The organism is Neohoeflea coraliihabitans, from assembly GCF_019334345.1.
GTDB lineage: Bacteria > Pseudomonadota > Alphaproteobacteria > Rhizobiales > Rhizobiaceae > Pseudohoeflea > Pseudohoeflea coraliihabitans.
The window spans coordinates 1,159,757-1,256,462 of record NZ_JAHWQX010000001.1; the positions used below are offsets into that span (position 1 = coordinate 1,159,757).

The window sequence follows — 96,706 nt, forward strand, 5'->3', positions numbered from 1 at the left end:
ATTGGCAAGACGCGTCCACCATCCGGCGGATGCTGCGATATCGCTCATGCGCTCTTATCCCTTACTCATCTGCCGGCATGCCTGATGCCCCTCTGATGAAGACTGTACCTCGATCTAAGTGGGAAATACGACGGTTTGAAGCCCGCAGAGACTGGCACCCGGCAAAGTTCGGTTCCCCAATTTCGGTTCCCAAGGTTTGGTTCCCAAGGTCGTTTCTAGGCGATAGCATGACATGCATCAATCATCTCCGCCGCCAAGGTTCAGTCCGACGAAGCCCGCAGCGCCAGCGCCGCTGCGACCGGCCCGATCACCGCAAACACCAGCGTGATGGCGCTGAGGATCAGGAACGGCGGCCAGAAGGGATCCGGATCGGTGACAGCGGCTCGCGCCGAACTGATGCCGAAGATCAGCACCGGCACGCACAGCGGCAGGATCAGCACGGACACCAGCAGTCCTCCCCGCGGCAACGATACGGCGATCGCGGCACCCGCGGCACCGACCAATGCCACTGCCGGGGTTCCGACCAGGAGCGTGGCCATCACCGCCCCCCCGGCCAGCGGTTCAACATTCATCATCAACGCCAAGAGCGGCGCTGCCACAACCAGCGGCAGACCGGTGATCACCCAGTGCGCGGCGGTCTTGACCAGGACCGTCAGCACCAGGTCGGAGAAATCCTGCAGCACGATAAGGTCCAGCCCGCCATCCTCCCGGTCCGCCTGAAACAGGCGGTCCAGGCCCAGCAGCGAGGCAAGCAGCGCGCCAATCCACAAGACCGCCGGCCCGATACGTCCGAGCAGATTCAGATCCGGCCCGACCCCGAACGGGATGACCGCGACGACGGCGAGAAAGAACATCAAGCCCAGCATTGCTGCGCCACCGGCCCGGCCGGCAAGCGCCAGATCGCGCCAGAACAGCGCCTTCACATCCAGACCTCGCCATCATCGCAGTCCGTGTCCGGCACCGCGGCCATCGCGAGATCGAATGTCTCCACACCGTCAACGCCAAGCGGCAGATGCGTGGCGGCAATCAGCAGGCCTCCATCGTCCAGATGCGCTTCAGCGAGCGCTGCGAACAGGCGGCTGGACCGCAAATCAAGTGCCGCCGTAGGCTCGTCAAGCAGCCAGAGGGGACGCCTTGTCACGAGAAGGCGCGCCACACCGATCCGCCGTTGCTGGCCGGTCGAAAGATAGCCGAACGGCAGATGCCCGATGCCCTCCAGTTCGACCGCCGCGATAGCGGCCTCAGCCGACAGGCCACCGGCGTCCCCCGACGGGTCGGAAAACGACTTCCAGAAGTCCAGATTGTCGTGAACGCTCAACTCGCGCTTCATGGCATTGCGATGGCTGAGATAATGCAGATGTTCGTGCGCAATGAGCACTGCGCCCTCATCATCGCGCAATTCGAACGTGCCGCGCGCGGCGGGGAGCAATCCGGCAAGAATGCGCAGCAAGGTCGATTTGCCAACGCCATTCTCGCCGACTATGGCCAGCCCGGCGCCGCTTTCGAGTGCGAAGCTCACGTCCTGGAACAGCGCCGTGCCGCCGCGCCCTCCGGCCAGTCCCTCGGCGATCGCTTGCATGATGTTCCCCTGATATTCGCCCGACCGTCAGGCACCCGAAGCGCTGCGCGTACCGGTCCCGCGCGCGCGCCGCGCAAAAACACAATAAGCTCTGGATCGTTCTTACGAAATTATCTATAACGCCCGCAACCACGCCAGCGGCCGGCGTGAACATCATTCAAGAGCCGAACATGACGGGAAGTCCTGTCACGGGCGGACAGCGGAAATGGCCGTACCCGCACCCTGTTTATCGATCTCGATGGACCAGGTGTTCGCCCTCGTTGCTTCGGCCGATCAGACGAAAGCGGGTTGCCAGTGGCAAAATCTCTCGACAGCTTCAATTGCCGTTCCACCTTGAACGTGGACGGGACAGAGTACACCTATTTCAGCCTTGTCGAGGCTGAGAAGAACGGCCTGACAGGCATTGGCGCACTGCCCTTCTCGATGAAGGTGCTGCTTGAAAATCTGTTGCGCCACGAAGATGGCCGTTCCGTTCGCAAGGAAGACATCGAAGCCGTCGCGGCCTGGCTGCACAACAAGGGCGAAACCGAAGCCGAGATCGCCTATCGCCCGGCCCGCGTCCTGATGCAGGACTTCACCGGCGTTCCGGCCGTTGTCGATCTGGCGGCGATGCGCGACGCAATGGTTTCGCTCGGCGGCGATCCTCAGAAGATCAATCCGCTGGTCCCCGTCGATCTGGTTATCGACCATTCGGTGATCGTCGACGAGTTCGGCAATCCGCGCGCCCTCGCCCGCAATGTCGAGCTGGAATATGAGCGCAATGGCGAGCGCTACAAGTTTCTCAAATGGGGCCAGCAGGCCTTCAAGAATTTCCGCGTCGTGCCGCCCGGCACCGGCATTTGCCACCAGGTCAATCTTGAATATCTCGGACAGACCGTCTGGACCAAGGATGAGGATGGCGAGACGATCGCCTATCCCGACACCTGTGTCGGCACCGACAGCCACACGACGATGATCAACGGGCTGGGCGTTCTCGGCTGGGGCGTTGGAGGCATCGAGGCCGAGGCGGCAATGCTCGGTCAACCGATTTCCATGCTGCTTCCGGAGGTCGTCGGCTTCCGTCTCACCGGTGCGCTCAAAGAGGGCGTGACGGCGACCGATCTGGTTCTCACCGTAGTGCAGATGCTGCGCAAGAAGGGAGTCGTTTCGAAGTTCGTCGAGTTTTTTGGACCCGGCCTCGATACGATGACGCTGGCCGACCGCGCCACCATCGGCAATATGGGCCCGGAATACGGTGCCACCTGCGGTTTCTTCCCCGTCGATGGCGAAACCGTCAAGTACATGACCATGTCCGGCCGCGAGAAGAGCCGCATCGCGCTGGTCGAGGCCTATTGCAAGGCACAGGGCATGTGGCGCAGTGCCGAGGCCGCCGATCCGGTTTTCACCGACACGCTCGAGCTTGATCTCGGCGATGTCGTCCCGTCAATGGCCGGTCCGAAGCGCCCGGAAGGGCGCATCGCGCTGGAAAACATCGCTACCGGCTTCGCCGAATCGCTGGCCACCGAGTATCGCAAGCCCGATCAGCTGGACAACCGCTACCCCGTCGAGGGAGAGGACTACGATCTCGGACATGGCGACGTCGCCATTGCCGCCATCACCTCCTGCACCAACACCTCGAACCCGAGCGTGCTGATCGGCGCCGGGCTTCTGGCCCGCAATGCGGTCGCCAGGGGCTTGAAGACCAAGCCCTGGGTGAAAACATCGCTGGCGCCCGGTTCGCAGGTGGTCGCGGAGTATCTCGCTGCTTCCGGCCTGCAGGATGATCTCGACAAGCTCGGCTTCAATCTGGTCGGCTTCGGCTGCACCACCTGCATCGGCAATTCCGGGCCGCTGCCGGAACCGGTGTCGAAGACGATCAACGACAAGGGGCTGATTGCCGCTGGCGTGCTGTCGGGCAACCGCAATTTCGAAGGGCGCGTCTCGCCCGACGTGCAGGCCAATTACCTTGCCTCCCCGCCGCTGGTCGTCGCCTACGCGCTGGCCGGTACGGTGCAGAAGGACCTGACCACCGAGCCGCTTGGCGAAGACACCGACGGCAACCCGGTCTTCCTCAAGGATGTCTGGCCAAGCACGCAGGAGATCCAGGACTTCATCATGAAGTACGTCACCCGCGAGCTGTACGCCAAGAAATACGCCGACGTCTTCAAGGGCGACGAAAACTGGCAGGCGGTACAGGCGCCGGACGGCCAGACCTACACCTGGGATGACGATTCCACCTATGTGCAGAACCCGCCCTATTTCGCCGGCATGAGCAAGAACCCCGGCGCCATTGGCGACATCAAGGACGCCCGTGTCCTCGGCTTGTTTGGCGACAAGATCACCACCGACCACATCTCTCCGGCCGGCTCGATCAAGGCGCAATCCCCTGCTGGGGCCTATCTGATGAACAACGGCGTCGGCGTTGCCGACTTCAACCAGTACGGCACGCGGCGCGGCAATCACGAAGTGATGATGCGCGGCACCTTCGCCAATATCCGCATTCGCAATCACATGCTGGGGCCGAACGGTCGCGAGGGCGGCTATACGATCCACTATCCGTCGCGCGAGGAAATCTCGATCTATGACGCCGCCATGCGTTACAAGGAAGAGGGCGTGCCGCTCGTCATCTTTGCTGGCGTCGAATACGGCAATGGCTCCTCGCGTGACTGGGCCGCCAAGGGCACCAACCTGCTCGGCGTGCGCGCTGTCATCGCCCAGTCATTCGAACGGATTCACCGCTCCAACCTTGTCGGCATGGGTGTGATCCCCTTTGTTCTCGAACACGGCGAGAGCTGGGACAAGATCGGCCTGACGGGTGATGAGACAGTCTCTATTGACGGCTTGGCCAACATCAAACCGCGCGAACGCAAGACTGCCAGGATCACCTTCGCTGATGGCACGGTCAAGGAAGTCACCGTGATCTGCCGTATCGATACGCTGGATGAAGTCGACTACGTCAACAATGGCGGCATTCTGCAGACCGTCCTGCGCGACCTCGCGGCCTGATCGATCTGCAGGGACCATGTCATGGACGCCGGGCCGCAAGGTCCGGCGTCTTTTTTTGACCGGTCGCGTTCCGCACCGTCCCGTCCCACGGGTCTCTCACCGCAACGTGATTTGGCCTATTGAAACGGATGATCCTAAAACAGGTGGCTCATTCGGTTCGAAAGATCTTGGTCCATGCCCTCAAGTTTCACCGCCGCACTGCTTGGCTTTTTGCTGATTGTCCTCGGGACAGGGACAACGGCGTCGGCGAAGGACAGCCGGCTGCACGGCGTCGTCGAACTGTTCACCAGTCAGGCCTGCTCCTCCTGCCCACCCGCCGATGCCGAACTCGCCCGGCTCGTGGCACAGGGGGATGTGCTGGCCCTGTCCTATCACGTCGACTACTGGAATTATCTCGGCTGGGAGGACACGCTGTCGAGCCGCGCCAACACCGAGAGGCAAAAGGGCTATGCCAGCCGTTGGGAACTGCAAAGCGTCTACACGCCGCAGGCCGTGATCAACGGGCGCGACCATGTCAATGGCGCCGACGGCCGGCAGATCGACAGCATGCTCGAAAGATTTTCGCGGCAAGAGGGTCCGTTCTCAGCCGATGTGGAAATGGTGCGGAATGGCGACGCGATCGTCGTCAGCATTGGCGCCGCCAGCGCTGCGGCCAGCCAAGACGAGTTCGGGAAGGCAGACATCGTGATCGTCTATTTCGATACGATCAACACGGTTAGCATCGGCGCAGGCGAAAACGGCGGCAAGACCATCACCTATCGCCATTCAGTGCGCGATATGGAGACCATTGCCATGTGGTCCGGCGATGCGCTCACGATCGATCTCCCGGCCTCGGTCCTCCGCGGCCAGCCCGGTCGAAATTGCGCCGTACTCGTGCAGCAGGTCGATGAGACCGGTCGTCCGGGTGCAATCCTAGGTGCCGCCATGTTGCCACCCGATCCGGCATCGCGGCAGACGCCCGCTGGCAAGCCGTGAGCAGGGTCGAAGCGGCGCATCACATCGCGACAAAGCTCATTTTTCCTGAATGGACAAAAAAAGACCGGCGTGAAGCCGGCCTGAAATATTGCCAGCTCCTCCTCATTTTCTAACGAGGACAAGCGGGGGACCGAATCTCACCCAGAATGTTTCAGGGGGCTGGGGGGCTTAGGGAAACAGACGGGCCAGATCCGAGGCAACGCAGCCGATAATGATGGCAAATTCGGCAGCTGTTGGGCCGAAATGTGACGATATAATGCTTTCGACCCGGGCTGTGCTGGGCCCTCACCAGACGATGCGACCCCGTGAGCGAGAATGTTCTCTGGGTGTAGCCCTTGAAATCCGCGCGCCAAGCGGCACACTGTGTAACAGGCGAGAAGCAGCGGAGCCACGGGCGCAGAATGGTAGACAACAGTGATACTCTGTCTTTTCGGCGATCCGCGGCCGAAGAGGTTTCTACCAAGCTGGTTCATCTTGATCAGCATCGGCGCGCCAGGGAAGCGGAGCGCATCACCTTCCATCGTCGTGAACTTGATCTGATCTTGCGCCTGTACGGACGCATGGTGGCGGAAGGTGAATGGCGGGATTACGCCATCGATCATCTTCGCGAGCGCGCCGTCTTTTCCGTCTTCCGCCGGGCCAGCGAGGTGGCGCTGTTCCAGATCGTCAAGGATCCAGCTCTGGCGCGCAAGCAGGGCGCGTTCATGATCGTCGCCGCGAGCGGGGCGATTCTCAAGCGCGGCCATGAATTGGCACAGGTCCTGAAATTCTTCGACAAGCCGCCGCGTGCCCTCTAGGCCCTGTCTTTAGGACAAGGAAGTGGCTCAGCGATAAAGCGGCCCCGGCCAGACATCCGGATCGGGCAAGGTTGTGCTGCCAGGCCCCAGCGGCTTTGACATGAAGACAGTGTCCAGCCAGCGTCCGTGCTTGAAGCCGGTCGCAGCCAGCCGGCCCGTCTCGGCAAAACCGGCCTTGTGGTGAACCGCGATCGAAGCGGGATGCGCGCCGCCGATCACCGCGATCATCTGACGCAAGCCCTTTTCCGTGCACCGTTCGATCAGGCTTGCCAGCAACGCTGACCCGACACCCTTACCGCGGGCTTCCGGCGCCAGATAGATCGAATCCTCGCAAATCCAGTTGTAGGCCGGGCGGGTTCGGAAAGCACCGGCATACGCAAAACCGAGGATCTGCCCCTCTTGCTCCGCCGCCAGATACGGGTAGCCATGCTTGACCGTGTTCTGATAGCGCGCCTGCATTTCGTTCTGACCCGGTGCCGAAAGTTCGTAGGTCGCCACTCCATGGTCGACGCTGTCGGCATAGATTGCCGTTATGGCACCCAGGTCGGTCTCGCGCGCATCGCGAATCTGCATGGTCGTCCCTTCCCTGCAAAGCCGGCTTTTTACCCACCGCCCGACAACGGGTCAGCGGCAACGCGTTCCGAGCGTCATTACCGCCGAGCCACGCTCCCGCCAAGAGATCACAGCAAAGAAAAAGGCGGCCCGAGGACCGCCTTTCAGGCTCATATGCCATTCATGCCTATTCGCGATTGCCCATGAACTGCAGCAGGAACATGAACAGGTTGATGAAATCGAGGTAGAGCCGCAGAGCGCCCATGATGGCCGAACGACCCATCATCGTCTCGTCGGCCTGCACCTCGTAATACATGTCCTTGATCGACTGAGTGTCATAGGCCGTCAGTCCGGCGAAGATGAGAACGCCGATCGCCGAGATGACGAACTGCATTGCCGAAGACGCCAGGAAGATGTTGACCACCATGGCGATGATCAGACCGAACAGACCCATCATCAGGAAGGAGCCCATCGCCGACAGATCGCGCTTGGTCGTATAGCCGTAAAGCGACAACGCGCCGAACGAAGCGGCAGTGACGAAGAATGTCTGAACGATGCTGGCGCCGGTGAACACCATGAAGATCGACGACAGCGAAATCCCCATGATCGCGGCGAAGATCCAGAACGATGTCTGCGCCGCACTGACGCTCATCTTGTTAACACGGGCACTGAGAAAAAAGACCATGCCGAGCGGTGCCAGCATGATCACCCACTTCAGCGGGCTGGCGAACAGCAATTGCGCAAAAGCCGGACTGCTCAGTGCCAGTTGATAGGTTCCATACGCTGCCACACCGGTTATGCCGAGGCCGAGAGCCATGAGGTTGTAGACCCGCAGCATGTAGGCGCGCAGGCCTTCATCATAGGCGACACCGGCAGTCGTCTTGGTCGCAGCGCGGACATTCGTGTTGCGAAAGTCAGCCATAGTTTCCTCTTGTTCAGCCCCGGATATGACGGAAAAAGGGACAAGCCCGAGTGCCGCTGCGGGGCCCAGCATCACTGCCTCCAATATGTGGTGTTCGCGTGCGAACCGCAAGGGCCGATGATGCGCTAAAAGCGTGCTGAGCGCGACAATTGCGCCGCATTCTTAACGGGATGCCGTCAAAAGTGCAGGTTCACGCTGCCCGCAGCATCGCTGCCGCTTTCTGCCCGAGAACGCGCCATGTGCCGATCAGACCGATGCCGACCGTGGCAACGAGAGCGGCCACCAGCGTCGCAAATGCGATTTCCGGAATGAACCGGAACGGCAGATCCATGATTCCCGACAGCACATACCAGGATGCCGCTGCGCCGAATCCCAGCGCAAAGACCGCGGTGGCCAGACCGATCAGGCCATATTCCCAGCAATAGGCGGTAATCAGCGTCCACCGCGTTGCGCCAAGCGTCTTCAGGACAATCGCATCGTGGCTGCGGCCGCGATTGCCGGCCGCCAGCGCGCCGGCCAGCACCAGCACCGAAGCGCCCAGCGCCAGCGCCGCCGCGGCACGCACGGCCGCTCCGATCTGCCCGACCAGCCGGTCGGCGATCTCGATCGCATCCTTGACCCGGACGCTGGTGATGGTCGGAAAGGCCTGCGTCACGCCGCGCAATATCGCGCCTTCTTCGACCGCTCCCGCGGAAGGATCGCTGAGCGTCGCCAGCCATGAATGCGGCGCTCCGGCAAACGCTGAAGGATTGAAGACCATGACGAAATTGATCGACAGCGATTCCCATTCAACATCACGCAGATTGGCAATCCGCGCCGTTATCGTCCGGCCGAGGACAGACACGCTGACCGTATCGCCGAGCCCAAGGCCCAGTTCGCCCGCCTCTTCCGCGGAAAATGAGACAAGCGGCTCACCCTGATAGTCGGTCGGCCACCATTCGCCCTCCACCAGCCGCGCATTGTCCGGCTTTTCCGCCTCATAGGTCAGGCCCCGGTCACCGCGCAGCACCCAGCGCCCTTCCGGCGGCACCGATTCGGCATTCACCTCGCCGCCATTCAAGGCCGTGATGCGGCCGCGCAGCATTGGCACCATGGCAACGTCAGCCGCCGGTGCCAGTTCGCCGAGCAGCGTCTGAAACGCGTCGGCCTGGTCGGCCTGGATATCGACAAAAAAGAAGTTCGGCGCCCGTTCCGGCAATGTGCCGGTAAGCTCACGCCGCAGGTTGAAGTCGATCTGTGCCAGCGTCACCAGAAGGGCCAGCCCGAGACCGAGCGACAGAACCACGGACGGGGTCAGCGCACCGGGGCGATGAATGTTGCCAATCGCCAGCCGCAACGGCGTTGATCCAACCCGTGGGGCCCGACGGGCCAGCCATTGCACTCCACGCCCGACCAGATGCAGAACCAGGAAAGCGGCAGCAACTGCCACAAGGAAAATGCTCGCCACGCGCCAATCGTCAGCCCAGCCGATGACCAGCGCACAAAGCACCGACAACGCCAGCGCCGCGGCAGCCAGATAGGGCCACTGCGCCAGACCGCCGGCAATGAACCCTTGATTGCGAAACAAGGTCGTTGCCGGCACCTGGCCGGCCCGGCCCAGCGGCGCGATGGCAAAGGCAAAGGCCACGAGCATGCCGAACAGTCCCGCCTGGCCCAGGGCTGCCGGATACAGTGCCACCTTGCCAGCCACCGGCAATATCGTCGCCAGCGCCCCGGCTGCCAGGAACGGTATCGCCGCACCGATTCCCAGTCCGATGACAATTCCCGCCGCCGCGATCGCCAGCACCTGCAACAGATAGACAAGCACGACAAAGCGCGACGCCGCGCCGAGACATTTCAAGGTGGCAATGACCTGCCGCTTTCCATCGATGAAAGCACGCACCGCATTGGCGACACCCACACCGCCGACGACCAGCGCCGTCAGCCCCACAAGGGTCAGAAACTGCGAAAAGCGCTCGATATTCCGGCTGAGTGCAGGCGAAGCGTTGTCGCTCGTGCGGATCGACCAGCCAGCATCGGGAAAGGCACTGCGCGCCTCGGTGGCCAGACGCCGCAAATCGCTTGTCGATGGTGCCGCCACCTGATCCGTCGGCGAAAGCTGGACGCGATAGGAATACTCGATCATGCTGCCGGGCCGCGCCAGATCAGCCGCAGCGAGCCCCGGCAGCGAAAGCATCAGACGCGGCGCGAAGGCAAATCCCTCCGACAGAGCGTCCGGTTCATTCGCAAGTGCCGCCCGCAGTTCGAATTCAGCCGCCCCGACCCGCAGCCGGTCACCGATCTCCAGTCCGAGCCGATCGAAAAGGATCTGCGCGGCCACCGCGCCGAACACGCCGTCGCGTGACGCCAGCGCCTCCGAGAGTGGCATCATTGGCTCCAGCCCGACCGCTCCATACAGCGGATAGGCGTCGTCGACAGCACGCAGTTCGACCAGGGACTGATCGCTCTCATCGGCGCTGCGCGCCATGGTTCGCAGATTGGCGCCCGCCGAGACCGAGCCGAGTGCGTCGATATACGCCCGCTCGTCGCGCGTGACATCCCGATTGTCGACCTCGAAGCGCAGATCGGCACCGAGCAATGTCTGCCCCTCGCTGCTGATCGCACCGGTCATCATCTGCGCGACAGAGTTGACCCCGGCAATTGCAGCCGTACCGAGAATGATGCAGGCGACAAAGATGTAGAACCCCGACAGCCCGCCGCGCAGTTCTCGCGCAGCAAGCCGCAATGCAAGCCGCAAGCCGGGATCCCCTGCTTCGGCCTGATCGTTGGCGGGACGGGGCACTGGCGGGGACGAGCGCACCGGCCGGCTCACGCCATGACCGATTGCGCAGTGGCGACCGCACTGTCGCTGACAATTTCGCCCGAGCGCACCGAAACCTGCCGCGCGCATCGCTCCGCGAGGGTTTCGTCATGCGTGACCAGAAGCAGGGTAGCGCCGCGCTCTGCCTGTTTGGAAAACAGCAGATCGGCAATTTGCCGGCCCGTCTCACCATCGAGGTTGCCGGTCGGTTCATCCGCGACGATCAGCGCCGGGTCGGGGGCCAGCGCTCGTGCAATGGCGACGCGCTGCTGCTCGCCGCCCGACAATTGCCCGGGAAAATGCGACAGACGTGAACCCAGCCCGACAGCCTCAAGCTCTTCTTGCGCGCGCGAAAATGCGCCGGAGACGCCGGCCAGTTCCAGCGGAACCGCGACATTTTCCAGCGCCGTCATGTTCGGGATCAGATGGAACGACTGAAAAACGATTCCGATCGACCGGCCACGCACCTTCGCCAGCGCGTCCTCGCTCAGCGTGTGCAGCGCCGATCCAGCGACCGTGACAGACCCAGAATCAAGGCGTTCAAGCCCGGCAATCACCATCAGCAAGGTTGACTTGCCAGACCCCGAAGGGCCGACAATACCGACCGATTGACCCTTGCTGATGTTCAGATCGATCCCCTTCAGCACATGCACCGAGGACGCGCCGGATCCCAGCGTCAGGTCGGCGGATTGCAGCTCTACGATGGTTTCCGCCACGCTTGGACTTCCTATATTGGGTGCAGATGACTGTCAGATGTCTGACCGACTTAGGAGTTGCCCCGTGCCATTTAAAGGTTCGCGCCGTATTTTCATGATCTCTTGCCGGCTTGCCTGGCGGCGCTGGGCCGCTGCCGCATTTATGGTATTGGCCCTGTCGCCTGCACCCCTTGCAGCTGAACCGCTGCGCATAGTCGCATTTGGCGACAGCCTGATGGCCGCCTATGACCTTGCCAAGGAGGAGGGTTTCCCGGCCCGCCTTGAAGAGGCCTTGCGCGCCGAGGGCCATGACGTCGAGATCGTTGATGCCGGCGTCTCCGGCGACACGACATCAGGTGGACTGGCGCGGCTCGACTGGTCCGTTCCCGAAGGTATCGACGGCGTCATCCTCGAACTTGGTGCCAATGATGCGTTGCGCGGCATCGATCCCGCCGCCACCCGGACAAACCTTGAAGCGATCATCGCCCGTCTGAAAGAGCGTGATATCGGCGTGCTGCTCGCCGGCATGCTGGCGCCGCCAAACATGGGCGCCGCCTATGAATCGGATTTCAATGCCATCTATCCGCAGCTTGCCGAGCAAAGTGACCTGATGCTCTATCCCTTCTTTCTCGACGGAGTGATCACCCATCCGGACCGACTGCTGGCCGATGGCATGCATCCGAACCCGGCGGGCGTCGCCGAGATGGTGCGCCGTTTCCTGCCCACCGCAAGCGCATTTGTCGAAAAGCTCGAAGCCAAGCCGGCGGCACGCGAGGCGGATGCCGATGAAACCGCTGGCTGATGCGAATCAGCGCTGAGCCGGCGGCGGCTCGGCTCTCTGGGCCGGCAGTCTGTCCGTCCACAGCCTGCGAATTGCCTCTTGCCCGTCGGGGCGATGCATGATTCGCTGAGCCTATCGGGTCGATTCGAGGAGTTGGGCAATGCCGAGACTTTTTACCGCACTCGAGATTCCGCGTGATGCCACCCAGTCCTTGTCCCTGCTGCGCGGAGGATTGCCCGGAGCCCGCTGGATCGATGTCGAGAATTACCATCTCACCTTGAACTTCATCGGCGACATCAACGGCCCTTCGGCAGACGAGCTGGTGCATGCCCTCGATGCAGTCGACAGGAGCCCTTTCACCCTGGGCCTGAACGGCGTGGGTTCATTCGGCTCGAAAAAGCCGCACACCTTGTGGGCGGGCGTGACGTCCTCGCCGGAACTGATGGCCCTGCAGGCGGAAATTTCGCGCATCTGCACCCGCCTCGATCTGCCGGCCGACCCGCGCAAATTTACACCGCACGTCACTTTGGCCCGTTTGCGCCATCCCCGCCTCGCCGAGGTGGTCGATTATCTGCACGCGTTCGGCAATTTCCGGACGATCCCTTTCGAGATCAGCCGCTTTGTCCTGATGTCCTCGCGCGATTCCACAGGCGGCGGCCCCTATATCATAGAGGAAGCCTATCCGCTGGCGGCTCGGCCACGCGCCTCGGTCTACGCCCCGGCCGTCGAGTATAGCAGCGTTCGCTGACAGGAAGGAGCAACGATGCCATCTGCCGAAACACTGGATGAGGCGGAAATTGCCAGACAACTCGCCGAGCTTTCGCGATGGACGCTGGCCGAGGATCGAGAATCAATCTGGTGCAAATACGTCTTCGCCAATTTTTCCGAAGCCTTCGGGTTCATGGCGCGCGTCGCTCTGAGCGCTGAAAAGCTCAACCATCATCCCGACTGGAGCAACAGCTACAAGTCCGTCGAGATCACCCTGAGCAGTCACGATGTCGGCGGCCTGACGGATCGCGACTTCAAGCTGGCACGCGCCATCGACGCCATCGCGGTTCGGTCAGGCGGCTGAGTGCGAGCCGCGGCCCGCTCGTCTTGATCGGCGTTGCATCCGTTGCTCTATTGATCGGTCCGCGACAATCCCCATATTCGAACGAACAAATATCAGGAGACTTAGATGCCGGTTCTTGACGGCGAAATACTGAGCGGCGGAGCCGGGGATGGAAATTCGTCCCGAGCCGATGGCGCGGATGAAGCCAAAGTTCGTTCCGGTTTCTGGTCGGTTTTCGGCAAGGCCGCGGGCCGGATCCCGTTCGCGGAAGAACTCGCCGCCGCCTATTATTGTGCGTTTGACCCCGACACCCCGACCCGGGTCAGGACCGTTTTGATCGGCGCACTCGCCTATTTCGTGTTTCCTTTTGACACCATACCCGATGTGCTGGCTCTCGTCGGCTTTTCCGATGACGTCGCCATTCTCACCGTCGCCCTGTCGACCATCCGCGGCCACATTCGCGAAGAGCACCGCATCGCGGCGCGCGCCGCCTTGCAGCGCATGCGCGCCGGTGCCACCCCGTGGGAAGCCCGCTAGTACTTGCCCGGGCGGCAATCGTTCGGGAACCGCTGAGTATCGATTTCGATGCAATGCGGACGCAAGGTCAAACTCTCGCCTGATTCCAAATGTTACAGAGTGAGATAATGTGCGACCATGCACGGGCACGAACCAGGCAGCGCACAATTGAAGTCGCGTGTTTCGGAATGGGGCGGGCACTACGGAAATTGACGTTTTCGTAACCAGCTTCGCGCGACAATGGAACAAACCTTACGGGGTGAGTCTGTCCGGCCAGTCGGCCTGGGCCCGCCTTCAACACACACGCAGCAGTAGGACGACCATGTTTGGGAAAACACTTGCAATCGCGTTCACGGCCCTGGTTGCCATGTCAACCGTCGCAGCGGCTCAGTCGCCGACCCGGCTCAAGCAGTTCGATGCCTGGGGCGCTTACTCCTACAAGACCGGCGACAGTTCCGTTTGCTACGTCCTTTCGGTGCCGACGGTAAAATCACCATCCAATGTCGATCACGGAGATATCTTCTTCCTGATATCGCAGCGGCCCGGGCAGAATATCAGCTATGAACCCCAGGCGATGATGGGCTATCCGCTGAAGGAAGCCTCGAAGATCGAGGTGGATGTCGATGGGAAGAAATTTGGCCTGTTCACCCGCGGAACGTCTGGCTGGGTCGAAAACGCCGCCGAAGAGCCGCAGCTCGTGGCGGCCATGCGTGCCGGCAGCCAGATGACCGTCAAGGCCACATCACGGCGCGGCACCAACACCACCTACAGCTATTCTCTGAAGGGTGTGACCGCCGCTCTCGAACAGATCAACAGCTGCAAATAGGCGCTCTCGGCTTTCGCGCAGCAGAAATCCACCGCGGCGCTCACCCAGCCCGGTTCACGAACATCGCATCCAACCAGGAGCCGCTCAACAGCGGCTCCTTCTCGTTCGCGGCGGCGGCATGCAGGCGGGATGACGCCGCTGGCGAAACCTGATACTAAGCCGCCCACATCGGATAGACCGACTGGATCCTTGACGCCCATGGCAGTGACACTCGATATCGATCATAAGGCCGGCCGAACCCAGCAGGCCGTCAATCCGCTGCCCGGCAATCGCCAGCCGGTGGCGGCTCCGCCGCCCGTGACAGAGGCCGGCAAGCCGGACCTTGTCGGTCTCGACCGCGAGCAGCTGGCTGACGTTCTGCGCCAGATGGGTGTGGCCGAAAAACAGGTGCGCATGCGCGTCCGCCAGCTCTGGCACTGGTTGTATGTGCGCGGCGCTGCCGATTTCGACGACATCCACAATGTCGCGCGCGATCTGCGTGACAGGCTTGCAGCCAGCTACACGATCTCGCGGCCGGAGATCGTCGACGAGCAGATCTCCACCGACGGCACGCGCAAATGGCTGCTCCGCTTTCCGGCGCGCGGCGCCGGTCGCCCCGTTGAGGTCGAGACCGTCTACATTCCCGAGGAAGGCCGCGGTACGCTTTGCATCTCCAGCCAGGTCGGCTGCACCTTGACCTGCTCCTTCTGCCATACGGGCACACAGAAGCTGGTCCGCAATCTGACCGCTGGCGAGATTCTTCAGCAACTCCTGCTGGCGCGCGAGCGGCTCGGCGATTTCCCCGACCGCAACACCCCTGCCGGCGCCATCGTCCCCTCGGAAGGACGCAAGGTCTCCAATATCGTCATGATGGGCATGGGCGAGCCGCTCTACAATTTCGAGAACGTCAAGAGGGCGCTGTTGATTGCCTCTGACGGCGACGGCCTGTCACTGTCGCGCCGCCGCATCACCTTGTCGACCTCCGGCGTCGTCCCGGAAATAATCCGTACCGGCGAAGAGATCGGCGTCATGCTGGCAATCTCGTTGCACGCCGTACGCGATGAACTGCGCAATGAGCTCGTGCCGATCAACCGCAAATATCCGCTGGCGCAACTGCTTGAAGCGTGCCGCACCTATCCGGGCGTATCCAATGCCCGCCGCATCACCTTCGAATATGTCATGCTGAAAGGCGTCAATGACAGTCTCGCGGATGCACGCGATCTGGTGCGTCTGCTCAAGGGCATCCCGGCCAAGATCAATCTGATCCCTTTCAATCCCTGGCCCGGCTCAGCCTATGAATGTTCTGATTGGGATCAGATCGAGAAGTTTGCTGATTTCGTCAATCAGGCCGGCTATGCCTCGCCGATTCGCACCCCGCGCGGACGCGACATTTTCGCCGCCTGCGGGCAGTTGAAATCGGAATCGGAACGCATGCGCAAGACCGACCGGATGGCCCTTGAAGCGATGATGATCGCCGGGCACGGCGCAGAGTAGCGGCAGGATGGGTTTATTCGGCCGCCTGCTGATCCGCTTCATTGCGATCGCCTTCGCCTATTTCATCTCCAGCCTGGTTGCGTCCATCGCCTACATCTTCCTCACGGGCCTTGTCCGCCCGGACGATTTCCTTCGCTTCTCGTCGGTCGAGATGACCTTCACCATGATCGTCGGCACATTCGGCGTCGCCGCACTGATGGGCCGTGCCGCCCTGCTGCCGGCGCTGCTCATCATCGCACTATTCGAGATCCTGCGCCGCCGCGACTGGCTTTCGCACGTTCTCGGCGGAGCGCTCCTCGGCGCTGGCATCAGCGCCGTGACCTGGATACGGGCAGAAGAAATTCCGGCCATGACCCTGGCAGTGCAGATCGTCTGCGGCATGATTGCAGCCACCATCTACTGGCTGATCGCCGGCCGCCGCGCCGGCCTCTGGCTGCCAAGCGCTCGGCAACAACCGCCGGAACTGCCGCCCGCGCCACTGGCTCGCGACCCGCGCAACCGGCCGTCCTCCTAGCGAGTCTGCACCATCAGGATCCGCAGGGCGAACAGCGAGAAAACGCCGGCAAACAGCCAGTCGATGATCCGCATCACCCCCGGCTTGCGCCTGAGCCAGCCAGCCAGTCCATGGGCGCCGACCGCGATGCCCACGAGGATCGGTGCCGACAGAACGACGAACAGAAATCCGAGAAAGATCAGTTTGCCGGTCAAATGCGGATCGGAGGCGGCGACGAATTGCGGCAGGAAGGTCATGAAGAACAGGATGATCTTCGGATTGAGAAGATTGACTCCCAGCCCCTGCGCCCAATTCGAAAACAGGCTGCGGTCCGCTTTTCCCGCCGTCTTCAAACTGAGTGTCGATCCGTGGCGCACTGCCTGCCAGGCGAGCCAGGCGAGATAGCCGGCCCCGAAAATCTTCAGGCCGAGAAAGGCTGCAGGCGAGGCCACCACCAGCGCTGAGATACCGAGTGCCACCAGTAATGTGTGAATGGCAATGCCGGTCGATGCGCCGGCGGCGCAGGCGAAAGCGGCGACCCGGCCATTCGACAGGGAACGTGAGATCAGTAATGTCATGTCTGGCCCCGGCGTGATTGCCAGGATGAGAGCGGCGACGGAAAAGGCCAGCAGTGTCGGAAGGGCGGGGACGAAGTCCATTCTTTGAGCTCCTGCCAGGAAGGGGCGGGTTCAGCGGGCACGCGCCCGCTGGCCAGCATTTCCACGGCCACCGGTCCAATGCAAGCTTGTCTCGCGCCTTCAGATCGCTAAAGTGCCGCGCGACCCGCGACCCGCGGCTGGAGACATTTCGCAGCCGCATAAAACACAGGACCTTTTGATGACATCGCACAAGGACGTGAAGAAAGTCGTGCTCGCTTATTCCGGCGGGCTGGACACTTCGATCATTCTTAAATGGCTGGAGACCGAGCTTGGTGCGGAGGTCGTCACCTTCACCGCTGATCTGGGCCAGGGCGAGGAACTCGAGCCGGCCCGCAAGAAGGCCGAGATGCTTGGCATCAAGGAAATCTACATCGAGGATCTGCGCGAGGAATTCGTTCGCGATTTCGTCTTTCCGATGTTCCGCGCCAACGCCGTCTATGAGGGCATCTATCTTCTCGGCACATCGATCGCCCGGCCGCTGATCTCCAAGCGTCTCGTCGAAATCGCCGAGGAAACCGGTGCGGATGCGATTGCCCACGGTGCCACCGGCAAGGGCAATGACCAAGTGCGCTTTGAACTGTCCGCCTATGCGCTCAACCCCGACATCAAGGTGATCGCACCGTGGCGCGACTGGACTTTCAAGTCGCGCACCGATCTGCTCAATTTCGCGGAAAGCCACCAGATCCCGATCGCCAAGGACAAGAAAGGCGAGGCACCGTTTTCGGTCGATGCCAATCTCCTGCACTCCTCCTCGGAAGGCAAGGTTCTCGAGGATCCGGCTGAACCGGCCCCCGAATATGTCCACATGCGGACCATTGCGCCTGAGGATGCGCCTGACAGCGTCACCGAAATCGAAATCGGGTTCAGGCAGGGCGACGCCGTATCGATCAACGGCGAAGCTTTGTCGCCGGCGACACTGTTGCAAAAGCTCAACGATCTCGGCCGTGACAATGGCATCGGCCGCATTGATCTCGTCGAAAACCGGTTCGTCGGCATGAAATCACGCGGTGTCTATGAAACGCCGGGCGGCACCATCCTGCTCGCTGCACACCGCGCCATCGAGTCGATCACTCTCGATCGCGGCGCCGCGCATCTCAAAGACGAACTGATGCCGCGCTATGCGGAACTGATCTACAATGGCTTCTGGTTTTCGCCCGAGCGCGAAATGCTGCAGGCGGCCATCGATCACAGCCAGAAGGATGTCGAAGGCACTGTCACCCTGCGGCTCTACAAGGGCAATGTGATGATTGCCGGCCGCGCCTCGCCGCGCTCGCTCTACGATGATGAGCTGGTCACCTTTGAGGATGACCGCGGCGCCTATGACCAGAAGGATGCCGCCGGCTTCATCCGCCTCAATGCGCTGCGCCTGCGCACATTGGCGGCGCGCAATCGCAACCGCTGAACACCTGCAGAGCCAGCGGCCGCGCCTGTCGTCCGTCGAAAGGATGTTGCATGACCACTTCTGAAGCTGCCGCCGGCACCGACCCGATCTTTGCCTGGACAGCTCCCCTAGGGCTGCCGGACTTTGCGGCCATCGCCGACGCCGACTTCGCGCCGGCCTTTTCGACGGCCCTGAAAGCCCATGAAGTCGAGATCGCCGCCATCGCCGAGAATCCGGCGGCCGCCGATTTCGACAACACCATCGTTGCGCTCGAACGTGCCGGTGAGAAGCTCGGCCGCGTCTCGGCCTTGTTCTGGAACCGCGCCGGCACGGACACCAGCGCCGAGATTCAGAGCCTTGAGCGCGACATTGCACCGCGCCTGTCGCGTCACTACTCGAAAATCGCCATGAATGCGGCGCTGTTCTCGCGTGTTGATCGCCTCTATGACCAGCGCGCGTCACTGCAGTTGACGGGCGAGCAGCAGCGATTGCTGGAGAGGATCTGGAAGTCTTTCGTCAAGGCCGGCGCCCGGCTTGATGCTGACGGCCAGGCACGACTGGCGGCGATCGGCGAGCGCCTGGCGGGCCTGGGAGCGCAATTCGGCCAGAATGTGCTGGCCGACGAAAGCGACTGGATGCTGCTGCTTGGCGACGGCCCGGATCTCGATGGCCTGCCGGACCACCTCGTTGAAGCCATGGCGGCGATCGCCAGCGAACGCGGACACCCCGGCCAGTATGCCGTGACCCTGTCGCGTTCGATCATCGAGCCGTTTCTGGCAGCCAGCGACCGCCGCGATTTGCGCGAGACCGCTTTCAAGGCCTGGATCGCCCGCGGCGACGGCGGCAACACAACCGACAACTGGGCGCTGATTGGCGAGATCGTCGCCCTGCGCGCCGAGAAGGCGAAACTGCTTGGCTACGGCTCCTATGCCGATCTGAAGCTTGACGACACCATGGCGAAGTCGCCCGACGCCGTTGAGGAATTGCTTGGCGACGTCTGGCAGCGTGCCGTCGCAAGAGCGCGCCAGGAAGAAAGCGAGCTTGCGGAACTGGTCGCCGAGGCCGGTCTCAATCATCCCGTCGCGGCCTGGGACTGGCGCTATTTCGCCGACAAGCTCAAGGCGAGGAAATTCGATTTTTCGGAATCCGAGCTCAAGCCGTATCTGTCGCTCGAGCGCATGATCGAAGCTGCGTTTGACGTGGCCAACCGGTTGTTCGGCATCAGCATGACCGAGCGCCCCGACATCGCCGGCCCCCACCCGGACGCCCGGGTATTCGAGGTCCGCGGCGATGATGGTACGATAATCGCCATTTTTATAGCCGACTACTTTGCCCGCCCGTCAAAGCGGTCCGGCGCCTGGATGAGCGCCTTGCAGCCGCAGCACAAGCTGCCGGGACCGGATGGCGGTGTCGGCCAGAAACCGATCATCATCAATGTGATGAATTTCTCCAAGCCGGCCGTGGGGCGCCCGGCGCTGCTGTCCTTTGACGATGCGCGCACCCTGTTCCACGAATTCGGCCACGCCGTGCACGGCATGCTCTCAAATGTGATCTACCCGTCGCTTTCCGGTACGGCGGTGTCGCGCGATTTTGTCGAGTTGCCCTCGCAGCTTTACGAGCACTGGCTGAGCCATCCGGAGGTGCTGTCCCGCCATGCGCGCCACTACGAGACCGGCGCGCCGATGCCGCAGGAACTTCTTGAAAAGGTCCTGGCTGCCCGCACCTTCAACTCCGGCTTCGCAACGACGGAATTCACCGCCTCCGCGCTTATCGACATGGCCTGGCACTCGGGCCCGGCCGCAATCGACGATCCGGCTTCTTTCGAAGCCGACAATCTGCGCGCCCTCGGCCTGCCAGAGGCCATCGTCATGCGTCACCGCAGCCCGCATTTCCTGCACGTCTTTTCTGGCGACGGCTACGCGGCCGGCTACTATTCCTACATGTGGTCGGAAGTCCTCGATGCTGACGCCTTCGCGGCCTTCGAGGAAGCGGGCGATCCCTTCGACAAGGCCACGGCCGACAAGCTGAAGGAACACGTCTACGCCGCTGGCGGCAGCCGCGACCCGGCCGAGCTTTATACCGCCTTTCGCGGCCGCCTGCCGACGCCGGAGGCCATGCTGGTCAAAAAGGGACTGGCGGCCTGAGGGGTTGCGCTGATAAGGGGGAAGCACCATCTTCTGATGCTGAGCGTGCCGGGTGAGGCTTTCTTTCCGCCGCGCCTGCCCCATTTGAGGGTTCCAAAGCGCCGCCGATTGGTTTATGTGCGGTGCAAACAACCGGGGCCCGCCCGTCCGCCAGCCGCACTCTGCCAGAGCGACCGCGCGCCCCCAATCTCGAGAACATGTCATGTCTATCCGCAATATTGCGATCATCGCCCATGTTGACCATGGGAAGACCACGCTCGTTGACGAGCTTCTGAAACAGTCCGGCGCCTTTCGCGAAAACCAGCGCGTCGACGAGCGCGTGATGGATTCCAATGACCTTGAGAAGGAGCGGGGCATCACCATTCTTGCCAAGGCCACCTCGGTCGAGTGGAAGGGCGAGCGCATCAATATCGTCGATACGCCGGGCCACGCCGATTTCGGCGGCGAAGTCGAGCGCATCCTGTCGATGGTCGATGGCGCCATCGTGCTGGTCGATGCATCGGAAGGGCCGATGCCGCAGACCAAATTCGTGGTCGGCAAGGCGCTGAAGGTCGGCCTCAAGCCAATTGTCGCGATCAACAAGATCGACCGTCCCGACGGCCGCCACGACGAGGTGATCAACGAGGTTTTCGATCTCTTCGCTGCCCTCGACGCTACCGATGAGCAGCTTGATTTTCCGATCCTCTACGGCTCGGGCCGTGCCGGCTGGATGAATTACGCTCCCGAAGGCCCGACCGACCAGGGACTTGGCCCGCTGCTCGATCTGGTGCTCAAACACGTCCCCGAGCCGAGCGTTGGCGACGAGGACGGCAGCTTCCGCATGATCGGCACCCTGCTTGAAGCCAATCCGTTTCTCGGCCGTATCATCACCGGCCGCATTCATTCAGGTTCGATCAAGCCGAACCAGCCCGTCAAAGTACTCTCTGCCGACGGCCGCACTGTCGAAACCGGACGCATCTCGAAGATTCTCGCCTTCCGCGGCATCGAGCGCACCGCCATTGATCATGCCGAGGCCGGCGACATCGTCGCCATCGCCGGCCTGTCCAAGGGAACGGTTGCCGACACTTTCTGCGACCCCTCGGTCTCCCAGCCCTTGCAGGCTCAGCCGATCGATCCCCCGACGGTCACGATGTCGTTTCTCGTCAATGACAGCCCCCTGGCGGGAACCGAGGGCGACAAGGTCACGAGCCGCGTCATCCGCGATCGTCTGCTCAAGGAAGCCGAAGGCAATGTCGCGCTGAAAATCGAGGAAGCCGACGGCAAGGATTCATTCTACGTCTCGGGTCGCGGTGAATTGCAGCTCGCCGTGCTGATCGAGACCATGCGCCGCGAAGGCTTCGAACTGGCTGTTTCACGGCCGCGCGTTGTCATGCACAACGACGAAAATGGCCGGTTGATGGAGCCGGTCGAAGAAGTCGTCATCGACGTCGACGAAGAGCATTCCGGCATCGTCGTGCAGAAAATGGCTGAACGCAAGGGCGAGATGGTCGAACTGCGTCCGTCCGGCGGCGATCGCGTCCGTCTCGTCTTTTTCGCCCCGACCCGCGGCCTGATCGGCTATCAGTCGGAGCTTCTCACCGACACGCGCGGCACGGCCATCATGAACCGTCTGTTTCACGGCTACCAGCCCTACAAGGGCGAGATCGGTGGCCGCACCAATGGCGTTCTCCTGTCCAACCAGTCTGGCGAAGCCGTCGCCTATGCCATGTTCAACCTTGAAGATCGCGGCCCGATGATCATCGAGCCGGGACAGAAGGTTTACGCCGGCATGATCATTGGCATCCACAGCCGCGACAACGATCTTGAGGTCAATGTCCTCAAGGGCAAGCAACTGACCAATATCCGGTCGGCCGGGAAGGATGAGGCTGTCAAGCTGACACCACCCATTCGCATGACGCTCGACCGCGCCTTGTCGTGGATCCAGGATGACGAATTGATGGAAGTGACGCCGAAATCGATCCGTCTGCGCAAGCTCTATCTCGATTCCAACGATCGCAAGCGCTTCGAAAAGCAGCGCGCCGGCGCCGCCTGAGACCTTTCGGCCACCTCCGGATTCTCCGCTCCCCGCCCCGCCCCGCAGAAAACCGGGCGGGGTGCAGCACAGCTCTGCCCTTGCGCCAATCCTTACCAAAGCGTTAATCTCGATCTGGCAGCCCGCAGCGCTCCACAATTTTGTCCTGTGGGCAAGGTGTGACGCCGGCCGGATCGGACTTTTCCAGGTCCGCGGCCGCAATTAGTGTGAAGTCATGAGCGCGCTGACGATCGACATCAGACCTGCAGAGCCGGCCGACGCCGCGGCGATCGCCGACGTGCATCGCGCATCCTGGCAACACGCCTATCAGGGCATGCTGCCCTACCGCACCTTGCGTGCCATGCTTGAACGGCGCGACGTTTCCTGGTGGCGTCGCGCGATCCGGGGATCGACCAGCATCCTCGTTCTCGATGTCGCCGGCACCCTTGCCGGTTACGCCACACTTGGCCTCAACCGGTCACGCTCACTGCCGCAGGAGGGCGAGATCTACGAACTCTATCTGCTGCCCGAATATCAGGGCATCGGCCTTGGCAAGCGTTTGTTCGGCGAGACCCGCCGCCTGCTTGCCTCCCTCGGCTGTGAAGGCACCGTGGTCTGGTGCCTGGAGGACAATGACCAGGCCATCGGCTTTTACACCGCAAGGGGCGGCCTTGATGTGGCCGAGGGCACCGAGAATTTCGACGGTCGGTCGGTGCGAAAGCTCGCCTTCGTCTGGCCCTGAGGTCTCTTCTTCGCACCGGTCGACGGCCTGCCGCAGCACTGAGCTGCCCGCTCTGTTGAGCAAAGTTTTGTTGCACTGCACGCCTTTTGTCGCTATCCGCCCTTGCAAGACAGCCCAAAAGCAAGAACGGAGTTCCCATGCGCATCGACGCCATTGCGATCGGCAGCAATCCGCCGGAAGACGTCAACGTCATCATCGAGGTTTCTGTCGGCGGTCATCCGATCAAGTACGAGATGGACAAGGATGCCGGAACGCTGGTCGTTGACCGCTTTCTCTACACACCGATGACCTATCCGGGAAATTACGGCTTTGTGCCGCACACGCTGTCCGATGACGGCGACCCGATCGACGTGCTTGTGTGCAACACACGGCCGCTGATCCCCGGCTGCATCATCAATGTCCGACCCATCGGTGTTCTAATTATGGAAGACAATTCCGGCCAGGACGAGAAGATCATTGCTGTCCCCTCGCCCCATCTGACGAAGCGCTACGAGAACGTCACCAATTACGACCAGATGCCGGCGATCACCTTGCAGCAGATCGAGCACTTCTTCTCTCACTACAAGGATCTCGAGCCCGGCAAATGGGTCAAGATCGGCGATTGGCAGGGAGCTGATACGGCGCGCCAGCTGATCATCGAGGCCATTGAGCGTGCCGGGAACAGTGCCGCCTGATCCCGTGCGACAGGAATTCGCATTGCCTGTCACCCGAATGTGTATCGACTTGATTTGAACATCGCCGGATCCCGCCTAACTTTCTCGGCAAGGAGGATCCCATGCGATCAACAGTTTTTCTGCTCATGGCCGGCGTCGCTCTCGGCGCCACGGCTCCGTCCAATGCTGCCGAACCGGCGACGGCAATTTTCGCCGGCGGCTGCTTCTGGTGCGTCGAATCCGATTTCGATCATGTCGATGGCGTGACCCGCACCATTTCCGGCTATATCGGGGGCAGCGGCGCCAATCCCACCTACAAGTCCCATACTGCCGGCGGCTTTAAGGAAGCTGTCGAGATCACCTATGATCCCGAAATGGTCTCCTACGATGAACTGCTGCGATTGTTCTTCCGCTCTGTCGATCCGACAGACGGCGGCGGCCAGTTCTGTGATCGCGGCGCCAGCTATTCCACTGCGGTCTACGCGCTGGACGACGCCCAGGCGCGGGCCGCCGAAGCTGCAAAAATCGAGGCTGCCGCCGCATTGCAGCAACCGATCAAGACCGAGATCGTCGACGCACCGAAATTCTGGCCGGCCGAGGACTACCACCAGGATTATTATCGCAAGAATCCGCTGCAGTACAAATTCTACCGCTTCCGCTGCGGACGCGATGCGCGCCTGAAGGAGCTGTGGGGCGATCAGGCCTATTACGGCCAGAATTCCTAGTCCGCGGTGACGCCGACGCCGCATCCGAACGTTGATCGGCGACCCGCGTGCGGGCTCCCCGCTGATGTGCCACACAAGTGCCATGGTGGTGCTGAAAAACCATAGAACACATAAAACGGGGGGCTGATCGTCCCCTTGGCGGGTTGGTATCTTGCAATTTCATATTTCAGACCATTTTATGCCCCTGAATGAACGCTGCGGGTGCAGGCTGCCGGTCGCGATCTAAGGAGCAGACAAAATGAATGCGAAATATTTCCTGGCCGTGGCGGCGATCGCTCTGGCTGCAAGCGGTTGTCAGCGGTCGGTCAATCTCGACACCCGTCGGCCGGCTCCCTTGACCCCGGCGCCGGTGTCCGGTGTCAGCTCCTCGAATCTGCCTCCCGCGACCAGCCCGGCGACGTCCTCGAGCCCCGCGTCAACCGACTTCCCGTCAGCACCGGAAACCGCCGACAGCGATCCGGAAGCCGCGGCGGAGAAGGAAACGCAACTTGCCGCGGCCGCACCCGAGGTGACGCGCGAATCGCTGATCGGTCGTTGGTCGGTATCCACCGGCGGCACGAGCTGTGATGTGTTCCTGGCGCTGACCAAATGGACCGGCGGCTACCGCGCCGCTTCGCGCGGGTGTGCTGGCACGGCCGCCGGCGTGTCCGCCTGGGATGTGCAGGGCAAGCAGGTGATCCTGTCGGACAATTCCGGCAACCAGGTCGCCCGCCTCTATCAATCGGGCAATGAGCGCTACGACGGCACCACCACGTCAGGCCAGTCCATCTCCCTGTCGCGCTAGGCGAACCGCGCGAGGGCCGTATGCCTCATCCCAAGCAGGCCGTGATCGGTGCCGCTTACGAGGCCCGGATTAGCGAAGGAGCGATCCGCGATGATGAGGCCCAGCGCGTCATCGTCGCGCGGCTCGACGAGCTGCTGGCGGAGATCTCCACGCATCGCCTGGCGTCAAAGAAAAGCGCGCTCGGCTGGCTGTTTGCCCGCCGTGACCGCAAGCCGGCGCCGCGCGGGCTCTATATTCATGGCGCCGTTGGCCGCGGCAAGACGATGCTGATGGATCTGTTTTTCATTCATCTGCAGAGCCGCCGCAAGCGCCGTGCGCATTTCAATGATTTCATGGCCGATGTGCACGAACGCATCCACGCCCATCGCCAGATGCTCGAACGTGGCGAGACCCGTGAAACAGATCCGGTACCGCCTGTCGCCGCCGCGCTTTATGAAGAGGCGCGCATTCTCTGCTTCGACGAATTCTCCGTCACCGACATCACTGATGCCATGCTGCTCTCGCGCCTGTTCGAGCAGCTGTTCGCACGCGGCTGTATTCTTGTAGCCACCTCCAATGTCGCCCCTGACGACCTCTACCGCGATGGTCTCAACCGTCAGCTGTTTCTGCCCTTCATCGATCTTCTCAAAGCCAATTGCGACATTCTCGGTCTTGACGCCCCCACCGATTACCGCCTGGAAGACACGGCGCGCCTGCCCGTCTTTCATCGTGCCGACCAGCCCGGTGGCGCTGCCGAGATGGACACGTGCTGGCAAAAGATCGTCGCCGGGCGCCCGGTGGCGCCGGACAGCATTGCGCGCAAGGGCCGCTCCCTCGTCATCCCGTCCGCCGTCGATGATGCCGCGCGTTTGGGTTTTGCCGATCTTTGTGAGAAGCCGCTTGGCGCCGCAGACTACATGGCGATTGCCGAGCGCTATCCGACCCTGTTCATCGATGATATTCCTGTTTTGGCGCGCGACCAGCGCAATGCCGCCAAACGTTTCATCACCCTCATCGACGTGCTTTATGACCAGGGCACGCGACTGTTCTTCTCCACCCATGCCCCGCTGGACGAGCTTTATCCCACGGGAACCGGAACCGAAAAATTTGAATTCGAGCGCACCATCTCGCGGCTGACAGAGATGCAAAGCGAAACCTATCTGGCGGACAGCCGGGCCGGCAAAGCCGCGGAAGAGGCCTGAATACGCTTCTAGATTTTGACGTTTACGTAAATATTTAGCAAGTTAAACGATTGAAAAATCAGCAATCCGAGAAACCGGTTGCCTATTTTGGGCTGCAAGGCTATGCCACCCGGCGAAAGGAAAGCCTGGTCAGCCGGGCTTTCGAGACGATTTTCATCGCGGAGAGACGACATTATGGCACGCAACAAGATTGCATTGATCGGATCGGGCATGATTGGCGGAACGCTCGCCCACATGATCGGCCTGAAGGAGCTGGGCGACGTCGTCCTCTTCGACATTGCGGAAGGCACGCCCCAGGGCAAAGGGCTCGACATTGCACAGTCTTCGCCGATCGATGGCTTCGATGCACGCCTGACCGGCGCCAATGATTATGCCGGCATCAAGGACGCCGATGTCTGCATCGTCACCGCCGGCGTACCCCGCAAGCCGGGCATGAGCCGCGATGATCTGCTCGGCATCAATCTCAAGGTCATGGAGCAGGTCGGCGCCGGCATCAAGAAATACGCGCCCGATGCCTTCGTCATCTGCATCACCAATCCGCTCGACGCTATGGTTTGGGCCCTGCAGAAATTTTCTGGCCTGCCGGCCAACAAGGTCGTCGGCATGGCCGGCGTTCTCGACTCCTCGCGGTTTCGCTATTTCCTCGCCGATGAATTCGACGTCTCCGTCGAAGACGTGACGGCCTTCGTGCTCGGCGGTCACGGCGACTCGATGGTTCCGCTGGCCCGCTATTCCACCGTCGCCGGCATTCCGCTTCCCGACCTCGTCAAGATGGGCTGGACCTCTAAGGAAAAGCTCGAGCAGATCATCCAGCGCACCCGCGACGGCGGCGCCGAGATCGTCGGCCTGCTGAAAACCGGCTCGGCCTACTACGCACCGGCCGCTTCGGCGGTTGCCATGGCTGAATCCTACCTCAGGGACAAGAAGCGCGTACTGCCCTGCGCCGCACAGCTGTCCGGCCAGTACGGCGTCAAGGACATGTATGTCGGTGTTCCAACGGTCATCGGCGAGGGCGGTGTCGAACGGGTGATCGAGATCGAACTGAACAAGTCCGAACGGGAAGCCTTCGACAAGTCGGTCGCTTCCGTCGCCAGCCTTTGCGAAGCCTGCATCAACATCGCGCCGAGCCTGAAATAGGCCCGCGGCACCCTCGGTGCGGCCGTTTTCAACGGCAGCGCGCAGGTTGCGCATCATGAAAGGGAAACATTCATGAACATTCACGAATATCAGGCCAAGGCTCTGCTCAAGGAGTTCGGCGCGCCGGTCGCCAGCGGCGTGCCGGTTTTCGAGGCGAGCGAGGCGCGCGCTGCGGCCGAAGCTCTGCCCGGCCCGCTCTATGTGGTCAAGAGCCAAATCCATGCCGGTGGTCGCGGCAAGGGCAAGTTCAAGGAACTTGGCCCCGACTCCAAGGGCGGCGTTCGCCTAGCCCGCTCGATCGACGAGGTTGTCGCCTTCTCCGAGGAAATGCTCGGCAACACTCTGGTCACCAAACAGACCGGAGATGCCGGCAAGCAGGTCAACCGTCTGTACATCGAGGACGGCGCCGACATCGACCGTGAGCTTTATCTTTCCATCCTTGTCGACCGCACCACGGGCCGCAACGCCTTCGTCGTTTCCACCGAGGGTGGCATGGACATCGAAGCCGTGGCCGAGGAAACCCCCGAGAAGATCCTCACCCTGCCGATCGACCCGGCTGCCGGAGTGACCGAAGCCGATTGCACCCGGCTGTGTGATGCCCTCGCCTTGGACGGCGATGCCCGCCAGGATGGCATGCAGCTCTTCCCGATCCTTTACAAGGCCTATGTCGAGACGGATATGAGCCTGCTCGAGGTCAACCCGCTGATCGTCATGACCGACGGCCATTTGCGCGTCCTTGATGCCAAGGTGTCCTTCGACGGCAACGCGCTGTTCCGGCACGACGACATTCTCGCCCTGCGCGACGAGACCGAAGAAGACGCCAAGGAAATCGAGGCGTCGAAACACGATCTCGCCTATGTCGCGCTCGACGGCACCATCGGCTGCATGGTCAACGGCGCCGGTCTCGCAATGGCGACCATGGACATCATCAAGCTGTACGGCGAAGAGCCGGCCAACTTCCTCGATGTCGGCGGTGGCGCCTCCAAGGAAAAGGTCACCGCGGCCTTCAAGATCATCACTGCCGATCCGAACGTCAAAGGCATTCTGGTCAACATCTTCGGTGGCATCATGCGCTGCGACGTCATTGCCGAGGGCGTCATCGCCGCGGTCAAGGAAGTCGGGCTCAAAGTGCCGCTGGTTGTCCGTCTCGAAGGCACCAATGTGGAACTGGGCAAGAAACTGATCAACGAAAGCGGTCTGAACGTCATCGCCGCCGATGATCTCGACGATGCGGCACAGAAGATCGTCAACGCGGTGAAGGGCTGAAGGTTGGATTATGAGCATTCTCATTGACAAGAACACCAAGGTCCTCGTCCAGGGACTGACCGGCAAGACCGGCACCTTTCACACCGAGCAGGCGCTCGCCTATCATGGCACGCAGATGGTCGGCGGCATCCACCCGAAAAAGGGCGGCTCGACGTGGGAAGGATCGAACGGTGACAAGCTGCCGATCTTTGCCACCGTGCAGGAAGGCAAGAACGAGACTGGCGCCAATGCCTCCGTCATCTACGTCCCGCCGGCTGGTGCCGCCGCCGCCATCATCGAGGCGATCGATGCCGAAATCCCGTTGATCGTCTGCATCACCGAAGGCATCCCGGTGCAGGACATGGTCAAGGTCAAGGGTCGGCTGGACGCCTCCGGTTCGCGCCTCATCGGTCCCAACTGCCCGGGCGTGCTGACGCCGGATGAGTGCAAGATCGGCATCATGCCCGGTTCGATCTTCAAGAAGGGGTCGGTCGGAATTCTCTCGCGTTCCGGCACGCTCACCTACGAAGCCGTGTTCCAGACCACCAATGAAGGCCTCGGCCAGTCGACCGCTGTCGGTATCGGCGGCGATCCTGTCAAGGGCACCGAATTCATCGACATGCTCGACCTCTTCCTCGACGATCCGGAGACCGAATCGATCATCATGATCGGCGAGATTGGCGGTTCGGCCGAGGAAGAAGCCGCCGAGTGGCTGCGCGAGCAAGCCGCCAAGGGTCGCAAGAAGCCGATGGCCGGTTTCATCGCCGGGCGCACGGCCCCTCCCGGGCGCACCATGGGCCATGCCGGGGCGGTCATTTCCGGCGGCAAGGGTGGCGCCGAGGACAAGATTGCCGCCATGGAAGCGGCTGGCATCACCGTTTCGCCCTCACCGGCGCGTCTGGGCAAGACGCTGGTCGAGGTTTTGAAGGGCTAGGCGGCAAACGCCGTGGCAGACGCCCTTGGCCGCCCGTCAGCGGGCGCGCCATCGAGATGCCGGCACCGGGCTCAAGGGCCCGCGCCGGCGAAATGCCTTACCGGATCCGGGTCACCCGATCCTGAATGGTGTCAGCCGCATGCGGCCCTGCCCGCCGGTGCGCGCACCGAACTGAGGACGACAACCCGAGGCTGATCTGATGGATCAAGACTTTGACGACTCCCGCCCCGATCTCTCGGCCCTTTCAGGCGATGCGGCGGCCTATCTTGAAATGCTCTCCGGCGAACAGACCCCGGGACCGTCCTGGGAGCGGGACAACTGGCCGATCGCCGAAGGCGGCGAACTGGTCGCCGCGCTCGATGGCAATTGGGGTGAAGTCGAAAGCCACATTGCCGGCAAGCTGAAGGGCAAAGCCGCCGCCGCCGGCAAGCCGTCTTCGACCGAGGACATTCAGCTCGCCACCCGCGATTCGGTGCGCGCCATCATGATGATCCGCGCCTATCGCATGCGCGGTCATCTGCACGCCCAACTCGACCCGCTCAACCTGCACCAGCCGGTCGACGACTACAATGAGCTCTCGCCCGAAGCCTACGGCTTCACCGAGGCGGATTACGATCGCAAGATCTTCATCGACAATGTGCTCGGGCTGGAATCGGCCACGATCCGGGAAATGCTCGATATCCTCAAGCGCACCTATTGCTCGACGCTCGGCTTCGAGTTCATGCACATCTCCAATCCGGAAGAAAAGTCCTGGCTGCAGGAGCGCATCGAAGGCCCCGACAAGGGGGTCGACTTCACCGACATGGGCAAGAAGGCGATCCTCCAGAAGCTGATCGAGGCAGAGGGCTTCGAACAGTTCATCGATGTCAAATACAAGGGCACCAAGCGTTTCGGACTTGATGGTGGCGAGGCCTTGATCCCGGCGCTCGAGCAAATCATCAAGCGCGGCGGCAATATGGGGCTGAAGGAAATTGTCTTCGGCATGGCGCATCGTGGCCGCCTCAATGTCCTGACCCAGGTGATGGGCAAGCCGCATCGCGCCGTCTTTCACGAATTCAAGGGCGGCTCCTTCACACCGGACGATGTCGAGGGATCAGGCGACGTCAAATATCATCTCGGCGCGTCCTCGGATCGCGAATTTGATTCCAACACCGTCCACCTGTCGCTGACAGCCAACCCCTCTCACCTCGAAATCGTCAACCCGGTGGTGATGGGCAAGGCCCGCGCCAAGCAGGATCTGCTCGCCACCGAACGCGAAGGCGACATCATTCCGCTGCGCGAGCGTGTCAAGGTAATGCCGCTCCTGCTGCATGGGGATGCAGCCTTTGCCGGCCAAGGCGTCGTTGCGGAGATTCTCGGCCTGTCGGGCCTGCGCGGCCACCGGGTGGCTGGCACCGTGCATTTCATCATCAACAACCAGATCGGATTTACCACCAATCCGGCCTTCTCGCGGTCGTCGCCCTATCCGTCCGACGTTGCCAAGATGATCGAAGCCCCGATCTTCCACGTCAATGGGGATGATCCCGAAGCGGTCGTCTACGCGGCAAAGGTGGCCACCGAATTCCGGATGAAGTTCCACAAGCCGGTGGTCGTCGATCTGTTCTGCTATCGCCGCTTCGGCCACAATGAGGGCGACGAGCCGTCCTTCACCCAGCCGAAGATGTACAAGAAGATCCGGGCCCACGAGACTGTCGTGACGCTCTATGCCCGACGTCTTATCGAACAGGGTGTCCTCACCGAGGGCGAGTTCGAAAAGATGAAGGCCGACTGGCGCGCGCATCTGGAGAGCGAGTTCGACATCGGCCAGTCCTACAAGCCGAACAAGGCCGACTGGCTTGACGGCGAGTGGTCCGGTCTGCGCACGGCTGACAATCAGGACGAGCAGCGCCGCGGCAAGACCGCCGTTCCGATCAAGACCCTGCGCGAAATTGGCCAAAAGCTCTCGCAGGTCCCGGAAGGCTTCAAGGCCCACCGCACCATCCAGCGCTTCATGGACAATCGCGCCAAGATGATCGAGACCGGCGAGGGCATCGACTGGGCGATGGGTGAGGCCCTTGCCTTCGGTTCGCTCTGCGTCGAGGGACTGAAGGTCCGCCTGTCCGGTCAGGATGTCGAGCGCGGCACGTTCTCGCAACGCCACTCGGTGCTGTACGATCAGGAGAACGAACAGCGCTATATTCCCCTGCAGCATCTTTCTGCCAATCAGGCCGATTACGAAGTCATCAACTCGATGCTGTCGGAAGAAGCCGTGCTTGGCTTCGAATATGGCTACTCGCTGGCGCGCCCCAATGCGTTGACGCTGTGGGAAGCCCAGTTCGGCGATTTCGCCAACGGGGCGCAGGTCATTTTCGACCAGTTCATCTCGTCGGGCGAACGCAAGTGGCTGCGCATGTCGGGCCTCGTCTGCCTGTTGCCGCACGGCTATGAGGGCCAGGGCCCCGAACATTCATCGGCACGCCTTGAACGTTTTCTGCAGATGTGCGCCGAAGACAACATGCAGGTTGCCAACTGCACCACCCCGGCCAATTACTTTCACATCCTGCGTCGCCAGATGCGTCGCAACTTCCGTAAACCCTTGATCCTGATGACGCCGAAATCGCTTCTCAGGCACAAGCGCGCCGTCTCGACGCTCGCCGAAATGTCCGGCGAGAGCTCCTTCCACCGCCTGTTGTGGGACGACGCGGAGATGATCAAGGACGGGCCGATCAAGCTCGTCAAGGACAACAAGATCCGCCGGGTCGTCATGTGTTCCGGCAAGGTCTATTTCGACCTTCTCGAAGAGCGCGAGAAGCGCGGCATCGACGATATCTATCTGTTGCGCCTCGAACAGCTCTATCCATTCCCGGCCAAGGCGCTGATCAACGAATTGTCGCGCTTCCGCAATGCCGAGATGGTCTGGTGTCAGGAAGAACCCAAGAACATGGGCGCCTGGGCCTTCATAGACCCCTATCTGGAGTGGGTACTCGCGCATATCGATGCGAAATACCAGCGTGTCCGCTATACCGGACGGCCAGCCTCCGCCTCCACAGCCACCGGCCTGATGTCCCGCCATCTTGCCCAACTCGAAGCCTTCCTTGAAGATGCGCTGGGCGGCTAGGCCGGCCCCGGCGCCTGCGTGTGCGCACCGACAGGTCTGATTGAAAGAAACGGAAACATCATGGCTACTGAAATCCGCGTCCCCACATTGGGTGAGTCCGTCACCGAGGCAACGATCGGAACCTGGCTGAAGAAGGTCGGCGACGCAGTGGCCGTCGATGAGCCGATCGTCGAACTGGAAACCGACAAGGTCTCCATCGAGGTGCCCTCGCCGGTCGCCGGCAAGTTGAGCGAAATCGCTGCCCAGGAAGGCGAGACGGTTGAATTGAATGCGCTGCTTGCCACCGTCGCCGAGGGCGAGGCCGGTGCCGCAGCATCCGATGACAAGAAAGCGCCGGCAGGGGAAGACGAAAAACCTGCCGCAGCGGAAGGCGGCAAGGACAACAACGAGAAGAGCGGCGCAAGCGGCACGGACATGCCGGCTGCACCATCCGCCCAGAAGATGATGGCCGAGAACGACATTTCCGCCGACAAGGTCGAGGGGTCCGGCAAGCGCGGCCAGGTGCTCAAGGGCGACGTCATGTCGGCGATAAACAAGGCGGAAAGCACCTCCCAGTCGGCTCCGACTGCCGCAAAGGCCCCGCGCGCCACACCGCCGGCCGCCGACGCCGACCGCGAGGAACGCGTCAGGATGAGCCGCTTGCGGCAGACCATCGCCCGACGCTTGAAGGATGCCCAGAACACCGCGGCCATGTTGACCACCTACAACGAGGTCGACATGAGCGCCGTGATGGATTTGCGCAACAAATACAAGGAACTCTTTCTCAAGAAGCACGACGTCAAGCTTGGCTTCATGGGCTTTTTCACCAAGGCGGTGACCCACGCCCTGAAGGAGTTGCCGGCAATCAATGCCGAGATTGATGGCACTGATTTCGTCTACAAGAACTTCTGCCACATCGGCGTTGCCGTCGGGACCGACAAGGGCCTGGTGGTACCGGTGGTGCGCGATGCGGATCAGATGTCGATTGCCGAGATCGAAAAGGAAATCGGTCGGCTCGGCCGGGCAGCGCGCGACGGCGAACTGTCCATGGCGGACATGCAGGGTGGCACCTTCACCATATCCAACGGCGGTGTGTATGGCTCCCTGATGTCATCCCCGATCCTGAATGCGCCGCAGTCGGGCATTCTGGGAATGCACAAGATTCAGGAACGTCCGGTGGCGCTGAACGGACAGGTGGTCATTCGCCCGATGATGTATCTCGCGCTGTCCTATGACCATCGCATCGTCGACGGCAAGGAAGCCGTCACCTTCCTGGTCCGCGTCAAGGAAAGCCTCGAAGATCCCGAACGTCTGGTGCTTGATCTGTGAGCCCGCTGACGTCGGCCGCACACTGCAGGTAGCAGCGAGCGTTGCAAGGAGGGAGTGATGGCGATGCATGCATATCCGAGCGCACGAGATGGGGCGGTGACGCGCCGGGTTATCCGCCGCACCTCGGCCATGCTGCTTGCGGGGCTCCTCGCGGCCGGAGTTCCCCTGAGTGCTGTCAGTGCGGCTTGCCCGCAGGCGCTTGCTGTCTACGAGGGCGAAAGTGGAACCGGCGGGCTGACTTTCATTGGCAGTTCCCACGAACTGGACCTGCAGATTGGTCAGTCTGCACCGGTCCGCGCCTATCTCACGCCAGGCCATCGCGCTGACAGGACAGAAATGACCGTGCCGATCGATTGCCCGGAAGGCGATGTCACCGGCGAGGAGCTGGCGGCCTGCCTTGCCTATCAGAGCACGATCTATGCGCTGAATTCCGCAGGCGAGATCTCGTCTGTGCCTGACGCTCAGTCCGATGCCGCAACGACCATCTTGCTGCCGGACCTCGCCAACCTGCTTGCCGGCCATCCCTATTTCGCAGCTGAAAGCGCGAGCGATATCCCGGACGTTTTTCGCCTCGCCGGATGTCAGGAATGAGGCCCGAGCCGAAACCGGAACAAAGCGGCGTTAAGGTTGCCAGCGCCAAAGCTGCGACGATGCCAAACAGCGTGATCCAACGAGGTCATGCGTCGATGAAAGGAAGACATTATGGCCTATGACCTCATCGTGATCGGATCAGGACCGGGTGGCTATGTCTGCGCCATCAAGGCGGCACAGCTCGGTCTCAAGGTGGCGGTGATCGAAAAGCGCGACACCTATGGCGGCACCTGCCTGAACATCGGTTGCATTCCGTCCAAGGCGCTGCTGCATGCCTCCGAGAAGTTCGAGGAAGCCGGGCATACGCTCGCCAGCCTGGGCGTCAAGGTCGGCACGCCGGAACTCGATCTTGCCGCGATGATGGGGCACAAGGACGCCACGGTGAAAGCCAATGTCGACGGCGTCGCCTTTCTGTTCAAGAAGAACAAGATTGACGGCATCACCGGAACCGGCAAGCTGCTCGGCCAGGGCAAGGTTGAGGTGACCGATTCCGAAGGCAAGACCTCCGAGATCGAGGGCAAGAACATCGTCATCGCCACCGGATCCGACGTTGCCGGCATTCCGGGCGTCTCGGTGGATATCGACGAGAAAGTGATCATCTCCTCGACCGGCGCCATCGCCCTGGACACGGTGCCGAAGAAGATGATCGTCGTCGGGGGCGGTGTCATCGGTCTCGAGCTCGGCTCCGTCTGGGCGCGCCTCGGCTCTGAAGTGACGGTTGTCGAATATCTTGACACGATCCTCGGCGGCATGGACGCCGACGTTTCCAAGCAGTTCCAACGCATGCTCGCCAAACAGGGCCTTGCCTTCAAGCTTGGCGCCAAGGTCACCGGCGTCGAGAAAACCGACAAGGGCGCAACCGTCACCTTCGAGAAGGTGAAGGGCGGCGATGCCGAAACGCTCGACGCCGACATCGTGCTGATCGCCACCGGCCGCAAGCCCTATACGGAAGGGTTGGGGCTGGAAAATGCCGGTGTTGTGCTCGATGAGCGCGGCCGCGTGCGCACCGATGGCCACTACCAGACGAGCGTGTCCGGCGTATATGCGATCGGCGATGTCATTGCCGGGCCGATGCTGGCGCACAAGGCCGAGGACGAGGGGGTCGCTGTCGCCGAAATTCTCGCCGGGCAGGCTGGCCACGTCAATTACGGGGTCATCCCCTCGGTCGTCTACACGAGCCCCGAGGTTGCCTCCGTCGGTCGCACCGAAGAAGAGTTGAAAGCCGACGGCGTCAAATACAAGACCGGCAAATTCGCGTTCAGCGCCAACGGACGCGCGCGCGCCATGCTCGCCACCGACGGTTTCGTCAAGTTTCTCGCCGATGCGGAAACCGACCGCGTTCTGGGCTGTCACATCGTCGGCCACGGCGCTGGCGAAATGATCCACGAAGCCGCGGTTCTTATGGAATTCGGCGGCTCGTCCGAAGATCTCGGACGGACCTGTCATGCGCATCCGACCATGAGCGAGGCGGTGCGCGAAGCCGCGCTCGCCACGTTCGCCAAGCCGCTGCACAGCTAGGAGGGTTGCCGCCGGCCACAGCGAACGCCTGCGGTCGAATGCGCCTGGGCGAAACTGCCGCATCGTCAGAACGCCTTCTGCTCGCTATGACGAAACGGTCATGAAAGCGCTCGGACCCGCCAACGCACGATTTGGACATTCTGGCACCGTGCTGGCTGGTCTTTGCGGTGCGCATCCCTGCTGCGGCGCCGGACTTCTCCGCCTCGCCATGGCCGGCGTGCGCCGCATCGAGCCAGTCTCTCAAAACCAGTTATTCGATGCGGCCTGGCCCCATGCCGACCGACATCGCGGAGCACACCCATGAACTCATTTTTCCCGCTCGCCGCCGCCGTTGCGGTTATGATCTTTGCCAACGCTGAAGCCTCTTTCGCTGCCTCGACGACAGCGGCGCAAAAGACGCCGACCAACCACGCCGCAACCGCACATCACGGTTCGCACCTCGCTGTCACTGTCGGCGAACTTGAAATCCATGATGCGGCTATCCGCGCTACCCTCCCCAACGCCCCGGTTGCCGCCGCCTATATGACGATCCGCAACCATGGCGATGAGGACGACCGTCTGCTCGGCGGCTCGGCAGCATTCGCAGGCATGGTGCAACTGCACGACATGGTCATGGAGAACGATGTCATGAACATGCGCCAGGTCTCAGACGGACTTACGATCCCGGCCGGTCAAAGTGTGACCTTGCAGGCGGGTGGCCTGCACCTGATGCTCATGCAGCTTGAGGCGCGGATGCAAGCAGGGGAGAACCGCTCGATCACGCTTTTTTTCGAGAAGGCCGGCGCCGTGACCTTTGACCTGCCGGTAAAGGACATGCGCGGTTCCGCCGCCCGGCACACAGATCATGATGCGGCCCGCGACGCCGAGTAGGGGAACGGGCACGGGCACGATTAGCCGGCACCCTGCCGTTGCTTGAAGCCGTGAAAGTGAAACCGCCCATGAGAGGCGGCATCCGGGTAAGATCCGAAGCTAATCAACCGGCGTCAGCCGATAACCCGCATCGCGCAACAACGCCACCAGTCCGTCGTCGCCGGGCAGATGCAGGGCGCCGACTGCAACAAAGACATGCCCTTCGGCCAGCATCGGGGCGGCGCGCTCCGCCATCACCTTGTTGCGCAAGGTGATCATCCGTTCTTCGAACTGGCCATAGCTTGCGGCGCTTTGCGCCCCATCCTCCGGGCTTGCCAGCATCACCGCCGGCAGGATCATCGCGATGTCGCCGCTGAGATACAGATCCGTCATCGTCGCAATGATGTCGGGCATCTGATCGTTCAGCCGCAAGGTCGAAACGAGCCCATCGACATGGAAATCGATCGGCAGGCTGGCCATCGCCGACAATTGTTCGTCGAGCGTCTCAAGGCCGCGCACCACCTTGCCGGCAGCCCGCGCCTCAAGAGCGATCTTCTTGTCGAGAAAGTCGACTCCGGCCCGCTGGTTGATCCGCTCGCAATCGGGCAGACCGACCATGCTGGCGATGATCCACGGTTTCATTTGCGCAACCAGTGCATATTGCACGCCGCGCCGCTGCAGCGCTCCTTTGAGGAGAGCAAGCTCGTCCGGCTCGAGATATCGCTCGAGCGTGCTGCCATCAGTGAACATTGTCAGCTCAGGCTTGGCAAAAAGGGCGATCTGGGCTTTCGCCGCATCGAGAATTTCATCCGTTTCGATGACCACCGTTCGCGCCTTGTCCAGCGGCTGCTGGATGATTGCCGGAATCGCGGTAACGCGCGGGTCGGTGAGATGCATCGTCCCGAAAAGCCAGGACGGCTCCAGCCCCTCCTTTTCGATCTTCCAGAAGCGGTTCTGCCCGTTGATCACTGCAGCCGCCTGGCGCTGTGCCGCTGCAAATCGCGCCCGGTCCTCGACCTGCCAACGCGTCAGCAGGCTCGTCCCCTCGCAACGGACCGCATTTTCTGCACGTGCCGGCGCAATGATCATCGCTGCAAAGAGCGCCGCCAGCAGAACCAGCGGCACAAGGGCGGCGAGCGCCAGAAACAGTTGCGGCAGCCGCATGGCGATGATGGGGAAACTGCGAGAGACGGAATGGACTTGGAGCATGAACAGCGTTCCGGGTTGGCGGCAATGCACCATCAGACCGGGGAAACCAAAGGATTTGGTTAATCGTGTCCGCGCTGTCCGGCCATGGTAAACAGACTGTGACTGCCGGAGTCCGGATTCTAGGCGCGCGGATGCGCCCGATCATAGATCTCCAGCAGCCGCGCCGTGTCGACGCCGGTGTAGACCTGCGTCGTGGACAGGCTGGCATGCCCGAGCAGTTCCTGGATCGTGCGAAGATCGCCGCCGCCAGCCAGCAGATGCGTGGCAAAGGAATGTCGCAGCGCATGCGGCGTTGCCGTTTCCGGCAGGTCGAGAGCACCGCGCAGCAAACGCATCTGTTTCTGCACGATTGCCGGCTGCAAGACGCCGCCGCGCGCGCCCCGGAACATCGGCACTGCAGCGTCGGACTGGAAGGGGCAGAGGGCCAGATAATGCGCCACCGCTTCCGCCGCGACGGGCAGCAGCGGCACCAGCCGTGTCTTGCCGCCCTTTCCGGTGATCCTGAGCGTTTCCACACCTGCCGGAAAATCGTCGCGCGTCAGCGCAAGCGCTTCGGAGATACGCAGGCCGCAGCCATAGAGCAGGGTCAGCACGGCCGCATTGCGCGCGGCAATCCAGGGCTCCCCGACCATTTGCTCGCCGGCGTCAACGACCTTGAGCGCATCCCGGGCGCTCAATGGCTTGGGAAGAGATTTTGGCTGCCTCGGCGCCCGCATTGCCACAGCTCCGGCGGCATTCGCCAACCCCTGCCGTTCGAGATGGCGCAGAAACGAACGTATCCCTGCGAGCCCGCGTCCCAGGGTGCGGGCTCCGGCTCCCTCGCGCCGGCGTTTGGCGAGAAAGGCACGCAGGTCGAGCGGCTTCAGGTCGGCAAGATCGGCGAGCGTCGGCGGACCCCCAAGATGATGGGAGAGAAAGCAGAGAAATTGTCGCAAATCGCGCTCATAGGCCTCTACGGACTTGACGGCGAGACGTCGTTCATGCGCCAATTGGTGCAGCCAGCTTGTTTTCTCCGCCAACACGTCTGGAGCCGCAATGACCAGTGGCACGTTCATATTCGACCTCCACAAATGCGAGCCCGCGCTCCCGGCGCGGAACTCCTGTGCCAGTTTGACATTTTCATCTTATTGGACTGTAAACGCTGGTTATGCGACGCGTCATGTTATCGGCACATAACTCTGCCATGGTGCGCCCGTTGCCAAGAGGAAGCGCATGACCGGCCGGCGATCGACCTTCACCGAGACCCTGACCCAAATCTCATTCGGGAACCCGGGGCACATTGTCGATCAACTGATTGCCGAGCGTGGGGAAAAGCTTGTTCAATCTCCGGCCTGGCCGCTGTTGCGGCCTGCCCTCTACAGCTTTTTTCACTATCGGCAGGCCATTGCACTGGCCGATGAAATAGCCGGCAAATCGGGCTTTGAAGCCTTCGCGCATCTGTCCGCGCTGCTTGATCTTGATGTGCAGGTGCGCCATGCCGAGCGCATTCCACGCCAGGGCGGCTTTCTGATGGTCCCCAACCACCCGACCGGCATTGCCGATGGCGTGGCGGTGTTCGACCTGTTGAAGTCCATCCGCCCGGACATGATGTTCTTCGCCAATCGCGATGCCATTCGCGTCAATCCGCGGTTTTCCGAAATGATCATCCCGGTCGAGTGGCGCCCGGAATACAAGTCGCGCAGCAAGGCCCGCGAAACCCTTGTTCTGACCAACCGCGCCGTCGCCGAGGGCAAGGCGACGGTGCTGTTTCCCTCGGGGCGAATTGCCTATTGGAACGAGGGGCGCCTGACCGAACGGCCTTGGAAACTCTCGGCGGTGACGCTGGCTCGCAAGCACAATTTGACGGTGCTGCCGGTGCACGTGGTCTCGCGCAATTCCGGCCTGTTCTACTGGCTCGCAAAGCATTCGACAGAACTGCGTGACATGACCGTCTTTCACGAATTGCTCAACAAGAAGCGCCAGACCTTCAGCTTTACCATCGGTCATCCGATCGCCCCGGAAGACCTCGACGGTGACCCCAACGAGGTCACCAAGGCGCTGGAAGACCATACGGTGCGCCATATGGCGTCCGACCCGCATATTCGCTTTCAGCCACGTGAACCGCTCGCCGCCGCCGCGGAATGAAAAGCACGGCTGCGTACGATCAGCCCTTTCCTTGACTTCCGCGGCGATTTGCGATTTAAGCCGCCACAAATCTGCGACGAGCCTTGATGCGAGCCGCCGACCGGGACGTCCGGGCGCAAACAGCGCCACTTGGTCTGATCCCGGAGGTCAACACCCGACAGCGCGATGCGCCCTCGGGTGCAATTTGGCGTTGCGTCCGGTCCGTCCCATATCTGCCGTGTGTTAACCGGCAAGAGGAAGTGGCATGTTTGACAATCTCCAGGAGCGCCTGGGATCCATTCTGAACGGACTGACCGGCCGTGGCGCGCTGTCCGAGAAGGACGTCGCACAGGCGATGCGCGAAGTCCGACGTGCGCTGCTTGAAGCCGACGTGGCGCTGGAAGTGGTTCGTGACTTCACGGAGAAGGTGCGGGAACAGGCGGTCGGCGCTGCAGTCGTCAAATCGATCAAGCCCGGCCAGATGGTGGTCAAGATCGTCCATGACGAGCTTGTCGCCATGCTCGGTTCGGAAGGCGTGGCGATCGATCTCAATGCCGCAGCGCCAGTGGTCCTGATGATGGTCGGCCTGCAGGGCTCGGGCAAGACCACCACATCCGCCAAAATCGCCAAGCGCCTGCAGTCACGGGACCGCAAGAAGGTCCTGATGGCCTCGCTCGACACCCGCCGTCCGGCCGCCCAGGAGCAGCTCCGCCAGCTTGGCGAACAGGCCGAAGTCGACACGCTGCCGATCATCGCCGGCCAGACGCCGACTGACATCGCTTCCCGCGCTGTTCAGGCGGCCCGGCTCGGTGGCCACGATGTGGTGATCCTCGATACCGCCGGCCGCACCCATGTCGACGAGCCGCTGATGGCCGAGATGGCCGAGATCAAGGCGCGCGCCAATCCGCACGAAATCCTCCTCGTCGCGGATGCGCTGACCGGCCAGGATGCCGTCAATCTGGCGCGCAGTTTTGATGACCGCGTCGGCATCACGGGGCTGGTTCTGACCCGTATGGACGGCGACGGCCGTGGCGGTGCGGCGCTTTCGATGCGCGCCGTCACCGGCAAGCCGGTCAAGCTGATCGGCGTCGGCGAGAAGATGGACGCGCTCGAGGAGTTCCATCCGCGCCGCGTCGCCGATCGCATCCTCGGCATGGGCGACATCGTCAGCCTTGTCGAAAAGGCCTCTGAATCGATCGACGCCGAACGGGCGCAGGCCATGGCCGAGCGCATGAAGGCCGGCAAGTTCGATTTGAATGATCTTGCCGACCAGTTGCGCCAGATGCAGAAGCTGGGTGGCATGGGCGGCATCATGGGCATGATGCCGGGCATGGGGAAGATGAAGGATCAGATGGCCGCCGCCGGCATGGATGACAAGCTGTTCGCGCGTCAGATGGCCATCATCTCATCGATGACCCGCGCCGAACGCGCCAATCCGGAGCTCCTCAAACATTCGCGCAAGAAACGCATTGCCGCCGGCTCCGGTACCGACGCCGCCCAGATCAACAAGCTTCTGAAAATGCATCGGCAGATGGCCGACATGATGAAAGCGATGGGCGGCAAGGGCAAGAAGGGCGGCATGATGCGCGGCATGATGGGTGGCATGGCGCAGAAGATGGGTTTGCCCGGAGGCATGCCCGGAATGGGCGGCATGCCGGATCTGTCCAAGATGGATCCCAAACAGCTCGCTGATCTGCAGAAGCAGGCGGAAGCCGCCGGTCTCGGCAAGATGCCGGGCGGTCTTCCTGGTGGACTTCCGGGACTGCCTGGCGGCGGCAAGCTGCCGGGGCTTGGTGGCGGTCTGCCCGGCCTGCCCAAGAAGAAATGAGGGAGGGCGGCGCTAACATGCAGACCATGAATCAGGATGAGGCTGTACGGCAGCTCGCCGAGTACCGTCGCTCGATCGATAATTTCGATGCCGCCCTCATTCATATCCTGGCCGAACGCTTTCGCTGCACCAAGGCAGTCGGAGTTCTCAAGGCCACGCACGACCTTCCGCCCGGTGATCCCGAGCGGGAAACCTACCAGATTGAACGGTTGCGCCAGCTTGCCGACGACGCCGATCTCGATCCGGATTTCGCCGAGACCTTCTTAAATTTCGTCATCAAAGAGGTCATCCAGCATCACAAGGCCATCGCCGCCAAAATGAGCGCCGACTGAGCCCGCAATCGGCCGGACGCTGGTGTCCGGCACACCCTGTCCTGAAGGAGAATACAAATGGCACTGAAAATTCGTCTCGCCCGCGGCGGCTCCAAGAAGCGCCCGTATTACCACGTGGTCATCGCCGATGTGCGCAGCCCGCGCGACGGCCGCTTTCTTGAGAAGGTCGGCCATTGGAACCCGATGCTGCCGCGCGATTCCGAAGAGCGCGTCGCACTCGATACCGATCGCATCAAGTACTGGCTCGAGCATGGCGCCCAGCCGACTGACCGTGTCGCCCGTTTCATCTCCGATGCCGGTCTGATCGAGCGCGCCGCCCGCAACAACCCGAACAAGGCCAAGCTCGGCAAGAAGGCCGAAGAGCGCCTGGCCGAGAAGAAAGCCAAGGAAGAAGAGGCCGCAGCTGCGGCCGCTGAAGCCGCTGCCGCGCCCGCCGAGGACGCACCGGCTGAAGAAGCCAAGTCCGAGGAAGCCGCAGCGGAATAAGACCGCAAGCGACTTGTCCACGCGCTCGGGCGGCCATCAGGCCGCCCTTGCTTTTTCAAGTGGACGCTGGACAGGTATAGGATGCGCCGCAGCGGCAGGACCTGGCCGCGCCACGTGCAGGAGCAGCCCATGACGCCATTGCAAAATCCGGTTCTGGTCGGCGTGATTGCCGCCGCGCAGGGCATTCGCGGCGAAGTGCGCATCAAACCGTTCACAGCAGATCCGGAAGCGCTGGCGCTTTACCGCGTGCTCCATGATCGCAGCGGACAACGTTTCGAGATCACGGCAGCCCGGACCGCCAAGACAATGCTGGTCGCCCGCATCGCGGGCGTCGATGATCGCAATCGTGCCGAGGCATTGCGCGGCACCGAACTCTTTGTCGAAAGAGAACTGCTTCCCGATGACGATCTCGAGGACGACGAATTCTTCCAGGTCGATCTCGAGGGTCTCGAGGCGCGCGACGCTGACGGCCGCTCCTGGGGCGTGGTCACTGCGGTACTGGATTTCGGTGGTGGCGATCTTCTCGAACTTCGCAAGCCCGGCGACAAACCGGTGATGATTCCGTTTTCACGCGCCGCCGTGCCGGAAATCTTCATCGAAGCCGGGTGGTTGCGCGTTGATGCGCAGGCCGCCGGGCTTATCGATACGGATGAAGAGGCGCCGAAGAAAGACGACAAGCCGGAGCCCCCCGCATGAGCTTCCGCGCCACCGTCCTCACCCTTTTCCCGCAAATGTTCCCGGGGCATCTCGGCCATTCCCTGGCGGGGCGCGCCATCGAGCGCGGCGATGTGTCAATCGATGCCGTCCAGATTCGTGATTTCGCGACGGATCGTCATCGCTCCGTCGACGATACACCGGCAGGCGGCGGCGCCGGCATGGTGCTGCGCGCCGACGTGCTTGCGGCTGCCATCGATCATGCAACGCCGGATGATGACCCCCGGCCTCGCCTGCTGCTGAGCCCGCGTGGCACTCCCTTGACCCAGAAGCGAGTGCGCCAGCTCTCGACCGGTTCCGGCATTCTGCTTGTCTGTGGCCGCTTTGAAGGTGTCGACCAGCGCGTCATCGACAGCCGCCGGCTTGAGGAGGTCTCGATCGGCGACTATCTGTTGTCGGGCGGAGAACCGGCGGCGCTTGTGCTGCTCGATGCCATCATTCGCCTGCTGCCGGGTGTCATGGGCAACGCCGAGTCGGGCGGCGAGGAAAGCTTCGAGAACGGGCTTCTCGAATATCCGCATTACACGCGTCCGGCGCTGTTTGAGGATAAGCCGATCCCCGAGATCCTCACCTCGGGCGATCATCAGGCAGTGCGCCGCTGGCGGCATGAACAATCGCTGGCCCTGACACGCGCTCGACGTCCCGATTTGCTCGACCGCAAGCCCTGAAACGCGATGCTCCGGCCGGCTTGACACATTCGGAACCAATTGCCGCCTGCCCCGTTTGCCAATATATCTTGTTTTTTGAATATTGGAGATCGGCCATGCTGAAGCGTACGAGCCCATCGCGCGGACCAGGCAGCCCGGAAGTAACGGGTTTCTATGAGAAGGACAGCGGCAGCATCCAGTATGTCGCCGCCGATCCGCAAACCCGGAAGGCCGCCCTGATCGATATCGTCCAGGATTTGGATCCGGCATCGGCGCGAACCTCGATGGACAGTGCCGAAGAGGTACTTCGTTTCGTCGAACAGCGCGACTATGCCGTCGAGTGGATTCTCGACACCCATCCCCATGCCGATCATTTGATGGCAGCGCATTGGCTCAAGGAAAAGACCGGGGCGCCCATGGCGATCGGGGAGAAAGTGCACGCGGTGGCCGAGCTCTGGCGCGACCTTTATCACATGCCGGACGCGTTCGACCCGGATGCCTGTTTCGATCGGCTGTTTGCGGAGAGCGAGACCTTTTCCCTCGGTAGCCTTGAGGGACGGGTGATGTTCACGCCCGGTCACACCCTGGCCACCATCACCTATGTCATCGGCGACGCGGCCTTCGTCAACGACACTTTCATGCATGTCGATTTCGGCTCGGCCCGCGCCGATTTTCCCGGCGGCTCGTCGCGGCAATTGTATCAATCTCTGCAGGATATCCTTTCACTCCCCGATGAGACGCGCCTGTTCGTCGGTCACGACTACGGCACCGACGAACGCGAGGAACCGGCGTGGGAGGCGACCGTTGCCGAACACCGGCGCCGCAATGCGCACATCGGCACGGAGATTGAAGATGCCGCCCATGACGAGGATGCGTTCATCAATCTGCGCGATACGCGTGACAAAAAGCTGGGCCTGCCAGACCGCATGCTGATCGCCCTGCAGGTCAATCTGAGGGGCGGTCGCCTGCCCGAACCGGAAGCGGACGGAAACCGCTACTTTCGCATTCCGGCAAATCGGCTCTGAGTTCCGATTTTCGTCTGTCATCTCCAACCCGAGGTATTGCAATGTCTGACCAGAGCCAATCCAGTGACGTCGAGAGCTGGACCCCCCAGGAGGTCCACAACGCCTTGCAGGCTGGCGAGATCGTCCTCATCGATGTGCGCACGCCGCAGGAATACATGTTTGAGCACATCGAGGGTGCGCTTCTCGCTCCCATGTCCTTTCTCAAGGCCACCTCGCTTCCCGGACAATCCGAAAAGCGCATCGTGTTTCACTGCGGTTCGGGGATGCGCTCGGGCAAGGTCGCCCAAAAGTGTCTTGATGCCGGCTTTGACAAGATCGCCCACATGGAGGGCGGCTTCGGCGCCTGGAAGCAGGCAGGTTTGCCCTATATGGCGACCGATCCGGCCACCGGCGCACCAAAGCGCGTCGATGGCAGTGCCAGCTGAGCAATAGCCCGCCCTCCTAGGCGGCAGATCCCCTGCCGGCCGCACGCGGCATCGGGCTCCCGGTCAGGTCATGAAATAGTAGAGGGTCAGCGCCAGACCGACGGCCACCACCAGCCCGCGCATTACCACTTGTGGCACGCGGCGCGCGGCCCAGACGCCGGAATATCCGCCCAGGGCTCCGGCCGGGATCATCACCAGCGCCGGACCCCAGGCAACGACGCCGCCGCCCCAGAAGACGATGACCGCAACGGCAGCGATGAGAACGGCGATGAAGTTCTTCATCGCATTCAGCAGGTGGTAATCTCCGCCGCGAAAAATGCCGAGCACCGCCAGCATCATGATGCCCATGCCGGCCCCGAAGAACCCGCCATAGATCGATGTCAGGAATTGCGCCGCCCAGCCGACGGGCCCCATCGGGTGAGCTGCGTCAAGATGCTTCGGTTTCAGCCACGGGCCGGCGGCAAACAGCGCCGTCGCCGCCAGCAGCAGCCATGGCACGATTTCGCGGAACGCGGGATTGGACAGGGACAACAGGATCAGCGCGCCGGCCAGCGAGCCGGCGACTGACAGACCGCCCAGCAACAGCGCTTCGCGCCAATGGGCGCGGATCTCCGTGCGATAGGCGAGCGCCGATGTCACATAGCCGGGAAACTGCGTCACCGACGAAGTGGCATTGGCCATGATCGGCGGCACACCGGTCAGGGTCATGGCACCGAATGTCAGAAAGGTCCCGCCCCCGGCAATGGCATTGACCACGGACGACATGAAACCGGCCGCGAACAGCAACACAACGTCGAATATGGACATATGCCCTCACCACTGAAAAGCCGCAGGCTCCATAGACCATCGGTCCCCGGTTCAGCAAGCACACCCTCGCCGCATCGAAAAATCATCTGAAAGACGTGACAAGTGCGAAAAAACCATGTAAGTGCGCGGCCTGATCGGGGATAACCCGGCAACCGTCAATCAAGGCATGGTGCATTCGCTCCTGTCCGTCGGCATCAAACCGCTCGGACTCGGCTTTCCGGCATGGTTCAGACCATCGACCGCAAGTCTTCGTTGAGCGCTCTGGCTGGCGACAAGAAGCAACAAAGGTTCGTCCGATGAATATCATTCAACAGCTCGAGGCCGAAGAGGCCGCCCGCATCGAAAGCAAGCGCAAGCTGCCGGAATTCTCGCCAGGGGACACCCTCCGCGTCAATGTGCGCGTCACCGAAGGCACCCGCACCCGTATCCAGGCCTATGAAGGCGTCTGCATCGCCCGCTCCGGCTCCGGTCTCAACGAGAATTTCACGGTCCGCAAGATTTCCTATGGCGAAGGCGTCGAGCGGGTGTTCCCGATTCACTGCCCGATCGTCGAGGGTGTGGATGTGATCCGTCGCGGTCGCGTCCGCCGCGCCAAGCTTTATTACTTGCGCGACCGTCGCGGCAAGTCGGCCCGCATCGTTGAGAACACCAATACCCGCGCCCGCAAGCTGAACGAAGCCGAGCGGCAGGCCATGTCCGAGGAAAAGGCCCGCATCGAGGCTGAGAAAGTGGCTGCGGCACAGGCCCTCGCTGCCGAGAAGGCTGCGCAGGAAGCCGCCGAAAAGCAGGCTGCCGACGCGGACAATGCCGAAAAGAGCGGCGAATAGACATCAGACTTTGAAAGTCGCGAGTTAGAAGACGCCGGGAGCTTTGCTTCCGGCGTTTTGCTGTGTAAGGGATGCAACCTCTAGGGTCTCTCGAGATACCGGGAACGCATCTCCGGATATCCGCGTTTAGGTGTCGCAAAAGCGGTTGGAGTCATGCTTGAATCCATTCTGAACGACATGACAATGGAGACCAACCTGCCGATTGCCGTGATCGTTGCGCGGTTCATCGGCGCCGTTCTGCTTGTTTCCGGCATCGGGTTCGAGCGCGAACTGAAGGACCGTGCTGCCGGCCTGCGCACCCATATGCTGGTCTCGCTGTCAGCCGCGATCTTCGCTGTCGTTGCGCTGGAAGTCGTGAACCATCCTGAATTCGTCGGCGAGAAGGTCCAGCTGGATCCGCTGCGTATCATTGAATCCGTCACCGCCGGCGTGGCTTTTCTCTCGGCCGGTTTCATCATCTTCAAACGCGGCGAGGTGCGCGGTGTCACCACTGGCGCTGGCATCTGGCTGGCGGGCGCGACGGGTCTGGCCACGGGTTTCGGCTATTGGTCGATCGCGCTTGCCACGGCTGTTCTCGGCATCATCATCGTCATCGTGTTGCGCCGCGTCGAGAGCGCCGTTGAACTCAAGGACTGACCGCCGCCCGTCGAGCTCGCATCACAGGGGAGTTTTTCTGGTACCCGGCACGATTTTCGGCTAAGGCCCGCCAATGGACTCCTTTGCCGACGAAGTCTGGAAGCTCAAGCGCCGCCTGGCCTATTACGGCGCCGCCATCGCTCGCGACGTAGCCCCACGCAGTTTCTATCGGTATCAGCGCAAGCATCTTTTCTCGGCGCTGGCGCAGGAATTCGCGCGGCCCGACCCAGATTTCGCTATCTTCGAGCGGGTCAATTACTACAACAAGCTGACCCTGGGCCAGACCACGATGCCGCGCACCCGCCTGCGCTGGATCAGCCGCCGCTCCAGCCGCTACTTTTACGACCTGGCGCAGTATCTGAAGTATTTTCCCCCGCATCTGCGCGTCGATCCCCTGTTTGGTGACATCACCCGGGTGCCCGACACGCCGCGCCTGCTGAAAAGCCGTCCAATCGAGGGTGACAACGCCAATTCCGTTGTCCTCAATCTCGACAAGCTGCGCCACTACAAGCTCTACCGCGACACGAGAACCTGGGCGCAGAAAAAGCCGACGGCGGTGTGGCGCGGACGCTGGATACGCAATGGCCGGGCGACGCTGCTCGACCGCTACGGCGCCGATCCTGGGTTCGACATCGGTTATGTCGGCAAGCGCGAGACCGACCTTGCCCCGGTCCCGTCACTCTCCCCGCCCGAACACATGGCCTATCGCTACATCATCTCCGTTGAAGGCAATGACGTGGCGACCAATCTGAAGTGGATCATGGCCTCCAACAGCCTCTGTATGATGCCGCGCTCGCGCTATGAAACCTGGTTCATGGAAGGAAAGCTGGTTCCCGACCACCATTATGTCGAGCTGCGCGACGATTTCTCCGATCTGCCTGAGCAGATCGCGCGCTGCGAGGCCGATCCCGCATGGGCCCAGGCGATCGTGCGCAACGCAAACGCTCATGTCCGCAAGATGTTGGACGGTGACAATGAGCGCCTCGTTTCGCTGCTCGTGCTGCAGAAATATTTCGAGGCAACCGGCCAATTGCCCACCTCTCCCTTCACCGAGCACTTCTTCCAGCGCAGTGAGTGAGCAGCACCCCTTCTGCGCAGCGCGGCGCTTGATACGCACGCGGCGGTGCGCAGATTGCGAATTGCCCCAAACGCTGGTATGGACCGCCCATGTTGAGCTACTCGATCCTCGACGCACACGCTTTTTCAGGCCGCACGCACGGTCGGACTTCGCTTGAGTATTTGCCGGTCGATGACCACAAGCGCCTGCCGGCACGTTTTTTCGCCTGTCTCACGGGCGCCGATGGTTCTCTGGTTGACTGACAGCCACCCCTTCGCCCCGGCTTGCCGGGACCCCTTTATCGTTGCAGCAATCTGGAAGACACCCATGACCGCACCGCGCACCCTTTATGACAAGATCTGGGATGATCACGTCGTCGACCGTCAGGATGACGGAACCTGCCTCCTGTATATCGATCGCCACCTCGTCCACGAGGTCACCAGCCCGCAAGCCTTTGAAGGCCTGCGCAACGCCGGCCGCAATCTGCGCGCGCCGCAAAAGACACTCGCGGTGGTCGACCATAACGTGCCGACCACGCCCGATCGCGTTGATGGCATCAAGAACGAGGAAAGCCGTATCCAGGTTGAGGCGCTCGCCGCCAATGCCGCCGAATTCGGCGTGGAATACTTCAACGAGCGCGATATCCGCCAGGGCATCGTCCATATTGTCGGCCCCGAACAGGGCTTCACACTGCCCGGCATGACCATTGTCTGCGGCGACAGCCACACCTCCACCCACGGCGCATTCGGTGCCTTGGCGCACGGTATCGGCACCTCGGAAGTCGAGCATGTGCTCGCCACTCAGACGCTGATCCAGAAAAAAGCCAAGAACATGCTCGTCCAGGTCGATGGCCAGTTGCCCGATGGCGTCACCGCCAAGGACATCATTCTTTCGATCATCGGCGAGATCGGTACCGCTGGCGGCACTGGCCATGTGATCGAATTTGCCGGCGAGGCCATTCGCGCCTTGTCAATGGAAGGTCGCATGACCGTCTGCAACATGACCATCGAAGGGGGAGCACGCGCCGGCCTGATCGCTCCCGACGAGAAGACATTCGCCTACATCAAGGGCCGTCCGCGCGCGCCGAAGGGCGAAGCGTGGGAGCAGGCGGTCGCCCACTGGTCATCCCTCCACTCGGATGAGGGCGCAGTGTTCGACAAGATCGTCCGCCTTGATGCCGCCAACCTGCCGCCGATCGTCTCCTGGGGCTCATCACCCGAAGACGTCGTCTCCGTGACCGGCGCTGTGCCGGACCCGGATGTCATCGCTGACGAAAACAAGCGTGTCTCGAAAAAGCGGGCCCTGGAATACATGGGTCTGAAGCCGGGCACACCGATAACCGACATCACCCTCGACCGCGTCTTCATCGGCTCCTGCACCAACGGCCGTATCGAGGATTTGCGTGCCGCCGCCAAGGTTGTCGAGGGCCGTAAGGTCGCCGCCTCTGTGTCCGCCATGATCGTTCCGGGTTCCGGTCTGGTCAAGGAGCAGGCGGAAGCCGAAGGGCTGGACCGCATCTTTCTCGACGCCGGCTTTGAATGGCGCGAGCCGGGATGTTCCATGTGTCTGGCCATGAACGATGACCGCCTGAAACCCGGCGAACGCTGTGCTTCGACGTCAAACCGCAATTTCGAAGGACGCCAGGGCTTCAAGGGGCGCACCCATCTGGTGTCGCCGTCAATGGCGGCCGCCGCCGCGATCGCCGGCCATTTCGTCGACATCCGCGACTGGCACTAAGGCGGTATCCCCGTTATCGCCAGAAAGCGGCGGTCCGGGGGGCCGCCGCTTGATCGGCTCGCTCGCCTGGTCAGTTCGGCCGGATGATGCACACGCCGCTATTGCGGCTGCATGCCTCACTGAAACTTTGCGGCATGACCGGCACGATGATGGCCCCCGACGAAGGTTGCGGCACGTTCAGAACGCGCACGCCGCTGCTCTCACCTTCCCGGTAAAAATAAATTCCATTGCCCGGATCGCGAACGCCGCTGAGGTTGCCGGACAACGTGCCGTAGCCGCTCTCAGCGTTGCGAGTGGTCGCCGCGCGCCTGGCGCGCCGCCTCTCTTCTCCCCGGCGATGCGAATTCTCGGATCGCAGCCCGCGATGCCCGGCCTCTTCACGCCATTTACCTCGCCGAACGGACCGGCCGTGGCGATCCCCATCCGCGGTATAGCGCTTGCGCAGATACAGAACCTTGTTGCCCGGTGCCGTCACGGACTCGCCACCGCCAGGTGTCTGCGACGATCCGGTCTGCGGGACGGCAACCAGCAGGACGGCTGCTCCAAGAAAAGTGAGAAGGCTGCGGGCAATCTTCATCGGTTCACTCCTTACGCTACACCGGCTGAATGCGGGCTGCCCCGATCAAACAGTTGTGACGCAAACCGGTTCCGGAGTCACCTCGGGACGCCATTAGATCGATTTTAACCTTAAGATTGGAGCGATTGAGCAGGCCATGTGCTTGACCGTCCGTCGGGTTTGACCGAAACATGCGGCGGAAAGCACGGAGCGCCCATGAGCAACGACACCACGATCGACATCGGAATTCTGCATCTCAAGGATGCCCATCATCTTGCCCCCCTCCTCGCCAATTATATTCAGTCATTGAAGCGGGGAGCACCGCGGCGGCCGGATGAATATTATGCCGAGACCCTGCTGCAGGATCGCGCGGCACAGATTTTCGGCGCCAGGCTCGATGGCGCGCTGGTCGGATTTGTCGTCTTCTACGATCTCCCGGACCCGGTGACCGGCATGCGTCAGGGCCAGGTCGATCATATCTATGTCAGCCACGAGCATCGCGGCATGGGCATTGCGCGCGCCATGATTGACATGCTCGCAGAGGAAGCCGACACCCATGGCTGGTCGCGCCTGCTGCTGAACGCCCCACGACTGCCGGAAGACGGGCGCAAGCTTTACGAAAAGATCGCCGCGGCCGCCGACCACACCAGCTGGCAGATCACCTTTGACAATGCCCCCACGTCTCGCGACAAGCCGTGAGCAGCGGACGGGCAGGCTTTTGCACCGCACCGCACACGCGGCCAGATGCCACTTTGACGCGCTGCATATAAGGTTCTAGAACGCCTGTGCCGCTACAACGCTTCGCGCTTCCGGCACTAGGGCTTTGATGCTCGCGGCACGATCGGAATGAACAAAAGAGGTCCGCCATGGCCAATGTCAGCCAGAACCGCCCCATCTCGCCGCATCTCTCGATTTATCGGCTGATCCCGACCATGGTGATGTCGATCCTGCATCGCATCACCGGCGCCACACTCTATGTGGGCACGCTGTTTGTGGTCTGGTGGGTCGTCGCTGCAGCCGCGGGACCGGACCATTACGACTGGGTCAGCGCCATTTATGGCTCGATCCTCGGCCGCCTGGTCCTGTTCGGCTACACCTGGGTGTTGCTGCACCACATGCTCGGCGGCATCCGGCACCTGATCTGGGATACCGGTCATGGCCTTAGTCCGGAGACCAGCACCCGCTTTGCCTGGGCAACGCTCGCCGGCTCACTGTCTCTGACGGTCCTGATCTGGATCGTCGGTTTCATCGTTTGACTGCAAGGAAGGAAAGCGCCATGCGCACGACACTGGGCAGGGTTCGCGGTCTTGGCACCGTGCAAAAGGGAACCGGGCATTTCTGGCTGCAGCGCTTGACTGCCGTCGCCAATATCCCGCTCTTCATATTCTTCATCTTCTTCCTGGTCAGCAACATTGGCGCCTCTCATGCCGAGATCACCGCCGCCTTTGCCAATCCGCTGGTCGCCGCCCTGTTTGCGCTGATGGCCCTGTCCGGCCTGGTGCATATGCGCATCGGCATGCAGGTGATCATCGAGGACTATGTCCACTCCGAGGGGCCGAAGATCGTCCTGCTCATGCTCAACATCTTTTTCGCCGTGGCGATGGGAGCGCTTCTCTTGTTCTCCATCCTTAAACTCGGCTTCGGAGGCTGATCCCCGATGGCAATGCAGAATGAAGTGAACATTAACGGGCGCGCCTATACGCTCGAAGATCATGCCTATGACGTGGTCGTGGTCGGGGCTGGCGGCGCTGGCCTGCGCGCCACGCTCGGCATGGCCGAGCAGGGGTTCAAGACCGCCTGTATCACCAAGGTTTTCCCGACCCGCTCGCACACGGTGGCGGCGCAGGGCGGAATCGCCGCCAGCCTCGAGAACATGACGCCCGACTGCTGGCAATGGCATCTTTACGACACCGTCAAGGGGTCCGACTGGCTCGGTGATGTCGATGCCATGCAGTATCTGGCGCTCGAAGCGCCGAAGGCCGTCTATGAGCTCGAACATTATGGCGTGCCGTTCTCACGCACCGAGGACGGTCGCATCTACCAGCGCCCGTTCGGCGGGCACATGCAGAACTATGGCGACGGGCCTCCAGTGCAGCGCACCTGTGCCGCGGCCGACCGTACCGGCCACGCCATCCTGCACACCCTTTATGGTCAGTCACTGCGCCACAATGCCGAGTTCTTCATCGAGTATTTCGCGCTCGACCTGTTGATGGAAGAGGACGGCCGATGCACCGGCGTCGTCGCCTGGAATCTCGACGACGGCACCATTCACCGCTTTTCGGCCAAGATGGTGGTGCTCGCCACCGGCGGCTATGGGCGTGCCTATTTCTCCGCCACCTCGGCGCATACCTGCACCGGTGACGGCGGCGGCATGATCGCCCGCGCCGGCCTGCCGCTGCAGGACATGGAATTTGTGCAGTTTCACCCAACCGGCATCTATGGAGCCGGCTGCCTGATCACCGAGGGCGCGCGCGGCGAAGGCGGCTATCTGGTCAATTCCGAGGGCGAGCGTTTCATGGAGCGCTATGCGCCCTCAGCCAAGGATCTCGCCTCTCGCGACGTCGTTTCGCGCTGCATGACCATGGAGATCCGCGACGGGCGCGGCGTCGGCAAGGACGGCGACCACATCTTCCTGCATCTCGATCACCTCGATCCGGCGGTGCTGGCTGAGCGGCTTCCCGGTATCTCCGAGAGCGCCCGGATTTTTGCCGGCGTCGATGTCACCCGGCAGCCCATCCCGGTGCTGCCGACCGTCCACTACAACATGGGCGGCATCCCGACCAATTATTGGGGTGAAGTGCTCAATCCGGTGGAGGGTCAGCCTGATCGCGTGACGCCCGGCCTGATGGCCGTCGGCGAGGCCGGCTGCGCCTCGGTGCACGGGGCCAACCGCCTCGGCTCGAACTCGCTGATCGACCTCGTTGTCTTCGGTCGCGCCGCCGCTCTGCGTGCCGGCGAAGTGATCGATCGCGCCGCTGCGATCCCCGGCGTCAATGAGCAGTCTTTCTCAAGGATCATCGAGCGCTTTGATCGCATACGCAATGCCGATGGCGGCACCCCGACGGCTGAGCTGCGCGAGAAAATGCAGAGAGCCATGCAGGAAGACGCCGCCGTGTTCCGCACCCAGGCTTCGCTTGAACAGGGCTGCCAGAATATTTCCGCCATCTGGAACGAACTTTCCGACGTCAAGGTCACGGACCGTTCAATGATCTGGAATTCGGATCTGGTGGAGACTTTGGAACTGGAGAACCTGATGGCCAACGCCATCACCACCGTTTATTCGGCCGAGGCGCGCAAGGAAAGCCGCGGCGCCCACGCCCGCGAGGACTTCCAGGACCGCGACGACACCAATTGGCGCAAGCACACCCTGGCCCGTCTGAACGAAGCTGGCACCGTGACGCTCGACTATCGGCCGGTGCATGTCGATCTGATTGCAGAGGGCATCGAGCTTGCCAAGATCGCGCCGAAAGCGCGCGTTTACTGATGTTCCGCCGCAATGAAGGCTGCCGCCACGAAGGACTGAATGATGGTTGAACTCACACTTCCCAAGAATTCAAAGATCACCAAGGGCAAGACCTGGCCGAAGCCGGAGGGCACGAAGAACCTGCGCGAATTCAAGGTCTATCGCTGGTCCCCGGACGATGGCGCCAATCCGCGCCTCGATACCTTTTACGTCGATCTCGACGATTGCGGACCGATGGTGCTCGATGCGCTGCTGTGGATCAAGAACAAGGTTGACGCGACCCTGACGCTGCGCCGCTCCTGCCGCGAGGGGATCTGCGGCTCCTGCGCCATGAACATTGACGGCACCAACACCCTGGCCTGCACCAAGGGCATGGATGACATCGACGGTGCCGTGAAGATCTATCCGCTGCCGCACATGCCTGTGGTCAAGGATCTGGTCCCCGATCTCAGCCTGTTTTATGCGCAGCACCGCTACATCGAGCCGTGGCTGAAGACCGTCTCGCCCGAGCCGGCGAAGGAGTGGCGCCAGAGCCACGAAGACCGCGCCAAGCTCGACGGTCTGTATGAGTGCATCCTCTGTGCCTGCTGCTCGACAGCCTGCCCCTCCTACTGGTGGAACGGCGAACGCTATCTGGGACCCGCGGCCCTCTTGCAGGCCTATCGCTGGATCGCCGATTCGCGCGACGAAACGCGCGGCGAGCGCCTGGATGGGCTCGAAGATCCGTTCCGGCTCTACCGCTGCCATACCATCATGAACTGCACCCAGACCTGCCCGAAGGGGCTGAATCCTGCCAAGGCAATCGCCGAAATCAAGCAGTTGATGGTCGAACGACAGATGTAAGCACGGCCGGTAGCGTCAATCCACGCCGCTGCCAGCCAACTTGGCCAAAGCGGCAAGGCGCGCTTCCTCACCAGCCAGTTCAAGTGTCTTGGTTCGGTGCGCCAAGCCGGCGACAATCGTGATCGCGGACCTTGGAACACCCAGGGCGCCGCTTATCAGAACGATCAGCGCCCGGTTGGCCCGGCCGTCCTCCGGCACGGCGGTCACCCGCGCCTTCAGCCACGCGACCCCGTCGGCATCAATGAAAATGTCGCCGATCCCGTTCCGCCCCGCTTTCGGGGTCAGGCGGACGCGCAGCAGAAACCTGTCACCGCGCCACTCGAACGGCGCCGGCAAGGCTTCAGCGCACGCCAAGTGCCGGTGCCACCGATGTCCACAGCAAGGTGCGAATGAACATGATCAATAGCAGAAGGACGATCGGCGAAATATCCAGCCCGCCAAGATTGGGAATGAAACGGCGGATGGGCCGCAGCGCCGGTTCTGTTGCCCGGTAGAGAAACTCCCCGATCATGCCGACAAAGCGGTTGTTCGAATTGACCACGTTGAAAGCATAAAGCCAGGAGAATACCGCACTCGCGATGATCACCCAGCTGTAGAGGTTGAGGGCGACATCAATCGTTGAAATCAGCGCGTACATTGGTGGCTCCGGGATAGAACTGCGGGCGGGCGGGCCCGAAAAGGGCTTTCGACATGTAGCTATTTGCCCGCCCTCCGACAAGGGTATCACCGCGGAAATGCCTTGACGCAAGCACCATCATGGAGGGTGAGGCCCGCTGCTGCTCGGGCGGCACACCTGACGAGCGATGCCGACAGCCACAAGCGCGGCGCCGATGGCTCGACATTGCGCCGCAAAGGTGTACACAAGGCGCGTTCACCAGACGGGTCGCACGCCATGGCCGCATCGCCTCCTTCCGACGATCGTTACGCGGCGTTTCGCCATCGCGCCTTCAACTTCTACTTCGCAGCGCGATTTCTCTCCGGCTTTGCCCTCGAGACGATCATCGTTGCCGTCGGTTGGCAGATCTACGACCTCACCCGCGACCCGTTCGATCTCGGTCTGGTCGGACTGATCCAGTTCCTGCCGGCGCTGGTGCTGCTGCTCGCCACCGGTTCTGCGGCCGACCGCTACTCCCGGCGCGGCATCATTCTCATTGCCGATCTGATCATGGCCTCCGGTGCCGCCGCCTTGCTGGTGCTGACCTGGAACGGCCTGACCTCGGTCCTGCCGATCTTCGCGGTTCTTCTGGTGTTTGGCGTCGCGCGTGCCTTTCTCGGCCCGGCGGCGCAGGCGCTGGCGCCCAACCTCGTCCCGGCACGCGATCTGCCCAACGCCGTGGCCTGGAACTCCAGCGCCTGGCAGACCGCGAGTGTCGTCGGTCCGGTCGCCGGCGGCCTCCTCTATGGCATCGGTCCGTCCATCCCCTATTTCGCCGGCGCCGCGATGCTGCTGGCGGCGGGCATCCTGATCTGGCAGGTTCCCCGCCAGCCGCGCCGCATGAACCGCGAGCCGCAGAGCTGGTCGAGCCTGCTTGCCGGTTTCCGCTACATTCGCCGCGAACGCGTCGTGCTCGGGGCCATCTCCCTGGATCTGTTCGCCGTGCTGCTAGGCGGCGCCGTGGCGATGATGCCCGTTTATGCCCGCGATATCCTTGTTCTCGGTCCGGTCGGCCTTGGTCTTCTGCGCGCCAGCCCTGGCATTGGCGCCATCCTGATGGCCGTTTATCTGGCTTCACGTCCGATACGCCGCGCCGCCGGCGTCAAGATGTTCATCGCGGTCGGTCTGTTCGGTCTCGCAACGCTGATCTTCGGCCTGTCGACCAGCCTGCCCCTGTCGCTTCTCGCTCTCATATTGCTTGGTGCCGCCGATACGATCTCGGTCTATGTGCGCCAGAGCCTCGTGCAACTGTGGACGCCCGATGAGCTGCTTGGCCGCGTCAGCGCCGTCAACATGGTTTTCGTTGGCGCTTCAAACGAACTCGGCGACTTCCGCGCCGGCAGCATGGCAGCAGTGATCGGCCCGGTCCTAGCAGTCACACTGGGCGGGCTGTCCGCATTTGGTATTGCCGGGCTGTGGGCCTACGCGTTCCCGGAACTGCGCCGCATTCAATCGCTTGACAGGGACCGCGAGATGATGCGGGAAGGCGGCGACTGAGCGCGACCGAAGATCTTGTCGAGGAACAGCTTCAGCCAAGTCAGCAGCGCCGCATCATGCAGCATCCGGCCGGACAGATGCTGCGCCCCCTGCTGAGCGCCGGGCAGCGAAAACCGGCGGGCACCGCGCACCGTCCAGCGCGTCATCATCGCCAGCGTCAGTTCGGCATGGAACTGCACACCCCAGGCATTGTCGCCGTAGCGGAAGGCTTGATTCGGATAAAGCTCCGCGGTCGCCAGCAATTCGGCTCCGGTCGGTAGATCAAAACCCTCTCGGTGAAACTGGTAGACGATATCCGGCCAATCCATCAGCTTTTGACCCGCCTCGGTCGCCTGCAGCGGGTACCAGCCGATTTCCACATGCCCATCCTCGCGGCCATAAACGCGCGCACCCAGATAACGGGCAAGGATCTGCGCCCCAAGACAGATGCCGAGAAACGGCTTGCCGGATTTCAGCACCACCTCCATCCAGCGGGATTCCGCATGGATCCCCGCGACATCATCATTGGCACTCATCGGGCCGCCGAATACGACTGCTCCCGCATGTCCCTCGAGTGAAGCAGGCAGGGGATCTCCGAGGACGGGCCGCCGGATATCGAGCTGATAGCCCATTTCCACCAGCAATTGCCCGACCCTGCCCGGGCTTGAGGTCTCCTGATGCAGCACGACCAGCAGCGAGGGCGCTCTGGGTGGTGCATGGACTTCCAGCTTGCTCACCCCGTGCCGTCCCCGCTTTTCGCCGTCTCCGTGCTCTGCCCCCCAGGCGCGTCGGGACTGGCCTGATCGCGACGCGTGGCCACGCGCTGCCGGGCGGAGACCCGATCTCGGCCATCCACCCCCATCAGATCGGCAATCCGCCAGACGACATGATCCTCGAGCTCGTGGCGAACCCCGTCGGCATAGGCCAGTTCCCACAACAACTCGATGAAATGCGTCTTCTCATCGGGTGACAGGCGGCGATTGAGCACACGGGTGAAGCCGTAGAGATCGACCGATTCAAGCTCGGCTTCCTCCGCCTGCCGAAGCAGTTGCGCAGCTTCCGGATCGCTCTCGGCATAATCGCGCGCCACCAGCTGGCGCAACATGGAGCGTTCGGCTGCCGTCACTTCGCCATCGGCATTGATGACGCTGAAAAACAGGGCCACGGCGGCAAGCTCCGGTGACTCGCGGGCCGGACGCCGACCCTCGTCGCCGTCACCCAGTCGAGCCAGGAAGTCGCGGATCGCATCAAACATTCGTCAGTCCGTTTCCACCGGTCAGAACAACCGGAATTTCTGTTTCTTCTCCTCAGGTCCGGTCTCGTCAACCCCCGGATCATCCGGAAGATGCTGCGGAAACGCCTCGGCGTCATCGTCCTCGCTATCGGCTTGCGCAGATTGCTCGCCGTCCGCTCTCTTATCGACACTCGTCGTGCCGGGACCAGAGACTTTCTGTTCAACGGAGGCGCTGGCACGCCTGTCATCTTCGGTTTCGCGCCTCTTCTCGCCATCCAGCGCAGCGGCTGTCGCCAGGCCGGCGCCGGTCGCCGAAACGCTCGCGCTTGTCTGCGCACCGCCCGTCGTTGAAGCGGGTGAAGTCCGACTGGCCGCCCCTTCGTCAGTGGTAGTGTTGTCAGCCGGTTCTTCCGATCGCCCGCTGTCCGGTTTCGCGGAAGGGGCCGCCGCGCGATGATCGTTTGCTGCTGGCGGCGCTGCCGCCGCCTCGGCGACGGTGCTTTCGGCCCGCACTCCATTGTTCCGGTCAGAAGCGGCTACCTGAGACAAGGATGCGCCCGCCCCAGCGTCGGCCGTGGCCGCTGGACTCACCTCCTCAGCCTCGCCATCAAGAGTGCGGTCCGCGCGTTCTGCACCGCCCACAGCCTTCGTTGCGTCCGGGTCCGTCCGCCGCGGCGCTGACAGGGGCGGCAGGCCTGCGACAGCCCGTTCGAACGAGGCTTCCGGTGCCTCATGTTCGATCGTGCCGCCCGATAAACGCTCGACCGGCACTTTCCACTCGAACGCGTCGAGCCTGCCGGTGACCGGCGAGATCGGCTGCCAGTCCTCTGATACATAACCATCCGCCGTCCACGCTGGATCCCGCGGCGCCCGCAAAGCCTGGCTGAGCCAATGGCGTGCGCGTCCCTGATCCCCCGATGCCGCTTCCTCGATATCGGCGAGCAACAGGTAGATGGATTCGCGCGGTGCCAGACGTGCGGCAGCCTCCGCTTTCTCACGCGCAAGGTCGAGGCGACGGGCATTCAACGCCGCGCGCGCCACCGTAAACAGCGATTCGGCGTGATGCGGCCGGATGCTCTCCAGCTTCAAGGCGCGTTTCAGCTCATCTTCCGGCGTATCACCGAAGCGCGCATGCACATAGGTCTCTGCGACCATCGGGTGCTGCTTTTCGCGCCATACCTTTTCCAGGAGACGGGCGCCGCGACGCAACTTGTCCTCGCGAAAATACGCCTTTGCCGCAATCAGGGCGGCCGGTACGAAATTCGGCTCCAGCCGCAGCGCCGACTGCGCATCGGCTCGGGCCGCTTCCGGTTCCGCGTCGAACCGCTCCTTGGCGCGAGCCGTCAGCAGCACCGCCTTCTTGCGGTTGGCATCCTTCTTCTTGTAGGCCCCCGCCTGGGTCTGACGCTCCAGAAGCCTCAGGGACTCATCCCAATCGCCATCCAGGGTCCGGCTCGCCAGCGCCGCTTCTCCGGCCCACGCCAGACGCGGCGCTTCCTCCGCGGCCTTTTCCGCATAGTGCCGCGCCGCTTCATCAGCGCCCTGGCGCCGCGCCTCCAGATACAATCCGCGCAAGCCGAGAAGCCGGGTTTCCGGATCTTCGACCATCGCCTCGAATTGTTGCCGCGCCGCATCACTGCGTCTGTCGATCAACGCCGTCTGAACCTCCAGCAAATGGATCAAAGGCTCCTGATCGGCATTCAGCAGCCCTTGTGTCCGCTTGCTCATCCGCTTTGCCGTGATCGCGTCACCGGCACCCGCCGCAATCAGGCCGGTCGAGAGAGCCTGATAGCCGCGATCCCGTTTGCGGGCGCGAAAGTACCGCCGAAGCGAGTGCGGCGAAGTGACAAGCGCGCGGATCAGCCACCACAGGATCATCACCGCTGCAATCAGCGAGACAATGGCGGCAACGGCGACCATCAGGGACATTTCGATCTGCTGGCCCTGCCAGGAAACCATCAGTTCGCCCGGCCGGTCAGCCAGCCAGGCAAACCCAAAGCCGAGCGCCAGAACGAGAGCGACAAAAACCAGCAATCTGATCATGAACTTCTCCTATTCGCTCGTCGCTTCATTTGGCACAGATCCAGCATCGGCATTGCCGCCAACTCTCGCTGCATCACCACCGGCAGTATCTGCTTCACTCGAATTGGTCAGCGTCTCGGGAAGCTGGACCGACTGCATCAGCCGCTCGATCTCGTAGCGTGCCTTGAGCCCGTCACCAAACTGGGGCGCTGCCGCGCGTGCCGCCTCCGGCAACGCTTGCCATTCCGCCAGCGCTGCACCCAGCGCGCCGCGATCCAGCTGCACTTCGAGCCGCGCCAGAATGGCCTCGACGCCGTCGCCCTTAACCTCGCCAACCGGCCGCACCTTGACAACCGAGCGCGCGCTGCCGAGCAGCCGCGTGACCACACCGGCATCCTCGTCGATCGGATTCGTGGCGGCGATCATGCGATCGGCCACGGCATCGAACTGCGCCGCCAGCTCGGCGCGGGTCGGCACGCCATCGCCAGCCAGCGGTTGTATTCGCTCCACCATCGTATCGTTCTCCGCCACCGAGCTGTAAGCATCAAGTTCGGCCGCGAAGGGACCGCCTCGGTCAATGGCCGCTTTCAGACCCGAAAGAGCGATGGCGCGCGCCATGGCCAGATCTCGCCCCGGCTGGTCGACCGCGTCCTCCACGTCCGTCAGACGCTGCATCAGTGTTTCCTGCTGTTCTTCCAGAGCCGCCAGCCGGTCGCCGAGGTTGTCAGCGCCGGAGCGCAGCCCTTCAAGCGCCGCGGTGACGTCTTGTCCCTCCGCCCGTATCTCGGCCAGCGCCGCTGTGACCTCATCGACCGCGCTTTCAGTGTCCGAAGAACCAGGCGCCGCTGAATCCTGCAGATCAGCCACGCTGTCCGCCAAAGCCGCCAGCCGGTCCTGCAACTCGCCAAGGGACGCGGCCGCATTGTCGGTATCACCAGAGGATGCCTCACCGCCCGCAGCCGCCGTCAACTCTTCAGGACTTGGCAATTGCGCTACTTCATCGCTGAGATCCGCAACGCGTGTCTGCAATTGCGCCACATCCTGCGCCAGGGATTCGACCGTCGACGCCGCGGATTGCATGTCGTTCGAGGCTTGAGGACCGCCCGGTATCAGACCGGCAGCGTGCAGGCCGAGAAGGGCAGCCACCGCCAGCCCCCCGCCGAGCACACCACCGATGAGCGGACCGGCCCTGCTTCCTCGCGCAGGCGGCGTTTCGGCATCCCTCTTGGTAGGAGGCACCGTCGTCCCGACCCGCGAGGGGCCGGAAGCCGATTTCGCTTTGTCAGCATTCTTCGCAGCGTCTCCGGCCTGCGCAGAACCCGGCTTGGAGCCGGACGCGGCATCCGTCTTTGTTGCCGATGCGGCGGCGATGCCGCCGGCACCCGTCTTTGCAGAGGTTTTGTCACTGCCTGCCGAACCCGCACTCGACTGAGATTTCTGCGTCTCTTGGGTTTTTTTCGGATCTGAAGATTCCACCGCCGCTGCGGCTGCCGCATCTGCATCCTTGGACGAAGGCTGAGGCGTGGCCGGGCCACCGGCTAAAGCGGTGACAGCTTCCTTGCTGTCCTTGCCCTTCTCGCTGAGTGGATTCACGGAGCTGCTGCCCGCAGGCGAGGAATCTGACGGCTTGGGGCTGTTGGCGCTGTCGTCGCTCTTCTCTGCCGTGAGATCAATTGTCACCGGCTTGCCTGATCGCGAACGGCGCGGTGTCTTGTCCTTTGTCATGGTCGCTCCTCGATCATCCGCGGTCGGGCGCCGCGACAAGGCCGGAATTGTGCGAGGCACGATCCTCGCAAGCTCGATAAATCAGCGCATCGATGCCAGACTTTCAAGCATCGATGTAGCACTGGGTGTTCCCGCACTCACTGTCCGACCGCGCCAGTGTGCGGGAAGAAAACGCGCCACGTCCTCGGAGATGCAGATCAGCCGCGGCTGAAACTCTGCGGAAGCAACGCTTTTGCCGGCAAACAGTTGCGTAAAGCGCCGCGCGGCGTTGGCAGAATAGAGCAGGATTACGGCGCAAGGAGCCGTATTCCTTACCTCATTCACATAGTCAGTCGAATAACTTATTTCCCGCATGCGGTAAACGACCGATGTCACGAGCGGTACACCGGCAGCTGCAAGATCTGCCTCGATATCCGGTTTGCGGGGCGACCCGGCCAGATAGTGCAGAGGCTGAGCGGCTGATACGCTGAGGCGGCCGGCATCGACATCTCTGCAGATCAGTTCCGCCAGGGAAGCTCCCGTGCCGTCTGCCACGCGCACATCGCGATACCCTCGCAAGGCAACAGCCTCCGCCGTCCCGGCGCCCACCGCATAGACGATTTCGACGTCACCTTGGCGCACGCTTCCGGCGAGCGGCAGGCGGTCTGCACCATTGCGGCTGCTCACCACCCGCGCGGAAAAATCGCGCTTGAGTGTTTCCGCCGGCAGCGCCTCGGATTCGACGGCGAACAGCGGCATCACGACCGGTTCAAAACCCAGCCCGCGCACCTGATCCGCGGTCTCCTGAGCCATTGGCTGCGGACGCGTCACCAGCACCCGCATCCCTCACACCCAACTTTCAAAGAAACGCGCCCCGGCGCGCGCCCGGATGTCCGATCCGGCGTCGCGTCCGATCTGCGCAGCAGCATCGCTGCGGCCATCCATGCGAACTTCATGCGCTGTCGCCCCGTCAGGGGTCAGCACCATGCCGTGAAAGATAAGGCTCGATCCGTCGAGAACGGCGTGCCCGGCGATCGGTGTGCGGCAAGAGCCGTCAAGCGTGGCGAGAAAAGCCCGCTCGCAGCCCAGCGCTGTGAAACTGTCCTGATGATTGATCGGCGCGAGAAACGCGCGCGTCGAATGATCTTCAAGGCGCGCCTCGATGCAGATCACCCCCTGCCCCGGCGCCGGGGGAAAACTGTCAGCGTCCAGAAGCTGCGTTGCCGTTTCCGGCCGGCCGAGTCGCCGCAGGCCGGCATAGGCAAGCAGGGTTGCATCGGCCTGTCCCTCGGCGAGCTTGCGCAACCGCGTTTCGACGCGGCCGCGAAAGCCGATGACCGTGATATCCGGCCGCAGGCGGCGCACCAGCGCCTGGCGGCGCAGCGAAGACGTTCCGACGACGGACCCGTGCGGCAGCGCGTCGAGCGTCGCGGCCGTCCGGCCGATGAACGCATCACGCACATCCTCGCGCGGCAGGCAGGCGACAATGCCGAGCCCCTCGGGAAGGCGGGTCGCCATGTCCTTCGACGAATGCACCGCGAAATCCAGCCGGCCATCGGCCAGTTGCGCCTCAAGCTCGAAGGTGAACAGGCCCTTGCCGCCGATCTCGGAAAGCGGCCGATCGGTGATCCGGTCCCCCATGGTCGAGAGAACCACGATCTCGAAAGCCTCGACCGGCAGCTGATGCGCCGCCATAAGCCGATCGCGCACTTCCTCGGCCTGCGCCAGCGCCAGCGGACTGCCTCGCGTTCCGATGCGGTAAGGTTTCATTTGCATGAGGTTCCGTCGATTGCTACCCGACTGAGACCTAATGCGCCGGAGGCCTTGGCGCAACCACGGGAACTGGAACAGATCGTGAGCGACCGCGAAACAACCATCCTCGGGATTGAAACGAGCTGCGACGAAACCGCCGCTGCCGTCGTTGCCCGTTCGCCGAAAGGCCAGGGCACAATTCGCGCCGATATCGTTTACAGCCAACTGGATCTGCACGCCGCCTATGGTGGCGTCGTGCCGGAGATCGCTGCCCGCAGCCATGTGTCTGTTCTTGATCGCCTGGTCAAGAAAGCCCTGGTCGAAGCCGACATTGAACTTTCCGCACTCGATGGAATCGCGGCAACAGCCGGGCCCGGCCTCGTCGGCGGCCTGATGGTCGGTCTGATGACCGGCAAGGCCCTCGCTCTGGTGACCGGTAAACCGCTCTATGCCATCAACCATCTCGAGGGGCATGCCCTGACCGCCCGGCTCACCGATGGGCTGAACTTTCCCTACTTGTTGCTGCTGGTCTCGGGCGGGCATACGCAGATCGTGCTGGTGCGCGGTGTTGGCGACTACCGCCGCTGGGGCACAACCATCGATGACGCGCTCGGCGAGGCCTTCGACAAGACGGCCAAATTGCTGGACCTGCCCTATCCGGGCGGACCCGCCGTCGAGCGGGCCGCAACGAGCGGCGATCCCGGCCGCTTCCCCTTGCCGGTTCCCCTGAAGGGGACAGCTGAGCCAAATTTTTCCTTCTCCGGCCTCAAGACGGCGGTACGCCAGGCAGCCGAGGCCGCTGCGCCTCTGAGCGACCAGGATGTCAGCGATCTCTGTGCCGCGTTCCAGCGGGCGGTCTGCCGCAGCCTTGCTGACCGTATGCAAATCGCCCTGCGGCGCTTCCGCTCTCAGTATCCCGAATGCACGCAGCCGGCCTTGGTGATCGCCGGCGGCGTCGCGGCCAACACGGCATTGCGCACCACGCTCGATGCATGCGCATCAGGCGCCGGCTTTCGCCTTGTCGCGCCGCCAATCGCACTATGCACCGACAATGCGGCCATGATCGCCTGGGCGGCGGCCGAGCGCTTGGCCATCGGTCTGCCAGCCGATAGTCTGGATATTGCCCCGCGTGCGCGCTGGCCGCTCGACGAGAATGCGGCCGTGGCCCTCGGCCACGGCAAACGCGGCGCGAAGGTTTGAGGAGTGTCTGCCCATGAGCGACCGGTCGCGTCCGATTGCCATCTTCGGCGCCGGCGCCTTTGGCACCGCGCTGGCCTGTGTCCTGTCGGAGGATGGCACACCGGTCCACCTTTACGGGCGCGATGCCGCGGCGATGCGGAACATGCAGACCACGCGGCGCAATCCGCGCCTGCCGGGTATCACTTTGTCCGGCGGCATAGCGCCGATGGTGTGGCCGGCAGGGCCAATCGAGGCTCACACAATCCTGCTCGCGGTCCCCTCGGCCGCGCAGCTTGAGACGGCTGAACGCCTGCGCTCGATCTTGCCTGGCGGGGCGACGGTGGTGATGTGCGCCAAAGGCCTTGATCGCGACAGTGGCCGCACCCTGACCGATGGCCTCGCGCGTTTGCTGCCGGACAACCCGCTTGCCGTTCTGTCCGGACCGGGATTTGCCGCCGACATTGCCGCCGGCCTTCCCACTGCCATGACCCTGGCCGCCTCCACCGAGACGGAGGCGGAAACCGTTGCCGGCAGACTGTCACGAAAAAGCTTCCGCCTTTATGCCACCAACGACATGGTCGGCGTGCAACTTGGAGGCGCGCTGAAAAATGTCCTGGCCATTGCCGCCGGCGTCGTCATTGGAGCCGGCCTTGGCGACAGCGCCCGCGCCGCGCTGATTGCCCGCGGTCTTGCCGAATTGACGCGCTTCGTAGTGGCCTGCGGCGGCCGCCCGGATACGGCCGCTGGTCTATCCGGCCTTGGCGACCTCGTCCTGACGGCGACCAGCACGCAGTCACGCAATTACCGCTATGGCATCGCCATCGGACACGGCGAGCCACCTGCGAACGCCGGCACCGGCGCCGAACTGCTGGTCGAGGGCGCGGCTGCTGCGATCACGGCTGCCCGTGCCGCCCGCGCCCTGTCGGTCGCCATGCCGATCACCGATGCCGTGGCAGCCATCGCCGAGGGCACCGCTGACGTGCCGACCATCATTGACCGTCTCTTGTCGCGCCCCTTGCGCCGGGAAACCTCTTGACGCTAAACCCGGCGCAGAAAACAGGGAGTGATCATGGCATACTGGCTGTTCAAGTCCGAACCTTTCAAGTGGTCTTGGGAGCAACAGAAAGCGCGCGGCAAGGCCGGTGAGCAGTGGGACGGGGTGCGCAACTACCAGGCACGCAACAATATGCGCGCCATGCAGCTCGGCGACCTCGGCTTCTTCTACCATTCCAATGTCGGGCTGGAGGTCGTCGGCATTGTCGAGATCTGCGCTCTCGCGCATCCGGACAGCACCACGGACGATCCGCGCTGGGAGTGTGTCGACATACGTGCCGTCCAGGACATGCCAGATCCGGTCAGCCTCAAGGACGTCAAGGCCAATCCGAAGCTGGAGAACATGGCGCTCGTCACCTCGATGCGCCTCTCCGTGCAGCCGGTCAGCGAGGCGGAATATCTGGAAGTCTGCCGCATGGGCGGCCTCGATCAGCCGCCGCGTGCCGGTGGGTGAACGGCCGTCCGGCAGCGCCTCGCCCGGCAGCGAGTCGCAAGAGAACCTGACCGCTTTGCGACCAGGAACCGATTTCGAGACTTTCATCCGCGAAAATACTGCAATTCTGGCACCGCCGCATGTGCCTGAGCTGCGATTGCATCTCGCCGATGAAGCGCATGATCTGTGGCACCGCACTGCGGAGGAACTCGGGGCGCTCGGTCTGCCCCCACCCTTCTGGGCTTTCGCATGGGCCGGCGGCCAGGGGCTGGCGCGCCATATCCTGGCCGAGCCGCATTGGGTCCGTGGCCAGCGCGTGCTCGATTTTGCCGCCGGATCGGGTCTCGTCGGCATCGCCGCTGCCAAGGCCGGGGCTGCATCGGTCACAGCGGTTGATATCGACCCCTTTGCCATCACCGCCATCGGCCTCAACGCTGACCTCAATGACGTCGAGATGCAAACGAGCAGCATCGATCTTCTTGGCGATAATCCGGATACCGAAATGCCCTTTGATGTCATCCTGGCCGGTGATATCTGGTATGATCGCCAGATGAGCGATCAGGTCACGCCCTGGCTGCGTTGCCGCGTCCGCAACGGCGCCACCGTGCTGGTCGGCGACCCCGGTCGCGCCTATCGGCCGACAGACAATCTGCGCCGTCTGGCGCTGTATGAGGTCCCGGTCTCGCGGGCGCTGGAGGATAGCGAAGTCAAGCGCACCGCCGTCTGGCAGGTTCTCTAAGGCCCAAGGCCCGGCGGTTCAGCTGCGGCGCACCAGGAACCGCGCCCCGCGGCCCACATGTGGTAGCAGACGGATCAGATCGCGCTCGCGAAAGGCAATGCAACCTTGCGTTGGCGGGAAGCCGGGCTTTGCGACATGCACGAAGATCGCACTGCCTGCACCGCGCCGCCGCTGGCGAAAATTCCAATCAACGACCAGCACGAAATTGTACAGACAGTCCTCGCGCAGCAATTTCTCGTGACTGGCCGCAAAGGGAAGTCGCACCGGCCGGTTGTAGGCCGCATGACCCGGTGCATCACACCAGCCATCACCACGCCCGGTACGGTGCAGCTCCACCCGCGCAGGAGCGATGGCTTTGTAACCGCCCTTGCGGAACCCTGACAGCACCTCGAGAGAGCCGATCGGCGTTGCCCCATCCCCCTCCCTCTTGAAGGCGGTCATCCCGCCGATACCCAACGCGGCATCAAGGGTGAGCGGTCCGAAGCGGACATGCGCGCGACGCGGATCCAGCGGCGAAGGTCGTATCGCCAGCACCGCCCTGCTGCGCTTGCGCGGTGATTTTCCCCTCATGTCTGCCCCGACGATCTCACAACCTTGTGCCTTGTATGTTATCCATTTGCGATGAATAGCACTTTGCCTGCGCCGATAAACTGCCTAAACAGAACGGCAAGCTTTCAAGGCGCGGCAATCGGAGCGATTGACCCAAGAAACAGCATGGGAACAGCCGGATGACAGCTCGCACTATTCTAATTGTCGATGACGACGACGATCTGCGTGACACGCTGATCGAGCAGCTCTCCCTCTACGAGGAATTTACCCTGCTGTCCGAGAGTTCGGCGACGCGCGGCATTCAGACGGCCCGTGCCAATACCATCGACATTCTCATCATGGATGTCGGCCTGCCGGACATGGACGGCCGTGAGGCGGTGAAACTGCTGCGCAAGAGCGGGTTCAAGGTGCCGATCATCATGCTGACGGGCCATGACACGGATTCCGATACCATTCTCGGACTTGAAGCCGGCGCCAATGATTATGTCAGCAAGCCGTTCCGCTTTGCCGTGCTGCTGGCTCGGATCCGCGCTCAGCTTCGCCAGCATGAACACAGTGAAGATGCCACCTTCGTCATCGGACCTTATACGTTCAAGCCAAGCCAGAAGCTGCTTGTCGATGAAAAGGGCGGCAAGATCCGATTGACCGAAAAGGAATCGGCGATCATCCGCTACCTGTACCGCGCCGACCAGAAGGTCGTGACCCGTGACACGCTCCTCGAGGAAGTCTGGGGCTACAATTCCGGCGTTACCACGCATACGCTGGAAACCCACGTCTATCGCCTGCGCCAGAAGATCGAGGCCGATCCGGCCAATGCCGAGATCCTTGTCACCGAGAGCGGCGGCTACAAGATTGTCCCGTGATCGAGTGCCGCAGCCTCGCGCAGCGACCTGAGGAGGTCATGATCAAATGGCATTGAATGAAGACATGGAACTTCTGCGGCAGGTCGTTCTCCTCGACACCCTCGGCGAGGAGAAGCTCAGGCTGATCGCCTTCGGCGCCGAGCGCCGTCCGTTCAAGCCGGGCGAGGCCCTGTTTCGCGAGGGGGCCGCGGCCGACGACGCCTATGTGGTTGCCAGCGGCACAGTCGCCCTCAGCCGCAAGACCCGCGATGGGGACAGGATGGTGGAAACGGCAACCACCGGCGCCCTGCTCGGCGAACTTGCACTGTTCACGCCCGTCAAACGCGCCATGACCGCGACCGCCACCGACGCGGTTGAAGTCTTGCGTATCAGCCGGCCGCTCTTTCAGCGCATTCTCGAGGAATACCCGGACCTTGCCGAGGTGCTGCGCCAGCGCATTGCCGGCAATCTGCAGCGCATCAGCAAGGATCTCGGCAGGATCGCGCATCGCTTCAAGGACTGAGCCGCGCCCCACGCACCGGCGCGCTTAGCCGGCTAACTCAGAACAAGAAGCGCGCCGTTACCGGCACATGATCCGACGGACGCTCCCAGCCGCGCGCCTCGCGCAACACCTCGATGGACCGCAGATGTCCCGACAGGTCGGCAGAGGACCAGATATGGTCAAGCCGCCGTCCGCGATCGGTCTGCTGCCAATCGCGTGCGCGATAGCTCCACCAGGTGAACAGCTTCTCCTGCGGCGGTACATGCCGGCGCATCAGATCCACCCAGGCGCCGTCCATCTGCAGCGCATTCAGCGTCTCGGTTTCCACCGGCGTATGGCTGACAACCCGCAGCAATTGCTTGTGCGACCACACGTCGGTCTCAAGCGGCGCGATATTCAGATCACCGACCAGGATAGAAGAGATCCCGCTCGCCCGCTCTGCCTCTGAATGCAGGGCGCGCATTTCAGCGAGAAAGTCCAGCTTGTGGGCAAATTTCGGGTTGATCGCGCGATCCGGCTCGTCGCCGCCGGCCGGCACATAGAAATTGTGCAGCCGGATTTTTGGCCCGTTGGGTGGGGCCACGACGGCGCAGACATGCCGCGAATCGCCCTTGCCGCAATAATCGCGCCGCGCCTCGTCATCGAGCGGCAGCCGCGACAGGATCGCCACCCCATGATAGCCCTTCTGACCGTGAATCGCCGCATGCTCATAGCCGAGCTTGCGAAATGCAGCCAGCGGGAAGGCGTCATTGGGACACTTGGTTTCCTGCAGACACAGAACATCAGGCTGATGCGTTTTCAGAAAGCTCGCGACCAGCGGCATGCGCAGCCGCACCGAATTGATGTTCCAGGTGGTCAGGGAAAAAGTCACGCAAGCGGCTCCGATAGGGACGGTCCCTTTTGCGCAACGGCCAGCCGCAGTTCAAGCGGTCATTCCGCACCATCCCATCAAAGATCAAAGACACGCGAAGCGGCGCCAAGCACGCCGCGCTTAGCGCAACGTCGTCTTTTTGCGCACTTCATCATAGGGGATCTTGAACACGCTCGGATCAAACGCCACGCCTTGCTTGACGTTGTAGATCATCACCGACGTGTCCTTGCCCTGGGCGTCGCGTATCGTCCACTGCCGCAGTTCGAAGCTTTTCGGATCGAACATCATCGAAATCGTCGAATTGCCGAAGACGCTGCGGTCGCCGAGGACGATGGTCAGAAGATCCGGCTCTTCCTTGATCGACTTGACCTGGCTCTTGCTCAGATCAATGCGGTTTGACAACAACAGCTTCAGCGGGGTGCTCGACAGCGGATAAAGTTCCCAGGTCTTCAGCTTGGAATTGCCAACCACCACTGCCTTGCCGTCGGAAATGACGCGAACGCTCGAGGGGGCTTCGTAATTGAAGCGCAGCTTGCCTGGACGGCTGAGGAAGAACTTGCCACCCGTCTGCTCGCCACGCGGTCCGAACTGCACGAACTCGCCCGTCATGCTTTTCACCGATGAGAAATGATCGGCAATGCGCTGCGCCGCCTGGGCACCTTGCGCCTGTGCCGGACTGCTGGCAACCATGCCGAGCCCTGCGCCGCCGATCGCCAGCGCGCCGCTCGCGAAACCGAAGCCGAGCAGTCCGCGGCGGGACAGCTGCATCTTGATATGCCTGTCGGATGTCTTTGCCGTTGTCATGGAATGCGGTCTCCTTTTGCCTTTTCCTGCCGGTCAAGTACGGCGGCATTAGGGCTTGGCAACCCCTATTGTGGCATGATGTCGTCTTCGGTCGGCACTAGGATCTCGCGTTTGCCCGCATGATTGGCCGGGCCGATGACCCCTTCCTGTTCCATCCGCTCGATCAGCGAGGCGGCCCTGTTGTAGCCGATGCCAAGACGCCGCTGGATATAGGAGGTCGAGGCCTTGCCATCGCGCAGCACCACGGCCACCGCCTGGTCGTAGGGATCGTCGGATTCCGCCAGATTGCCGGTTCCTGCCGGACCGCCGCCATCATCACCTTCCTCGTCATCCTCGGTGATCGCGTCGAGATATTCCGGTACGCCCTGCGATTTCAGGTAGGAGACGACATCCTCCACCTCCTTGTCGGAGACGAAGGGTCCGTGCACGCGCTGCACCCGGCCGCCTCCGGGCATGTACAGCATGTCGCCCATGCCGAGCAGCTGTTCGGCGCCCTGTTCGCCGAGAATCGTCCGCGAATCGATCTTCGACGTCACCTGGAACGAGATGCGTGTCGGGAAATTGGCCTTGATCGTTCCGGTGATGACATCGACCGACGGCCGTTGCGTCGCCATGATGACGTGAATGCCGGCCGCGCGCGCCATCTGTGCCAAACGTTGCACGGCGCCCTCGATGTCCTTTCCGGCCACCATCATCAGATCGGCCATTTCGTCGATGATGACGACGATGAATGGCATCGGCTCGAGATCGAATTCCTCTGTCTCGTAGATCGCCTCGCCTGTCTCGCGGTCAAAACCGGTCTGCACGGTGCGGGTGATGGGATCGCCCTTGGACAGGGCCTGTCCAACGCGCTGGTTGAACCCCTCGATGTTGCGCACACCGATCTTCGACATTTTCTTGTAGCGCTCTTCCATCTCGCGGACGGTCCATTTCAGCGCGACAACCGCCTTTTTCGGATCGGTCACCACCGGCGACAGCAGATGCGGAATGCCATCATACACCGACAGTTCAAGCATTTTCGGATCGATCATGATCAAACGGCACTGTGCCGGGTCGAGCCGGTAGAGAAGCGACAGGATCATCGTGTTGATCGCCACGGACTTGCCTGACCCGGTCGTGCCCGCCACCAGCAGATGCGGCATCTTCGCCAGATCGGCAATCACCGCCTCGCCGCCGATCGTCTTGCCCAGCGTCAGGGCCAGCTTCGCCTTCGATGCTTCGAAATTGCGGCTCGCCACCAGTTCGCGCAGGTAAACCGTTTCCCGCTTCTCATTCGGCAGTTCGATGCCAATCGCGTTGCGGCCCGGAACCACCGCGACGCGCGCCGCGATGGCGCTCATCGAACGCGCAATGTCGTCGGCCAGCCCGATCACCCGCGATGATTTGATCCCGGGGGCCGGCTCGAGTTCGTACAGCGTCACGACCGGGCCGGGGCGCACATGGATAATTTCGCCTTTGACCCCGAAATCTTCCAGCACGCCTTCCAGCATGCGGGCATTCTGTTCGAGCGCTTCCGGCGACAAGGTGACATCCTTGACGACGCTCTTGGCCTCTGAAAGCAGGTGCAATGAAGGCAGGGAAAAGTCCTGGTCCTCGAGCAGCGAGGTCTGCGCCTCGCGCTGCAGCCGCGAGCCCGGTTGCGGCCGCTCTGCCGGCGGAATCACCCGAGGCCCGCCGGCCGCCGGACCCCCTGCAGATGCCGCCCCGCTTGCCGCTTGCGCCGGGCGCCTTTGTGGCTCCCAACCCGCCGCCACCTCGGCCACATCGTCAGAAAGAATACCATCGGGAAGCCGCTGTGCTTCTGTATCGAACGGCGCATCGTCATCGCATCCGGCGCGTTCATCGTCGAATTGCGGCTCCTGGCGCGCCGAGATTGTGGTGCGCCCGGCAGGACCCTGCTGCAGCCAGCGATCGGTGGTATCCACCGGTGTAACGAAATCGGCCTCTGCCAGATCGAGCGGATCCTCTGGCCGTGCACGCCGCCGGCGCGGCCCGAGCCCACTCAGCCGCCGCAACCGCGCCCGCGTCGTGTACCAGACATGCGCAACCGCGCCCAGCACCGCGAGCCCCCTCTCACGGTCCTCCGCCACAGCTTCGCCCTCATCCCGCAGGTCCTGACCGTCCGCAAAGGCGGCGCGGCCGATCAGCCCGGCGCCGAAAAGCAGCAGCCAACCGGTCGGCGCTAGCAGGGCGCCCGCCACCAGAAAGGCATAGAGGCCACTCGGGAAACCGCCAGAAAACACGCCGGGGATCTTCAGCGCCATGTCACCAAGCACGCCCCCGAGACCGTTCGGCAGCGGCCATGCATTGCTTGTTGGCATCAGGCCGAAAAACGCCGAGGCCAGCCAGGCGCCGCCAAACCACGCGGCAGCGCGGCGCGGCATCCGGTCGGCAGGCCGGTTGCGGATCAACGCCAGGCCGAGAAACAGCGCGGGCACCAGCCCGACCACTCCGCCAAGACCGAAAAACTGCATGATCAGATCGGCAAAGCTTGCCCCGGCATGGCCGAGCGCATTGGTGGGTTCGGCGCCATTGGCGTGCGAGAAGCTTGGATCATTGACGTTCCAGGTGGCCAGCGCCAGGGCCGCGAACCCCAGCCCGGCAAAGATGGCGATGCCGCCGACATAACGCAGTTGCCGGCGGATAAGCGCCGACATCGGGTCGTCCTGGTTGCGTGTGGAGCTCAGGGCGGAGGTACCTGTCTGCATGATCATCTGTGTCCGGTTCATTCCTCTCGATGCGAAGTGGACGCACCGATCCGGCAGAACCCTAACGTCATCCGGGTTAATGGCCCTTTAACCATGCGGGCACGGTTCGCTCTCGGTCCCGCAAGCACCCCACAAAAAAGGGCCCGGCAGCTGCCGGGCCCTTCATGTCTGCTTTTCAGCCGTAGCAACGCCTGGGTGGCGTAAAGACTACTGCGCGAACTCCGGATAGGCTTCGACGCCAACTTCCGCCTTGTCGAGACCAAGCCGCTCCTGTTCCGGCGAGACGCGGATGCCGATCGCCGCCTTCAGCACGGCCCACACGACGAGCGCGCAGACGACCGTGAAGACACCATAGGCAACGACCCCGATAAACTGGGTGACGAGCGAGGCATCGGCATTGGTCCAGGCGACAACCAGTGTTCCCCAGATGCCGGCGAAAAGGTGCACCGGAATGGCACCGACCACATCGTCAATCTTCAGCTTGTCGAGAAGCGGCACGGTAAAGATGACGATCGCCGCGCCAATGCCGCCGATCACCACCGATTGCCAGATGGCAGGAGCCAGTGGCTCAGCGGTAATCGACACCAGCCCGGCAAGTGCGCCGTTGAGCACCATCGTCACGTCGACCTTCTTGTACATCACGGCCAGCAACACCATTGCCGTGACCACGCCGCCGGCGGCAGCCATATTGGTGTTCACGAAGATGCGCGACACGTCCGACACATCGGCAATCGTGCCCATGGCCAGCTGCGACGCACCGTTGAAGCCGAACCAGCCGAGCCACAGGATAAACGTTCCGAGCGTTGCCAGCGGGATCGATGAACCCGGCATCGGCACGACACGGCCATTGACATATTTGCCGTCACGCGCACCGAGCAGGAATGCACCCGCCAGAGCGGCCCAGCCGCCGACCGAATGCACCAGAGTCGAGCCGGCGAAGTCGGAGAAGCCCATCTCCGAAAGCCAGCCGCCGCCCCACTGCCAGGATCCGGCAATCGGATAGATGAAGCCGGTCAGCATCACCACGAAAACCATGAAAGGCAACAGCTTGATCCGCTCGGCCAATGTGCCCGAGACGATGGAAGCGGCGGTGGCAACGAAGACCATCTGGAAGAACCAGTCCGAGGCCGTCGAATAGCCGGTATCGAGCGCGTCGCCCCCCACCGGATCGAGCGCGTAGCCCAGCGAGAACGAGCCGATGTAACCACCATCGACCCCCGAATACATCAGGTTGTAGCCGATGATCCAATACATCAGCCCTGCGACGGCAAACAGTGCGATGTTCTTGAGCGATTGCATGGAGACGTTCTTGGAACGGACCAGCCCGGCTTCCAGCATGGCAAACCCGGCTGCCATCCACATCACGAGGAAGCCGCCGATGAGAAACAGCAGCGTGTTGAAAATGTAGGAGACCTGCGCCCCCACGGCCGCGGCTTCTGTTGCGGCCTCGGCTTCCTGTGCAAAGACCGGCAGCGCCGATGCCGTCACGGCCGCAAGTGCCAGCGAGCCGCCGGCCAGAATTTTTCTGAATGTCATGGATTGAAGTCCTTTTGTCACAGCGCTTCTCCGCCGGTTTCACCGGTGCGGATACGCGTCACCTGCTCGAGTGCGTAAACGAAGATCTTGCCATCACCGATCTGGCCGGTCTGGGCTGCCGTGCCGATCGCTTCGACAACCGCGTCGACCTCGCTCGCTGCGACGGCGACCTCCAGTTTCAGTTTCGGCAGAAAGCTGACGGCATATTCAGTGCCGCGATAGATCTCCGTATGTCCCTTCTGCCGCCCGTAGCCCTTGACCTCGCTGACGGTCAGGCCCTGAATGCCAAGCGCCGTGAGAGCCTCGCGCACCTCCTCGAGCTTGAATGGCTTGATGATGGCCATCACAATTTTCATCTGGTTTCCCATCCTGTTTCTCTGGCGACACGGTCGCCCCACCATGCATCGAACACGCCGCGGCGTGTCGTGCTGTGGAGTGCAAAACAAGATCCGTGCCAGCCGCGAAAAACCGCCGACTTTCAGGGTTTTTTCGAGAAATCGCGACCGGAACCGGCACGAGCGATGAGAAAAAGAGCAGCCTCAAGCCACTCATTGCACATTATTTAGGCAGGTAATCAGACGGGTTAGAATTGCATATTTATCGTGCAGCGCTTCTCCGCGGCCGGATCAATCCTTCTTGTGCGACCGACGCGACCAGTGCCCCGTCGCGCGAATAAAGACTACCCCGCGCAAAGCCCCGCGCGCCGTTGGTGTTGGGCGAATCCATTGTGTAAAGCAGCCAATCAGAAAAATCGAAGGGCCGGTGAAACCACATGGCATGGTCGAGACTGGCGGCCTGGATGCTGCGGTCGAACACGTTGGTGCCATGCGCGAACAAGGTGGTGTCGAGCAACAGCATGTCCGACAGATAGGCGAGGATAGAGGCCTGAATGACGCGATCTTCCGGCACCGGCCCGAGTGTTCGCACCCAGGCATGCTGGATCGGCGGCAGCGGCTTGTCGGAAACATAGTGCTCGAGAAACACCGGTCGCACCTCGATCGGACGCTGCTTCTTCCAATAGTCGAGTATGACCTGCGGCGCCCCTTCCAGAAAGGACGCATCGATGTTGCCGGTGCCGGCAAGGGCCTCTGGTTGCGGCACTTCCGGCATCTCCGCCTGATATTCAAGTCCCTCCTCTTCCTTCTGAAAGGAAGCAGACAGCGAGAAGATGGCCTTGCCATGCTGAATCGCGACGACATTGCGAGTCGAGAAGCTGGTGCCGTCGCGGATCCTGTCGACGGTAAAGATGATGGGCGTCGCTGGATCACCGGGCCGCAGGAAATAAGCGTGCATCGAATGCACGGCACGCTCCGCCTCCACGGTACGCTGCGCCGCGACCAGCGATTGTCCGATGACCTGACCGCCAAAGGTGCGCTGCCAGCCCAGTTGCGGGCTTTGGCCGCGAAACAGATCTTTCTCCAGTGCCTCAAGATCGAGATAACCGATCAGGGCAGCCGTGGAATCGAACTCCGAGCGCGACATTTTGAACCCTCGCATAACTGACAGGACGCCCCACATTGGGGTATAGGTCGGACAGGAGCCGCTTATACAGCCTTGCCGCAATTGCGGTAAACCACTGTCAGGGTGCAGCAGGCGCGAACGCCGCGAACCCGGCGGAGCGAAGAGGAAGGATACCCGATGAACGTGGTCGACAATGATCTTCTCATCTGCGGTGGCGGCTATGTCGGCCTCGGCGTTGCCGTTGCGGTCAAGACCGCGGCGCCCGACCTGCGCGTTGCGGTCATTGATGCCGCCCCGGAAGGGGTCTGGAAGAAGGATCAGCGCGCATCGGCCATCGCCGCAGCCGCCCGACGCATGCTCGAAGCGCTCGATCTTTGGCAGGAGATCGAACCGGACGCCCAGCCGATCCTCGAGATGATCGTCACCGATTCGCGCACCAGCGATCCGGTACGGCCGGTATTCCTGACTTTCGACGGCGAAGTGACGCCCGGCGAACCTTTTGCCCACATGGTGCCGAACCTGACACTCGTCGGCGCTTTGCGCCGCAAGGCTGAGGCGCTTGGCATCGAGATCCACCAGGATGCCGCTGCCACGGCGCTTGATACGGAGGGGAACACAGCCCGGGTCAGCACCAGCGACGGGCGGCAGTGGACGGCACCGCTGGTCGTCGCTGCCGATGGCGTTCGCTCGGCCTTGCGCGACATGGCCGGCATCAAGACAACCCGCTGGGATTACGGCCAGTCCGGCATCGTCACCACTGTCGCGCATGAACGGCCGCACAATGGCCGCGCCGAAGAGCATTTCCTGCCGGCCGGCCCCTTTGCCATTCTGCCCCTGAAAGACAATCGCTCTTCGCTGGTCTGGACCGAACGCACCCGCGATGCCGAGGCGCTGGTCAATGGCGACGAACTGGTCTTCGAGATGGAACTGGAACGACGCTTCGGCCATCATCTCGGAACCTTGCGCCTCGATGGCGGCCGAAGAGCCTTTCCGCTCGGTCTGACCCTGGCGCGCGATTTCATCAAGCCGCGCATCGCTCTTGCCGGCGATGCGGCACATGGCATCCATCCGATTGCCGGCCAGGGCCTCAATCTCGGCTTCAAGGATGTTGCCGCGCTGGCCGAAACCATTGTCGAAGCAGCCCGGCTGGGCATGGACATCGGCTCGACAGCCGTGCTCGACCGCTATCAGATCTGGCGTCGCTTCGACACCTTCCAGATGGGCGTCACCACCGACGTCCTGACGCGGCTGTTTTCAAATGATGTAGCGCCGCTGCGCATGGCCCGCGATCTCGGTCTCGGCATCGTTGACCGGCTTCCTTCGCTCAAGAACTACTTCATCCGGCAGGCTGCCGGCAGTGCCGACGCGGCCGCACCACGGCTTCTGCGCGGCGAGGCACTCTGAGTTCAGCATCGGCTGACCGGTCACAGCCGGAACAGCTCAGCCCGCGCGGCGCTCGGCGAAGACATCGAGAGCCTGTCCGGTTTCGAGATAGGATTTCAGGCTCGCCAGAACGAGCGGCCAGCCCTTGCGGATGCCCTGTGCCATGCCGCTGTCCGGAACAAGCCGGTCATGCGTGACCGTCAGTCTTACCATCTCGCCAAGCGTCGCAAGCTCAAACGTCACCCGGCTGTGCCGGCTGGCATCCTCGTATTCCGAGGCATTGGCCCAACTGATCACCAAGCGCCGGGGTGGCTCGATCTCCAGAACCTCTCCCGCAAGTTCGACCTGCCGGCCACCTTGCACCCGCACATGCTCCCATTTCGAGCCCGGCTCCCAGTCGGAGACGTTTTCATGGCCCCAGTACTTGCGCGCCACCTCCGGTCTGACAAGCGCCTCGAACACTTTCTCCCGTGTCGCCCGGATATAGCTGACATAGACGAACTCGGTTGTTGCACCACTCATGGGTCCTCTCCCTCAATTTCGCGTTTCAGATCATGCAGCAGCGTGATCCGCCGGCGTTCAAATTTGCTGACCCATCGCTCGTAGACCTCGTGCACCGGCACCGGATTGATAAAGAAAAGCTTTTCCCGGCCCCGCCGCACCGTACTGACCAGATTGGCAGCCTCGAGGATGGCCAGGTGCTGGGTTGCCGACTGCCGTGCCATGTCGAGATGGCTGCACAGGGATCCAAGTGTCTGACCGTTCTGCACACACAGCATATCGAGCACTTTGCGCCGGTTGGCGTCGGCCAGTGCCTTGAAGACCATATCGTCGTCGCTGCGCGTGGGGGTGACCATGAAACTGAATATGCAGGTATTTACCTGCATGTCAAATTTGCGTTGCCTCGTGGGATCAATGCGGTGCGCGGCTAGCCTTCGGGTTCGCCCGAAACGCCGCCAAATGCGTGCTGCAGAATTCTGTCTATGCGCCGGAAGCTTTCGGCAAGAATGGTCATGTCGGAGGCCGCATGGGCCAGCGCAATGCCGCCCTGCCATTCGGCGATCACCGCCCGCCCGCGCGCCATCGCCTGCGACGGGCGTTGCCCGATACGCCCGAATTCACCGGCAAGAAAACCGATCAAAAGGCTGAAACTTTCTGCCGCGCGCGCCGATGCCGCGGGCGCCACGGTACGAAAGTCGCGCACGGCAAGCGAGATCGGACAACCCCGCTCCATGCGGCTGCGGCTCGATTGCTGCAGGCGACGCACGAGAAACCGGCAGCGCTCAGCCGGGTCCTCGCAACAGCGCGACGTTTCGGTGATCAACGCTTCGGTTTCGCTGACAAACACATCCGCCACCCCCTGTGCCAGATCCGCCTTGCTGCGGAAATAGTAGAACATGTTGCCCGGCGGAACGTTGGCAGCGCGCGCGATCTCGCCCAGACTGGTGCCCCCGTAGCCATGCCGCCAGAACAGATCTGCGGCTGCCGCCACGATCGATTCGCGCCGCGCATCACCCTTCTTCGCCACCCATTGACCTTTCGACGTGACCCTCACTGCACCGACTTATGGCGCAGGAGACCTTTTCAGGCCAGCCTCTCCGCCGGCCACCGCCCTCACGAAGCGTCGGCAACTTCCTGATCGGTCATCTGCCGGGCTTCCGAGACGAGCATGATCGGGATGCCGTCACGCACCGGGAAAGCCAGCCGCGCCTTCACGGAAAGCAATTCCGCCCGGTCGCGATCATAGTGCAGCGCCGTGCGGGTGAGCGGGCAGACGAGCAATTCGAGAAGCTTGGTGTCGGGATGACCTTGACGCGTGCTCTCCATCGCGGGCCTCCTATTGCAGCCGCCATTCAGCCGTTTCATCACCTTGCGCCAGCACCATTTCCGTGATCGCCACCAGCGTGTCAGCCCGCGCCTTCACATCCGGCGCTTCCAGCAATGCCTGCTTTTCCGCAGGACCGTAGGGCGACATCATCGACAGCGAATTGACCAGTGTCGCGGTGCTCGCCTGCTCGACACTTTTCCAGTCAACTTCGAGATCATTGGCGTCGAGATAGGCGCGGAAACTGCCAAGCAAGGCGGCACGATCAACATTTTCCCCCCGATCGGGTCGGATCAGGTCCTCGCTGTTGGGCGCGATCTGGCAGATGCGATAGGGCGCCTCAGCCGGCGCCACCTCGGCGGTGACCCGAAAACGACAGATGCCCGCAAGCGTCAGCACATATCGGCCATCGCCGGTTTCACCATAGCCCACGATGCGGCCCAGGCATCCGACGCCGCAAAGGTCGGGCACCGGACGCTCTTTCGCCTTTGCATCGGCCGGCAGGGTCGGTTGAATAATGCCGATCAGCCGCGAACCGGCCAGACAGTCGTCAAACATGCGCACATAGCGCGGCTCGAAGATGTTGAGCGGCAGCTGCGCGCCCGGCAACAACAATGCGCCGCCGAGCGGAAACACGGCCACCCGATCGGGCAGATCGCCTACCGAACCGTACTCAATGTTGCCTGCCTTGATCATCCCTGGCCTTCCATCCTTGCTATGATGTAAAGCGACCGGCGAAAAGCTCAAGAGCGTGCCCCTGCGGGGCAGACCGGCGCGCGCCGGCCGGTCAGGAAAACAGCAGTGACGACAGCTGCCGCCGCGCCGAAAGAGTGGCCGCATCCCCCGGTCCCCAGACCGCGAAAAAATCCAGCAACTGTTTGCGCGCCGCCTCGTCGTTCCAGGCGCGATCCTGACGCATGATGGCAAAAAGCTGGGCCGCGGCCTGCTCACGCTCACCCTGCACATTGAGGATCTTGGCGAGAGCCAGACGCGCCTCGAAGTCACCGCCATTGTCTGCAATACGCGCTTCGAGCTCGCCGCGATTGCCAAGCGCAGCGACCTCGCGGGTCTGTTCGAGCTGCTTGCGCGCTGCCAGGATCTCCGGCTTGTCAGCCATGTCTTCGGACAATGAGTTGAGCAGTTCCTCGGCATCATCGAGCGCGCCGCTGCTGATCATCACGCTCGCCAGACCACCCAGCGCTCCGGCATGGCTGTCATCGGCACCGAGGATGGCCGAGTAGATCTGCGCCGCCTCTTCGTTGCGGCCCGCATCCAGCGCCGTCTTGGCCTGCTCCATCAAGGCTGCAATCTGCTCGGCACGTGCCGCCTCCGGGCCGCCTTTCGGCTTCATCGCCGCAAGCTTGTCGACAAACGCCTTGACCTCGCTTTCGGACACCGCGCCCATGAAACCGTCGGCAGGGCGGCCATCAACAAAGGCGACCACTGCCGGAATCGACTGGATGCCCATCTGCCCTGGAATGGCCGGGTGATCGTCGATGTTCAGTTTCACCAGCCGGACGCTGCCCTTGGCGGCATTCACCACCTTCTCGATGACCGGCGTGAGCTGCTTGCAGGGTCCACACCAGGGCGCCCAGAAATCGACCAGCACCGGCACCTGCCGCGAGGCCTCGACCACGTCCTGCATGAAGTCGGCAGTGGTCGTCTCGCAGATCACGCCTTTGTCTGCGCCCTGCGGCAGATCGTTCGACAGCGGCGCCGCAGCCGCGGTGGCTGTGCCGCTCCATTGCGCGCCGGCAGTGGGGGCATAGGGATTGTCGGAAGGGGTCATGGGCAGCGATCCAGTTCTCTAAGTGGCCAGTTCTATAAGTGGCATGTGCAAGGTGAGATTGGTCTTGTCGCACCGTGATTCAAGTCGAAATTTTCAGAACCTGCGGTTGATGTCCGGTGCGGGTCAGAAATGTCATCAGGTCGCGGCTGGCGATGGAGGTGGTTGCCGTGTTGCGCAATGGATGCGCGTTGATGATCTCAGCCTCCATCAACATCGCGTCGAGAATGATTGTCACCGTTCCCTCGACATCATTCATCGCAGCAAACACGGTCACCGCGCCCGGCACGACACCGAGGCGTTCCATCAAGACCTCTGGCTTGCCGAACGAGACCCGCCCGCTGGCGCCGATCACGTGATGAATCTGCTTCAGATCGACCGTCGCATTCTCCTCCAGCACGATGAGAAAGTAACACCCCTTCTTGTCCTTGAGAAAAAGGTTCTTCGTGTGCGCGCCGGCAATTTGATCTCGCAGACTCTGGGACTCTGCAACCGTGAACACCGGCGCGTGCCAATGGGTCTTGTGTGCGATGCCGAGCCCGTCGAGAAGACTGAAGAGATCCTCAGGTTCATTCGGCTGCTCGCCCATTTCTGACCCTTTCCGGTAATTCCGCCAGCGACCGTAAACGCTGCGCGATGAAAACCAAGCCTTGTTAGCGGTGTCGACCGGTCAACGCAATCACGCCCCTGTCGCCGCCACCTGCAGGGCGCTCGACCGATGAGCGTCAATATTCTCCGGCGCGGGCGCAATTTGTCTGTTGCAATTCCGCACGGCTTGCGCCATATAGCGCCGGTCTGGCCCTCAAGGTGCCGGAGCGGTGATCCTTCCACCCAGGGATTGCCTGACGAGCGGGCGTAGCTCAGGGGTAGAGCACAACCTTGCCAAGGTTGGGGTCGGGCGTTCGAATCGCCTCGCCCGCTCCAGTTTCTTCATAAAGTTCGATGATCGCCAAGCCCCGGGTTCCGGGGCTTTCTTGCGTTTGCAGACCACGGCGGAAGATCTGGCTTCATATGGTCCCGTCATCGGGTGACCGCCGGGTTAGCATCCGCCGACGGCGGCGCATGCCTGCCGACACTTCCGACCACGCGCTGGCACAAATACCCGCTTCATACACTGAATTCTGCGCTGTGGCGTTGACGCAACAGAATCGCCGATTCGGCCGTTGCACTGCTCTGATCGGAACATATACGATTAAGGTAATATTAATGGTCGGGGCAGGGGCAAACTTTTCCTGTTGATCGTAAGGGTTTCGGCCAGCGTTGCTGGTTGATCGGGTCTCCGTTTGGGTCGGCGGCCCGAAGTGAAGTGGTGTTGCGTGACGCGTCGCAGATTGCGGAGCGTGTTTTCGAGTAGGGGGTACTTCGAGTGAGATCTTTCTGGCAGCCGCAGATTCTTTCTGGGGGCGCATTCTTTGCTCTCATGGTCGCAGGATTTACGATGGGCGCCCCGGACACGGCAAATGCAGCTGTCTCCTGCCCCGATCTTGCTGGAAATTTTGAGAACGCGGGCGCGAATGCGGATAGTCTATCTTGTCAGAAGAACGGTTCTGCGGGGAGTAACGGCATTAGCTTTTCCAACGGTCTGTCGGGGCCGCGACGTGTCTATGTAAACGCATATAGTAACGGTGCAAGTGCATATTTGAATTATAGTTGTACAGGCGGCGCCTGCGGGCCCATTGAACGGAACGGAATGCAGGCATTGGCCTATTGTCGGACCGACATCTACTCTGGTTCATGTAATTATACGTTTACTTATAGGGATAAAAATTATGACCTCGTAACGGCAACCGCCACCGTGCCAGACGGATCCACTACGCTTACTCAAATCACTGTTTCGGGCGGGGATTTCGATAGACCGCCCCCTCCTGCCTTTTCCAAGGCCTTTGCCCCGGACACGATCGCAACCGGTGCGGTTTCGACGCTGACCTTTACGATAGACAACTCGGCCAACGCAGTTGAAGCAACCTCTCTCGATTTCACGGACAATCTTCCATCAGATGTAACGGTGGCATCGCCTGCCGGCGCATCGACGACATGTACTGGCGGGACACTGACAGCAAGCGCGGGCACCGCCGTGATCAGCTACACGGGTGGCAGCGCCGCGGCGAATGCAAGCTGCACGGTGCAGGTGGACGTCACCTCCTCGACAGCAGGAAGCTACGATAGCACCAGTGGCGCTCTGACCTCCTCTCTCGGCAATTCCGGTACCGCGAATGATACTCTTGTCGTTACTGACGCGCTGGCTCCGGCACTGACCGCGTTTGCCCGCAACACGCCGTCTGCCGAGACCACCAATGCGGACACGCTGGTCTTCGACATCACTTTCAGCGAGGATGTGGTCAACGTCACGGCGGACGATTTCGACATCACTGGCGGCACCACCGCCACGGGTGCTCTCGCTGGCTCCGGGTCGGCCTACACGCTGACGGTCTCTGGCGGCGATCTGGCGGAATTCAACGGCACGGTCGGGCTTGACCTTGCAGCAACCCAGAACATCGAAGACAGCGCCGGGAACGCCCTGCCAGCCGGAGAACCCGCCACCGACGAAACTTACACCCTTCAGAACGACATCACGGCTCCGACGGTCGAAATCCTCAACGCACCCGAGAGCGTCGCCGGCACGGCGCCGTTCGACGTGACCCTCCAGTTCTCCGAGACCGTAGTCGGCTTCGCCGCGGGCGACATCGCCGTCGCCAACGGTTCCGTCAGCGGGTTCGCGGCCATTGACGGCGACACCTACAGCGCCTCCATCACCCCCTCGGGCGCCGGCGAGATGCTGACCATCGATGTTGCTGCCGGGGTGGCTCAGGACGAGGCCGGCAATGACAATCTCGCGGCCAATCAGGTGGTCGTCGGTAACACGCTGGTCACCGACACGCAGCAGCTGATCGCCGGCTTCATGATCGACCGCGCACGCCACATCCTCGCCAACCAGCCGGACCTGATCGGCTTCCTCAACGGCAGCGCGCTGGCCAGCAATGGCCCGCTCGGACTGTTTTCGCTGCAGGGTGACGAGGGCTCGATGGCGCTGGCCTTCGCCACCAGCCTGAGCCAGCTCGACCGCGCCGCCGCCGCACGGCAGCAGTCGGCCAGCGGGGAGGCGGCAAGCCCCTTCTTCCTGCAGGCAGACGGCCACAGCACCAGCTACGGGGCCGACATTTCTCCGGTCAGCCAGATCGGGAGGCCGGGCGCCCCCCGACCGGCGCCGATGAGGCCGCAGCGCGGCTATGACGTCTGGGCCGAGGTCTACGGCTCGACCGGCGAGAACGGCACAACCGACACCTCGCTGTGGCTCGCCCATCTCGGCGCGCACTATTTCCTTACACCCGATCTGCTCGTCGGCGCCTTGGCGCAGTTCGACTGGGCCGATCATGACGATGCCGCAAGCGGCGGCTCGGGAGAGGGCTTCGGCTGGATGGTCGGACCCTACGTGGCCGGGCGCGTTGCCGGAACCGGTCTCGCCTACGAGGTGCGGGCGCTGTGGGGCCAGTCGGACAACAGCGTCTCACCGCTCGGCACTTTTTCGGATGATTTCGGCACCGAGCGCTGGCTGATCTCCGGCAAGCTGCAGGGCGAGCTCACGCTCGACACCCTTGTCATCAATCCGACGCTGCAACTGTCCTACTTCCGGGAGACCCAGGAGGCCTACATCGACAGCCTCACCAACCCGATCCCCGAACAGACCATCGCGCTCGGCGAGGCCCGTTTCGGTCCGCAGATCGGCCGCAGTTTCGCGCTCGACAACGGCAGCGTTCTCGAGACCAGCCTCGGCCTGTCCGGTGTCGTCAACTTCGGGGTCGACACGGCTGCCGCGCAGCAACTCGACCTCGGCAACGGTGACCTGCGCGGGCGACTGGACGCCGGCGTCAGCCTGATTAACGCCGCCGGGTGGAAGCTCAGCGCCAGCGGCTACTATGACGGCCTCGGCAGCGAAAGCTACGAAGCGATGGGCGGCAGGCTGCGGGTGGCGATTCCGCTCCAGTGAGCGTGGGGATTGGCAACCCCTCCACGCTGCCGAGCCAGACCTATCTGTGGTCCGCGTTTCACATTTTCGGCGCCGGAAACGGCACTCCGAAGCCGATGCACGGATCCCATCGAGACCGGGGGGAGGAATGAAGTTTTCTTCTGGAACTCGGCGGCTGAATGCTTCCCACTGACAACATCGGGCAATGGCCGCACGATTAAAGTTGCTCAAGGGTGAATTCGGCGCCAGCCTCATCCCGGACCCTGGCATAAACCAGGGTGAACGGCAGCAGGCCGTAGCGCGCCACCTCATCGCTGTTGTCCAGGCTGCGAAGATGGCGCGAAGGGCGTGCTTCCAGCCGCAGCGTCTGGTCGCCGGGCTGCAGGTCGACCGTTCCGCGGTACCAAAGCTGCCGGCCGCCGGCAAGTCCTGGCACTGTCCGGTAGCGCAGCGAGGCCAGGAACCGGTCGCTCGTCGTCAGTTCGAATTCCACCCGGCGCCCCTGCTGCGGCACGCTCAGGGCCAGGCGGATTTCCAGCGTTCGCGGTCCGTCCTTGCGCATCGAGACCGGAAGTGACAGTCGAGCCACCGTCGTCTTGGCGTTGCGGCTCGAGGCATCCGTGCAGCGGCGCGCCCGCGCCAGCCACACAGTCTCCTTCGGGCCGGATGCTGCAACCTTGTTGCGCAACAATCGCATCTGCTTGACGACGCCGCGGGCCGGGCCGGACAAGATTCCGAAATCATCGCGCGGCTTGGCTTCCAGAATGGCGGCGCGCTCGGCAAGACTGCTCCGGTCCGCCTTTTCGATCACGGCTGCAAGCACATCATCGGGCACCGGCGTGCCGACCTGCCGCTTGAGATAGCTCAGGCTGATCGCCGCCGGCACGAACAGGCCGCGCGCCGCGAGGGTGGAGAGCAACGCCTGCCAATCCACGTCCCCGCCTTGCACAGCCGCATCGATATCGACCAGCCAGTCGCTGTGCACATGCGCCTCGAGGCCGGAGTGACCGATCGCCAATGCAATGCGGTCAGCCGGCCCCGGAACCCTGACATCCACGCCCTCGAGCTGTGCGGCAACGCTCCGCTCCCACAGCGCCAAATCGTCCGTATCGTCGAACTGGGACGGATGATAGGCCTTCTGGTGCAGGTCGAGATCACCATGCGTCCCCTTGTAGAAATTCAGCCCGCGCAACGCCGCGATACGGGCCTTGAGTCGCAGCTGCCCGGCCCCGCTCGCGGCGGTCCACCCGGCTTCGAACAGGCAGTCGAGCGCTGCCGCCATATGCTCGCGTCGAACGAGTATATCGACATCGTGCGAAACCCGGCCGCGCTGCGCGCCGGCATCAAGCGCCACCCGGCTCGCCCCTTTGAGAAGCATCACGCCGCAACCGGCAGCGCGCAGCCCGACAAGCGCCGGCCGTGCCGCCCGATAGGTCAGCCGCGATCGGCTCCACAGCATTTTCTGCAATCCGATCAGGCGCGGATAGGCATCGTCGCCCTTGAGCCGCTGACCATGCCGTTCCGCCATCGCCGCCAGCAGGCGATGCTCGGCGAAGGAGACATCATTGATGTCGTGGGTTTTCAGCCAGGCCAGGGCGAGCGTTTCGGCCTCGGCCGCATCGGTCAGCATCACCGCCTTGAGCAGATCATCGCGGGCGCCGGTTGGCCACGCCCATCCATAATCCGGGAAGCGGGCCGAGAACAGACGCATCCGCTCACGAGCCCTTGTCGCGGGATTTGCGGCGCTGCAGTGCTAACCATGCAACCTGCGCATAGCCGCGATCGCGAGCCGCGTCACGCCCGTAGGACAGGCTTCCCGGCCGGATACGGCGCAGGCTGAGTAGCGTATCCATCATGGCGAGCTGCACCCCCATTTCCCGGGCCCGCGCCAGCCAGTCGATCATGTCTCCCCGCCCGCCGCCGGGATCGATCACCGGTCCGACCCGCAATGCTGCGGCCGTCCTGATCATCATCGTTGTCCGTGACCAGCCGGGCCCTTCATCGCCGGCCCGTGCGTCTGCGCCGAAGGTGCGCATCGCCCCGAACACGCCGTCGCACTCGGGATGAGCTGCCAGATAGGTGATCTGGCGTTCCGATTTGTCACGAAGCCACAGATCGTCAGCATCGAGCGTCGCCGTCAGCTCGGTTCGTGACGCGGCCAGACCCGTCGTGGTTGCTTTTCCGACACCGCCATTGGCCTGCCGGATCACCTCGACGAGATCGGACACGCCAGCCGCCCGCTTGGCCGTCGCGTCAGTCGATCCGTCGTCAACGACGATGATCCGTTGTGGCAGAACGCTCTGCGCCATGATCGACCCGAGACACTCCTCGATCGTTTCGGAGGCGTTATAAGCCGGTATGACCGCGGTGTAATTCATGATCGCCTCTCTAACCGGTTAGCAATCGTCAAATTTTGGTGGCGCACCGGCCAGCGCGCTCATATCGAAGACCGGCGGGATGTTGCCCAGGCTCGGATCGCGTTTCCGCCGCTGCGCCGAGCGCAGCACCGCCTGCAGGACACCGCGGCGCATCTGCTCGTGCGCCGACTTGGTCATGCCGTCCGGGTGCTGCCGGTAGAGGATCGCCACCGTATCGGTCAGGAGATAGCGCGGGCGCCGCTCGAACAGCCGCAGCAGGAAATCCAGATCTTCTGCCTGGGCGAAATTCTCATCGAACCCCTTCAGCGGCGCGATGGCCCTTTGCCGGAAAAGCGCCGTGGTCAGGCTGACACCGCGCATCGTGATGCCCTCGCACCCCGGCGCGGCTGCCAGCTGATCATCATCGATGTGGTCGACGAGCCGCATCAGGCCATAGGTGAGATCGAGCGCAGGATCCGCCTTGAAATGCGCCAGATCCTGCGCGAATCGCCCGGCCGTCGAGATGTCATCCGAGTCGAGAAACGTCACCAGGTCCGCCTCGGGCGGCACAAGGCGCAAGCCGGCATTGCGCGCGTGCGTTACGCCGCGATTGGGCTGCGCCACATAGCGCACACAGGCGGCCTCTGCCATGATCTGTTGAATGATTTGCGCCGTGCCGTCTGTCGAACCATCATCAACCACGATGATATCGAGATCGGCGTCATCGCGCTGGCGCACTAGAGACCTGAGGGCGGCTCCGACATACCGCTCGCGATTATAGACCGGAACGATCACGCTGACCTTCATGCCTGCGTCTCCAGGAACGCCGCCACCGTGTCCGCCACCTCACGCGGTTCCGTTCCCACATGCAGGACATGGCAGGGCAGCGCCTGCGTTATCCGACTGAAGAAGCGAAATCCGCTTTCCCGCTCCCCCGGCATCTGATGGATCGCCGAGGGCGCCAAAGCCAGCATCGCGGCCCGGCGGGAAACCGGCTCGATCCAGCTGCGCTTCTCATGGCTGATCTTCGGTACGAGGAGGGCCTTGATCCGCAGCTTCTCGGCCGGACCGGCGGCGCAGAGATCACTGATGTGAAATTCATACTTGCCTTGCCAGTTCAGCGCCCCGGGAGATGGCAGCCGGTCAGCCAGCCCCAAACGGCCATAGCCGGCTTGATCCTGCTTCAGCACCGAGAATATCGGCGATGCCGTTACAGTCCCACCGTCATCCGCATCAAGGAGAACATAATCGTCGCCCGCACTTTCCAGGCCGTTCAGCAGACCGGCAACCACGGTGCCGGATTTCCCCGCACCCCCTGCACCGGCGAAAAGCACCCCGGTGCCATGGTGACCAAGCGTGCCGCAATGAGCCAGACGCCGCCCGGTCGCCGCATAATGCCAGTGCAGGAACGGCCGCAGAGGCGCGCCGGCCTCCCAGGGCGGATAGGCCTTCGGCCCGCGCATCAGTTCGACGCCAATACCCGAGCGCATATTGAGCAAATGCCAGTGATCGAGATCGTGGAAGTAGGACGCGCGCAGCCCGTCGCGCTCCAGTCGCATGCCGATCGCGTGGGGAAGATACGGCAGCTCGTCGTTCCAGGCCGCCGGTGGCATGACGCCTTCAATACCCGGATGGGCGATGAATATCTCAAGATGGGTTGTTCGGCTTTCGCGGGCCCGTGCCGCAACCAGGTTCTCGTTGATGGCGCGCGCCAGCACGCCGTCCTGCAGATGTACGGCAATGTCGAGACCCGGCAGCTGGATCCGGCACGTCAGCGGAAACCGATCCCGAAGGCCGTGCACCGTTTCGATGACATCCGTGGCATAGTGCGAAACGGTTTCGGGCCGGATTGGCGCTTCGGTCGGAGAACTGACCGTCACGTCGGCCGGACGACTGGCCACCCGGCAGGCTCCTCGACATCATGGATCGGATCGGCCAGGAACAGATCCGCCAGGTCATCGAACACCTGAATGTCCGGCTTTTCCGCAGCGTTCTGCAACTGTTCGCGCAGGCTGTCCGCCAAGCCGTCGGCGGCACCCTCAGTGTCCGCCCGTTCAACGATCAGCCCGGCCTCAAGCAACCGCAACACGAAGGCTTCGACCTCGGACACAGCAAGGAGAGGATTCTTTGACTGATCCACCCCGAGCAGCTCTGCGGCGCTGAGCCCCGAGCTCACCGCCTGCCAAATGACATTGCCGGAGTCCGAAAAGCTGAAATATTTTCCGAAAGTGAGATCGACCACGACAAATTCGCCATCGAACGATTCCGAAACGATATTGTCGCTTGCCAGCGCGAAACGCGAAGACAGAATCATCTTTCCACCAGAATCCCACTCCATCGAGAACGGCGGAAAATTAGCATTAATTAATTAGCAATTGCAAATGCTTCAGCCCGCGACCGCCAGCCCGTCAACAGCGTTTCTCGGACGCGAGACGCAGCTGCGCTATACACACAGGCACCTTAAACAGCTTCGCTTCAGAACGGCACACCCTCGTTCGGCCGGCGGCCGGCCGACCATTCGCGGTGCGGGGCGCTGTCATGACCGGCCTGCATGAATTCCTGAAACACTTTGGCAGCGACCGATTGCTCGACATTCGCCGCCCAGGCGAGCCCGACCTCCATTGTCGGCACCGGATCGGACAGCGCCATCACCTCGACGCGCCGCCCATCCAGAGACCAGGGGCGATACACCATGTCCGAGAGGATCGTGACGCCCATGCCGTTGGCCACCAGCGAGCGCACGGATTCCACCGACGACGTGCGGAAGATCGTCTTCGGGCGGTAACTTGTCCGATTCCAGTAGCGCTGGGCCGTATTCGAGGCCTCGTCCACCGTCAGCATGATGTAAGGCTCGTTCGCCACCTCGGAAAGGCCGACGGACGTGTGGTCGAGCAACGGGTGTTGCGACGACAGCCACAGGCGCCGTCGCGATTGCAGCAGCGGCACATAGGCGATTCCCTCCTGGTCGACGATGTTCGAGGTCAGCATCACAGCCAGATCGAATGTGCCGGACACCAGCCCATCCTCGATGGCGTTGCGCGGGGCCTCGGTGAGCTGCAGGGTGACACCGGGAAAGGCACGCGCGAACCGTTCAAGGTAAGGCGGAATGAAGTAGCCGGCGACAGTATAGGTCACCGCAAGGCGCAGGCTGCCCTGCACGTCGTCACGCAAGCGCCGGGGCGAACGCACTGCCTCGGCCATTGACGCCATGACACGGCGTGCGTGATCGAGAAAGATATGGCCTTCATAGGTCAGCGCGACACCCCCCGGGTGTCGGGTGAACAGCGCCACTCCGACGATCTCCTCCAGCTGCTTGATCGCGGTGGTCATCGCCGATTGCGATACGTTGAGTTCCATTGCGGCCCGCGAAATCTGACCCTCGTTGGCGACTGCGATGAAATACCGTATTTGCCTGATCGATGGTTCATTCAATTTATTGATGCCTATTATCGACTTATTTGAAGAAGGAATAGAAGGGCTTTCCTTGCGATGGAACGGCCCTTCGACCGCTGGCACACAATCGGAGCATAGAAAACACCGGATATAGGCATAAAAACCCAAATCAAGCGATGGATCTTGAGAAAAGCAGGTTGGAATCACGCCAGCTTCCGATTATGCAAAAAACAGATATACCATAGTCAATAATCGTATTTTACAATTTCAGCAATGCGGCTTTCCATAAGTCGTCGCCTCAAGGGCGGCAGATTGCAATGTGGCCCGGGAGGGATCACAGGCTTGAGGGAGGCATGAATGAAATCCTTGCTTATGGCAATGACCGCATCCGCGGTGGTGCTCGGCACAGCGGGCGGCGCAGCCGCCGAGAACTGGTACCCCTACTCGGTCGAGGTCTGGGACCCACCATTCAACATGGAAAGTCCGCGATCATCGGCGGATTATGTCCCGCTGGAGAAGGCGTCCAAGGCGTGGGAGATCTGCATCTCCTTTCCGCACATGAAAGATGCATACTGGTTGGCCGTCGATTATGGGGCAACCGAGGAAGCCAAGCGGCTGGGCGTCAAGGCCAACGTGGTCGAGGCCGGCGGCTATACCGAACTCAACACCCAGATCTCGCAGATCGAGGATTGCGTTTCGGCCGGTGCCGATGCCGTCATTATCGGCGCCATCTCCTATGACGGGCTGAACAACGTTGTCACCGAACTGGCTGAAAAGGACATCCCGGTGATCGACGTCATCAACGGCATCTCGTCGGACAAGATCGCCGCCAAGTCGCTTGTCTCTTTCGGCGAAATGGGTGCCAAGGCCGGCGCATTCCTCGCCGAGCTTCATCCCGAAGGCGGCGACGCGGCCAGGGTCGCCTGGTTTCCCGGCCCGGCGGGTGCGGGCTGGGTCGAAGCCGGCAACACCGGCTTCCAGAAAGCGATAGAAGGTTCGGCAGTCGAGCTGGTCGACACCAAATATGGCGACACCGGCAAGGAAGCCCAGGCCAAACTCGTTGAGGACACGCTCGAGGCCTATCCCGACCTCGACTACATCGTTGGAACCGCTGTCACGGCGGAGGCGGCAGTCCCGATCCTGCGCGCCCGCGGGCTCACCGATCAGGTCAAGATCGTATCCTATTACTACACGCCGGGCGTTGATCAGGGCATCAGCCGCGGCCAGATCCTCGCGGCCCCGACCGATTCCACGGTCGTGCAGGGTCGGATCGCTGTCGACCAGGCGGTACGCATCCTTGAGGGCAAGGACTACCAGAAGCATGTGGGACCGGCGCTTTACGTCGTTACCCAGGAAAACCATGGCGATTTCGACTCGGCCTCCACACTTGCGCCGGGCGGCTTCCGCCCGGTCTTCTCGGTCGAGTGATTGAAGGCCACGGACGGACCATGTCGAAAAAAATCGCCACGGTGGAGGAGGAGGAGATGCAGTCGGCGGCTGCATCTCCCCTCTTGCAGACCTTCGCCATCACCAAGACCTATCCGGGTGTCACAGCCCTCGATGGCGTCGACTTCGAACTGCGGTCCGGGGAGGTGCACGTCCTGTTTGGCGAGAACGGCGCTGGCAAGTCAACCCTGATTTCCATACTCGCAGGCGCCAACCAGCCAAGTGCCGGACAAATATTCTACCGCGGCGCACCGGTCACGCTGCACTCCGTTCACGATGCGCGCGACCTCGGCATTTCCGCGGTGTTCCAGGAATTCTCTCTCATTCCGCAGATGACGGTTGAGGAAAACCTGTTTCTCGGTGCCGAACACACCCGCGGCGGCTTCGTCGACCGCGCCCGCATCCGCCGCGAGGCCCTGAGCATTCTCGATGAGCTGGGCTTCGCCCTGCGTCCCGAGCAACGCGTCGACCGGCTGACCCGCGCCGAACAGCAGATGGTCGAGATCGCCAAGGCGTTTCGCTCCGAGCTTTCGGTGCTGATCCTTGATGAACCGACCGCTTCGCTCACCAGCTACGAGACGGACCATCTCTTCGAGTTGATCGGCCAGCTCACCAAGCGCGGTGTCGGCATTGTCTATATCACGCACCGCATGGCGGAAATCCGCCGCATCGGCGACCGCATCACGGTGCTCAGGGATGGACGCTATATCGATACCGTCGAAGCCAGGTCGGCTTCCGAGGATGATCTCGTCCGCCTGATGACCGGTCGCGTCATCGGCGGCGTGTTTCCCACCCTTGATCTCCCGAAGCCAGGCGCGCCTGTATTGGAAGTGCGCGGCCTGACAACGTCGGACGAGACCGTTGTCGACGCTTCGGTCACGGTCAGCGCCGGTGAGATCGTCGGCATGGCCGGCCTCGTCGGTTCCGGCAAGTCGGAACTGCTGCAGGCCTGCTTCGGCGCCGTACCGATCGCCTCCGGATCGGTCCGTCTGAAGGGCCAGGATGTCACCGGCAACAGTCCGCGCCGCAATATTCGCGCCGGCTTTCTTTATCTGCCGGCCGATCGGCGCAATGAAGGCCTGATGATGATGCGTTCGGTGCGCGAGAACGTTGCCCTGACCGCGCTTGACATCCTGCCGTTCTCGAATGGGCACTTGCTGCATCGCTCCGCTGAGGCAGCAACGGTCACCGCGCTTGCGGAGAAGTTGCATCTGTCGCCGCCGCGCATCGAACGCTCTGTCGACCAGTTTTCGGGTGGCAATCAGCAGAAGGTGATGCTGGCGCGCAGCCTGACCCGCGCCTACGATCTCATTGTGTTCGATGAGCCGACCGTCGGGGTCGATGTCGGCACCCGCGCCTCGATCTATGAATTCATAGTCGAACTGGCGCGCACCGGCACCGCGATCATCCTGATCTCGTCGGATCTTCCGGAAATCCTCAATCTCACCACACGCGCCTATGTCTTCTACCGCGGTCGCGTGCAGACCGAATTGCAGGCCGATCACCTCACCGAGGAAAACGTGCTTGCGCATTTCTTTGAAAGGGAGACCGCGTGATGGCCAGCAACACCACGGCGGCCCGAACGGCCGGCAATCCCGCCGATGTCCTCAAGCGGCTTTTTGTCAAACTTGGCATATTGCCGTTTCTGCTCGTCATCGCGGTGATTGTCTTCACTCTGATGTCCGACAATTTTCTGACGCCACGCAACCTGATGAACGTCCTGCGCCAGTCGGTCTATCTGATGATCGTCTCGATCGGCCAGATGCTCGCTCTGCTGACCGGCGGCTTCGACCTCTCGGTGGGCACCACTCTTGCCTTGTCCTCCGTCGTCGGCGCCATGGCAATGTCGGCGTTCTACGCCGCTTTCCCCGACATGGTCGGACTGGCAATCGCGCTTGGCTGTCTTGCCGGCATCTCGGCCGGCCTGTCGATCGGCGTCATGAACGGCATCGGCGTCGCCTTTTTCAAGGTCTCTCCTTTCATGATGTCGCTCGGGATGGCCTCGGTCGGCTTTGGTGTCGCGCTCTATCTGACCGGCGGCGTTCCCGTCTACGGTCTGCCCGTTGCCTTTGGCGATGTGTTCGGCTTCGGCATGCTGTTTGGCATTCCGGCCCCGGTCTATGTAGCGGCGCTGCTTGTGCTGGTCCTTTATCTGTTCCTCTACCGAACCCCGCAGGGACGCTATTTCTACGCCGTCGGCGGCAATCTCAAGGCCGCCTCCCTGTCCGGCATCAACACCACGGGCACCTTGTTCTTCACCTATGTCCTGTGCGCCTTCTTCGCCGCTGTCGCCGGCATGCTGTTGACCGCCCGCATCGACACCGGAGAAGCCAATATCGGCTCCTCCATGCCACTGGAATCGATTGCCGCCTGCGTGATTGCCGGTGTCAGCCTGCGAGGCGGCGTCGGGCGGCTGGAGAACGTCGTGCTGGGCGCCCTGTTCATCGGCTTGGTGCAGAACGGAATGAACCTGGCGCGCATCGAATCCTATCTGCAGACCGTCGTGCTCGGCGCCCTCTTGATCCTCGCCGTCATCGCTGACCAGATCCGTCTGCGCTACGTCGCATCGCTGAAGGATTGAGGAGCATGTGTTTGATGTCTGTTGATCTGAACTGTGACATGGGGGAGAGTTTTGGTCTGTATTCGTTTGGCGATGATGCGGCGTTGATGCCGTTGATTTCGCAGGCGAATGTTGCCTGTGGTTTTCACGCTTCCGATCCCAATCACATGCGCCGCACGGTTGAGCTGGCGGGCACGCACGGGGTCCGGGTCGGGGCGCATGTGTCGCTTCCGGATCTGGCCGGTTTCGGGCGTCGCGAGATGAAGATCGAGCGCGACGAGATGGCCAACATCATTTTGTACCAGACCGGGGCTCTGAAGGGGTTTCTCGATGCCGCCGGTCTGCCGCTCAGCCATCTCAAGCCGCACGGGGC

The 96,706-nt window shown here is 62.4% G+C and carries 94 protein-coding genes, 1 tRNA gene and 2 pseudogenes (1 of these 97 only partly in view); 57 read left to right on the forward strand and 40 right to left on the reverse strand.

Annotation, left to right across the window (positions count from 1 at the left end):
• From KY465_RS05505 to ccmA, 3 genes are all read right to left on the reverse strand, one after another.
• On the reverse strand, nucleotides 1-48 hold the 5' end (the start) of the coding sequence (locus KY465_RS05505; RefSeq protein WP_219200560.1) for a heme ABC transporter permease. It extends 714 nt beyond the left edge of the window; the window shows 48 of its 762 coding nt (coding positions 1-48); it begins with the start codon at nucleotides 46-48; the stop codon falls past the left edge of the window.
• Between the two features lie 212 nt (nucleotides 49-260).
• A complete protein-coding gene (ccmB, locus tag KY465_RS05510; RefSeq protein WP_219200561.1) occupies nucleotides 261-923 on the reverse strand; it encodes a heme exporter protein CcmB in 663 nt (220 codons plus the stop codon).
• Nucleotides 920-1,579: a heme ABC exporter ATP-binding protein CcmA gene (ccmA, locus tag KY465_RS05515; RefSeq protein WP_219200563.1), complete on the reverse strand. Its 660-nt coding sequence runs from the start codon at nucleotides 1,577-1,579 to the stop codon at nucleotides 920-922. Before ccmA ends, ccmB begins: the two co-directional genes overlap by 4 nt.
• A 294-nt stretch (nucleotides 1,580-1,873) precedes the next feature.
• Here ccmA and acnA point away from each other — a divergent pair, with 294 nt between their 5' ends.
• The 3 genes from acnA to KY465_RS05530 all read left to right on the forward strand — a co-directional run bounded on the left by acnA (nucleotide 1,874) and on the right by KY465_RS05530 (nucleotide 6,336).
• Nucleotides 1,874-4,564 (forward strand): aconitate hydratase AcnA, encoded by a 2,691-nt coding sequence (gene acnA, locus KY465_RS05520; RefSeq protein ID WP_219200565.1) that lies wholly within the window; start codon nucleotides 1,874-1,876, stop codon nucleotides 4,562-4,564.
• A gap of 174 nt (nucleotides 4,565-4,738) precedes the next feature.
• The gene (locus KY465_RS05525) at nucleotides 4,739-5,539 is read left to right on the forward strand and encodes a DUF1223 domain-containing protein (RefSeq protein WP_219200567.1); all 801 of its coding nucleotides are present in this window, start codon (nucleotides 4,739-4,741) and stop codon (nucleotides 5,537-5,539) included.
• A 401-nt stretch (nucleotides 5,540-5,940) separates the two neighbouring features.
• A complete protein-coding gene (locus KY465_RS05530) occupies nucleotides 5,941-6,336 on the forward strand; it encodes a DUF2794 domain-containing protein (protein WP_219200568.1) in 396 nt (131 codons plus the stop codon).
• A gap of 27 nt (nucleotides 6,337-6,363) precedes the next feature.
• On the opposite strand, the gene KY465_RS05535 is transcribed toward KY465_RS05530, so the two are convergent.
• The 4 genes from KY465_RS05535 to KY465_RS05550 form a co-directional block, all read right to left on the reverse strand.
• Complete coding sequence (locus KY465_RS05535) at nucleotides 6,364-6,909, reverse strand: GNAT family N-acetyltransferase (protein WP_219200570.1); 546 nt, start codon at nucleotides 6,907-6,909, stop codon at nucleotides 6,364-6,366.
• Nucleotides 6,910-7,075: 166 nt separating this feature from the next.
• Entirely contained in the window at nucleotides 7,076-7,810 is a 735-nt protein-coding gene (locus KY465_RS05540) for a Bax inhibitor-1/YccA family protein (RefSeq protein WP_219200572.1), read from the reverse strand.
• Nucleotides 7,811-8,000: 190 nt separating this feature from the next.
• Nucleotides 8,001-10,547, reverse strand: a complete 2,547-nt coding sequence (locus KY465_RS05545; RefSeq protein WP_255561436.1) for an ABC transporter permease — start codon at nucleotides 10,545-10,547, stop codon at nucleotides 8,001-8,003.
• 71 nt (nucleotides 10,548-10,618) lie between these two features.
• Entirely contained in the window at nucleotides 10,619-11,326 is a 708-nt protein-coding gene (locus tag KY465_RS05550; RefSeq protein ID WP_219200576.1) for an ABC transporter ATP-binding protein, read from the reverse strand.
• A 94-nt stretch (nucleotides 11,327-11,420) separates the two neighbouring features.
• Here KY465_RS05550 and KY465_RS05555 point away from each other — a divergent pair, with 94 nt between their 5' ends.
• From KY465_RS05555 to KY465_RS05585, 7 genes are all read left to right on the forward strand, one after another.
• Nucleotides 11,421-12,107: an arylesterase gene (locus KY465_RS05555; protein WP_428982947.1), complete on the forward strand. Its 687-nt coding sequence runs from the start codon at nucleotides 11,421-11,423 to the stop codon at nucleotides 12,105-12,107.
• Nucleotides 12,108-12,246: 139 nt separating this feature from the next.
• Nucleotides 12,247-12,834, forward strand: coding sequence for an RNA 2',3'-cyclic phosphodiesterase (gene thpR, locus KY465_RS05560; RefSeq protein WP_219200578.1), 588 nt, complete (start codon nucleotides 12,247-12,249; stop codon nucleotides 12,832-12,834).
• 15 nt (nucleotides 12,835-12,849) lie between these two features.
• Nucleotides 12,850-13,158, forward strand: coding sequence for a 4a-hydroxytetrahydrobiopterin dehydratase (locus tag KY465_RS05565; protein ID WP_219200580.1), 309 nt, complete (start codon nucleotides 12,850-12,852; stop codon nucleotides 13,156-13,158).
• 105 nt (nucleotides 13,159-13,263) lie between these two features.
• Nucleotides 13,264-13,674, forward strand: coding sequence for a YkvA family protein (locus KY465_RS05570; RefSeq protein ID WP_219200581.1), 411 nt, complete (start codon nucleotides 13,264-13,266; stop codon nucleotides 13,672-13,674).
• A 301-nt stretch (nucleotides 13,675-13,975) separates the two neighbouring features.
• Nucleotides 13,976-14,479 (forward strand): invasion associated locus B family protein, encoded by a 504-nt coding sequence (locus tag KY465_RS05575; protein WP_219200582.1) that lies wholly within the window; start codon nucleotides 13,976-13,978, stop codon nucleotides 14,477-14,479.
• A gap of 279 nt (nucleotides 14,480-14,758) precedes the next feature.
• Nucleotides 14,759-15,952, forward strand: coding sequence for a dual-specificity RNA methyltransferase RlmN (gene rlmN, locus KY465_RS05580; RefSeq protein WP_487353256.1), 1,194 nt, complete (start codon nucleotides 14,759-14,761; stop codon nucleotides 15,950-15,952).
• Between the two features lie 7 nt (nucleotides 15,953-15,959).
• Complete coding sequence (locus KY465_RS05585; RefSeq protein WP_219200584.1) at nucleotides 15,960-16,466, forward strand: hypothetical protein; 507 nt, start codon at nucleotides 15,960-15,962, stop codon at nucleotides 16,464-16,466.
• On the opposite strand, the gene KY465_RS05590 is transcribed toward KY465_RS05585, so the two are convergent.
• Nucleotides 16,463-17,104, reverse strand: a complete 642-nt coding sequence (locus tag KY465_RS05590; RefSeq protein ID WP_219200585.1) for a LysE family translocator — start codon at nucleotides 17,102-17,104, stop codon at nucleotides 16,463-16,465. The two genes, KY465_RS05585 and KY465_RS05590, sit on opposite strands and share 4 nt — an antisense overlap.
• A 178-nt stretch (nucleotides 17,105-17,282) precedes the next feature.
• Between KY465_RS05590 and KY465_RS05595 the strand changes: the two genes are divergently transcribed.
• The 16 genes and pseudogenes from KY465_RS05595 to KY465_RS05670 all read left to right on the forward strand — a co-directional run bounded on the left by KY465_RS05595 (nucleotide 17,283) and on the right by KY465_RS05670 (nucleotide 37,425).
• Nucleotides 17,283-18,506, forward strand: coding sequence for an argininosuccinate synthase (locus tag KY465_RS05595; protein ID WP_219200586.1), 1,224 nt, complete (start codon nucleotides 17,283-17,285; stop codon nucleotides 18,504-18,506).
• 50 nt (nucleotides 18,507-18,556) lie between these two features.
• Nucleotides 18,557-20,629 (forward strand): M3 family metallopeptidase, encoded by a 2,073-nt coding sequence (locus KY465_RS05600; RefSeq protein WP_219200587.1) that lies wholly within the window; start codon nucleotides 18,557-18,559, stop codon nucleotides 20,627-20,629.
• 202 nt (nucleotides 20,630-20,831) lie between these two features.
• Nucleotides 20,832-22,661, forward strand: coding sequence for a translational GTPase TypA (typA, locus tag KY465_RS05605; RefSeq protein ID WP_219200588.1), 1,830 nt, complete (start codon nucleotides 20,832-20,834; stop codon nucleotides 22,659-22,661).
• A 214-nt stretch (nucleotides 22,662-22,875) separates the two neighbouring features.
• Nucleotides 22,876-23,382: a GNAT family N-acetyltransferase gene (locus KY465_RS05610; RefSeq protein ID WP_219200590.1), complete on the forward strand. Its 507-nt coding sequence runs from the start codon at nucleotides 22,876-22,878 to the stop codon at nucleotides 23,380-23,382.
• Nucleotides 23,383-23,519: 137 nt separating this feature from the next.
• A complete protein-coding gene (gene ppa / locus KY465_RS05615; protein WP_219200591.1) occupies nucleotides 23,520-24,056 on the forward strand; it encodes an inorganic diphosphatase in 537 nt (178 codons plus the stop codon).
• A 101-nt stretch (nucleotides 24,057-24,157) separates the two neighbouring features.
• On the forward strand, nucleotides 24,158-24,760 hold the full coding sequence (gene msrA, locus KY465_RS05620; RefSeq protein WP_219200593.1) for a peptide-methionine (S)-S-oxide reductase MsrA: 603 nt from the start codon (nucleotides 24,158-24,160) through the stop codon (nucleotides 24,758-24,760).
• A 238-nt stretch (nucleotides 24,761-24,998) separates the two neighbouring features.
• Nucleotides 24,999-25,544: a protease inhibitor Inh/omp19 family protein gene (locus tag KY465_RS05625; RefSeq protein ID WP_219200594.1), complete on the forward strand. Its 546-nt coding sequence runs from the start codon at nucleotides 24,999-25,001 to the stop codon at nucleotides 25,542-25,544.
• A gap of 20 nt (nucleotides 25,545-25,564) precedes the next feature.
• A complete protein-coding gene (gene zapE / locus KY465_RS05630; RefSeq protein ID WP_219200596.1) occupies nucleotides 25,565-26,725 on the forward strand; it encodes a cell division protein ZapE in 1,161 nt (386 codons plus the stop codon).
• A 174-nt stretch (nucleotides 26,726-26,899) separates the two neighbouring features.
• On the forward strand, nucleotides 26,900-27,862 hold the full coding sequence (gene mdh / locus KY465_RS05635; RefSeq protein ID WP_219200598.1) for a malate dehydrogenase: 963 nt from the start codon (nucleotides 26,900-26,902) through the stop codon (nucleotides 27,860-27,862).
• Nucleotides 27,863-27,934: 72 nt separating this feature from the next.
• Nucleotides 27,935-29,128 (forward strand): ADP-forming succinate--CoA ligase subunit beta, encoded by a 1,194-nt coding sequence (sucC, locus tag KY465_RS05640; RefSeq protein WP_219200599.1) that lies wholly within the window; start codon nucleotides 27,935-27,937, stop codon nucleotides 29,126-29,128.
• A 10-nt stretch (nucleotides 29,129-29,138) separates the two neighbouring features.
• Nucleotides 29,139-30,041 (forward strand): succinate--CoA ligase subunit alpha, encoded by a 903-nt coding sequence (sucD, locus tag KY465_RS05645; protein WP_219200601.1) that lies wholly within the window; start codon nucleotides 29,139-29,141, stop codon nucleotides 30,039-30,041.
• 295 nt (nucleotides 30,042-30,336) lie between these two features.
• Nucleotides 30,337-33,138: pseudogene (locus KY465_RS05650) on the forward strand (2-oxoglutarate dehydrogenase E1 component); the annotation flags it as partial.
• A gap of 60 nt (nucleotides 33,139-33,198) precedes the next feature.
• The gene (gene odhB / locus KY465_RS05655) at nucleotides 33,199-34,446 is read left to right on the forward strand and encodes a 2-oxoglutarate dehydrogenase complex dihydrolipoyllysine-residue succinyltransferase (RefSeq protein WP_219200603.1); all 1,248 of its coding nucleotides are present in this window, start codon (nucleotides 33,199-33,201) and stop codon (nucleotides 34,444-34,446) included.
• A gap of 57 nt (nucleotides 34,447-34,503) precedes the next feature.
• The gene (locus tag KY465_RS05660; protein ID WP_219200604.1) at nucleotides 34,504-35,037 is read left to right on the forward strand and encodes a hypothetical protein; all 534 of its coding nucleotides are present in this window, start codon (nucleotides 34,504-34,506) and stop codon (nucleotides 35,035-35,037) included.
• Between the two features lie 111 nt (nucleotides 35,038-35,148).
• A complete protein-coding gene (gene lpdA / locus KY465_RS05665; RefSeq protein WP_219200606.1) occupies nucleotides 35,149-36,555 on the forward strand; it encodes a dihydrolipoyl dehydrogenase in 1,407 nt (468 codons plus the stop codon).
• Between the two features lie 300 nt (nucleotides 36,556-36,855).
• Nucleotides 36,856-37,425, forward strand: coding sequence for a copper chaperone PCu(A)C (locus KY465_RS05670; protein ID WP_219200608.1), 570 nt, complete (start codon nucleotides 36,856-36,858; stop codon nucleotides 37,423-37,425).
• Nucleotides 37,426-37,524: 99 nt separating this feature from the next.
• Here KY465_RS05670 and KY465_RS05675 read toward each other — a convergent pair whose 3' ends face one another.
• Together KY465_RS05675 and KY465_RS05680 are read right to left on the reverse strand one after the other, a co-directional pair.
• Nucleotides 37,525-38,613 (reverse strand): TraB/GumN family protein, encoded by a 1,089-nt coding sequence (locus KY465_RS05675; RefSeq protein ID WP_255561437.1) that lies wholly within the window; start codon nucleotides 38,611-38,613, stop codon nucleotides 37,525-37,527.
• Between the two features lie 119 nt (nucleotides 38,614-38,732).
• Nucleotides 38,733-39,668 carry a tyrosine recombinase XerC gene (locus KY465_RS05680; protein ID WP_219200610.1) on the reverse strand — a complete coding sequence of 312 codons (936 nt, stop codon included), beginning with the start codon at nucleotides 39,666-39,668 and terminating at the stop codon, nucleotides 38,733-38,735.
• A 157-nt stretch (nucleotides 39,669-39,825) separates the two neighbouring features.
• On the opposite strand from KY465_RS05680, the gene KY465_RS05685 reads away from it, so the two are divergent.
• The 8 genes from KY465_RS05685 (at nucleotide 39,826) to KY465_RS05720 (ending at nucleotide 46,173) form a co-directional block, all read left to right on the forward strand.
• Nucleotides 39,826-40,737: a GNAT family N-acetyltransferase gene (locus KY465_RS05685; RefSeq protein ID WP_219200612.1), complete on the forward strand. Its 912-nt coding sequence runs from the start codon at nucleotides 39,826-39,828 to the stop codon at nucleotides 40,735-40,737.
• Nucleotides 40,738-40,981: 244 nt separating this feature from the next.
• Complete coding sequence (gene ffh / locus KY465_RS05690; RefSeq protein ID WP_219200614.1) at nucleotides 40,982-42,544, forward strand: signal recognition particle protein; 1,563 nt, start codon at nucleotides 40,982-40,984, stop codon at nucleotides 42,542-42,544.
• Nucleotides 42,545-42,570: 26 nt separating this feature from the next.
• Nucleotides 42,571-42,876: a chorismate mutase gene (locus KY465_RS05695; protein WP_219200783.1), complete on the forward strand. Its 306-nt coding sequence runs from the start codon at nucleotides 42,571-42,573 to the stop codon at nucleotides 42,874-42,876.
• Between the two features lie 57 nt (nucleotides 42,877-42,933).
• Nucleotides 42,934-43,362, forward strand: coding sequence for a 30S ribosomal protein S16 (rpsP, locus tag KY465_RS05700; protein ID WP_219200615.1), 429 nt, complete (start codon nucleotides 42,934-42,936; stop codon nucleotides 43,360-43,362).
• Between the two features lie 129 nt (nucleotides 43,363-43,491).
• Nucleotides 43,492-44,058 carry a ribosome maturation factor RimM gene (rimM, locus tag KY465_RS05705; protein ID WP_219200617.1) on the forward strand — a complete coding sequence of 189 codons (567 nt, stop codon included), beginning with the start codon at nucleotides 43,492-43,494 and terminating at the stop codon, nucleotides 44,056-44,058.
• Nucleotides 44,055-44,744, forward strand: a complete 690-nt coding sequence (gene trmD, locus KY465_RS05710; RefSeq protein ID WP_219200619.1) for a tRNA (guanosine(37)-N1)-methyltransferase TrmD — start codon at nucleotides 44,055-44,057, stop codon at nucleotides 44,742-44,744. The genes rimM and trmD overlap by 4 nt, the downstream gene beginning before the upstream one ends.
• A gap of 95 nt (nucleotides 44,745-44,839) precedes the next feature.
• On the forward strand, nucleotides 44,840-45,748 hold the full coding sequence (locus KY465_RS05715) for an MBL fold metallo-hydrolase (protein WP_219200621.1): 909 nt from the start codon (nucleotides 44,840-44,842) through the stop codon (nucleotides 45,746-45,748).
• Between the two features lie 41 nt (nucleotides 45,749-45,789).
• Nucleotides 45,790-46,173: a rhodanese-like domain-containing protein gene (locus tag KY465_RS05720; protein WP_219200623.1), complete on the forward strand. Its 384-nt coding sequence runs from the start codon at nucleotides 45,790-45,792 to the stop codon at nucleotides 46,171-46,173.
• A gap of 63 nt (nucleotides 46,174-46,236) precedes the next feature.
• Here KY465_RS05720 and KY465_RS05725 read toward each other — a convergent pair whose 3' ends face one another.
• A complete protein-coding gene (locus KY465_RS05725; RefSeq protein WP_219200625.1) occupies nucleotides 46,237-46,980 on the reverse strand; it encodes a sulfite exporter TauE/SafE family protein in 744 nt (247 codons plus the stop codon).
• 296 nt (nucleotides 46,981-47,276) lie between these two features.
• On the opposite strand from KY465_RS05725, the gene rplS reads away from it, so the two are divergent.
• The 4 genes from rplS (at nucleotide 47,277) to leuC (ending at nucleotide 51,237) form a co-directional block, all read left to right on the forward strand.
• Nucleotides 47,277-47,807, forward strand: coding sequence for a 50S ribosomal protein L19 (gene rplS, locus KY465_RS05730; protein ID WP_219200627.1), 531 nt, complete (start codon nucleotides 47,277-47,279; stop codon nucleotides 47,805-47,807).
• Between the two features lie 153 nt (nucleotides 47,808-47,960).
• Entirely contained in the window at nucleotides 47,961-48,443 is a 483-nt protein-coding gene (locus KY465_RS05735) for an MgtC/SapB family protein (RefSeq protein ID WP_219200628.1), read from the forward strand.
• 73 nt (nucleotides 48,444-48,516) lie between these two features.
• Complete coding sequence (locus tag KY465_RS05740) at nucleotides 48,517-49,521, forward strand: glycosyl transferase family 90 (protein WP_219200629.1); 1,005 nt, start codon at nucleotides 48,517-48,519, stop codon at nucleotides 49,519-49,521.
• 306 nt (nucleotides 49,522-49,827) lie between these two features.
• Nucleotides 49,828-51,237, forward strand: a complete 1,410-nt coding sequence (leuC, locus tag KY465_RS05745; protein WP_219200630.1) for a 3-isopropylmalate dehydratase large subunit — start codon at nucleotides 49,828-49,830, stop codon at nucleotides 51,235-51,237.
• Nucleotides 51,238-51,307: 70 nt separating this feature from the next.
• Here leuC and KY465_RS05750 read toward each other — a convergent pair whose 3' ends face one another.
• Complete coding sequence (locus KY465_RS05750; protein WP_219200631.1) at nucleotides 51,308-51,814, reverse strand: hypothetical protein; 507 nt, start codon at nucleotides 51,812-51,814, stop codon at nucleotides 51,308-51,310.
• A 195-nt stretch (nucleotides 51,815-52,009) separates the two neighbouring features.
• Here KY465_RS05750 and KY465_RS05755 point away from each other — a divergent pair, with 195 nt between their 5' ends.
• The 5 genes from KY465_RS05755 (at nucleotide 52,010) to KY465_RS05775 (ending at nucleotide 56,099) form a co-directional block, all read left to right on the forward strand.
• Nucleotides 52,010-52,492, forward strand: a complete 483-nt coding sequence (locus KY465_RS05755; RefSeq protein WP_219200632.1) for a GNAT family N-acetyltransferase — start codon at nucleotides 52,010-52,012, stop codon at nucleotides 52,490-52,492.
• Between the two features lie 167 nt (nucleotides 52,493-52,659).
• Complete coding sequence (sdhC, locus tag KY465_RS05760) at nucleotides 52,660-53,049, forward strand: succinate dehydrogenase, cytochrome b556 subunit (protein ID WP_219200633.1); 390 nt, start codon at nucleotides 52,660-52,662, stop codon at nucleotides 53,047-53,049.
• Between the two features lie 20 nt (nucleotides 53,050-53,069).
• Nucleotides 53,070-53,444: a succinate dehydrogenase, hydrophobic membrane anchor protein gene (gene sdhD / locus KY465_RS05765; protein ID WP_219200634.1), complete on the forward strand. Its 375-nt coding sequence runs from the start codon at nucleotides 53,070-53,072 to the stop codon at nucleotides 53,442-53,444.
• 12 nt (nucleotides 53,445-53,456) lie between these two features.
• Entirely contained in the window at nucleotides 53,457-55,277 is a 1,821-nt protein-coding gene (gene sdhA, locus KY465_RS05770; protein WP_219200784.1) for a succinate dehydrogenase flavoprotein subunit, read from the forward strand.
• Nucleotides 55,278-55,319: 42 nt separating this feature from the next.
• On the forward strand, nucleotides 55,320-56,099 hold the full coding sequence (locus tag KY465_RS05775; protein ID WP_219200635.1) for a succinate dehydrogenase iron-sulfur subunit: 780 nt from the start codon (nucleotides 55,320-55,322) through the stop codon (nucleotides 56,097-56,099).
• Nucleotides 56,100-56,114: 15 nt separating this feature from the next.
• On the opposite strand, the gene KY465_RS05780 is transcribed toward KY465_RS05775, so the two are convergent.
• Together KY465_RS05780 and KY465_RS05785 are read right to left on the reverse strand one after the other, a co-directional pair.
• Complete coding sequence (locus tag KY465_RS05780) at nucleotides 56,115-56,453, reverse strand: DUF167 domain-containing protein (protein ID WP_255561438.1); 339 nt, start codon at nucleotides 56,451-56,453, stop codon at nucleotides 56,115-56,117.
• Nucleotides 56,440-56,736 carry a YggT family protein gene (locus KY465_RS05785; protein WP_219200636.1) on the reverse strand — a complete coding sequence of 99 codons (297 nt, stop codon included), beginning with the start codon at nucleotides 56,734-56,736 and terminating at the stop codon, nucleotides 56,440-56,442. Before KY465_RS05785 ends, KY465_RS05780 begins: the two co-directional genes overlap by 14 nt.
• A 255-nt stretch (nucleotides 56,737-56,991) precedes the next feature.
• On the opposite strand from KY465_RS05785, the gene KY465_RS05790 reads away from it, so the two are divergent.
• Entirely contained in the window at nucleotides 56,992-58,251 is a 1,260-nt protein-coding gene (locus KY465_RS05790; RefSeq protein ID WP_219200638.1) for an MFS transporter, read from the forward strand.
• Here the strand turns inward: KY465_RS05790 and KY465_RS05795 are convergent.
• The 6 genes and pseudogenes from KY465_RS05795 to hemC form a co-directional block, all read right to left on the reverse strand.
• On the reverse strand, nucleotides 58,203-58,967 hold the full coding sequence (locus KY465_RS05795; RefSeq protein WP_346432597.1) for a glutamine amidotransferase: 765 nt from the start codon (nucleotides 58,965-58,967) through the stop codon (nucleotides 58,203-58,205). The two genes, KY465_RS05790 and KY465_RS05795, sit on opposite strands and share 49 nt — an antisense overlap.
• A complete protein-coding gene (locus KY465_RS05800; protein WP_219200641.1) occupies nucleotides 58,964-59,485 on the reverse strand; it encodes a tellurite resistance TerB family protein in 522 nt (173 codons plus the stop codon). Before KY465_RS05800 ends, KY465_RS05795 begins: the two co-directional genes overlap by 4 nt.
• A gap of 549 nt (nucleotides 59,486-60,034) precedes the next feature.
• Nucleotides 60,035-61,507, reverse strand: a pseudogene (locus KY465_RS05805) (heme biosynthesis HemY N-terminal domain-containing protein); the annotation flags it as partial.
• 9 nt (nucleotides 61,508-61,516) lie between these two features.
• A complete protein-coding gene (locus KY465_RS05810; RefSeq protein WP_219200645.1) occupies nucleotides 61,517-63,211 on the reverse strand; it encodes a COG4223 family protein in 1,695 nt (564 codons plus the stop codon).
• 81 nt (nucleotides 63,212-63,292) lie between these two features.
• Nucleotides 63,293-64,021 carry a uroporphyrinogen-III synthase gene (locus tag KY465_RS05815; protein WP_219200647.1) on the reverse strand — a complete coding sequence of 243 codons (729 nt, stop codon included), beginning with the start codon at nucleotides 64,019-64,021 and terminating at the stop codon, nucleotides 63,293-63,295.
• A 15-nt stretch (nucleotides 64,022-64,036) separates the two neighbouring features.
• The gene (gene hemC / locus KY465_RS05820) at nucleotides 64,037-64,966 is read right to left on the reverse strand and encodes a hydroxymethylbilane synthase (protein WP_219200649.1); all 930 of its coding nucleotides are present in this window, start codon (nucleotides 64,964-64,966) and stop codon (nucleotides 64,037-64,039) included.
• 78 nt (nucleotides 64,967-65,044) lie between these two features.
• Here hemC and tsaD point away from each other — a divergent pair, with 78 nt between their 5' ends.
• Genes tsaD through KY465_RS05840 form a run of 4 tightly spaced genes read left to right on the forward strand, consistent with a single transcriptional unit; the run spans nucleotide 65,045 to nucleotide 68,346 of the window.
• Nucleotides 65,045-66,142 (forward strand): tRNA (adenosine(37)-N6)-threonylcarbamoyltransferase complex transferase subunit TsaD, encoded by a 1,098-nt coding sequence (gene tsaD, locus KY465_RS05825; protein WP_346432598.1) that lies wholly within the window; start codon nucleotides 65,045-65,047, stop codon nucleotides 66,140-66,142.
• A gap of 13 nt (nucleotides 66,143-66,155) precedes the next feature.
• Nucleotides 66,156-67,157, forward strand: a complete 1,002-nt coding sequence (locus KY465_RS05830) for an NAD(P)H-dependent glycerol-3-phosphate dehydrogenase (protein WP_219200653.1) — start codon at nucleotides 66,156-66,158, stop codon at nucleotides 67,155-67,157.
• 33 nt (nucleotides 67,158-67,190) lie between these two features.
• Nucleotides 67,191-67,628, forward strand: a complete 438-nt coding sequence (locus KY465_RS05835) for an EVE domain-containing protein (protein ID WP_219200654.1) — start codon at nucleotides 67,191-67,193, stop codon at nucleotides 67,626-67,628.
• Between the two features lie 46 nt (nucleotides 67,629-67,674).
• Entirely contained in the window at nucleotides 67,675-68,346 is a 672-nt protein-coding gene (locus KY465_RS05840) for a class I SAM-dependent methyltransferase (protein WP_219200787.1), read from the forward strand.
• Nucleotides 68,347-68,364: 18 nt separating this feature from the next.
• Here the strand turns inward: KY465_RS05840 and KY465_RS05845 are convergent, their stop codons facing one another.
• Nucleotides 68,365-68,916 carry a L,D-transpeptidase family protein gene (locus KY465_RS05845; protein WP_255561439.1) on the reverse strand — a complete coding sequence of 184 codons (552 nt, stop codon included), beginning with the start codon at nucleotides 68,914-68,916 and terminating at the stop codon, nucleotides 68,365-68,367.
• A 158-nt stretch (nucleotides 68,917-69,074) separates the two neighbouring features.
• Here KY465_RS05845 and KY465_RS05850 point away from each other — a divergent pair, with 158 nt between their 5' ends.
• Both KY465_RS05850 and KY465_RS05855 read left to right on the forward strand, forming a co-directional pair.
• Nucleotides 69,075-69,758 carry a response regulator transcription factor gene (locus tag KY465_RS05850; RefSeq protein ID WP_219200656.1) on the forward strand — a complete coding sequence of 228 codons (684 nt, stop codon included), beginning with the start codon at nucleotides 69,075-69,077 and terminating at the stop codon, nucleotides 69,756-69,758.
• Between the two features lie 46 nt (nucleotides 69,759-69,804).
• A complete protein-coding gene (locus KY465_RS05855; RefSeq protein ID WP_219200658.1) occupies nucleotides 69,805-70,260 on the forward strand; it encodes a cyclic nucleotide-binding domain-containing protein in 456 nt (151 codons plus the stop codon).
• A gap of 37 nt (nucleotides 70,261-70,297) precedes the next feature.
• Here the strand turns inward: KY465_RS05855 and KY465_RS05860 are convergent, their stop codons facing one another.
• The 6 genes from KY465_RS05860 to tesB form a co-directional block, all read right to left on the reverse strand.
• Complete coding sequence (locus tag KY465_RS05860; RefSeq protein ID WP_219200660.1) at nucleotides 70,298-71,110, reverse strand: exodeoxyribonuclease III; 813 nt, start codon at nucleotides 71,108-71,110, stop codon at nucleotides 70,298-70,300.
• A 120-nt stretch (nucleotides 71,111-71,230) separates the two neighbouring features.
• A complete protein-coding gene (locus tag KY465_RS05865) occupies nucleotides 71,231-71,878 on the reverse strand; it encodes an outer membrane lipoprotein carrier protein LolA (RefSeq protein WP_428982948.1) in 648 nt (215 codons plus the stop codon).
• 101 nt (nucleotides 71,879-71,979) lie between these two features.
• The gene (locus tag KY465_RS05870) at nucleotides 71,980-74,622 is read right to left on the reverse strand and encodes a DNA translocase FtsK (protein ID WP_219200664.1); all 2,643 of its coding nucleotides are present in this window, start codon (nucleotides 74,620-74,622) and stop codon (nucleotides 71,980-71,982) included.
• A gap of 207 nt (nucleotides 74,623-74,829) precedes the next feature.
• The gene (locus tag KY465_RS05875; RefSeq protein WP_219200666.1) at nucleotides 74,830-76,158 is read right to left on the reverse strand and encodes an ammonium transporter; all 1,329 of its coding nucleotides are present in this window, start codon (nucleotides 76,156-76,158) and stop codon (nucleotides 74,830-74,832) included.
• Between the two features lie 17 nt (nucleotides 76,159-76,175).
• Entirely contained in the window at nucleotides 76,176-76,526 is a 351-nt protein-coding gene (locus tag KY465_RS05880) for a P-II family nitrogen regulator (protein WP_304650920.1), read from the reverse strand.
• A gap of 229 nt (nucleotides 76,527-76,755) precedes the next feature.
• A complete protein-coding gene (tesB, locus tag KY465_RS05885) occupies nucleotides 76,756-77,640 on the reverse strand; it encodes an acyl-CoA thioesterase II (RefSeq protein ID WP_219200669.1) in 885 nt (294 codons plus the stop codon).
• Between the two features lie 156 nt (nucleotides 77,641-77,796).
• On the opposite strand from tesB, the gene KY465_RS05890 reads away from it, so the two are divergent.
• Nucleotides 77,797-79,023 (forward strand): ubiquinone biosynthesis hydroxylase, encoded by a 1,227-nt coding sequence (locus KY465_RS05890; protein ID WP_219200671.1) that lies wholly within the window; start codon nucleotides 77,797-77,799, stop codon nucleotides 79,021-79,023.
• Between the two features lie 36 nt (nucleotides 79,024-79,059).
• Here the strand turns inward: KY465_RS05890 and KY465_RS05895 are convergent, their stop codons facing one another.
• From KY465_RS05895 to KY465_RS05925, 7 genes are all read right to left on the reverse strand, one after another.
• Entirely contained in the window at nucleotides 79,060-79,524 is a 465-nt protein-coding gene (locus tag KY465_RS05895) for an SRPBCC family protein (RefSeq protein WP_219200672.1), read from the reverse strand.
• Nucleotides 79,521-79,889 (reverse strand): ArsR/SmtB family transcription factor, encoded by a 369-nt coding sequence (locus KY465_RS05900; protein WP_255561440.1) that lies wholly within the window; start codon nucleotides 79,887-79,889, stop codon nucleotides 79,521-79,523. Before KY465_RS05900 ends, KY465_RS05895 begins: the two co-directional genes overlap by 4 nt.
• A gap of 41 nt (nucleotides 79,890-79,930) precedes the next feature.
• Entirely contained in the window at nucleotides 79,931-80,530 is a 600-nt protein-coding gene (locus KY465_RS05905) for a TetR/AcrR family transcriptional regulator (RefSeq protein ID WP_219200673.1), read from the reverse strand.
• Between the two features lie 86 nt (nucleotides 80,531-80,616).
• The gene (locus KY465_RS05910; RefSeq protein WP_219200674.1) at nucleotides 80,617-80,829 is read right to left on the reverse strand and encodes a Trm112 family protein; all 213 of its coding nucleotides are present in this window, start codon (nucleotides 80,827-80,829) and stop codon (nucleotides 80,617-80,619) included.
• Nucleotides 80,830-80,839: 10 nt separating this feature from the next.
• A complete protein-coding gene (locus KY465_RS05915) occupies nucleotides 80,840-81,520 on the reverse strand; it encodes an LON peptidase substrate-binding domain-containing protein (RefSeq protein WP_428982949.1) in 681 nt (226 codons plus the stop codon).
• A gap of 94 nt (nucleotides 81,521-81,614) precedes the next feature.
• Nucleotides 81,615-82,616 carry a thioredoxin family protein gene (locus KY465_RS05920; protein WP_219200676.1) on the reverse strand — a complete coding sequence of 334 codons (1,002 nt, stop codon included), beginning with the start codon at nucleotides 82,614-82,616 and terminating at the stop codon, nucleotides 81,615-81,617.
• A 79-nt stretch (nucleotides 82,617-82,695) separates the two neighbouring features.
• On the reverse strand, nucleotides 82,696-83,202 hold the full coding sequence (locus KY465_RS05925) for a prolyl-tRNA synthetase associated domain-containing protein (protein ID WP_219200677.1): 507 nt from the start codon (nucleotides 83,200-83,202) through the stop codon (nucleotides 82,696-82,698).
• A 260-nt stretch (nucleotides 83,203-83,462) separates the two neighbouring features.
• Here KY465_RS05925 and KY465_RS05930 point away from each other — a divergent pair.
• Together KY465_RS05930 and KY465_RS05935 are read left to right on the forward strand one after the other, a co-directional pair.
• A tRNA-Gly gene (locus KY465_RS05930) sits at nucleotides 83,463-83,537 on the forward strand.
• A gap of 766 nt (nucleotides 83,538-84,303) precedes the next feature.
• Nucleotides 84,304-86,598, forward strand: a complete 2,295-nt coding sequence (locus KY465_RS05935) for a DUF7933 domain-containing protein (protein WP_255561441.1) — start codon at nucleotides 84,304-84,306, stop codon at nucleotides 86,596-86,598.
• Between the two features lie 196 nt (nucleotides 86,599-86,794).
• On the opposite strand, the gene KY465_RS05940 is transcribed toward KY465_RS05935, so the two are convergent.
• The 6 genes from KY465_RS05940 to KY465_RS05965 all read right to left on the reverse strand — a co-directional run bounded on the left by KY465_RS05940 (nucleotide 86,795) and on the right by KY465_RS05965 (nucleotide 92,366).
• Nucleotides 86,795-88,288 carry a nucleotidyltransferase family protein gene (locus KY465_RS05940; RefSeq protein ID WP_219200679.1) on the reverse strand — a complete coding sequence of 498 codons (1,494 nt, stop codon included), beginning with the start codon at nucleotides 88,286-88,288 and terminating at the stop codon, nucleotides 86,795-86,797.
• A gap of 4 nt (nucleotides 88,289-88,292) precedes the next feature.
• Nucleotides 88,293-88,955, reverse strand: a complete 663-nt coding sequence (locus KY465_RS05945; RefSeq protein ID WP_219200680.1) for a glycosyltransferase family A protein — start codon at nucleotides 88,953-88,955, stop codon at nucleotides 88,293-88,295.
• A gap of 18 nt (nucleotides 88,956-88,973) precedes the next feature.
• The gene (locus tag KY465_RS05950) at nucleotides 88,974-89,741 is read right to left on the reverse strand and encodes a glycosyltransferase family 2 protein (protein WP_219200682.1); all 768 of its coding nucleotides are present in this window, start codon (nucleotides 89,739-89,741) and stop codon (nucleotides 88,974-88,976) included.
• Nucleotides 89,738-90,835 carry a serine kinase gene (locus tag KY465_RS05955; RefSeq protein WP_219200684.1) on the reverse strand — a complete coding sequence of 366 codons (1,098 nt, stop codon included), beginning with the start codon at nucleotides 90,833-90,835 and terminating at the stop codon, nucleotides 89,738-89,740. The genes KY465_RS05950 and KY465_RS05955 overlap by 4 nt, the downstream gene beginning before the upstream one ends.
• A complete protein-coding gene (locus KY465_RS05960; protein ID WP_219200686.1) occupies nucleotides 90,811-91,248 on the reverse strand; it encodes a PqqD family protein in 438 nt (145 codons plus the stop codon). The genes KY465_RS05955 and KY465_RS05960 overlap by 25 nt, the downstream gene beginning before the upstream one ends.
• Nucleotides 91,249-91,409: 161 nt before the next feature.
• A complete protein-coding gene (locus KY465_RS05965; protein WP_255561442.1) occupies nucleotides 91,410-92,366 on the reverse strand; it encodes a LysR family transcriptional regulator in 957 nt (318 codons plus the stop codon).
• A 318-nt stretch (nucleotides 92,367-92,684) separates the two neighbouring features.
• Here KY465_RS05965 and torT point away from each other — a divergent pair, with 318 nt between their 5' ends.
• The 4 genes from torT to KY465_RS05985 all read left to right on the forward strand — a co-directional run.
• Entirely contained in the window at nucleotides 92,685-93,755 is a 1,071-nt protein-coding gene (gene torT / locus KY465_RS05970) for a TMAO reductase system periplasmic protein TorT (RefSeq protein ID WP_219200688.1), read from the forward strand.
• Between the two features lie 20 nt (nucleotides 93,756-93,775).
• The gene (locus KY465_RS05975; protein WP_255561443.1) at nucleotides 93,776-95,329 is read left to right on the forward strand and encodes a sugar ABC transporter ATP-binding protein; all 1,554 of its coding nucleotides are present in this window, start codon (nucleotides 93,776-93,778) and stop codon (nucleotides 95,327-95,329) included.
• Nucleotides 95,329-96,354 carry an ABC transporter permease gene (locus tag KY465_RS05980; protein ID WP_219200690.1) on the forward strand — a complete coding sequence of 342 codons (1,026 nt, stop codon included), beginning with the start codon at nucleotides 95,329-95,331 and terminating at the stop codon, nucleotides 96,352-96,354. The genes KY465_RS05975 and KY465_RS05980 overlap by 1 nt, the downstream gene beginning before the upstream one ends.
• A 14-nt stretch (nucleotides 96,355-96,368) precedes the next feature.
• Nucleotides 96,369-96,706, forward strand: a 338-nt coding sequence (locus KY465_RS05985) for a LamB/YcsF family protein (protein WP_219200692.1), incomplete at its 3' end; no start/stop codon positions are given.

Excerpts from the sequence above, each read along its gene's own strand:
- ccmA (WP_219200563.1), bottom strand. The coding sequence starts at position 1,579 with ATGCAAGCGATCGCCGAGGGACTGGCCGGAGGGCGCGGCGGCACGGCG.
- KY465_RS05525 (WP_219200567.1), top strand. The coding sequence starts at position 4,739 with ATGCCCTCAAGTTTCACCGCCGCACTGCTTGGCTTTTTGCTGATTGTC.
- KY465_RS05530 (WP_219200568.1), top strand. The coding sequence starts at position 5,941 with ATGGTAGACAACAGTGATACTCTGTCTTTTCGGCGATCCGCGGCCGAA.
- KY465_RS05535 (WP_219200570.1), bottom strand. The coding sequence starts at position 6,909 with ATGCAGATTCGCGATGCGCGCGAGACCGACCTGGGTGCCATAACGGCA.
- KY465_RS05540 (WP_219200572.1), bottom strand. The coding sequence starts at position 7,810 with ATGGCTGACTTTCGCAACACGAATGTCCGCGCTGCGACCAAGACGACT.
- KY465_RS05555 (WP_428982947.1), top strand. The coding sequence starts at position 11,421 with ATGATCTCTTGCCGGCTTGCCTGGCGGCGCTGGGCCGCTGCCGCATTT.
- thpR (WP_219200578.1), top strand. The coding sequence starts at position 12,247 with ATGCCGAGACTTTTTACCGCACTCGAGATTCCGCGTGATGCCACCCAG.
- KY465_RS05565 (WP_219200580.1), top strand. The coding sequence starts at position 12,850 with ATGCCATCTGCCGAAACACTGGATGAGGCGGAAATTGCCAGACAACTC.
- KY465_RS05570 (WP_219200581.1), top strand. The coding sequence starts at position 13,264 with ATGCCGGTTCTTGACGGCGAAATACTGAGCGGCGGAGCCGGGGATGGA.
- KY465_RS05575 (WP_219200582.1), top strand. The coding sequence starts at position 13,976 with ATGTTTGGGAAAACACTTGCAATCGCGTTCACGGCCCTGGTTGCCATG.
- KY465_RS05585 (WP_219200584.1), top strand. The coding sequence starts at position 15,960 with ATGGGTTTATTCGGCCGCCTGCTGATCCGCTTCATTGCGATCGCCTTC.
- KY465_RS05590 (WP_219200585.1), bottom strand. The coding sequence starts at position 17,104 with ATGGACTTCGTCCCCGCCCTTCCGACACTGCTGGCCTTTTCCGTCGCC.
- KY465_RS05595 (WP_219200586.1), top strand. The coding sequence starts at position 17,283 with ATGACATCGCACAAGGACGTGAAGAAAGTCGTGCTCGCTTATTCCGGC.
- KY465_RS05600 (WP_219200587.1), top strand. The coding sequence starts at position 18,557 with ATGACCACTTCTGAAGCTGCCGCCGGCACCGACCCGATCTTTGCCTGG.
- typA (WP_219200588.1), top strand. The coding sequence starts at position 20,832 with ATGTCTATCCGCAATATTGCGATCATCGCCCATGTTGACCATGGGAAG.
- KY465_RS05610 (WP_219200590.1), top strand. The coding sequence starts at position 22,876 with ATGAGCGCGCTGACGATCGACATCAGACCTGCAGAGCCGGCCGACGCC.
- ppa (WP_219200591.1), top strand. The coding sequence starts at position 23,520 with ATGCGCATCGACGCCATTGCGATCGGCAGCAATCCGCCGGAAGACGTC.
- msrA (WP_219200593.1), top strand. The coding sequence starts at position 24,158 with ATGCGATCAACAGTTTTTCTGCTCATGGCCGGCGTCGCTCTCGGCGCC.
- KY465_RS05625 (WP_219200594.1), top strand. The coding sequence starts at position 24,999 with ATGAATGCGAAATATTTCCTGGCCGTGGCGGCGATCGCTCTGGCTGCA.
- zapE (WP_219200596.1), top strand. The coding sequence starts at position 25,565 with ATGCCTCATCCCAAGCAGGCCGTGATCGGTGCCGCTTACGAGGCCCGG.
- mdh (WP_219200598.1), top strand. The coding sequence starts at position 26,900 with ATGGCACGCAACAAGATTGCATTGATCGGATCGGGCATGATTGGCGGA.
- sucC (WP_219200599.1), top strand. The coding sequence starts at position 27,935 with ATGAACATTCACGAATATCAGGCCAAGGCTCTGCTCAAGGAGTTCGGC.
- sucD (WP_219200601.1), top strand. The coding sequence starts at position 29,139 with ATGAGCATTCTCATTGACAAGAACACCAAGGTCCTCGTCCAGGGACTG.
- odhB (WP_219200603.1), top strand. The coding sequence starts at position 33,199 with ATGGCTACTGAAATCCGCGTCCCCACATTGGGTGAGTCCGTCACCGAG.
- KY465_RS05660 (WP_219200604.1), top strand. The coding sequence starts at position 34,504 with ATGGCGATGCATGCATATCCGAGCGCACGAGATGGGGCGGTGACGCGC.
- lpdA (WP_219200606.1), top strand. The coding sequence starts at position 35,149 with ATGGCCTATGACCTCATCGTGATCGGATCAGGACCGGGTGGCTATGTC.
- KY465_RS05670 (WP_219200608.1), top strand. The coding sequence starts at position 36,856 with ATGAACTCATTTTTCCCGCTCGCCGCCGCCGTTGCGGTTATGATCTTT.
- KY465_RS05675 (WP_255561437.1), bottom strand. The coding sequence starts at position 38,613 with ATGCTCCAAGTCCATTCCGTCTCTCGCAGTTTCCCCATCATCGCCATG.
- KY465_RS05680 (WP_219200610.1), bottom strand. The coding sequence starts at position 39,668 with ATGAACGTGCCACTGGTCATTGCGGCTCCAGACGTGTTGGCGGAGAAA.
- KY465_RS05685 (WP_219200612.1), top strand. The coding sequence starts at position 39,826 with ATGACCGGCCGGCGATCGACCTTCACCGAGACCCTGACCCAAATCTCA.
- ffh (WP_219200614.1), top strand. The coding sequence starts at position 40,982 with ATGTTTGACAATCTCCAGGAGCGCCTGGGATCCATTCTGAACGGACTG.
- KY465_RS05695 (WP_219200783.1), top strand. The coding sequence starts at position 42,571 with ATGAATCAGGATGAGGCTGTACGGCAGCTCGCCGAGTACCGTCGCTCG.
- rpsP (WP_219200615.1), top strand. The coding sequence starts at position 42,934 with ATGGCACTGAAAATTCGTCTCGCCCGCGGCGGCTCCAAGAAGCGCCCG.
- rimM (WP_219200617.1), top strand. The coding sequence starts at position 43,492 with ATGACGCCATTGCAAAATCCGGTTCTGGTCGGCGTGATTGCCGCCGCG.
- trmD (WP_219200619.1), top strand. The coding sequence starts at position 44,055 with ATGAGCTTCCGCGCCACCGTCCTCACCCTTTTCCCGCAAATGTTCCCG.
- KY465_RS05715 (WP_219200621.1), top strand. The coding sequence starts at position 44,840 with ATGCTGAAGCGTACGAGCCCATCGCGCGGACCAGGCAGCCCGGAAGTA.
- KY465_RS05720 (WP_219200623.1), top strand. The coding sequence starts at position 45,790 with ATGTCTGACCAGAGCCAATCCAGTGACGTCGAGAGCTGGACCCCCCAG.
- KY465_RS05725 (WP_219200625.1), bottom strand. The coding sequence starts at position 46,980 with ATGTCCATATTCGACGTTGTGTTGCTGTTCGCGGCCGGTTTCATGTCG.
- rplS (WP_219200627.1), top strand. The coding sequence starts at position 47,277 with ATGAATATCATTCAACAGCTCGAGGCCGAAGAGGCCGCCCGCATCGAA.
- KY465_RS05735 (WP_219200628.1), top strand. The coding sequence starts at position 47,961 with ATGCTTGAATCCATTCTGAACGACATGACAATGGAGACCAACCTGCCG.
- KY465_RS05740 (WP_219200629.1), top strand. The coding sequence starts at position 48,517 with ATGGACTCCTTTGCCGACGAAGTCTGGAAGCTCAAGCGCCGCCTGGCC.
- leuC (WP_219200630.1), top strand. The coding sequence starts at position 49,828 with ATGACCGCACCGCGCACCCTTTATGACAAGATCTGGGATGATCACGTC.
- KY465_RS05750 (WP_219200631.1), bottom strand. The coding sequence starts at position 51,814 with ATGAAGATTGCCCGCAGCCTTCTCACTTTTCTTGGAGCAGCCGTCCTG.
- KY465_RS05755 (WP_219200632.1), top strand. The coding sequence starts at position 52,010 with ATGAGCAACGACACCACGATCGACATCGGAATTCTGCATCTCAAGGAT.
- sdhC (WP_219200633.1), top strand. The coding sequence starts at position 52,660 with ATGGCCAATGTCAGCCAGAACCGCCCCATCTCGCCGCATCTCTCGATT.
- sdhD (WP_219200634.1), top strand. The coding sequence starts at position 53,070 with ATGCGCACGACACTGGGCAGGGTTCGCGGTCTTGGCACCGTGCAAAAG.
- sdhA (WP_219200784.1), top strand. The coding sequence starts at position 53,457 with ATGCAGAATGAAGTGAACATTAACGGGCGCGCCTATACGCTCGAAGAT.
- KY465_RS05775 (WP_219200635.1), top strand. The coding sequence starts at position 55,320 with ATGGTTGAACTCACACTTCCCAAGAATTCAAAGATCACCAAGGGCAAG.
- KY465_RS05785 (WP_219200636.1), bottom strand. The coding sequence starts at position 56,736 with ATGTACGCGCTGATTTCAACGATTGATGTCGCCCTCAACCTCTACAGC.
- KY465_RS05790 (WP_219200638.1), top strand. The coding sequence starts at position 56,992 with ATGGCCGCATCGCCTCCTTCCGACGATCGTTACGCGGCGTTTCGCCAT.
- KY465_RS05800 (WP_219200641.1), bottom strand. The coding sequence starts at position 59,485 with ATGTTTGATGCGATCCGCGACTTCCTGGCTCGACTGGGTGACGGCGAC.
- KY465_RS05810 (WP_219200645.1), bottom strand. The coding sequence starts at position 63,211 with ATGACAAAGGACAAGACACCGCGCCGTTCGCGATCAGGCAAGCCGGTG.
- hemC (WP_219200649.1), bottom strand. The coding sequence starts at position 64,966 with ATGCAAATGAAACCTTACCGCATCGGAACGCGAGGCAGTCCGCTGGCG.
- KY465_RS05830 (WP_219200653.1), top strand. The coding sequence starts at position 66,156 with ATGAGCGACCGGTCGCGTCCGATTGCCATCTTCGGCGCCGGCGCCTTT.
- KY465_RS05835 (WP_219200654.1), top strand. The coding sequence starts at position 67,191 with ATGGCATACTGGCTGTTCAAGTCCGAACCTTTCAAGTGGTCTTGGGAG.
- KY465_RS05845 (WP_255561439.1), bottom strand. The coding sequence starts at position 68,916 with ATGAGGGGAAAATCACCGCGCAAGCGCAGCAGGGCGGTGCTGGCGATA.
- KY465_RS05850 (WP_219200656.1), top strand. The coding sequence starts at position 69,075 with ATGACAGCTCGCACTATTCTAATTGTCGATGACGACGACGATCTGCGT.
- KY465_RS05855 (WP_219200658.1), top strand. The coding sequence starts at position 69,805 with ATGGCATTGAATGAAGACATGGAACTTCTGCGGCAGGTCGTTCTCCTC.
- KY465_RS05865 (WP_428982948.1), bottom strand. The coding sequence starts at position 71,878 with ATGCAGCTGTCCCGCCGCGGACTGCTCGGCTTCGGTTTCGCGAGCGGC.
- KY465_RS05870 (WP_219200664.1), bottom strand. The coding sequence starts at position 74,622 with ATGCAGACAGGTACCTCCGCCCTGAGCTCCACACGCAACCAGGACGAC.
- KY465_RS05875 (WP_219200666.1), bottom strand. The coding sequence starts at position 76,158 with ATGACATTCAGAAAAATTCTGGCCGGCGGCTCGCTGGCACTTGCGGCC.
- KY465_RS05880 (WP_304650920.1), bottom strand. The coding sequence starts at position 76,526 with ATGGGAAACCAGATGAAAATTGTGATGGCCATCATCAAGCCATTCAAG.
- tesB (WP_219200669.1), bottom strand. The coding sequence starts at position 77,640 with ATGTCGCGCTCGGAGTTCGATTCCACGGCTGCCCTGATCGGTTATCTC.
- KY465_RS05890 (WP_219200671.1), top strand. The coding sequence starts at position 77,797 with ATGAACGTGGTCGACAATGATCTTCTCATCTGCGGTGGCGGCTATGTC.
- KY465_RS05895 (WP_219200672.1), bottom strand. The coding sequence starts at position 79,524 with ATGAGTGGTGCAACAACCGAGTTCGTCTATGTCAGCTATATCCGGGCG.
- KY465_RS05900 (WP_255561440.1), bottom strand. The coding sequence starts at position 79,889 with ATGCAGGTAAATACCTGCATATTCAGTTTCATGGTCACCCCCACGCGC.
- KY465_RS05910 (WP_219200674.1), bottom strand. The coding sequence starts at position 80,829 with ATGGAGAGCACGCGTCAAGGTCATCCCGACACCAAGCTTCTCGAATTG.
- KY465_RS05920 (WP_219200676.1), bottom strand. The coding sequence starts at position 82,616 with ATGACCCCTTCCGACAATCCCTATGCCCCCACTGCCGGCGCGCAATGG.
- KY465_RS05925 (WP_219200677.1), bottom strand. The coding sequence starts at position 83,202 with ATGGGCGAGCAGCCGAATGAACCTGAGGATCTCTTCAGTCTTCTCGAC.
- KY465_RS05935 (WP_255561441.1), top strand. The coding sequence starts at position 84,304 with ATGCAGGCATTGGCCTATTGTCGGACCGACATCTACTCTGGTTCATGT.
- KY465_RS05940 (WP_219200679.1), bottom strand. The coding sequence starts at position 88,288 with ATGCGTCTGTTCTCGGCCCGCTTCCCGGATTATGGATGGGCGTGGCCA.
- KY465_RS05945 (WP_219200680.1), bottom strand. The coding sequence starts at position 88,955 with ATGAATTACACCGCGGTCATACCGGCTTATAACGCCTCCGAAACGATC.
- KY465_RS05950 (WP_219200682.1), bottom strand. The coding sequence starts at position 89,741 with ATGAAGGTCAGCGTGATCGTTCCGGTCTATAATCGCGAGCGGTATGTC.
- KY465_RS05960 (WP_219200686.1), bottom strand. The coding sequence starts at position 91,248 with ATGATTCTGTCTTCGCGTTTCGCGCTGGCAAGCGACAATATCGTTTCG.
- torT (WP_219200688.1), top strand. The coding sequence starts at position 92,685 with ATGAAATCCTTGCTTATGGCAATGACCGCATCCGCGGTGGTGCTCGGC.
- KY465_RS05975 (WP_255561443.1), top strand. The coding sequence starts at position 93,776 with ATGTCGAAAAAAATCGCCACGGTGGAGGAGGAGGAGATGCAGTCGGCG.
- KY465_RS05980 (WP_219200690.1), top strand. The coding sequence starts at position 95,329 with ATGGCCAGCAACACCACGGCGGCCCGAACGGCCGGCAATCCCGCCGAT.